The organism is Chryseobacterium elymi (assembly GCF_003385495.1).
Classification (GTDB): Bacteria; Bacteroidota; Bacteroidia; order Flavobacteriales; family Weeksellaceae; genus Chryseobacterium; species Chryseobacterium elymi.
This window is the reverse complement of sequence record NZ_QNUH01000003.1, coordinates 230,374-313,705: the sequence shown is the minus strand read 5'-3', so window position 1 is coordinate 313,705 and position 83,332 is coordinate 230,374. Positions and strand designations below refer to the sequence as shown.

General features: G+C 37.1%; 87 protein-coding genes, 1 tRNA gene and 1 pseudogene. 57 read left to right on the top strand and 32 right to left on the bottom strand.

Annotated elements, in window-relative coordinates; translation table 11 throughout:
• The 6 genes and pseudogenes from DRF60_RS05405 to DRF60_RS05375 form a co-directional block, all read left to right on the top strand.
• The coding region (locus DRF60_RS05405) for an RHS repeat-associated core domain-containing protein (RefSeq protein WP_317125817.1) at positions 1-1,348 on the top strand (1,348 nt) is incomplete at its 5' end.
• On the top strand, positions 1,335-1,862 hold the full coding sequence (locus tag DRF60_RS05400) for a hypothetical protein (RefSeq protein ID WP_123902636.1): 528 nt from the start codon (positions 1,335-1,337) through the stop codon (positions 1,860-1,862). The genes DRF60_RS05405 and DRF60_RS05400, both read left to right, overlap by 14 nt.
• A gap of 80 nt (positions 1,863-1,942) precedes the next feature.
• A pseudogene (locus DRF60_RS21535) lies at positions 1,943-2,128 on the top strand (RHS repeat-associated core domain-containing protein); the annotation flags it as partial.
• 1,212 nt (positions 2,129-3,340) lie between these two features.
• On the top strand, positions 3,341-3,952 hold the full coding sequence (locus DRF60_RS05385) for an RHS repeat domain-containing protein (RefSeq protein WP_394337441.1): 612 nt from the start codon (positions 3,341-3,343) through the stop codon (positions 3,950-3,952).
• 95 nt (positions 3,953-4,047) lie between these two features.
• Positions 4,048-4,461: a hypothetical protein gene (locus DRF60_RS05380; protein ID WP_116011068.1), complete on the top strand. Its 414-nt coding sequence runs from the start codon at positions 4,048-4,050 to the stop codon at positions 4,459-4,461.
• 8 nt (positions 4,462-4,469) lie between these two features.
• Complete coding sequence (locus DRF60_RS05375; protein WP_123902635.1) at positions 4,470-4,880, top strand: hypothetical protein; 411 nt, start codon at positions 4,470-4,472, stop codon at positions 4,878-4,880.
• A 43-nt stretch (positions 4,881-4,923) separates the two neighbouring features.
• Here DRF60_RS05375 and DRF60_RS05370 read toward each other — a convergent pair whose 3' ends face one another.
• Both DRF60_RS05370 and DRF60_RS05365 read right to left on the bottom strand, forming a co-directional pair.
• Positions 4,924-5,199 (bottom strand): hypothetical protein, encoded by a 276-nt coding sequence (locus DRF60_RS05370; RefSeq protein ID WP_185144572.1) that lies wholly within the window; start codon positions 5,197-5,199, stop codon positions 4,924-4,926.
• Positions 5,200-5,462: 263 nt separating this feature from the next.
• Positions 5,463-5,533 (bottom strand) — tRNA-Gln (locus tag DRF60_RS05365).
• A gap of 256 nt (positions 5,534-5,789) precedes the next feature.
• Between DRF60_RS05365 and der the strand changes: the two genes are divergently transcribed.
• The 3 genes from der (at position 5,790) to upp (ending at position 8,210) form a co-directional block, all read left to right on the top strand.
• The gene (gene der / locus DRF60_RS05360) at positions 5,790-7,100 is read left to right on the top strand and encodes a ribosome biogenesis GTPase Der (protein WP_116011066.1); all 1,311 of its coding nucleotides are present in this window, start codon (positions 5,790-5,792) and stop codon (positions 7,098-7,100) included.
• Between the two features lie 48 nt (positions 7,101-7,148).
• Positions 7,149-7,493 carry a four helix bundle protein gene (locus tag DRF60_RS05355; protein WP_116011065.1) on the top strand — a complete coding sequence of 115 codons (345 nt, stop codon included), beginning with the start codon at positions 7,149-7,151 and terminating at the stop codon, positions 7,491-7,493.
• A gap of 66 nt (positions 7,494-7,559) precedes the next feature.
• A complete protein-coding gene (gene upp / locus DRF60_RS05350; RefSeq protein ID WP_116011064.1) occupies positions 7,560-8,210 on the top strand; it encodes a uracil phosphoribosyltransferase in 651 nt (216 codons plus the stop codon).
• Positions 8,211-8,373: 163 nt separating this feature from the next.
• On the opposite strand, the gene DRF60_RS05345 is transcribed toward upp, so the two are convergent.
• From DRF60_RS05345 to DRF60_RS05335, 3 genes are all read right to left on the bottom strand, one after another.
• The gene (locus DRF60_RS05345) at positions 8,374-9,063 is read right to left on the bottom strand and encodes an alpha/beta fold hydrolase (RefSeq protein WP_116011063.1); all 690 of its coding nucleotides are present in this window, start codon (positions 9,061-9,063) and stop codon (positions 8,374-8,376) included.
• A gap of 215 nt (positions 9,064-9,278) precedes the next feature.
• Entirely contained in the window at positions 9,279-9,932 is a 654-nt protein-coding gene (locus DRF60_RS05340; protein WP_116011062.1) for a ComF family protein, read from the bottom strand.
• A gap of 94 nt (positions 9,933-10,026) precedes the next feature.
• Entirely contained in the window at positions 10,027-11,511 is a 1,485-nt protein-coding gene (locus tag DRF60_RS05335) for a helix-turn-helix domain-containing protein (RefSeq protein WP_116011061.1), read from the bottom strand.
• Between the two features lie 125 nt (positions 11,512-11,636).
• On the opposite strand from DRF60_RS05335, the gene aceB reads away from it, so the two are divergent.
• From aceB to DRF60_RS05295, 8 genes are all read left to right on the top strand, one after another.
• Complete coding sequence (gene aceB, locus DRF60_RS05330; RefSeq protein ID WP_116011060.1) at positions 11,637-13,214, top strand: malate synthase A; 1,578 nt, start codon at positions 11,637-11,639, stop codon at positions 13,212-13,214.
• Positions 13,215-13,437: 223 nt separating this feature from the next.
• Positions 13,438-14,718, top strand: coding sequence for an isocitrate lyase (gene aceA, locus DRF60_RS05325; protein WP_116011059.1), 1,281 nt, complete (start codon positions 13,438-13,440; stop codon positions 14,716-14,718).
• Positions 14,719-14,843: 125 nt separating this feature from the next.
• Entirely contained in the window at positions 14,844-15,230 is a 387-nt protein-coding gene (locus DRF60_RS05320) for an acyl-CoA thioesterase (RefSeq protein ID WP_116011058.1), read from the top strand.
• A gap of 104 nt (positions 15,231-15,334) precedes the next feature.
• Entirely contained in the window at positions 15,335-15,781 is a 447-nt protein-coding gene (locus DRF60_RS05315) for a 6-pyruvoyl trahydropterin synthase family protein (protein WP_111956308.1), read from the top strand.
• A 28-nt stretch (positions 15,782-15,809) separates the two neighbouring features.
• Positions 15,810-16,604: a UDP-2,3-diacylglucosamine diphosphatase gene (locus DRF60_RS05310; RefSeq protein WP_116011057.1), complete on the top strand. Its 795-nt coding sequence runs from the start codon at positions 15,810-15,812 to the stop codon at positions 16,602-16,604.
• 177 nt (positions 16,605-16,781) lie between these two features.
• Complete coding sequence (locus DRF60_RS05305) at positions 16,782-17,765, top strand: LuxE/PaaK family acyltransferase (RefSeq protein ID WP_116011056.1); 984 nt, start codon at positions 16,782-16,784, stop codon at positions 17,763-17,765.
• 29 nt (positions 17,766-17,794) lie between these two features.
• Entirely contained in the window at positions 17,795-18,295 is a 501-nt protein-coding gene (locus DRF60_RS05300) for a phosphate ABC transporter permease (RefSeq protein WP_116011055.1), read from the top strand.
• A gap of 21 nt (positions 18,296-18,316) precedes the next feature.
• A complete protein-coding gene (locus DRF60_RS05295; protein WP_116011054.1) occupies positions 18,317-18,862 on the top strand; it encodes a hypothetical protein in 546 nt (181 codons plus the stop codon).
• A gap of 86 nt (positions 18,863-18,948) precedes the next feature.
• Here the strand turns inward: DRF60_RS05295 and aqpZ are convergent, their stop codons facing one another.
• A complete protein-coding gene (gene aqpZ / locus DRF60_RS05290) occupies positions 18,949-19,665 on the bottom strand; it encodes an aquaporin Z (protein WP_116011097.1) in 717 nt (238 codons plus the stop codon).
• A gap of 216 nt (positions 19,666-19,881) precedes the next feature.
• Here aqpZ and DRF60_RS05285 point away from each other — a divergent pair, with 216 nt between their 5' ends.
• The 13 genes from DRF60_RS05285 (at position 19,882) to DRF60_RS05225 (ending at position 36,405) form a co-directional block, all read left to right on the top strand.
• Positions 19,882-20,502 carry a DUF5715 family protein gene (locus DRF60_RS05285; RefSeq protein ID WP_116011053.1) on the top strand — a complete coding sequence of 207 codons (621 nt, stop codon included), beginning with the start codon at positions 19,882-19,884 and terminating at the stop codon, positions 20,500-20,502.
• A 125-nt stretch (positions 20,503-20,627) separates the two neighbouring features.
• Positions 20,628-21,389 carry a hypothetical protein gene (locus DRF60_RS05280; protein ID WP_238640045.1) on the top strand — a complete coding sequence of 254 codons (762 nt, stop codon included), beginning with the start codon at positions 20,628-20,630 and terminating at the stop codon, positions 21,387-21,389.
• An 18-nt stretch (positions 21,390-21,407) separates the two neighbouring features.
• Positions 21,408-22,031 (top strand): hypothetical protein, encoded by a 624-nt coding sequence (locus tag DRF60_RS05275; protein ID WP_116011052.1) that lies wholly within the window; start codon positions 21,408-21,410, stop codon positions 22,029-22,031.
• Between the two features lie 149 nt (positions 22,032-22,180).
• Positions 22,181-22,810: a sensor histidine kinase gene (locus DRF60_RS05270; protein ID WP_238640042.1), complete on the top strand. Its 630-nt coding sequence runs from the start codon at positions 22,181-22,183 to the stop codon at positions 22,808-22,810.
• Entirely contained in the window at positions 22,779-23,456 is a 678-nt protein-coding gene (locus DRF60_RS05265) for a response regulator transcription factor (protein WP_116011050.1), read from the top strand. The genes DRF60_RS05270 and DRF60_RS05265 overlap by 32 nt, the downstream gene beginning before the upstream one ends.
• Before the next feature lie 161 nt (positions 23,457-23,617).
• Positions 23,618-24,958, top strand: coding sequence for a T6SS phospholipase effector Tle1-like catalytic domain-containing protein (locus DRF60_RS05260; RefSeq protein ID WP_116011049.1), 1,341 nt, complete (start codon positions 23,618-23,620; stop codon positions 24,956-24,958).
• Positions 24,959-25,124: 166 nt separating this feature from the next.
• Positions 25,125-27,053 (top strand): ABC-F family ATP-binding cassette domain-containing protein, encoded by a 1,929-nt coding sequence (locus tag DRF60_RS05255; protein ID WP_116011048.1) that lies wholly within the window; start codon positions 25,125-25,127, stop codon positions 27,051-27,053.
• Positions 27,054-27,298: 245 nt separating this feature from the next.
• Positions 27,299-27,655 (top strand): hypothetical protein, encoded by a 357-nt coding sequence (locus DRF60_RS05250; protein ID WP_116011047.1) that lies wholly within the window; start codon positions 27,299-27,301, stop codon positions 27,653-27,655.
• A 321-nt stretch (positions 27,656-27,976) separates the two neighbouring features.
• Positions 27,977-30,361 (top strand): TonB-dependent receptor, encoded by a 2,385-nt coding sequence (locus tag DRF60_RS05245; RefSeq protein WP_185144571.1) that lies wholly within the window; start codon positions 27,977-27,979, stop codon positions 30,359-30,361.
• A gap of 28 nt (positions 30,362-30,389) precedes the next feature.
• Positions 30,390-30,953: a hypothetical protein gene (locus DRF60_RS05240; protein ID WP_116011046.1), complete on the top strand. Its 564-nt coding sequence runs from the start codon at positions 30,390-30,392 to the stop codon at positions 30,951-30,953.
• A gap of 139 nt (positions 30,954-31,092) precedes the next feature.
• Positions 31,093-32,427, top strand: coding sequence for a trigger factor (locus DRF60_RS05235; RefSeq protein WP_116011045.1), 1,335 nt, complete (start codon positions 31,093-31,095; stop codon positions 32,425-32,427).
• A gap of 280 nt (positions 32,428-32,707) precedes the next feature.
• Positions 32,708-33,394 carry a hypothetical protein gene (locus DRF60_RS05230; protein WP_116011044.1) on the top strand — a complete coding sequence of 229 codons (687 nt, stop codon included), beginning with the start codon at positions 32,708-32,710 and terminating at the stop codon, positions 33,392-33,394.
• Positions 33,395-33,546: 152 nt separating this feature from the next.
• Positions 33,547-36,405, top strand: a complete 2,859-nt coding sequence (locus tag DRF60_RS05225) for a M16 family metallopeptidase (protein WP_116011043.1) — start codon at positions 33,547-33,549, stop codon at positions 36,403-36,405.
• Between the two features lie 144 nt (positions 36,406-36,549).
• Here the strand turns inward: DRF60_RS05225 and DRF60_RS05220 are convergent, their stop codons facing one another.
• From DRF60_RS05220 to DRF60_RS05210, 3 genes are all read right to left on the bottom strand, one after another.
• Entirely contained in the window at positions 36,550-36,915 is a 366-nt protein-coding gene (locus DRF60_RS05220) for a helix-turn-helix transcriptional regulator (protein ID WP_116011042.1), read from the bottom strand.
• Positions 36,916-37,102: 187 nt separating this feature from the next.
• Positions 37,103-37,687, bottom strand: a complete 585-nt coding sequence (locus DRF60_RS05215; RefSeq protein ID WP_116011041.1) for a DUF3109 family protein — start codon at positions 37,685-37,687, stop codon at positions 37,103-37,105.
• Between the two features lie 5 nt (positions 37,688-37,692).
• Complete coding sequence (locus DRF60_RS05210) at positions 37,693-38,598, bottom strand: DUF6427 family protein (protein ID WP_116011040.1); 906 nt, start codon at positions 38,596-38,598, stop codon at positions 37,693-37,695.
• Positions 38,599-38,640: 42 nt separating this feature from the next.
• Between DRF60_RS05210 and DRF60_RS05205 the strand changes: the two genes are divergently transcribed.
• Positions 38,641-38,874 (top strand): DUF6341 family protein, encoded by a 234-nt coding sequence (locus DRF60_RS05205; RefSeq protein WP_111956350.1) that lies wholly within the window; start codon positions 38,641-38,643, stop codon positions 38,872-38,874.
• Between the two features lie 78 nt (positions 38,875-38,952).
• On the opposite strand, the gene DRF60_RS05200 is transcribed toward DRF60_RS05205, so the two are convergent.
• The 5 genes from DRF60_RS05200 to DRF60_RS05180 all read right to left on the bottom strand — a co-directional run bounded on the left by DRF60_RS05200 (position 38,953) and on the right by DRF60_RS05180 (position 42,113).
• Entirely contained in the window at positions 38,953-39,390 is a 438-nt protein-coding gene (locus DRF60_RS05200; protein ID WP_116011039.1) for a universal stress protein, read from the bottom strand.
• A 59-nt stretch (positions 39,391-39,449) separates the two neighbouring features.
• Positions 39,450-40,055 carry a fumarylacetoacetate hydrolase family protein gene (locus DRF60_RS05195; RefSeq protein WP_116011038.1) on the bottom strand — a complete coding sequence of 202 codons (606 nt, stop codon included), beginning with the start codon at positions 40,053-40,055 and terminating at the stop codon, positions 39,450-39,452.
• A gap of 82 nt (positions 40,056-40,137) precedes the next feature.
• Complete coding sequence (locus tag DRF60_RS05190) at positions 40,138-40,536, bottom strand: putative signal transducing protein (protein WP_116011037.1); 399 nt, start codon at positions 40,534-40,536, stop codon at positions 40,138-40,140.
• Positions 40,537-40,541: 5 nt separating this feature from the next.
• Complete coding sequence (locus tag DRF60_RS05185; RefSeq protein ID WP_116011036.1) at positions 40,542-41,306, bottom strand: 3'-5' exonuclease; 765 nt, start codon at positions 41,304-41,306, stop codon at positions 40,542-40,544.
• A gap of 93 nt (positions 41,307-41,399) precedes the next feature.
• Positions 41,400-42,113, bottom strand: a complete 714-nt coding sequence (locus DRF60_RS05180; protein ID WP_116011035.1) for a CDP-alcohol phosphatidyltransferase family protein — start codon at positions 42,111-42,113, stop codon at positions 41,400-41,402.
• Between the two features lie 89 nt (positions 42,114-42,202).
• Between DRF60_RS05180 and DRF60_RS05175 the strand changes: the two genes are divergently transcribed.
• From DRF60_RS05175 to DRF60_RS05120, 12 genes are all read left to right on the top strand, one after another.
• Positions 42,203-44,131, top strand: coding sequence for an LTA synthase family protein (locus DRF60_RS05175; RefSeq protein ID WP_116011034.1), 1,929 nt, complete (start codon positions 42,203-42,205; stop codon positions 44,129-44,131).
• A gap of 153 nt (positions 44,132-44,284) precedes the next feature.
• A complete protein-coding gene (locus DRF60_RS05170) occupies positions 44,285-44,704 on the top strand; it encodes a DUF2147 domain-containing protein (RefSeq protein WP_116011033.1) in 420 nt (139 codons plus the stop codon).
• Between the two features lie 217 nt (positions 44,705-44,921).
• Entirely contained in the window at positions 44,922-45,902 is a 981-nt protein-coding gene (locus tag DRF60_RS05165; RefSeq protein WP_034709939.1) for a pyruvate dehydrogenase complex E1 component subunit beta, read from the top strand.
• 117 nt (positions 45,903-46,019) lie between these two features.
• Positions 46,020-48,011 carry a KUP/HAK/KT family potassium transporter gene (locus DRF60_RS05160; RefSeq protein ID WP_116011032.1) on the top strand — a complete coding sequence of 664 codons (1,992 nt, stop codon included), beginning with the start codon at positions 46,020-46,022 and terminating at the stop codon, positions 48,009-48,011.
• A gap of 68 nt (positions 48,012-48,079) precedes the next feature.
• Positions 48,080-48,553, top strand: a complete 474-nt coding sequence (locus DRF60_RS05155) for a Fur family transcriptional regulator (RefSeq protein WP_034706517.1) — start codon at positions 48,080-48,082, stop codon at positions 48,551-48,553.
• Between the two features lie 3 nt (positions 48,554-48,556).
• Positions 48,557-50,290, top strand: a complete 1,734-nt coding sequence (locus DRF60_RS05150) for an OstA-like protein (RefSeq protein ID WP_116011031.1) — start codon at positions 48,557-48,559, stop codon at positions 50,288-50,290.
• 257 nt (positions 50,291-50,547) lie between these two features.
• The gene (locus tag DRF60_RS05145; RefSeq protein ID WP_116011030.1) at positions 50,548-51,468 is read left to right on the top strand and encodes a hypothetical protein; all 921 of its coding nucleotides are present in this window, start codon (positions 50,548-50,550) and stop codon (positions 51,466-51,468) included.
• Position 51,469: 1 nt separating this feature from the next.
• The gene (locus DRF60_RS05140; RefSeq protein WP_116011029.1) at positions 51,470-52,297 is read left to right on the top strand and encodes a hypothetical protein; all 828 of its coding nucleotides are present in this window, start codon (positions 51,470-51,472) and stop codon (positions 52,295-52,297) included.
• 2 nt (positions 52,298-52,299) lie between these two features.
• The gene (locus DRF60_RS05135) at positions 52,300-53,076 is read left to right on the top strand and encodes a hypothetical protein (protein ID WP_116011028.1); all 777 of its coding nucleotides are present in this window, start codon (positions 52,300-52,302) and stop codon (positions 53,074-53,076) included.
• A 121-nt stretch (positions 53,077-53,197) separates the two neighbouring features.
• Positions 53,198-54,373, top strand: a complete 1,176-nt coding sequence (locus DRF60_RS05130; protein WP_116011094.1) for an aspartate aminotransferase family protein — start codon at positions 53,198-53,200, stop codon at positions 54,371-54,373.
• Between the two features lie 188 nt (positions 54,374-54,561).
• Complete coding sequence (locus DRF60_RS05125; protein ID WP_116011027.1) at positions 54,562-54,948, top strand: START-like domain-containing protein; 387 nt, start codon at positions 54,562-54,564, stop codon at positions 54,946-54,948.
• Between the two features lie 77 nt (positions 54,949-55,025).
• Positions 55,026-55,835 (top strand): aminotransferase class IV, encoded by an 810-nt coding sequence (locus tag DRF60_RS05120; RefSeq protein WP_116011026.1) that lies wholly within the window; start codon positions 55,026-55,028, stop codon positions 55,833-55,835.
• 82 nt (positions 55,836-55,917) lie between these two features.
• On the opposite strand, the gene DRF60_RS05115 is transcribed toward DRF60_RS05120, so the two are convergent.
• Entirely contained in the window at positions 55,918-56,499 is a 582-nt protein-coding gene (locus DRF60_RS05115) for an N-acetylmuramoyl-L-alanine amidase family protein (RefSeq protein ID WP_116011025.1), read from the bottom strand.
• A 107-nt stretch (positions 56,500-56,606) separates the two neighbouring features.
• Positions 56,607-57,155 carry a YqgE/AlgH family protein gene (locus DRF60_RS05110; protein ID WP_116011024.1) on the bottom strand — a complete coding sequence of 183 codons (549 nt, stop codon included), beginning with the start codon at positions 57,153-57,155 and terminating at the stop codon, positions 56,607-56,609.
• Between the two features lie 24 nt (positions 57,156-57,179).
• Here DRF60_RS05110 and pdxH point away from each other — a divergent pair, with 24 nt between their 5' ends.
• The gene (gene pdxH / locus DRF60_RS05105; RefSeq protein WP_116011023.1) at positions 57,180-57,821 is read left to right on the top strand and encodes a pyridoxamine 5'-phosphate oxidase; all 642 of its coding nucleotides are present in this window, start codon (positions 57,180-57,182) and stop codon (positions 57,819-57,821) included.
• A 335-nt stretch (positions 57,822-58,156) separates the two neighbouring features.
• Here pdxH and DRF60_RS05100 read toward each other — a convergent pair whose 3' ends face one another.
• Positions 58,157-58,447, bottom strand: coding sequence for an HU family DNA-binding protein (locus DRF60_RS05100; RefSeq protein WP_002976900.1), 291 nt, complete (start codon positions 58,445-58,447; stop codon positions 58,157-58,159).
• A gap of 398 nt (positions 58,448-58,845) precedes the next feature.
• On the opposite strand from DRF60_RS05100, the gene panD reads away from it, so the two are divergent.
• From panD to DRF60_RS05060, 8 genes are all read left to right on the top strand, one after another.
• A complete protein-coding gene (gene panD / locus DRF60_RS05095; protein WP_116011022.1) occupies positions 58,846-59,196 on the top strand; it encodes an aspartate 1-decarboxylase in 351 nt (116 codons plus the stop codon).
• Between the two features lie 3 nt (positions 59,197-59,199).
• Positions 59,200-60,228, top strand: coding sequence for a lysylphosphatidylglycerol synthase transmembrane domain-containing protein (locus DRF60_RS05090; protein WP_116011021.1), 1,029 nt, complete (start codon positions 59,200-59,202; stop codon positions 60,226-60,228).
• Between the two features lie 175 nt (positions 60,229-60,403).
• Positions 60,404-60,979 (top strand): TerD family protein, encoded by a 576-nt coding sequence (locus DRF60_RS05085; RefSeq protein ID WP_111956392.1) that lies wholly within the window; start codon positions 60,404-60,406, stop codon positions 60,977-60,979.
• A 32-nt stretch (positions 60,980-61,011) separates the two neighbouring features.
• A complete protein-coding gene (locus DRF60_RS05080) occupies positions 61,012-61,683 on the top strand; it encodes a TerD family protein (RefSeq protein ID WP_116011020.1) in 672 nt (223 codons plus the stop codon).
• 81 nt (positions 61,684-61,764) lie between these two features.
• On the top strand, positions 61,765-62,403 hold the full coding sequence (locus tag DRF60_RS05075) for a vWA domain-containing protein (protein WP_116011019.1): 639 nt from the start codon (positions 61,765-61,767) through the stop codon (positions 62,401-62,403).
• Positions 62,404-62,423: 20 nt separating this feature from the next.
• Entirely contained in the window at positions 62,424-63,467 is a 1,044-nt protein-coding gene (locus DRF60_RS05070; protein ID WP_116011018.1) for a TerY-C metal binding domain-containing protein, read from the top strand.
• A gap of 38 nt (positions 63,468-63,505) precedes the next feature.
• Entirely contained in the window at positions 63,506-64,735 is a 1,230-nt protein-coding gene (locus DRF60_RS05065) for a PP2C family serine/threonine-protein phosphatase (protein WP_116011017.1), read from the top strand.
• A gap of 2 nt (positions 64,736-64,737) precedes the next feature.
• Entirely contained in the window at positions 64,738-66,252 is a 1,515-nt protein-coding gene (locus tag DRF60_RS05060; RefSeq protein ID WP_116011016.1) for a helix-hairpin-helix domain-containing protein, read from the top strand.
• Between the two features lie 265 nt (positions 66,253-66,517).
• Here the strand turns inward: DRF60_RS05060 and DRF60_RS05055 are convergent, their stop codons facing one another.
• From DRF60_RS05055 to DRF60_RS05020, 8 genes are all read right to left on the bottom strand, one after another.
• Positions 66,518-66,970: a GNAT family N-acetyltransferase gene (locus tag DRF60_RS05055; RefSeq protein WP_116011015.1), complete on the bottom strand. Its 453-nt coding sequence runs from the start codon at positions 66,968-66,970 to the stop codon at positions 66,518-66,520.
• Positions 66,971-67,010: 40 nt separating this feature from the next.
• Entirely contained in the window at positions 67,011-67,535 is a 525-nt protein-coding gene (locus DRF60_RS05050; RefSeq protein ID WP_238640040.1) for a 3'-5' exoribonuclease domain-containing protein, read from the bottom strand.
• Between the two features lie 51 nt (positions 67,536-67,586).
• Positions 67,587-68,786, bottom strand: a complete 1,200-nt coding sequence (gene tyrS, locus DRF60_RS05045; protein ID WP_116011014.1) for a tyrosine--tRNA ligase — start codon at positions 68,784-68,786, stop codon at positions 67,587-67,589.
• A 662-nt stretch (positions 68,787-69,448) separates the two neighbouring features.
• A complete protein-coding gene (locus DRF60_RS05040; RefSeq protein WP_116011013.1) occupies positions 69,449-70,039 on the bottom strand; it encodes an NAD(P)H-dependent oxidoreductase in 591 nt (196 codons plus the stop codon).
• A 75-nt stretch (positions 70,040-70,114) separates the two neighbouring features.
• Positions 70,115-70,936 (bottom strand): AraC family transcriptional regulator, encoded by an 822-nt coding sequence (locus DRF60_RS05035; RefSeq protein ID WP_116011012.1) that lies wholly within the window; start codon positions 70,934-70,936, stop codon positions 70,115-70,117.
• Positions 70,937-70,947: 11 nt separating this feature from the next.
• The gene (locus tag DRF60_RS05030; RefSeq protein ID WP_116011011.1) at positions 70,948-71,412 is read right to left on the bottom strand and encodes a GNAT family N-acetyltransferase; all 465 of its coding nucleotides are present in this window, start codon (positions 71,410-71,412) and stop codon (positions 70,948-70,950) included.
• Positions 71,409-71,675: a hypothetical protein gene (locus DRF60_RS05025; RefSeq protein WP_116011010.1), complete on the bottom strand. Its 267-nt coding sequence runs from the start codon at positions 71,673-71,675 to the stop codon at positions 71,409-71,411. The genes DRF60_RS05030 and DRF60_RS05025 overlap by 4 nt, the downstream gene beginning before the upstream one ends.
• Before the next feature lie 66 nt (positions 71,676-71,741).
• Positions 71,742-72,380 carry a hypothetical protein gene (locus DRF60_RS05020; protein ID WP_238640038.1) on the bottom strand — a complete coding sequence of 213 codons (639 nt, stop codon included), beginning with the start codon at positions 72,378-72,380 and terminating at the stop codon, positions 71,742-71,744.
• 283 nt (positions 72,381-72,663) lie between these two features.
• On the opposite strand from DRF60_RS05020, the gene DRF60_RS05015 reads away from it, so the two are divergent.
• Both DRF60_RS05015 and DRF60_RS05010 read left to right on the top strand, forming a co-directional pair.
• On the top strand, positions 72,664-73,224 hold the full coding sequence (locus DRF60_RS05015) for a TetR/AcrR family transcriptional regulator (protein WP_116011009.1): 561 nt from the start codon (positions 72,664-72,666) through the stop codon (positions 73,222-73,224).
• Between the two features lie 38 nt (positions 73,225-73,262).
• Entirely contained in the window at positions 73,263-74,663 is a 1,401-nt protein-coding gene (locus tag DRF60_RS05010; RefSeq protein ID WP_116011008.1) for an MFS transporter, read from the top strand.
• A gap of 83 nt (positions 74,664-74,746) precedes the next feature.
• Here DRF60_RS05010 and DRF60_RS05005 read toward each other — a convergent pair whose 3' ends face one another.
• The 7 genes from DRF60_RS05005 to DRF60_RS04985 all read right to left on the bottom strand — a co-directional run bounded on the left by DRF60_RS05005 (position 74,747) and on the right by DRF60_RS04985 (position 79,125).
• Positions 74,747-75,820: a serine hydrolase domain-containing protein gene (locus tag DRF60_RS05005; protein WP_116011007.1), complete on the bottom strand. Its 1,074-nt coding sequence runs from the start codon at positions 75,818-75,820 to the stop codon at positions 74,747-74,749.
• 118 nt (positions 75,821-75,938) lie between these two features.
• The gene (locus DRF60_RS05000) at positions 75,939-76,139 is read right to left on the bottom strand and encodes a YqaE/Pmp3 family membrane protein (RefSeq protein ID WP_202974447.1); all 201 of its coding nucleotides are present in this window, start codon (positions 76,137-76,139) and stop codon (positions 75,939-75,941) included.
• Between the two features lie 164 nt (positions 76,140-76,303).
• On the bottom strand, positions 76,304-76,486 hold the full coding sequence (locus tag DRF60_RS04995; RefSeq protein ID WP_116011005.1) for a hypothetical protein: 183 nt from the start codon (positions 76,484-76,486) through the stop codon (positions 76,304-76,306).
• Between the two features lie 68 nt (positions 76,487-76,554).
• A complete protein-coding gene (locus DRF60_RS21075; RefSeq protein WP_157967929.1) occupies positions 76,555-76,701 on the bottom strand; it encodes a hypothetical protein in 147 nt (48 codons plus the stop codon).
• Between the two features lie 25 nt (positions 76,702-76,726).
• Positions 76,727-77,137 carry a hypothetical protein gene (locus DRF60_RS04990; RefSeq protein ID WP_116011004.1) on the bottom strand — a complete coding sequence of 137 codons (411 nt, stop codon included), beginning with the start codon at positions 77,135-77,137 and terminating at the stop codon, positions 76,727-76,729.
• Positions 77,115-77,285: a hypothetical protein gene (locus DRF60_RS21070; protein ID WP_157967928.1), complete on the bottom strand. Its 171-nt coding sequence runs from the start codon at positions 77,283-77,285 to the stop codon at positions 77,115-77,117. Before DRF60_RS21070 ends, DRF60_RS04990 begins: the two co-directional genes overlap by 23 nt.
• Positions 77,286-77,535: 250 nt before the next feature.
• A complete protein-coding gene (locus DRF60_RS04985; protein WP_167443705.1) occupies positions 77,536-79,125 on the bottom strand; it encodes an AraC family transcriptional regulator in 1,590 nt (529 codons plus the stop codon).
• 274 nt (positions 79,126-79,399) lie between these two features.
• Between DRF60_RS04985 and DRF60_RS04980 the strand changes: the two genes are divergently transcribed.
• The 3 genes from DRF60_RS04980 (at position 79,400) to DRF60_RS04970 (ending at position 83,279) form a co-directional block, all read left to right on the top strand.
• Positions 79,400-79,621, top strand: a complete 222-nt coding sequence (locus DRF60_RS04980; protein ID WP_116011002.1) for a hypothetical protein — start codon at positions 79,400-79,402, stop codon at positions 79,619-79,621.
• A gap of 434 nt (positions 79,622-80,055) precedes the next feature.
• Entirely contained in the window at positions 80,056-81,429 is a 1,374-nt protein-coding gene (locus tag DRF60_RS04975) for an autotransporter outer membrane beta-barrel domain-containing protein (RefSeq protein ID WP_123902634.1), read from the top strand.
• Positions 81,430-81,695: 266 nt separating this feature from the next.
• On the top strand, positions 81,696-83,279 hold the full coding sequence (locus tag DRF60_RS04970) for a hypothetical protein (protein WP_116011000.1): 1,584 nt from the start codon (positions 81,696-81,698) through the stop codon (positions 83,277-83,279).
• The last annotated feature ends 53 nt before the right edge of the window (positions 83,280-83,332 follow it).

Genomic DNA, 83,332 nt, shown 5'->3' with positions numbered 1-83,332 from the left:
CACTATGAAAGATAAAGGTATTCAGACTATTGCTTACAATTATTTGAATTTACCTAATGACTTTCAAATTTCTCAATTAAATCCTTTTGGTATTGCTGTCAGCTTCAGCCTTAATTATTTGTATCGTGCAGATGGAACAAAGCTCCGGAAAACCTACTTCAAACCTGGCGGGAGAGGAAATACAACAATTACAAATAAAATAACAGATTATTTGGATGGTTTCCAATATGATTTTACTGACGTTGAGCAATGCACATGGTGCAGGACTGATGTAGCGTATGAGCAACAGGCATTCAAAGATATAATTATAGACCCTGGCTTTCCTACCTTGCCAGCTACATGGAAATTGGACTTTGTAGCTACCTCAGAAGGGTTTTACAGTTTCATAGAAAACCGTTATATTTACCAATACAGAGACCATTTAGGAAATGCAAGGGTTAGTTATGCTAAAAATAGCGAAGGAGCTGTTGAAATTACAGATACCAACAACTATTATGCTTTTGGGTTAAACCATATTGGTGGAAACAAAGGACTTCTGGGTGGATATAAAAGCTATAAGTACAACGGGAAGGAGCTTCAGGAAACTGGAATGTATGATTATGGAGCGAGATTTTACATGCCGGACCTGGGAAGATGGGGAGTGGTGGATCCGCTGGCGGAGAAGATGACAAGACATAGTCCTTATAATTATGCTTTCAATAATCCGATTAGGTTTATAGATCCTGACGGAAGACAAGGAAAAGATATTATTATCTTAACCGAAAATGGCTCTTTTAAAGCTTCAAAAGATTTGATGTATAAAACAGAAGAGGGAAAAAGAATATGGGATAAGTATGGAACTAGTAAAACGGATGATGTTTATATAAAATCAAGTACTTTTTCTTCTAAAGATTCGAGGACTGGAGCAGAAACATATAGTTTGGCAGGTGATGAGAGTTTTGTTAAAGATGGTAAAGTAAATGATATTGGAAAAACTTATTCAGCAATGGAAAGTTTTGATGGAGTAGATATATCAAAATCAGGAGATAAACAAGTTCATTTGATGGCAATCAATGAATCTTTTTTCCCAAATGAAGCCTCAGATAGTTATTCAAAATCAGAAGTAACGTCTTCAGGAAAAACAGTAACATCAGAGTATAATTTATCAGACTTAACAAAAATTGTTTATCATGAATTTAAAGCACATATAGAAGATAGAACTGGAGATGCCGATAAAGATCATAAAAATTTTGGTGAATCGACTTTTAAAGGATATGTGAGGCCTAATTCTCCTATGGATAAATTTGAAAATCAATTAACTAAAGTTTTGAGAACTCTAAATGAAAAAAAATATAATGAAAAAAAATAAACTTTTATTTTTCTTAGTATTAATATGTGCAAATTTTGTTCGAGGTCAAGATTTAAAACTTTTTTCTCCAATCTTAATTAGTGATATAAAATCAATAATAATAAATGGGGAAATGAATAATCAGGCAGTAGTTGATTATTTTAATCCAGATCTTAACGAGATGCGAAAGGAAGTTCTACAATACAGTTCAGATTCAAATGCATTAAAATTATACGATACTGAATCTAATTCATATAAACCATTTTTATTTTTAAATAAAAAGAATAAAGAAATTGTTTCTACTAAAAATAATTTTGGTGTTTTTAGATCTTTTAATTTAATTAAGAAAAACGACAGGCTTTTTGAGGCTGTGTCAGCAACTGGATCATATCCAAGTCATTTTGAAAGAATTAAGTCAATAGAAATATTGGAGAAGAGCCAGAAATTTTTAATAATAAAAATTAATTATTCTGATATTTATGGTTACAAAGGCTATAGTGTTTTAGTTTTACAAGATTATAAATATGCTAAATAATTAGATTTATCCCCCTGCTGGTGCGAGAGTCTCGCTCGTTCCTTTGATGATAAAAAAACCTCGCAAAATGCGAGGTTACTTATAAGTATAAGTACAACGGCAAGGAGTTGCAGGAAACGGGAATGTATGATTATGGCGCAAGATTCTATATGCCGGATATTGGAAGATGGGGTGTTGTGGATCCGCTGGCGGAACAGTATCGTAGACACTCTACTTATAATTACGCAGTAAATAATCCTATAAGATTTATCGACCCTGACGGGAGAGGTATTGAAGAAACAACATCAGGAACCACTTATACCGGAGTGGATGCTCAAGCTGCATTTTTACAACTAAGAAATTCAATGTCAAATTCCTCTAGAAACTCACCTGATTGGCGTGAGGATGGGAAAGGTAATTTAATAAAAGAAAAAGGAGATAATGCTAGTACATTATTAAGTTATGTTAATAATAATTATAAGGATGCAAAGCTTAGCGAATCCGCTGCGAAAACTTTATATTCTACACTAGAAGATGGAAAAGTCAATTTAGACCAATTAAATCCAGAAACCTTAAATAAAAATTTATTTGGTTATAATTATCCGGGGGGGAAAAACCCAAGAAAATATAATGGTGAATCCGATTATTCAGTACCACCAACTGAAATAGAAGTTCCAGCTTTTATTCACGATAAGGACTATGATAAATTAGGAGCTACAGGAGCGGATGCATTATTTAATAATACAGCTACAATTAAAGCAGATGACCGTTTTGTTGATAGTATGGGTAAACTAGAGGAGAAATATAGAAAAGAAGGAAATACTAAACTTATGATACAAGCAAAAATATTAGGAAGGGGATTGAATTCCTTTTCTCAACCTAAAAGGCAAACTTTAAAAAGTATTTTGAAACAAGCTTTAACATTTCCATCATTAAAATAATATATGAAAAGAAATAAAATTTTATTCGGGACAATGCTATTTAGTTTAATATATGTATTGTTAGGGACTTTAGCTGTTTTGGTTAGTTTCCCAGAATACGCTTTGTTCGGCTTCGATTATAATAGTACACTCTGGACACCACTAGTAATAATTACTTATCCTGTTAATATTTTATTATTTGGGTTAGTTATGGTTGATGTCTCCTTTTTATCAATATTCATATTGCAAACCATAGTTTTTTTAATTTTATGGTTTATCTTATATAAGTTGGTTTTATACTACTTCAAGATAAAAAGTAGAAAAAAAAATAATAATTAAGAAGGGAGTGTCCTAAAAGTCGGTAACACCTTCTGAGATTCGGATATTTATATACTCCTCCTGTATAGGGGTACGAATAAAATCAGCAAAAATTGAGGCTGTCCAAACTTTTCGGACAGCCTTTTATATATATAAACTGGTTAATAATTATATTCCTCCATCCAATATAATTATCTAAATTTACCAGGAAAAGTTATCCAAAACTCCAAAGTAACCGATTATATTTACAGAGCAGACGGTGTGAAGGTAAAAAAGGTTTTCGGAACAGAAACAACCGATTATTTGGATGGCTTCCAGTATGTAAATTCTGCATTGAAATTCTTCCCAACGGCAGAAGGATATTTTAATGTTGAGACCGGAAAATATGTGTATAATTACATTGACCATCTGGGAAATACAAGATTAAGTTATGCCACGAATGGAGCAGGAATAGAGATCATTGAAGAAAGTAACTATTACCCGTTTGGATTGAAGCATGAAGGGTATAATGTATTAACAGGAAATCCTTCTTATAAGTATAAGTACAACGGCAAGGAATTGCAAGAGACGGGAATGCACGATTATGGAGCGAGATTTTATATGCCGGATTTGGGTAGATGGGGTGTCATTGATATGAAAGCGGAAATTTCCAGACGTTGGTCTCCTTATACGTATGCTTACAATAATCCAATCAGATTTGTTGATCCTGATGGTAGGCAGAACTATGATGTTATTATTAAAGGCTCTCAATCTCAAGCAGCTCTTAATGAGTTGCAAAAGTCTGTTAGTTCTGAATTAACATTGAATATGGATAAAAATCCTATACACAAAATAATCCCAATGCGAAACTATCGGGAGATGCTCAGCAATTAGTTAATGCAATTGATGATCGTTCCGTTACTGTTAATGTCACAGCAGAGAATACAAAAGTTACTTCAACAGGGAACTTGTATATTGGGGGTGCTTTTATGGGAACAAAAACTAGTTCTTTATTAAATAGAGATGGTACATCTTTAAGTAAAATAGTAAATACATATCAAGAAGTGAATCCGACTGTTTTAAGTACTGCTGATAATTCAGCGGGAACTAATGGATCATTAACTTTGCATGAAGTGACTGAATCTTATCAAGCAGGATTAACAACAAAAAATACTGGCTTAGATGCTTCACCTCCATCTGGAAGGCCTGATTTAAATGGTCCTTTGCCTGATCTCAAAAAAAATAGTCAATATTGGAATGCACATACGTCTGCTACTCCTCAAAATCTCCAAATTAACGAAAATGTTTATGATGCTAATGGTAATAGAATAAATACATATCAAGGGGCAGCAAGAGTTGATTACACTTTGACAAATGGAACAGTAATAATGACATACCCATAAAGTTTATTATGAAAAAAAGTATAGTATTAATGATTTTCTTTGCGTTGACATCATGCAATAATTACAAACATGTCAAAAATGTTTTGCCTACATATACTATTTATAAGGTAGATTCTATTAATAATTATTATTTGATTTATGCAAAAAAGAATACTTCCATTTTTAAAATAGTGTCTAAAAAAGAACATACAACAAAACACTATAAAAAGATAAAAATAGGAAATAATTATAATTTGAATTTACATTCCAGAAGCTCTCAAACTCCTGTTATAAACGGGGTGAAAATGTCGCCTGTTAATTTGATAGATATTATGTGTTACAATTATGAAGATAATACTCAAATATGCACGGACGCAAAAAATGGAATTTATGATTTATATACTACAGAAAATCTCAAAGGATTGTATTATATAAAATAATCACTCTTTAATCACCCAACCCGCTCATTGAGCGGGTTTTTACTTATTTATAATTTTTCTTAGTTTTATAATCTCTGATAATGAGATCCATATAATCGAATATCCGTTTTTTTTCATCCTCCGGGAGACTCTCCACTTCATCAAGACGTTTAATCATCTCTTTATCATAATCAGCATTTAATCCCTCACCTAAAATAAAATCCACGCTAACGCCAAAAGCCTTGGCTAGCTTTACCTCGCTCCCGCGATTGTATCGTGTGGCAGATAAATAAAAATCCCGCTGCGCAAAGTTTGCAACTTTGAGCTGATAAATAAACAAAAACTCGCATTTTGCGAGTTTTTTTGTTTTATACACCTTGTAAAGCATTAGTAAGCTTACTATCTACAGTATTTTCTTGTAAACTACACATCTTTTTAACTTTTGATAATAAGAAATTTTAAAATCAAAAGCTCTCCAACAAATCAACTACAAAATTAGTTATGAATATGGAATCCAGATAAAGATAAATATCAAGGCTTGATCAAGACTTAACCAAAACAAAAAAGCAATCAACTGTAAACCAGAAGATTGCTTTTAAAATGTAGACCCACAGGGATTCGAACCCCGACTGACGGTACCAAAAACCGGAGTGCTACCGTTACACTATAGGTCTGCTTATTTTTGGTGGCGCGAAATTATAAAAAATTATTTAACTGAAAAAATATTTTTTTGAGGATTAATAATAGAAAAAGCCTTATTTACCATAATTGTATGATTTTTAATTGAATAGAAGGATGATGATTAGGTAAGAAATTATTTCAGAAATTGTACTTTTTCATCAGCTAAATAATAAAATCTTATCTTTGCAAAAAAATTGGGCTCCAAAAGTTGGAGATACCCATTAATAATTTCATTTATTAAACATTTTTATGTCAAATATTGTCGCAATCGTTGGGCGTCCCAACGTAGGAAAATCCACACTTTTTAACCGTTTACTAGAAAGAAGAGAAGCCATCGTAGATTCTACAGCTGGTGTTACCAGAGACCGTCATTACGGGAAATCCGACTGGAACGGAGTAGATTTTACAGTTATAGATACCGGCGGATATGATGTAGGAACGGATGATATTTTTGAAGAAGAGATCCGTAAGCAGGTTCAGCTGGCAATAGATGAAGCTACATCCATTATATTTATGATGAATGTAGAAGAAGGCCTTACTGATACCGATTACGAAATTCATGAACTTCTTAGAAGATCAAACAAACCCGTTTATATCGTTATCAATAAAGTAGATTCTGCCAAAGAAGAAGTTAACGCTACTGAATTCTATCAGTTAGGAATTGAAAAATATTACACTTTATCTTCAGCTACAGGTTCCGGAACAGGAGAAGTTCTGGATGATATCGTGAAAGATTTCCCTACAACAGATTATAAAGATCCTTTCGAAGGATTGCCGAAAATTACGATCGCAGGCCGTCCCAATGTTGGTAAATCTACATTAACAAATGCTTTACTTGATGTAGAAAGAAACATCGTAACTGATGTTGCAGGGACTACGAGAGACAGTATCCAGACCCTTTATAATAAATTCGGATATGAATTTGTTTTAGTCGATACTGCCGGAATGAGAAGAAAATCTAAAGTAAATGAAGATTTGGAATTCTATTCCGTAATGAGATCTATCCGTTCTATTGAATTTTCAGATGTTGTGATCATTATGGTGGATGCAACGCTGGGCTGGGAATCTCAGGATATGAATATTTTCGGTTTAGCACAAAAGAACAGAAAAGGAATTGTGATCGTTGTGAATAAGTGGGATCTTATTGAAGATAAGAAAACCAACACCGTTAGGGATTTTGAAAACTCAATTAAAGAGAAGATCGGTCAGTTCAGTGATATTCCAATTCTTTTTGTTTCAGCATTAACGAAGCAGAGAATCCTGAAAGCTGTGGAAATGGCCATGGTTGTATACGAAGACCGTAAGAAAAAGATCAAAACTTCAAAATTAAACGAAGTAATGCTTCCTATTTTTGAGCAGACTCCGCCACCGGCCAACAAAGGGAAATATATTAAAATCAAATACTGTGTACAGCTTCCTACGCCATCACCGCAGTTTGTATTTTTCTGCAACCTCCCTCAGTATGTAAAAGAACCTTACAAAAGATTTACAGAAAACCAATTGAGAAAACAATTCGGATTTACCGGAGTTCCTATTGAAGTGTATTTCAGACAGAAATAAGATATTTGCTATAAGTTAATTTGATGATGTGCTAATGTCAATTAAGATATGGAAAAGAAGAATGAAATTTTAGATTTAAGTATCAGGTTTTCATTGGACATCATTAAATATACTGAATTACTTGAGATTAGCAGAAAGTTTGTCATTGCAAACCAGCTCATGAAATCAGGAACATCGATTGGAGTTAATATTTTTGAAGCACAGAGTTCTGAAAGCCGGGCAGACTTTATCCACAAGCTGAAAATCGCAGATAAAGAAGTAAAAGAGACGGAATATTGGTTATTGCTTTGTGAAAACTCTGAAAATTATAACTTTGACCCGGCTTTAAAAATACAGTTATTAAGTATTCAGAAATTATTATCTAAAATAATCTCAACAGCCAAGAAACAGTAATCGATTCAACAATCATCACATCAACATATTACCAAATCATCACATCATTATATTATCAAATTGACTATGGTAACAGAACTTTCAAAACAGTCTTCTTTAATAAACTCCTGGATCAATGAGCTTAGGAATATAGACATCCAGCATGACAGAATGAGATTCCGTAGAAATATGGAACGTATTGGTGAAATTGCAGCCTTTGAGATCAGCAAAGAACTGGAATATAAAGAAGTAGAAATTCAAACACCTTTAGATAAAATTAAAGTCCAGGAAATAGCCGTTCAGCCGGTGATCACCACTATTTTGAGAGCTGGCGTTCCTTTGTTTGAAGGTATTCTGAGTTATCTCGACAGGTCAGACTGCGGTTTCGTGGCTGCTTACAGAAAGCACGATGCCAATGATTACTTCTCCATCAAACAGGATTATCTTACCTGTCCGAATATAGAAGGAAGACCACTGATTGTAGCAGATCCCATGCTGGCAACAGGGGCTTCATTAATTGAGGCTATCAAAGACCTTCTGACCAACGGAACACCAACCCAGCTGCATATTGTAGCGGCAATAGCCTCCAGACAGGGAGTGGAGACCATCGAAAAAGCTTATCCTGATGCAAAAATTTGGGTAGGAGCCATCGATGAAGGATTGACTTCAAAAGGGTACATTACCCCAGGACTTGGTGACGCCGGAGACTTAAGCTACGGTGAAAAGCTACAACGATAAATACTAAGAGCCCGTTTAAATTGTATTCAATAATTATTATGCAGAAATAATACTGAAGAAAAATATTTCTCTCGAAGATTAGGACGAGGTAGCATATGTATTTCAGTTATAAAAATCTGCGTAATCTGCCAAATCAGCGAGATTTTAAAAATTTAAACAGTTTCTAAGAAAGGTTCCAGAAATCTTTCATCAGATCAAATAATAAATTGGGCCGTACTTTTTCCATAGGATGCTTGGTATCCGGAAGTATGGCCAATTTTGCATTCGGAATATTTCGGTAAGTACTTACGCTTTCTTCTATACTCACCATATTATCCTTGTCTCCAACCATGATTTGTACAGGAATGTTAATAGCCCAAAGATTGCTTTCGTTCAGGGGTGGATTTTTGCTCAGCGAAACCATCATCTTTGAAATGGCAGACAATAGCTCTTCCCATTTTGCACCGTGCTGATTTTCCAGCTGCTCAGCATATTTTGGGACTTTCAAAAGAATAGCTTCCGGATCAAGCATTTTACTTTCCTTTAAAGCCTGCTCTTCAGTCCAGTCGAATTTTGTACCCAAAGTCATGATGGAATTGATTCTTTCAGAATACCTTAGCGCACAGCAAAGGGCTGCATAACCTCCCATACTGTGTCCAAAAATACAGACATCCCTTAAATCTTCTTTTTCTAAATAATTCCTTATTTCCTCAGTATACTTTTCAATACTGATAGCATTTTCCGGTAGTTCTGTATTTCCGTGCCCGGAAAATAAAAGCGTATGAATATTGAAATACTTTGACAGCTCCTTTTCGTAAGGCTTAAAAATATCAATGTGTCCCAGCGCGCCGTGCAACAAAAGCAGATTTTTCATGATCAATAGTTTACCGGAAAATTAAGAAAAAGAATCGGAGGAGAAAAGTATTGTGTGGGAGACTTATAGAGTTTGAGAGTTTTAGGGTTTGGAGGGTAAGAGTGCTGGTTTTTTAATAACCACGTAAATCACGGACATCCCCACCTGGAATCCCTAAACTGTATTTTCCTTCCTTTAAGACTCTAAAACAAACTCTAAACCCCTCAAACCCCTTATTACGCATCCACTGCCATCACCAAAACACTCACTTTGTTATCTCCCGCATTTAAAATCTCCCAGGCAATGGATGATACGGTGTTTCCGGTAGTGAAAACGTCATCAATTAAAAGCACGTGTTTTCCGGAAATCAGTTTCGAAAGAGAAAAAGGATTTACTGCTTCCAGGCGGTGTTTCTTATCTTTTAAAGCCTGTGCTTTTGAATAGTGATTTCTTTCAATCAATTCATGGTCGAATGGGATCTGATAAAATCCGGACAAAGTCTCAGTAAATAAATGCAGCTGGTTGTAGCCTCTTTCCCTTAATTTTTTGGGATGAAGCGGAACAGATACTAAAATATCGGGTTTTTCATCTTTGAAGTCCAGACGTTCCACAGTCCATTCAGCAAGAGTTTTACCCGCATTTTCCCTGCTTTTATATTTCAGTTCATGGATAAGTTTCCTGCTCAGTCCATTTTCTTCAAACTTCATCAGTCCATAAGTGTTTTCAACTGGAAACAGAAGTCTGCATTTTTCTTTGATGATATTTTCACTGAAATAATCGAAGTGAGTAAAATGAATTTGCTCAAAACATAAATTGCAGACCAAAAGATCCGCATCTATGATCCGGTTGCATTCAATACATCGGTTAGGAAAAAATAAATCTAATATCATTTGTGTGTCTTTTAAATAAGAAGTTAGAAACTAGAGATTAGAAGTTAGATTTCAAGTTTTAATTTTGCAACTATCAACTATCAACTATCAACTATCAACGATCAACGATCAACTTCTTCCTGATCTTCTCAATTGCATTCTTCATACTCAGGTTAAAGTGCTCCTTTTCCAGCCGGACCGGCGGCGCCTGCCTTACTTCACAATCCGGAATACTGCAGGATTCGCACGTAACCCCTACATTGATTGTTTTTAAAGTCGGAGATTTTATAAAACCGATCTTTTTTATAGTCTGCGTATTTAATAAAATTCCCAGGCAGTAGCTTCTGTTGCTTCCGTCTGAAAAAGGATTTTTCTGTGACGTTGAGATAACAAGATAACTGACCCCCTGATCTTTGTAATGCGAAATCTGGGCATCCGTAAGGGTTTCATTTTCCTTTAAATAATGCAGGTTTTTTACAGCGATCCATCTTCGGCAGTAATGTTCGTTGGTTGCATTGGCATGAGGAGCCTGCTGATGGTTGAGGTGAAGTTCCTTTAAGATCTGGATCTTATCCGAGTTCTTTTTCTTAACCAGGCACAGGTAAAACAAATCCTTAATGCCCAATTCAGAAGAAAGCAGGTTGGTAAGCCTGTAATAAAAAGTTTCGGGAGAATCTGTAAAGCTTGCTATCAGTTCCTCAAAGCTTTTTGGCTCCCAGGTATGCTGAAGGAGAAACTCTGTGGTTTTTCCAATAGTCTGTTGTTTTGGGATCAGTAAAGCTCCGGCGAAATACGAAGCGTAAAAATTGTTCAGAATTTCCTCAAAACTCCCGAAATCCAGCCATGAATATGTGTTCGGACGGATTTTTAATTCCAGGACATTGAATCCTATCTCCTTAGCCAGAATAAATGTTCTCTGATCTTTCTCAAGTTTCCGGTTCAGAAGGAGAAGCTTCTGCTCAGGAATAAAAAGAGAACGCAGGTTATCCAGCGTGCCGAACTGTTCAAAATCTTCAGATCTTATGCTGTAATTAAATTTTTCAGTAAGAATGCTTTCCAAAACAGAAGATCTCAGGTCTTTACTGATATCCAGCCCGTTTTCCCTGATGAATTCCATAGCTTTTTCCTCAATTTCGGGAAAATAATTATCGTACAGCTCCTGGAAAGACCTGAGTACGGCAAAATAAAAACGTTCCTTGCCCAAATTATAATTCTGGGAGATCTCAATCAATGCATTGATAAATGCAGTAACTTTTTTGGGAGCATCGCTGATAATGCTGATCAGGTTATTTTTACTGATGCCAAAAAGGTCCAACGGTACTTCCTTGAAAAAATCCGATTGCAGAATTTCATTAAAAGGAGCCAGGCTTTTATCCAGCTTGGTAGAAACCAGTTCATCAAAAGTAGACCCCAGTGATTCCGAAAGCTGAATGATTTTATCGTGCTTCGGATATTTCTTTCCGTTTTCAATTTCATTTAAATAAGATTTCGACAGTCCTGTCTTTACAGCAAGATCCTGCAGAGACCAGTTTTTCTTTTGTCTCAGCTGTTTCAGCTTCAATCCGAACACGGTTTTGATAAAATCACTTTCTGAATGCATAATCAAATATAGAAAAATGAATGCGATTATTCGCATAATAATTTTTTAAAATAATTAGCGAACGTTCGCTAATTGTGAATATTTTTATTTATGTTTGTAATATCAAATCACAAAATCAACAGGTTATGGAAACGGAAACTCAATTGAAAATAAAAGCACAGAAGCAGTTTGGAGAAATTTTCACTCCGGAATTAACAGATTTTTTGGTAGCTCTTCATCAGAATTTCAACCCAAAAAGATTAACGCTTTTAGAAGAAAGAAAAAAAACACAGCAGTTTTTTGATTCAGGAAATCTTCCCGGATTTTTGCCTGAAACTGAAGAAGTGAGAAACGGTAGCTGGAGCTGCGCGCCACTCCCCGCCGATTTGTTAGACAGAAGAGTAGAAATCACAGGACCTGTAGACCGGAAAATGATCATCAATGCATTGAATTCCGGGGCATCAACTTTTATGGCTGACTTTGAAGACAGCAATTCGCCAACCTGGGAAAACTGCATGCAGGGACAGATTAATCTTGCAGATGCAGTGCAGCGTAAGATAGATTTTACTGCTGAAAATGGAAAGTCTTATCAGCTTAATGAAAAAACTGCTGTGCTTCAGGTGCGTCCAAGAGGACTCCATCTTCCGGAAAAGCATATCGGGATCAATGGCGAAGAAGCATCAGGCGCGCTGACAGATTTTGGAATTTATTTTTTTTCCAACACTGAACACTTGTTGAAGAACGGGAGTGGTCCCTATTTCTACCTTCCGAAATTAGAACATTATAAAGAAGCCCGTTGGTGGAATGAAGTGTTTGTTTTTGCCCAAAATTACCTGGGGATTCCTGAAGGGACTATAAAAGCTACCGTTTTAATAGAAACGATCACAGCTTCCTTCCAAATCGATGAAATTTTATTCGAATTAAAAGAACATAGCGCGGGTTTGAACTGCGGAAGATGGGATTACATTTTTTCATTCATCAAAAAATTCAGAAACCTTCCCGAATTTATGGTTCCGGACAGAGATCAGGTAACAATGGCTTCTCCGTTTATGAGCGCTTATTCAAAAAGAGTGATTGAGATCTGTCATAAAAGAAACGTTCATGCCATTGGAGGAATGGCTGCACAAATTCCTGTAAAAGATAACTATGAAGCCAACAGTATTGCTTTTGAAAAAGTGCGTAATGACAAAAAACGTGAGGTGAAGAACGGTCATGATGGAACCTGGGTAGCGCATCCTGCCTTAGTGTCTGTTGCAAAAGATGTCTTTGACCAATATATGCCGGAAGAAAATCAGATCGATAAAAAATTTGAATACCATATCAAAGAAACCGATCTGCTGGAAGTTCCACAAGGTGAAATTACCGAAAAAGGAGTGAGAAAAAACATCAATGTAGGCATTCTTTACCTTGAAAGCTGGCTGATGGGAACCGGTGCAGCTGCTATTTACAATCTGATGGAAGATGCTGCCACTGCTGAGATCTCAAGGACACAAATCTGGCAATGGCTGAAAAACGAAGCCAAGCTGAACAACGGTCTTGCCCTGACCCGTGAAATGATCCTTCAATGGGAGGCTGAAGAAATAGAACATATCGAAAAATATGTAGGCGAACAGCGTTTCAAAAACGGAAAATTCAATTTAGCCAAAGAACTTTTCAATGAACTGATCTTCTCAGAAAAATTTGAAGAATTCCTGACTCTGAAAACATACCCGTTTATTGAGTGAGAGGAGTTTTGCGTGGGAGAGTTTTAGAGTAGGAGTATGGGAGAGTTTTGAGTGTAAGAGAATTGACATGTGAAAAAGCTGAAAGATTCTATTATACTAAAAAAATCTACTCATAACACATATTCATATCTCATAAACTTACAACCCAGGCACTCTAAAACACTCTGACTCTCAACGCTCTCACCCTCAACTTAAATCTAACAAACAATAAAATCCAAATATTATGAAAACAAGACAAGAACAAATTCAGGCTATAGAACAGGACTGGCTGAATAATCCCCGCTGGAACGGAATAAAGAGAACCTATACAGCTGAAGAGGTACTGAAGCTTCGCGGCTCTTATACAATTGATTATACCATTGCGACAGAAATGTCCAAAAAATTCTGGGACAAACTGAATAACCAGGATTATGTGGCTGGGCTGGGTGCCTTAACCGGAAATCAGGCGGTTCAGGAAGTGGATGCAGGACTGGAAGCTATATATCTTTCAGGATGGCAGGTGGCTGCTGATGCCAACCTTTCGGGGGAAATGTATCCTGACCAGTCATTGTATCCGGCCAATTCAGTGCCTTCTGTGGTCAAGAAAATTAATAATGCTTTATTAAGAGCAGATCAGATCCAGTCGGTAAGCGGGAACGGAAATAAAGAATATCTGGTTCCAATTATTGCAGATGCAGAAGCAGGGTTTGGAGGCAACCTGAATGCTTTTGAGTTGATGAAGCAGATGATAGAGGCCGGAGCAGCAGCAGTTCATTTTGAAGACCAGCTTTCTTCTGCAAAAAAATGCGGGCATCTGGGAGGGAAAGTTTTAGTTCCTACCCAAGAAGCGATTAATAAGCTGGTGGCGGCACGTCTGGCTTCAGATGTATTGGGTGTTCCAAGTATTATTATTGCAAGAACAGATGCGGATGCAGCAGATCTCCTGACTTCGGATATTGATGATAGAGATAAAAAATTTGTAACAGGAGAAAGAACCTCCGAAGGCTTCTACGTAGTAAACAATGGAGTAGAGCAGGGAATCGACCGTGGTCTTTCTTATGCACCTTATGCGGACTTGATCTGGATGGAAACCTCTAATCCTGATCTGGAGCAGGCAAGAAAATTTGCAGAAGGAATTCATGCTCAGTTTCCGGGAAAAATGCTGGCGTATAACTGTTCACCATCATTCAACTGGGCTGCAAGGCTTAGCGTGGAAGAAATGGCTAATTTCCGTGAAGAGCTTGCAAAAATGGGGTATAAATTCCAGTTCATCACGCTGGCAGGTTTCCATGCATTGAATACCGCAATGTTTGAGCTTGCTTTGGCTTATAAAGAGAGAGGAATGGCTGGTTATTCCGAACTTCAGGAACGCGAGTTTGCCCTTCAGCAGAAAGGATTCCGGGCAGTAAAACATCAGTCATTCGTAGGAACCGGTTATTTTGATGAGGTTCAGAATGTGGTAACTAACGGTTCTTCGGCAACAGTAGCCATGAAAGACTCTACGGAAACAGCACAATTCCATTGATCATTTTCCATATTAAATAAATTTTTCAGAGGTGAAACCTTCTCAGTTTTGGGAAGGTTTTTCGTTTGAACAGAGGATAAAAAATTTAAAGTATATATATTTGATTATTAAATGAAGTCGAAAAAATGAATTTAATATACCAAAAACAGATTCAGGTAACGGAAGAACATATTGACAGGAATAATCATGTCAACAATGTGCAGTATGTGCATTGGGTAGAAGAAATAGCGGCTGAACACTGGGAAAGAGTAAAAGAAAAAACTGAGTATCCCGAAGATATATGGATGCTCGTTGATCATCACATCCAATACAAAAAACAGGTTTATCTTGGTGATGTCATCACTATAAAGACCTATCCGAAAGCTCCGGAAGGAATCCGGCAGCCCAGGAAAGTTGAATTCTACTGTCATGATCAGCTTGTTGTAGATTCAAATACACTTTGGGTTCTTGTTGATTCGAAAACTCAAAAGATTAAAAGACTTGCAAGTGACTGGCTGGATAGGCTTATATAAACCTGTGTGATTTTAAATTATTATACATTATAGCAAGAGCTTAGAATTTGTTTTTCCAGGTTTAATACGCAACTTATCATTATGTTTTGTCATATCTTTGCACCATGATACGTATTACAAAAATTTTCACATTCGAAACAGCTCATGTGCTGTACAATTATGATGGGAAATGTAAAAATATGCACGGACATTCCTACAAGCTCTTTGTAACGGTAAAAGGAAGACCGGTTAATGATTTGGAAAATCCCAAAAACGGGATGGTGGTGGATTTTGGAGATATTAAAAGTATTGTAAAATCTGAAATTGTGGATCTTTGGGATCATGCAGTTCTTGTTAATGCATTGTCTCCCCATAAAGAACTTGGTGAAGACCTTGAAAATAAAGGTCACAAAGTGATCTACTGCAGCTTTCAGCCTACCTGTGAGAATATGCTGTATGCCATTGCTGCCAAAATAAAATCCAGGCTTCCGGCTGAGGTTTCTCTGGCCTATCTTAAACTTCACGAAACAGAAAACTCCTACGGAGAATGGTTCGCAGAAGACAATAAATAACACTAATTATCAATAAAAATTCAGACCGGTGTTAAAAACGATTATTAATTTAGAACCTGGAAAAAAAGTATATTTCGCTTCAGATCAGCATTTTGGTGCTCCTACACCGAAGGAAAGCAAAGTGCGTGAAGAGAAATTTATCCGCTGGATGGATGAAATTAAAGAAGATGCCCAGGTTTTATTTCTAATGGGTGATCTTTTTGATTTCTGGCACGAGTGGAAACATGTTATTCCAAAAGGATATGTGCGTGTTCTTGGAAAAATTGCCGAACTGAAAGACCGGGGAATTCATATCTATTTCTTTGTAGGAAACCACGATCTGTGGATGAAAGACTATCTTGAGGAAGAAATAGGATGTACCGTTTTTTACAAAAAGCAGTATTTTGAAATGGGTGGAAAACAGTTTCTGCTGGCTCATGGAGATGGTCTCGGACCTGGTGATAAAGGCTACAAAAGAATGAAAAAATTGTTCACAAACCCTGTGGCACAGTGGTTTTTTAAATGGCTTCATCCCGATATTGCCATGAAAGTGGCGCTGTATCTTTCACAGAAGAATAAAATGATCTCCGGAGAAGAAGATAAAGCATTTTTAGGAGAAGATAAAGAGTTCCTTGTTATCTATTCAAAAGAAAAGTTGAAGACTGAGAAAATTGACTATTTTATTTATGGTCACCGTCACCTTCCGATGGTGCTGGATCTTGAGCCCAAAGCAAAATACGTTAATCTGGGCGACTGGATTTCCTACTTTACCTACGGAGTCTTTGAAAAAGAATTTGAACTCAAAACCTTTGCGGACGGAACAAAAAAATTACCCCTGAGATAGAGGTAATTTCCGAATGAAACCAAGGTCCATTCTTGTTTTTAATCCATATTCCATATTAGCAATTGCAAGAAGTTTACCAAAGTATTAATCTTAGATTAAAAAAAAAATAAAAAAAATCTTCTTTTTATATAATTAGCTCATTATGAGTTGGTAATAAGTTAAAATAGTCTTCATAAATTGGAAAATATATTCAGCATACAAACAGAACAGGATTTCCTGGATGCAACATTGGCAGCTTTTCATTATCAGTATGAAAATGTTGGGATATATAGAAAGTTCGTGGATTTTCTGAAAATAAATCCGAATGAGATTAGCAGTCTGGAAAAAATTCCTTTCCTGCCGATAGAAATGTTTAAGAACCATCAGATCTTAGATAAAAATGCAGCTGCTGATCTGTTTTTTCAGAGTTCAGGAACTACACAGATGAATCTGTCAAAACATTTTATTGCAGATCGGGGAATCTATGAAGAAAGCATCTATAAAAGCTTTGAACGGTTTATAGGAAAGCCGGAAGATTTTATTTTTCTCGGTTTGCTTCCAAGCTATCTGGAAAAGCAGAACTCTTCTCTGATTTATATGGTGGATTATCTCATGAAAAAATCAGCAAAACCCGAGAGTGGATATTTTCTTTACAACCATTCCGAACTGTTCCAGCTTTTAAACACTTTAAAAGATAAAAAAGTCATTCTTTTCGGAGTATCTTTTGCCCTGCTGGACTTTTTAGATTCCGTAGAATCTCTGAATTTTTCAGTTTCGGGATCTCAAAATCTGACGATTATTGAAACAGGAGGCATGAAGGGGAGAAAAGAAGAAATGACAAAAGACGAGCTGCTGAAGATTCTGCAGGATGGCTTTAAAACAGAAAAAATTTACTCGGAATATTCCATGACGGAACTGCTTTCGCAAGCCTATTCTCTTGGGAATAATGAATATAAATGCCCCAACTGGATGAAGATATTGGTCCGGAATGCAGAAGATCCTTTTTCCTACGAAAAAGAGGGGAGAACCGGAGCGATAAACATTGTAGATCTTGCCAATATTCATTCATGCTGCTTTATAGCAACACAGGATCTGGGGAAAACCCTTCCGGAAGATAAATTTCAGGTGCTTGGAAGAATAGATCATTCCGATATCCGTGGATGCAGCTTGTTGGTTTCCTAAGATCAGAATTAAACAAATAACATCTTACTATGGACTGGAAGAAAAGTTTCTTTTTAATGCTGATAGGTTTATCTGGCTTGTTGTCAGCGCAAAAAAATACAGGAAAGGATATATGGTCCGGAACTTATCTGGTAAATGAAATTAATAATGGAGTTGTCAGAATTACAGATACTTTAGTGGTTGCTAGGATCAAAGATGCTGATCCAAATGAAGTTCCGGCTAAAGAAAAGTTCAACTTAGCCCGATGGTCTATGGTCTCGAAAAGAGATGGAGGTAAGGATAAAGCTACGATTAAGCAATTTCTGTTTGATGTAGAAAAGGACCGTGATGCCTATAAAGAATTCGGCTGGACAGATCTGCATAAAGCCGGGAAAATGAACTGCATAGATGGTGGACATTTTTTTATTTGCCAGACACAGCCCGGTACTTCCATTACATTTGGAAAGGATGAAAAGTACTTTACCAAAACAGGTGTCTTTGGAATATGGTTACACTATGGGATAGTAGAGCTTGAAAAAAGTAAAACTTAATCAAAAAAACTTTAATTGTAAATGCTGAAAATAGAAGAGCTTGTTCACGCATATATCCATTCCCACTGCGATTTTGAAAAAGAAATTGTGCTGACGAATTATTTCCAGGCCGACTGGGAAGCGGATATGCTGTTCATAGATTCTGAAGGGTTTAGCCATGAAATTGAAATTAAGCTTTCAAAAAGTGATTTTAAAAACGATTTCAAAAAATCGTACCTCAATAAAGATACCGGCGAGAAATTTCTGAAGCATGATAAGATCTCTTGCGGCGACTATATCTGTAACGCTTTCAGCTTTCTGCTTCCGATGGGCATGATAGAGCATGATCTAATTCCGGAGCATTGCGGAATTATTGAATTTTACCATAATGCAGATACCTGGGAAACTGAATTCTACCTTATACGCAAGCCTAAAAGAGTTCATGAAGATCCTTACTGGAAACTGACAGACAAAGATCTTTTTATCCGGAAAATGGCGTTGAATTTACTGCAGCATAAAATGGAGATTAAAGGGAAGCATGAAGAACTGATTTTCAAAAACCCTTTTGATATCAAAAAAATTAAATAGAAAAACTCCTGCAAGTTGTGTGTGAAAATTTAAAAAAATCCTGTCAAGCGACAGGATTTTTTTTGTTTAATGTTGTTATAGTTCTATTAATCAGTAACTTCAGCAGTATCTCTCTGAAGAAGGAACTTGTAGATCAAACCTCCTACAATCCCTCCTAAAATAGGTGCTGCCCAGAACAGCCAAAGCTGAGACATCGCAAGCCCGCCCGTAAAAACAGCCTGTGAAAGCGATCTTGCAGGGTTTACCGAAGTGTTGGTAATAGGAATAGAGATCAGGTGGATCAAGGTAAGAGCCAAACCAATAGCAATACCCGCAAATTTTCCGTTAGCCCATTTGTCAGTGGCCCCCATAATAACGATCAGGAAGAAAGCTGTTAATAAAAATTCAGCAAGAAATGCCGCTCCCATGCTGAATGCTTTTCCATTGTAGACCGCTTCTCCATAGAAATTAGTGGCAAAAGCTCCTGGCTGGGAAAAATCTACAGCCCCTGAACCATTAAGGATAGCATAAAGACATCCCGCTGCTACCAATGCTCCAAGACACTGTGATACAACATAAGGGATAAGATCTTTAGCTGAGAATCTTCCGCCAGCTAAAAGTCCGAAAGATACTGCCGGATTAAAATGTCCGCCAGAAATGTGTCCGACAGCATAAGCCATCGTAAGAACAGTAAGACCAAAGGCTAAAGAAACCCCTAAAAGGCCAATGCCGATGTCGGGAACTCCGGCAGCAAAAACTGCACTTCCGCAGCCACCGAAAACAAGCCAAAATGTGCCGAAAAATTCAGCAAAAAGTTTTTTTATCATATGTTTATTATTAAATGTATCTCAAATGTAAAATTTAAATTTTAAAATAAAAAGATAAAACTTAAAAATCTTTTAGGATTTCTTAATGTAAAATTACATATTTAGTAATTTGGTTTAATGTTTGTTGAGAATTATTTTGTAATGATATTATCAGTAAACTGAATAATATATCATAAATGTTTATCTTTCGTTTCGTAATTAAATGTGTGGTTAATGAGAAAGTATTTTTGTGTAGCCTTTGTGCCCTTTATGTATAGCTTTTATTATCCGCAGGCTGCAAAAAAAGCGCTTCCCTGCTATGATTTGACATCCGTACTGAAAGTAGAGCCTACTGCTCTGTATAAACCTCATCTGGATGCCTCTAAAAGTTTCAATATAAAACTGCTGAAAGATGCTAAAACAGTACAAAAGTATATAAGCAACGGAAAGTTTCATAAAATAAAAAAAAGCGGAAAAGGATATCGGGTTCAGAAGCTTGATTACAGTAGGCCTTATATGGTTTCTAAAGCGAAAATCACCCTTGAGAAAATGGGTGCCAGGTTCAGTAAAGAAACAAAAGGTCATACTTTTACCGTTTCATCCATCACAAGAACACTTGAAGATCAGTGCAGACTGAGAAGAGTAAATTCCAATGCATCCTTAGGAATCAGTTCGCACAATTACGGCAACTCATTTGATATTTCCTATATCAGGTTCAATGATGTGCTGAAATACAATCCTAAAATGGAGGCTGCGCTGGAAAAAGTTTTAAAGTATTATGCCAATGCCGGCCGTATTTATTATATAAGGGAAAAACAACAGAGCTGTTATCACATCACGGTGAGGAATTATTAATAGGACCAGCTAATCCCAAACTGCTTTGTAATCTGAAAATTTTACCCGTTAAAATTAAATTTATTTTATGAATAATAAATTTATGATGCGATTATTTGTGCAGGATGTTTAGTTTATATAATTTTATGAAACTAAATAACTATGAACTTATGAATGAGAATGATTACAAGCTGGCAATCGCCGAATGGAATAAATGTGTGTCAGATTATTCCAGAATTGCAAGTTTAATCCCTACCAATTACATTTTTGAACTTTCTTCAGAACAGATCGCGAAAATCAAAGAACACAACAAATATGTAGATGTGTGCGCTGAAGTAGGTGTATATAACGGCAGTGTGGTTCTGATTTTCCTCCCTTTGGACGCTCAGGGACATGTGGATAAAAGTGTTTCTGAATACCAGTATACTACTCTGGGGCCGCTTAAATTTGATCTCAGGCTGCAGGAAACAAAAGAATTTACGATTACTAAAAATGCAGTTCTTTCCAGTAACCTTACCAAAATAGACGGCAATACCAACACTTCAGTTCCGGTAACCGAACAGCCGATTTTGGACCAGGACATTGCTATAGAAGCTATTGAACGCTGGAGAAATGAAGGGATGGAATGGTTTTTCCGTGAGTGCAATGAATTCGGGGGAGAAAGAGTTTTCAGAAGATTCTATATTCCTATGCAAGACCTGACTCATCCTCATCCTGAGGTGTTAGGTATTAAATGCTCTTTCGGGCTCAGACATAATGATATTTACCAGAGAATGCTGGTAACACTGATCCTTATTTCCTTCCATGAACTGTTACAGGAAGGAAGCAACGTGGCAACTATTTCAAATACCTATGATTGGGCGAAACCATGTCCGCCTGTCTGCCGTATTCCTGAACTTGGATCTTAATACGAATTATAAATAGGAATGACAGATTTTTTTAAAGCAATTTTATTCCTAAACTATGGCCTGCTTCTGTCCATCATACTTTTGGGAGCAGCAAAATACCGTATACTGAATACCAAAGAAAAGCAATATTTTTACTGTATTGCTTTTCTTTTTTTTATAGAATTATTGAATTTGATCCTGCCTTATCTCTTCAATCTTAATGATACATCTTTCCTGTATCCTTTGTATATCGCCGGCGAATTTTTCCTGATCACCGCTTTATTTATCAGAAAACTGGGGCTTCCAAAATATTTTTTAGGCATGACAACTCTTCTCGCTGCTGGATTTATGATATCGAAATATGTATTTAACTACCCCTTTAACAGCGATATTGTAAAAGTGATATCAAATATCATCATTATCTGTCTTTCAGGATTTACCCTGATCAGAGAGATCAGAGGTGTCTCCACAGAGAACCGTTTTCTTCTTGTGGATGCCTGTATTTTTTTCTACTATTCAGTTTCGGTATTTATTTTTATTATCCAGCATCAGATCGCGAATCTTTCAGAAAATGAGTATTATATTATTCTTAGTACGAATAATATTTTGTTAAGCATTTTATACTGTTCATTTTTATATACCTTCATCAAATTAAAGAAGTAACCTTAAATATTAGCCTGCTCATCCTTATAATTGTTACCATAACAGTTATAGTATCCTTTATTCTCTTAGCCTACAGATCTTTTATCAGCCGGATTATCAAAGAAAAGAATGTTCAGCATGAAGCTGAGGTTCTTCATCAGAAAAAACTCGTGCTTGAGAATATCAAAGCCCAGGAAGAAGAAAGAAAGAGAATAGCCGTTATGATTCATGACGATATTGGAAACAGGCTCAATATCCTTTCCCTGTGGCTCAATAACCTGGATACAAAGGGAGATGAAGTCATCAAGAAAAAGATCTACAGCCAGATGTCGTCTCTTATTGATGCCGCCCGGAGTATTTCCCATTCCCTGTATCCCGTTAACCTCGAATCGGTAGGGTTTGTACTCTATGTAGAAGAAATGATTGCCAACCTTTCCCATAAGATCAATATTTCTATGCGGGTAATGCCCGGATACGAGAAAAAAGATATTTTTATAGAAGTGCAGCTGTACAGGATCATCCAGGAATTTACCACCAATGTGATCAAACATTCTGCGGCTACAGACCTGTGGATCTACATCAAAGATTATAATAGGTATATGGCTGTCATTATTTCTGACAACGGACAGGGATTTGATTATAATCTGGTGAAAAAAGGAATGGGCATCAAAAACATAGAATCCAGAATAAAATCCATGAATGCCATCCATAAATGGAAAAGTGTCCCGAATAAAGGAAGCCGTTTAATCATTTTAATTCCAAACAATCATGAACTCCCAAATCAAAATAGCCTTAATTGATGACGAACAGCTTATCCTGGAAGGGGTGAAAATGCTGCTTTCGAATGAAAAAAACATATCCGTATGTCTTACCTCCAATAACGGCCCGGATTTTATTGAAAAGCTGGGAAGCCTTTCCGAAGATGATTTTCCCCGCATAGCTCTTGTCGATGTACAGATGCAGCCTATGAACGGCTTTGAACTTGTAGAAATTCTTAAAGAAAAATATCCAGATCTAAGGATCATTATTCTTTCCTCCCATTACAAGACTTCCATTTTGGGCTATATGGTTAAATTGGGGGTTTCAGCCTTTCTGCCTAAAAATTCAGACCGGAAAATATTTATCGAGGCCATTACCATGGTTTACAAAAATGGAGTTTTCTTTACAGCAGAAGACCACCAGATGCTGTTTACTTATATGAACAGCTCCACAAAAAAGAAATCTCTTTTTGAAATGGAAGACGAACTTTCCGAACGGGAAAAGGATGTCGTAAAGCTGATCTGCCAGGAGTATACCAATAATGAGATTGGAGAAAAGCTCTTCATCAGCCCCAGAACAGTAGAAAGCCACCGTCAGCGGATTTTGGAAAAAATCGGGGCCAAAAATACCGTAGGTATTGTTATTTATGCCGTTGTGAACAACATCTATTCTCTTGATAAAATGTGATTCCGTAGAAATACGGAATTTTTTATTTGGTATTTTTCACGCTAGTATTGCTTTTTCTTCTTCCGTTAATTTGAGAAATAAGTTTTGCAGATTTTAAAGCAGAAACAGACTCAAAAACGCTGTACTGGAAAACTTTCAACAACTAAAGCAAAAACACAGAGATGGAAAACAATACAGTATTATCTGTCGGAATTTTTTTTGACGGAACCGGAAATAACGGGATTAATACAGGCTCCCCCGATATGCCTTCGGTAAACAATGAAAGTTATAAAGGAGCCCCGACCAATATTTATAAACTCTTCAATTTATTCAGCGGAAACAATAAAATATATGTTGAAGGAATAGGAACACTTACAGGCGGTGAAGACAGTAATTTTGCGATGGCTACTTGCGCTAATCCTCCGGATGCACAGGGATATTCTTCCGATGACAAACTGCAGAAAGCCAAAGCTTTTACACAGAATATAATAAATGACAAAAATGTTGACTATCATTTTTACGTCTACGGATTCAGTAGAGGAAGCATGCTGGCAAGAGAATTTTGCAACCGACTGATTGTAGACTATCCCACAGCAAATGTTACTATAAAGTTTTTGGGAGTTTTTGATACCGTGGAATCCAAACCATTTAACACATACGATATAAATCTGCCTCAGGAAGTGGAAAACGCTCTTCACCTATGTGCGGTGAATGAATGCAGATTCTTTTTCCCGCTCACCGGATTTTTTGAAAATTCAAAAAATATGCAGGACACCAAAACTGAGACAGGCGGTTCCGTTTGGAAAGAAGTTTTCGTTCCCGGAGCTCATGCCGATGTGGGGGGCGGCTATCTTCAGGCTCCCCAGTCAGTTTATATTTCTACAGATTTTATGAATGTCAGTGATTTGCAGGCTTATATTTCAGGGGTTAGAAATACAAAAACCGATGCCGGAGGAAACAAGATCTGGAATTCACTGCTGTCAGATTTTCAGATCGAAAAAGGAATTATTCTCTCCCAGGCGTATGTTTCCAGAGATTTGGTCTTTAATACACTTCCGTTTGTGTACGGCAGGATAATGCTGGATGAAACCAATAATACCGCATCCGGAATTTTCAGTACAGATCTTGCCAATTCGGGTCTTGAGATTAAGGATGATACTTTTCTTGGAGACTTTTATACAGATCTGGCGATATACGTTAAAAGCTTGTCAGCTGACACGAAACCCCATTATGATTATGCGGATTTTGCAGCATATACCCATATTTCGGCCAATTTCGGACTGTATCATGACGATGTATTACAAAAATCAGCTGATGAGATAGAGGCAGAACTGATCAACATTGGTCTGAATGTACCCAGCAGTACATCTGCAGATCGAGAGATTCAGGCCAAACTTCTTACCGAGCTGCATCTTCCCGAAGACAGCTTTATAGCAGACCTTATGTATGGGGCCAATATTCCCAATAATGATATCTGGAGCCGCACAATAGAGATAAGATCTTTTGCTGCAGAACAGAATTAAATGTACTTTTCAGTTTTAAATTTAGGTTGCGAAGGGGTGTCTGTCAGGGCATCCCTTTTTGCTGTATTCCAGGGCAGAAACTTTTTATTTCTGGGCTATTCATTTCTTTTTCCGTACTTTTGCACCCGAAAATTCATTATTCATCACTTAATTTTTATTTAATAAAATGCTTTCGGTTCAAGGTTTAGGATTACATCATTCAGGAAACTATCTGTTTCAAAATACAAATTTCACCATTAAAAAGGATGATAAAGTGGGGCTCGTTGGAAAAAACGGAGCAGGAAAATCCACTTTACTGAAAATGCTTTCCGGAGAAATTAATTTCTATGAAGGGAGCGTTGTTCCCGAAGGAAATGTTACCATCGGTTTCTTAAAGCAGGATCTTGATTTTGTAAAAGGCAGAACCGTTTGGAACGAGACCATGCAGGCTTTTGAACAGATTAATGCATGGAAAAATGAGCTGGAAGAAGTGAATCACCAACTGGCAACAAGAACCGATTACGAAAGTGATGCCTACACAGATCTGATCAACAAAATGACAGAGCTGAATGATCTTCTGATGAACCATGATGCCTACAACCTGGAAGGTGACATGGAGAAAATATTATTCGGTTTAGGTTTTAAAGCGGACGATTTCCATAAAATTACAGATGAATTTTCAGGAGGATGGAGAATGAGAATTGAGCTGGCAAAATTACTTCTTCAGAAGAATGACATCATGCTTCTCGATGAGCCTACCAACCACCTCGATATGGAATCCATCATCTGGCTGGAAAACTTCCTGAAAGACTATCCCGGAGCCATTGTTCTGGTCAGTCACGATAAACAGTTTATGACGGCTGTCTGCAACAGGACTTTTGATATCAATAATAGAAAAGTTGACGACTATAAGGCCAATTATTCCAAATATCTGGTGATGCGTGAAGAACGCCGTGAAAAACTGATTCAGGCTAAAAAGAATCAGGATGCGGAGATCAAGCAAATGGAAGATAACATCAATAAGTTCCGTGCCAGTGCTACCAAAGCATCTTTCGCACAGTCACTTATTAAGAAATTAGATAAAATTGAACGTATTGAGGTAGATAACGAAGACGTTTCCAAATTCAATATCCGTTTCGTACAGTCTATGGTTCCCGGAAAAGTTATTTTTGAGGCCAATCATTTAGGAAAAGCTTACGGGAAAAAACAAATTTTCGATGATGTAGACTTTATTGTTCAAAGAGGAGACAGAATTGCCCTTTTAGGACAGAACGGGCAGGGAAAAACAACTTTAGCAAAAATTCTTGCCGGAGATATCAAAGATTATACAGGGACATGGAACTTGGGTCACAATGTAAACATCGGATACTTTGCCCAAAACCAGGAAGAAGTACTCACTCCGAATAAAACAGTTCTGGAAGAAGCCGAAGATGCAGCTACAGAAGAAACCAGACCTAGAGTAAGAGATCTTTTAGGATCTTTCCTTTTCCAGGGAGAAGCGGTAACCAAGAAAACAAAAGTACTTTCCGGAGGAGAAAGAAACCGTCTGGCTCTTTGTAAACTGTTGCTTCGTCCTTTCAATACGTTGATTATGGATGAACCTACCAACCATTTGGATATCCAGTCTAAGGAGATCATTAAACTGGCTTTACAGAATTTCGAAGGGACATTAATCGTGATTTCTCACGACAGGGAATTCCTGGATGGGCTTTGTGATAAAATTTATGAATTCCGTGACGGAAGAATGAAAGAATTCCTTGGAAGTGTTGGTGAATACCTTGAATACAGACAAAAAGAGACACTCAGAGAAATATCTGCTGAAAAAGCGAAACTTCACAGCGATGATGTAAAAGTTGAGGTAAAACCAGCTCCGAAAGAAGTAAAGGTAGAAGAGAAATCATCAACTATTGTCAGTAAAGAGCAAAAAAATATTCAGAATAAATTAAAGAAAGTAGAAGAAAAAATTTCTGAACTTGAAACTGAAATTGAAAAAATGGAAGCTTCATTCACAAAAGAAAATCCTTCTGACGAAACTTTAGAGAAATACAATAAAACTAAAGAAGAACTGGAAGTTGCTTTACAGGAATGGGAGCATTTGGGTTCTCAGCTAGTTTAATTTTTTGAATTAAAATATACAGATCCTTCGATTCCGCTCAGGATGATATTGCTAATACTAATTTAATACGAACGGTATTATTTTTTAACAGTGTTATCCTGAGCGGAGCCGAAGGATTTTTAGTATAAAAAAACAAACGTATTCGCGAAACATCTGTTTGTAACAAAAGCACACTTTCACCAACGTATTGAATAGTTTTACTAAAACTTAATTCAAAACTTAAATTATTTTTATAATTTTACACGATGATTTTTAAGGAAAGCAGAAATCTGAAGAACTTTATCTCCAAACTTTTGTTTGGGATATACTTCATTACGCTGTTTTCCCAAAACTTTCACCATCACGATACTGTCGATTACTTTAAGAACTTCAATCTTAAAAAGACAGAAAATACGATGTCTAAAACTTCAGCTAAAGAAAAGCCTGGCGACTGTCTGGCATGTCATTTCTTAGCTAACGGACATACACTGGTTCCTGACGAACTCAGCTTTTCCTTCGAGCATTTTACACACGAAGTAAAACAGGTTATTGCTGTTCAGGAAAAAATTTGGTCTCAGACCAAATTCACTTTTCAGCTCCGGGGACCTCCTGCTGTTGTATAAATCATAGATTTTTTTATTGACTTTAATTAGATTTAAAGTTCAATACTTGGGTTTAAAGCTATTGATTGATAGCTGTAGATGTGGTTAAGGATTCCGGATTTTCGGGATACGAGATTGCAGATTAAGGATTTTAAGGCTTGAGAATGCATAGATAGGATTAATTGTCTAATATTTCAGTCTGATATCTGACATCTCCTATCTGACATCTCATTCATTAGTCACTAATACTTTTTACATTGTACATTTTACAATTAAATAAACCCATTCAACAAATTTTTACGAAGAATGTACCTGCAACGGTACACAATCAATCTATTGACAATGAAATTGATATATAGTCTGATGTTGGTTCTATGTGGACTGACATTGATAAATGCACAAAAAACGTATACTGTAGAAGGAACTGTTCAGGATTTTCATGATAAAACGGCGTTAGAAAATGCAGTGGTGAAGATCGGGGGATTTACTGCCAAAACAGATCATGCAGGTAAGTTTACGTTGAATAAAATTCCTGCGGGAAAATATACACTCATTGCGAAGCATCCTGATTGTAATGATCATACTGAAAATATAGGAGTTAATCAGGATCTTAACATTGCCATTACTTTAGAGCATCATGTAGGGGATATTGAAACGGTAACCCTGCATGGAAATCACAGGAATAACAGCTCTGTTGTATTGAAAACACTTGACAAAACTGAAATAGAAAGAAACTCTACAGAGAATCTTGGAAATCTTCTTTCCAAAATTTCAGGAGTTGCCGTTCTGAAAACAGGTAATAACATTACAAAACCTGTGATCCATGGGATGTACGGAAGCCGTATTTCTATTATGAATAACGGGGTGAAGATGGCAGAACAGGAATGGGGAGCTGAACATGCCCCGAATGTAGATGTGAACGATTTCGAACATATCGATGTCATTAAAGGCGCATCGGCATTGAAATATGGAAATGACGGAGTAGCGGGTGTTGTCCTGCTGGAACCTGTTGTCCCTCCGAAAAAAGACACCATCATGGGAAGCCTCAAATTGTCAGGGATTTCTAACGGAAGAGGGGGGGAGATTGCAGCAAATGCTCTTAAATCATGGGAAAACGAATGGTTTGTAAAAGCTGGAGGAAGCTACAAAAAGACAGGTGATCTTTATATTCCCCATCATACCCTTCAGAATACCGGAGCAGAAGTGAATTCTTTCAATTTTTCTTTTGGTAATCATGGTTTTATGCAGGGGTTTGATGTTTCCTACAGCGGAGTCAATCAGGAATTTGGGATCTATAAAGGGGCACATCTGGGCAATAATTATGATGCTTATATGGCTATTAATTTCGGACAGCCCTATTTCCTGGACGATTTCAGTTATGATATCACCAATCCTAAACAGGATGTAGAACATCATATTGTAAAGCTTTCCGCTTACAAACGCTTCGCTGATTTCGGAAAACTTACGTTCCAGTACAGCTTTCAGCTAAACAGACGTAAAGAATATGATATCAGAAGGGGAGAATTGAATGATGTTCCTTCAATGGATCTAAGGCTCATTACTCATACAGCAAGTCTTACGCATCTTATAGAGCGCGCGGGCTGGAGTCTGGAAAGCGGTATTTCTGCAGGATATCAGGATAATTACCCCAATCCTGCTACTAAAGCAAGAAGATTGATTCCTGATTACTACAGATACGATGCAGGAGCTTTTTCCGTATTTAAATACCGTTTCAGCCCAAAACTGAATGCAGAAGCCGGTGTGAGATATGATTTCAGCAGATATGATTCTTATAAATATTATGACGGATCGGAATGGGAAGAAAAATATGCTTCAGTTTTTCCACAGTTTTATGTTCAGAAAAATGACAGCAGGATATTGGCCCGTCCTATCTTTGATTACCATAATTTCTCTGCCAATATCGGCTTGAATTACCAGCCTTCCAGGGATTTCGATATTAAATTTAATTTTTCAAGAATGAGCAGAACACCGAATCCGGCGGAATTATTTGCTGACGGGCTTCACCATTCTGCGGCGATCATTGAAAAAGGAGATTTAAGAATCAAAAAAGAAGAAATCTATAATGCTAATCTTTCTCTTACCGGACGTTTTGATGTTTTGAAGGGGCTTCAGGTGGAAGCAAATCCGTATATTATGTTCTCGGACAGCTTTATCAATCAGATGCCGGTAGGTTTCCAGTCGACCAATAGAGGAAGTTTTGCTATCTGGGAATACCAGCAGGTAAAAGCAAGGATTTATGGGATTGATGCAGATGCTCAGCTTAAAATTCTTGATAACCTGAAATGGACGACCAGCTTCAGTGCACTGAAGGGCGAGGACCTGACGAAGAACGAACCGCTTATCCTGATGATGCCAACGAATCTTAGAAATTCTATTGAGCTGAACCTTAATAAACCTTCCGGTTTCTACATCAGACTGGAAAACGAAAATGTTTTCAAACAGAACCGTTTCCCGATCAGAGATCAGAGCGTACAGTTTATCCAGGATGGCGAACTGCTTACAAGAGTAATTGATTACAGCTCTACTCCGGCTGCGTTCTCCATATTTCATGCGTCTGTGGGAGCAGACCTTTTCAGGAACCTGAATCTGAATTTCAGGATCAATAATATATTTAATAAAGAGTACAGGGAATATCTGAACAGATTGAGATATTATATGCCTGAAGCCGGAAGAAATTTCGTAGTTACTCTTAAATACAACTTCTAATTATTAATACTTAAAATTTAAAATTAAAATGAAAAAAATATTCAACATAACACTTTTATTATTAGCTGCAGTTTTATTATTCTCTTGCCGAAATGATGACAATACCGATATTCCGGAAGATATCCATGAGCACGAAGAGATTTCCAAACTTCAGGTGACTGTCGAAGATAACGCAGGAGGAACTCCACAAATTATTAACTATATCGGAGGAGTGGCAGATAAAAAAATAATTCTGCAGAATGGAAAAACCTACAATGTAAGCCTGGATTTCCAGACTGCTCATGGTGATCATTTTCACAGTGCCAATGATGAGATCATCGAAGAGAAAGACGAGCATTTCATTACTTACAAATTTGCAGGCGTTGATGTAAATGTAAAAAGAGCAGCTGATGATATTGTAAGAACAGACGGAAATAAATTAGGCCTTAAAACAGTTTGGACGGTTACCAATGCACCTTCCAATGCTACTGCCAACATTAAGCTGATCCATGCACCAAGTGCTGTAAACCAGAATTCACCTTCTGCAGATAATCAGCAGGGAAGTACTACAGGTGGAGAAAGTGATGTAGATGCACTAATTGGTGTTCAATAATTAATACTTCACATCAACAAAAACCACTGAGATTTTCAGTGGTTTTTTGTTTATAAACATTTGAATGCTAAGAATTGATTATAAGTAGGTAATTCTCATAAAAATTTCATATTTTTGCAACCTAAAATTTTAATCAATAATGAAGGTTACCGCACAAAACCATGATGACGTAAGTGCATTACTTACAGTGACATTGGAAAAATCTGACTACAAAGAAAAAGTAGACAAGCAGTTGATTAATTATGCTAAAAATGCGCAAGTTCCTGGTTTCAGAAAAGGGAAAGTGCCTTTAAGTATGGTTAAAAAACAATATGAAGCAGGTATTGCATTCGAAGAAATCAACAAACAGGTTTCTGACGCATTGAATAACTATGTTAACGAAAACAAGTTAAGATTAGTTGGTCAGCCTGTTCCTCAGCCAGTAAACCAATTGGATTACAACGCTGAAAAAATTGAAGTTGCTTTCGAAGTAGGATATGAGCCTGAATTTACTATAGATTTAGCTAAATATGAAGCTCCTCATTATAAAGTAGAGGCTTCTGATAAAGAAATTACGAAGAGCATTGAGAACATGCAGAAGCGTTTTGCAGAGCAGGTTCCTCAGGATAAAATCACTAAAGATTCTTATGTGGCTTTAGAAATTTCTCAGGTTGTAGAAGAAGATGCTGAAGGAGAGCACCACCACCATCCAAAGAACGTTACCATTACTGCTGAAAACAAAGAAGCTTTCAAATTGGTAAAAGCTTTAAAAATGGACGGTTCTGTAAAAGTATCTAAAGAAACTCTTGCAGGTAGCGAAGAATTGGCTAAAGAATTAGGATTCAGTAAAGAAGAAGTTGAGCATTTACACCATGCTGAAGTAGAAGTTAAAGTAAAAGATTTCTATTCATTAAACCTTGCTGAGCTTAATCAGGAGCTATTCGACAAAGTTTACGGAGAAGGAACAATCAAATCTGAAGAAGAACTTAAAGAAAAAGTAAAATCTGAGTTGGATGAATACTTCCAGCAGAATGCTGACGTTCACTATGTGAATAAAGTATTGGAGCAGGTTACTGAAAAAGAAGAAGTGAAACTTCCTGAAAACTTCCTGGTAAAATGGTTATTATTCTCTAACCAGAATATCCAGTCTGAAGAGCAGGCTAAAGGAATTCTTGAAGCAGAGAAAAGCCAGTTAAGATACCAGATTATTGAAGGTAAATTAATGACAGATAATGACATCCAGCTAGACTATGCTGATGTATTGGCACAGGCTGAGCAGTTGGTAAGAAATCAGTTGGCTATTTACGGAATCCACCACTTAGGTGATGAGGAAATCCAGAAATATGCTGTTGAAATGTTGAAAGACCAGGAGCAGGTAAGACAGATTTCTTCTGAGGTTGCTATGGCTAAACTGAAAGATGTAATTCTTGAAAAAGCATCTAAAAAAGAAACTAAAATCTCTCACGACGAGTTTTTAGAAGAGCTAAAAAAGTAATTTAGTCCGATATAAATATTTCAAAACCTCCGAGAAATCGGAGGTTTTTTATCTCCAGATCAAAATTTATATTTCTTTTAATATATTTCTCAATTTTATTACCCGAAATCGCTACTATAAGTCCATATCATAAAGATAGTTTTATCATTTTAACTCCGGATATTCTTAAAAAGCCTTAATATATCCGGGCAGGAACTATCCCGTATTTCCCATAACTATCCCGTGTTTATTTTCTTGTGGTCAATATTCATATATTTAGACCCTTAAACTTATTATAGATATGAAAAAGATCATCATTCCACTTTTCTGTGCCGTACTCTTTGCAGTTCCGGCAGCAGCTCAACAGGCAAGTTCAGCTCCCGCAAAGACGGAAGTCATGAAATCTAAGTTGACCCCAAAAGAAGTTATTGATAATTACTTTAAAGCTTTGGGCGGTAAAAGCAAATTAGAAGCAGTAAAATCTACAGTTATTGATAATACACTGAATGTTCAGGGAATGGATATCACCATGAGCACTACAAAAATGGGCAATAAATTTAAATCTGTACAGACCGCAATGGGACAGACGGTAAGTCAGGTTTTTGACGGTGAAAAAGGATATATTGAAAGAGCCGGACAGAAAACCGATTTCCCTGCCGATAATATTGCCGAACTGAAGAAAGGGACTACTGTTGAGGCGCTAGCTTTTAACCCTGCCAATTTTCAGACAGTAACAGTAGAAAAACTGGACGCTAAAGATTACAATGTATTGTCTTCAGATAAAGGAAAATTTTATTTTGACGCTACTACCGGACTTTTATATCAGTCTTCTGTAGGAGAAGGAAGTGTTACCGTGAAAAACTATATGACGGTGGATGGCATAAAGTTCCCTTCTGAAGTAGATATTGACGGAAAAGGACAAAAAGTAACGATAAAGACGACTAAAGTGGTTTTAAATACCATTACATCTGATGCGGATTTCAAATAAAAACTTATGTTTTATAGTACAAAAGCCGGATATCCTCCGGCTTTTTTGCTGCCTGAACAATTTTAACTCAACTTTAACTATAATACAAATTGTAAGACTTCTTTAGGTGGTGAATAATTGATACTTTTAGTCTGAAAATAAATTCAAATTATATGAAGAAAGTTTTATCCTCATTTGCGGTCATCTTCCTGATGTCTTCAAATGTTTTCGGACAGAATATTCCTGTGGATTCTTCCGTGAGAGTCGGTACCCTTCCCAACGGAATGAAATACTACATTAAAAAAAATACATTACCTGAAAAGAAAGTGGATTTCCGTCTGGCTATCAATGCCGGATCTATTCTTGAAGATGAAAACCAGAGAGGTTTAGCACATTTTATGGAGCACATGAATTTCAATGGAACCAAGAATTATCCGGATAACAAACTTGTCGATTTTCTACAGTCTATCGGGGTGAAATTCGGTCAGCACCTTAATGCCTATACAAGTTTTGACGAAACGGTATACATGCTTCCGGTTCCATTAGATAAGCCCGGAAATCTGGATGCAGGACTAAAAGTAATGGAAGACTGGGCTTTCAATGCAACGCTTTCCGATGCACAGATCAATAAAGAAAGAGGTGTTGTTCTGGAAGAATTAAGACTTGGTCTTGGCGCAGATAAAAGAATGGCAGACAAATATCTTCCTAAATTATTATACAAATCTCAATATGCAGACAGGCTTCCGATCGGTAAAAAAGAAGTGTTGGAAAACTTCAAGCCGGATGTGATTCGAAAATTCCATCAGGATTGGTACAGACCTGATCTTATGGCAATTGTGGTCGTAGGAGATATCAACGTAGATGAAGTTGAAAAAAAGATCAAAGATAATTTCAGTAAATATAAAAACCCTTCCAAGCCAAGGGAGAGAAAAGTATTTGATCTTCCTAATCATAAAGAAACATTAGTAGCTATAGAAACTGATCCGGATGCTACCAATTCAATGGTTCAGTTCATTATGAAAGATACTGAGGCGTATCAGCCGGATGTAACGGTTGAGCAGTACAACCAAAGCATTGTTGAAGGTCTTTCCACCACAATGCTGAACAACAGGCTGAAAGAACTGATCAACTCAAATAACCCGCCTTTTACTTTCGGATCGGTTTATCATGGAGGAACCTATGCAAGAAGCAAAGAAGCCTTCCAGGGATTTGCCATGGTAAAAGAAGGAAATCAGTTAAACGCTCTGAAAGTTCTTTTGGAAGAAGTGGAAAGAGCGAAGAGATTCGGATTTACACAGACTGAACTTGACAGGGCAAAAGCACAGATGCTGTCCAACCTCGAAAGATCCTACAACAACCGCGACAAGACTGAAAGTGATAGGCTGGTAGATGAGTATGTAAGAAATTTTCTGGAGCAGGAACCGATGCCGGGAATTGCCTGGGAATATGAAGATACAAAAACCTTCCTTCCTAAAGTTACTTTGGCTCAAACCAATGAAGTGATCAGGAAAATGGTGAAGGATGACAGCCGGGTGATCGTAATTACAGGACCTAAGAAAGATAACGTTACAATGCCTACAGAAGCAATGGTTCTGAATACATTTGAATCTGTAAAAATGGCGGATCTTAAGCCTTACGAAGAAAAAGAAGCCATCAAAAACTTAGTGAAGCCATTCAAATCGGAAGGAAAAATTGCTAAAACAGAAACGGATGCCAAACTGGGAACCACAACATGGACATTAAGCAACGGAGCAAAAGTAACCTTCAAAAAAACCGATTTCAAAGATGATGAAATTGTATTTTCAGCAAGAAGCTTAGGCGGAAACTCCCTGATCTCCGATGCAGACTTTATTAAAACTCAGTTCGCTTTTGCAGCATTATCTGAAGCGGGAGTAGGTGGATTGTCAAAAGCAGATCTTACCAACTATCTTGCAGGAAAACAGGTGAGTGTAAATCCAATGGTTGGACCTTATTATGAGGGAATTTCAGGAAGAACTTCCCAGAAAGATTTAGGAACTGCTATGGAGCTTACGTACGCTTATTTTACAGGATTAAATTACAACCCTGCCGCATTCAATGCTTACAAAGAAAAGCAGTCTGCCATGCTGGATAACCTGTTGTCTAATCCTCAGGCTTATTTCTCCAATGAACATGCGAAATTCATGAACCAAAAGAACCCAAGATTCATCGGACTATTCCCAATGGAAAAAGATTGGGCCAATACAGATTATAAAAAAGCATACGACATCTATAAAGAGAAATTTGCCAATGCTGGAAACTTCCAGTTCTATTTCGTAGGAAACATTGACGAGACTGTATTTAAAGAGCAGGTGCTTCAATATATCGGTAGTCTTCCTTCATCAGGAAAAACTTCAACATTCAAAGACACGGGCTACAGACAGCTGACCGGAGATTATTCAAAAGTGTACAAAAAAGGAAAAGATCCTAAGAGTCTGGTGACGATCTCTTACAGTGGAGAAACTCCTTACAATGAGAAAGAAGCTTTGGCTCTTTCAGCGCTTGGAGAAGTAGCTACAATCAAGGTGATCGAAAAGCTTAGAGAAGATGAAAGCGGGATCTACGGTGGGGGAGCGAGAGGAAGTATGAATAAAATTCCTTACAGCGCCTATAATTTTAGCATCAGCTTCCCTTGCGGACCGGAAAACGCAGAAAAACTTACGAAAAGTGCCGTTACCGAACTTCAGAAGCTGATCGATAAAGGCCCTGAACAAAAAGATCTTGACAAATATAAAGAAGGAGAGTACAACGATAACAAAACGGAGCTTAAGGACAATATGTTCTGGCTGAACGCTCTCGCTAAACATCAGTTGGATGGAAGTGACAAATATGACATCCTTAATTATCAGGAAAAAGTAAAAGCACTTACTGTAAAAGATCTTCAGGATGTTGCTAAAAAGTACCTGGCAAAAGGAAAGATTACAGCAACGCTGATGCCGGAAGACGGATGGGAAAATGCTAAAAAAGAAGAGGCAAAACCAGCAGCAGTTGGAGCAACAGTAGTTAAGCAGTAATTTATTTTAAAATAATTGATAAATAGAAACCGCAGATCAGTCTGCGGTTTCTATTGTGTTAACAGAGTTAACATATGCCTGAGCTAGCCTTTAAAGTAATAAAGAAGTTAATCTGGAAAAATTGCTGTTCAAGAAAAATCTAGTTTATTTTTTTTCTTCCTTCATCTTTTTGATCTCTTCCTTCAGCAGTTCTATATATTCCTGAAGATTCTTTATAATAGACAGACTTATTTCATTATTAAAATTAGTAACGCTTCCCATGGCATAAGATCCCGGACTATCATTAAATACCGGATTCTGAATGATGGTATTAGTTTCATCATCTTCATAAATTTCCTCAACGGGAAGATCCAGAAACCGTGAGATTTTGTCCCACTCATCTTTAAAAATTCTTACATCACCGCTTTCCTTTCTGCTGTAGTTAGATACATCAGTAGCGATGATGTCGGCAATCTGCTGTTGTGTATAGCCCTTTTGTTTTCTGATTGTGCGTAATTTATCTTTTTGCATAGCCGGTTTTTTTACAAAAATGCGAATTTAAATTGTATTCTTAAAATCCTTCCTAATCTTTTTGAAGAATGCCCAGTGATCAGCATACAAAATTAAGAGTTGAACTCTTAAGATTTGTTTTTTTCCCTTTTAGAATATATGTGAAATCAGAAATCCGCTATATATATTGGTCTGCTTTTTTTATTGGTTAAGAGCCGTATGCTTTTTTCCATTCATCAGCAGCCTCGCTTAAAACACTGTAGAACTCTTCACCATATTTTCTGGTCAGTGGAGTTTTCAGGAACTTGTAAACAGGAACCTGTAATTCCTTCCCAAGCGTGCAGGCATCGCTGCATACACTCCATTCGTGGTAGTTCAGGGCAGTAAAAGTAGAATATTCCGTGACACGGATCGGGTAGAGGTGGCATGAGATCGGTTTCTGCCAGTCTACGGCACCATCTTCATAAGCTTTTTCAATACCACATTTCGTGATTCCTCTTTCGTCGAAAGTTACATATGCACATTCGCGGTCTTCTACCATGGGCGTAACGTACATTCCATCCTCCGGATCAGTTGTCCATGTTCCCTGTTCCTCAAGGGCTTTGATGCCTTCCGGAGTAAGATAAGGCTTTATTTTATCAAAAATACGGTCTAAAATCTCAAGTTCATCCTTATCTAGCGGAGCACCTACATCTCCTTCCACACAACATGCACCTTTACATTTCGTAAGGTTGCAAACAAATTCTTCGGAAAAAATATCCTCGGAAATCAATTTATCGTCTATCTGAATCATAATCTTTAAAATAAATTAAAATACGTACCTGCTTTAAAAGCAATCAAACTTATAATGATAAGCCATAAGCTCACCTCCTGCATCCAGTATTTAGGCAAAAATCTCATCATCCTGCTCAGGATAATGCTCGATGGGAATGCCAGAAGCAGTAAATATTCATAGTTTTTATTCATGTACAGAATAATAGTTACCAACTGGGCCAGTGAGAATACAAGCAAAAATGTATACTTATATCTGCTTATCGGGCTTTTCTTATTATAGTTTTTAAAGTGGTCATATACCGCATAAATAAGCATCAGGAGAATAGGTATTAAAGGAAGCAACTCAGTATAATCCGTCATCGGTCTCATTTTTCCAAAAGGAAAATAATCAATATTCCATGTAGTAAACTGGAAAAAGAACATGATCGAAAAATAACTGAAAGCGATCAATACAGTTCCCAAAAGGAACCTGAAAAGATTCAAGCTTATTTTTTGAGATGTTGCAATTACGTGAGCGATTACAAAAAGAGCCATGGGCCATGTAGTAGGAAGAAAAATAAAATTCAGGGCAACTATGGCTCCTACCAGAACATAAGACTTCTTCCTGATGTCTTCATCTGCACTGGTTAAAAGCAGCAGCAGAAAAGAATTGGTAAGCAGTGCAACGGCAATTCCGATATCCAGATTTCCCGGATAAAGTCCAAAAATAAAAAATGTATATAAAAATAACGGCAGATGCGTCTGGTAATTAAGGGCAATACTGTGAAAACAAAAATATCCCAAAGCGATTCCCAGGAAAGTTATTCCTGCGATAATCGCCTCATAAGTGTTGAAATTCAGTATGTTAAATATTATGACTACTAAAAGAAGAAAACCAATATAAACAGGAATTGAAAAAATATTGCTTTCTTTTGAAAGTAATTTAAACATTTTTTATAAATTTGTACAAAGTTAATTTAAAAAAGGAAAATAATGACGTCTTTCTGGTTATTCTTAAGTAAAGTTTTCAAATGGGCCTTCGGTTTTTTTGATGCATTTGGAAATGTTCTAAACTGGATTTTATTTATCGTTTGCTGTGTATTGTTTACTTACTGGTGCTATGTATTGGTAGTAAAACTAGGTGGTGATAAAGATAAAGACTATTATTCTCCAACTGAGGGTAAGAACCCTTATTACGATCCTAAGATCTATAAAAAAGAAGGTTAATTAATTGGTTATATAGTAAAAAACCGATCGGACTCTGGTCTGATCGGTTTTTTTATTAACGATTAAAATTTATTTTCTCTAGTCGTGGATAGGAAGCACCAGTACCGGAACATGAGAATCTTTTGTAAGTCCTTTCGTTAAACTTCCTACAAAAACATCATAAATTCCGCTTCGTCCGTGTGATCCCATTACGATATAATCAGCATTTTTGGCTTTTGCATATTCCAGGATCGTATCTTTTGCAATGCCCTGCTTTAATAGATGCTCACAGTCTATATCATGAGCAATAATCCTTTGCTCAATCTTATTCAGCTGTACAAGCTCCTCTCTGATCTCGTTGGCTTCTACTTCAGGAAAATATTGATATCCCATATCACCGATAGCAAAACCAATATCCGAAGGTGCTACGTGAATCAGAAAAATTCTGCCGTTCAGCTGTTTTGCAAATTTTACAGCTCCATCTACAAGCTGTTCTGTTTTGTCCCCAAAATCTACGGGTAGTACAATATTTATCATGACCTTTAATTTTGTTATTTAAAGATAAGAAAAATTGCCCAAATTTTCATGTTAAATACTTATAATATTCGAATATCAAGAATTTTATCATCTTTCAGATAAGCTTCAAGAATATCATTTTCATTCACCTTTCCCACTCCTTTTGGAGTTCCGGTAAAAATAAGATCACCCACTCTTAATGTAAAATACTGAGAAGCAAAAGCAATAATATCATCAATGCTGAAGATCATATCTTTTGTGTTGCCATCCTGAACTTTTTCTTTGTTTTGTAGCAATGAAAACTGCAGCCCTTCAAGATCATAATTTTCTTTATTGAAAAAGTTGCCTACCACTGCAGAACCGTCAAAGCTCTTGGCTAGCTCCCATGGAAGACCTTTGGATTTCAGCTCACTCTGAAGATCTCTTGCCGTAAAATCTATACCTAAGCTGATCTCTTCATAATGTTTGTGAGCCACCTCTTTCTGAATGTATTTTCCTCCCTTTGAAATCTTTACAACAACTTCCAGCTCATAGTGCACGTCATTGGAAAATTCAGGAATGTAAAAATCATTTCCTTTTAAAACCGCTGTATCGGGTTTTATGAAAATAACCGGTTTTTCAGGAATTTCATTTCCTAATTCTTTTGCATGTTCACTGTAGTTTCTTCCTATACAAATGATTTTCATAACTCTTTAATTATTTATTTTAACAACTGTAGATCTGCCAATGCAGTTCAGTCGCGAAGAAGTATTTTTAATTTAAATGATATTAGTGCGTAAACTCATTTCCGCAGTAATAACATACAAACTTCTGGCTTGCCAAAATGGAAATTCCAAAAAAACTCGTTGCCCTGTCGTTCCTGTAAATATGGTTTGAACCACATTTCGGGCATATAAAATCAAATTCAGGATCCTTAATTGTATGTTCTACCTCTAATGAATACGCTTCATTATCATTATAATCCTGCAGGATTTGTTTCGCTTTTTCCAGATCATTTTCAAAAACCTGAAGCTGAATACCTCCCACAGCCTGTGAAAGCAGCCAGTCAGACTGGATGAGCTGCTCATTGGCAATGAAACCGTTCACTCCGTTTTCGGCAAGGATTTGCTTGTCCCTGTTGGCTTCAAGGGCAGTTTCGTAAAATTTAAAACGAACTAGGTTTGGCATTTTTTTTAAAATTTACCTGACAATTGAATTTTTGTGAAGACTTTCTTCGTGTAAAGCGGAAAATCGGCGTTCTGAAGCCATCCGTAATAGCCCAGGTCTTTCTGGAAAACAGCTTTTACCACCTGTCCTTTGTATTTTCCGAAATTAAAAACAGGTTCTGATTTTTCATTATATCCAATGAATCCGGCAAGATCTGCATTCTTATTGTGGAATGTAAATTCGCTTAAAGGAGCAATCTCATTAGGGATATCGTCATACTTTCCCACCTGTGCATCCAGCACTTCAAAAGTGGCCATCACATCAGCTTCCGCAGAGTGCGCATTTTCCAAAACTTTTCCACAGTAAAACTGATAGGCAGCCCCTAAATTTCTCGGTTCTTTCTTGTGGAAAATAGTCTGCGCATCTACCAGTCTGAATTTGCTGAGGTCAAAATCAATTTCTACTCTTAACAGCTCTTCTGCCAGAAGCGGAACATCAAAACGATTGGAATTGAAGCCTCCCAAATCACTTCCCGAAAGCATTTCCATGATTTTTGGAGCAATTTCTCTGAATGTTGGAGCATCTTTTATGTCTTCATCATAAATTCCGTGGATCTCACTGCATTCTTTCGGAATAGGTATTTCCGGATTTACGCGCCATGTTTTGCTTTCTCTGGAGGCATCCGGATTTACTTTTAAAATACAGATCTCTACAATTTTGTCTTTTCCGATATTGGTTCCTGTTGTTTCAAGGTCAAAAATGCAGAGAGGTTTATGGAGTTTTAAATTCATGTCTATAAATTTGATAATGTGTTAATTTGAAAATAGCTAATCTTTAAATTTGTAACTTCTAAGGTCTAAAATCTGATGTCTCACATCTGATATCTACTTCAGCTGTTTCTGAAAAATCAATGATACTACTATATAATAAATAACAAGCATTGGAATGCCAACGATCTGAAACAGGGCCAGAATAGCAATTCCGCCGCCCAGCAAAAAAACTTTCGGGTAATTGTCCTGAAGCTTTTTAGATTTGAACTTCATAGCCATCATCTTAATTGGACTGATCAGAAGCCATGATGTGATAATAGTTAATAAAACTAAGAACAAAGAATTTTCAAATAAAAATCCAAAATTTCCTGTTTTTTGGAAAGCATAATATAATCCAAACAGCAATACTGTGTTGGTAGGTGTATTCAGTCCTTTAAAATAATAACGCTGTTCCTCATCAAGGTTAAAGATCGCCAGCCTGAGGCATGAAAAAACAGTCACCAGAAGACCAATATAGCTTACATCAAAAGGAAGATGCAGCCCAAATATTTCATTTCCAAAAGGTTCCAGCGCTTTATACATCGTAAGACCGGGAATCAGTCCGAAGCTTACCATATCCGCCAGCGAATCGAGCTGAAGTCCAAGATTGGAGTTTGATTTTAGGGCCCGGGCTACAAACCCGTCAAAAAAATCAAAAACAGAAGAAAAAATGAGACAGATGGCCGTAGTCTGGTAATCTCCTAAAATAAGATGTATTGCACCTACACAGCCCGCAAATAAATTGGCAAGCGTCAATAAATTGGCAAGATTATTTTTTATGAAATTCATGTCAACAAAAGTACAGTTTTTCCAAATTTTAACCTGAAATATTATGAAGGAAAAAATACATTAATAGGTTTTTGATGTAAATTTGTCGAATGAAATTTTTTAAAGAATTTAGAAAACGAGAAGTTCTGGTCCTTTTTTACCGGATTTTCTTAGCATATGTTTTTTATCAGTTTGCCCGGCTTTTGTTTTGGTATTTCAATAAAGAGCTCATCAAAGTAGATTCCGTTTCAGATTATTTCAACCTGGCATTTCATGGAATAGCTTTTGACACCACGGCGATCTTATATGTCAACGCTTTATTTATTCTGTTAAGTCTGATCCCGATTGTCATCAATACAAAGAAAGTGTACCAGACCGTTTTATTCTGGCTGTACTTTATTACCAACGGAATTGCCTATATTATGAATTTCGGTGATTTTGTCTATTATAAATTTTCACAGGCAAGATTAACATCTACAGCATTAGAGGTTGCAAAACATGAAACCAACATTTTTAAAGTATTTACGGTTTCTTTAGGACAGCATCCTTTTGTTCTTGCATGGTTCATTATTTTAATGGCGCTTTGGGTTTTCTTTTATAAAAAGGTAAAGATTACAGAACAGAAACCTGTAAAACTTATTCCGTACTTTATCTGGTCTGTAGTAGTTCTTTGCGGTACGGCTGTTTTAGCTGTTGGAGGAATCCGTGGAGATTTCAAGCACAGTACAAGACCCATTAATTTAGTAGATGCCAACCGTTTTGTAGCAAATCCCCTGCAGGGAAATATAGTGTTGAACAGTACATTCTCTTTTTTCAGAACTTTAGGAACCAATAACTTTAAAGAAGTTCATTTTGTAGACGAAAAATATATTGCTGATCATATTCAGCCTTATAAGATATACGACAGGGAAGTGGAGAACCGTCCCAATATTGTCATTTTTATTGTTGAATCTTTTGGTAGAGAATATTCAGGAGCTTTTAATAAAGACAAAAATATAAACGGTTATGTTTCCTATACCCCCTTTATAGACAGTCTTGCAGGCCAGAGTTTGATTTTTCCTAATACCTTTGCCAATGGTAGACAGTCCATTCATGGGATGAGCAGTGTTTTGGCAGGAATTCCAAGCCTTACCGATGCTTTTACCAGCTCACCGTATTCCAATCAGAAAATTCAGTCTATAGTGTCGGTTTGTAATGATCTGGGTTATGATACTTCTTTTTATCATGGAGCTCCGAACGGATCCATGGGCTTCCTTGGATTTGGGAATATATTGGGCTTCAAGCATTATTTCGGGAAGAATGAATACAACCGTGATGAAGATTTTGACGGAATGTGGGCCGTATGGGATGAACCGTTTCTTCAGTATTTTGCAAAAAACGTTGGGAAAAAACAGCCTTTTATGAGTACAGTATTTACAGCGTCATCACACCATCCTTTTAAAATCCCTGAAAAATATAAAGGGAAGTTCAAAAAAGGAACTATAGAAATGCACGAACCGATACAATACACGGATTATGCCATCAAAAAATATTTTGAAACTGCTAAAAAGGAACCCTGGTTCAATAATACAATTTTCGTTTTCACAGGAGACCATACCAACCAGATTGCTTACGGTGAGTATGAAAAAGCTATGAACCGTTTTGCTGTTCCTCTAATATTATACTCCCCAAATCCGGAATATAAACTTAAAGGCGTGAATCCTGAAACAGCGCAGCAAATAGATATCTATCCTACGCTGGCAGACCTTATCGGATACAATAAACAAATCAGAAGCTGGGGGAGAAGCCTTGTAAGCGATAAAAAATATCCGTCTATTATAGTGAATTCAGATGGAAGTTCGGAACAGTTCATTATTGGAAATCATATGTACCGTTTCGACGGCAGGGAAATCACAGGAGTATATGAAAAGAATGATCTTGGGTTTACTAACAACCTGATGGGAAAAGTAAAAACACCGGAAACAGAAAAAGAAATGCAGACGGCAAAGGCATGGTATCAGGATTATATGGACCGGGTGATGAACAGGAAACTTAACTGATGCTTAGCAAATGTTTAAATCATGAATTTTGGTATAAGTGTTGTTATATAATGCGAAGGATAATAAAAGTTTTTGTTTGTTTAAAATTAATTTATACTTTTAGCAGTAAATAGACAGCAAAAATCTTTTATTGAAATTAAAACTATAAAAAATATGAAAAAAGTATTATTAACATTCGTGCTTTCTCTGTTTGGCGTATTATCATTTGCACAGATTGAAGGCAAATGGAAGACTATAGATGACGAAACAAAACAGGCTAAATCTATTGTTGAGATCTATAAGAAATCAGATGGAAAATATTATGGAAAAGTTTCCCAGCTGCTTATAAAACCCGCGAATCCAAACTGTACGGGATGTAAGGATGACAGAAAAGGGAAGCCTATCTTAGGAATGGAAATCATCAGAGGACTTAAAAAAGAAGGGGATGAATTTACCGGAGGAACTATTACCGACCCAAAAACAGGTAAAACTTACAAATGTACCATTACAAAAAACGATGACAAACTGAATGTAAGAGGATATATGGGAGTTTCTATGTTTGGAAGAACCCAGGTTTGGGACAAAATGAATTAATAGATTTTTAAATAAATTTTAATACGGTATCTTATTTCTGAGATGCCGTATTTATTTGAAGTTTTGTTCAGTTGTAGAAAAGCTATAAATAAACAGACAGATAATAAGAAAACCTCTTTTACTAAATAATTAAAGCTTCTCATTCAATGAGATGCCTTTTTTGTTATGTTACTAATAAAAAAACACTATTTTTGTAGTCTAAATTTTTCAAATAAATATGGCAGAATATACTTTTCGTGAGGTAATTGCACAAGCAATGAGCGAGGAAATGCGTAAAGACGAATCCATCTTTTTAATGGGGGAGGAAGTTGCAGAATACAATGGCGCGTATAAAGCTTCAAAAGGAATGTTGGATGAATTTGGTCCTAAAAGAGTAATCGATACACCCATTGCTGAGCTTGGTTTTACAGGGATTGCTGTAGGGGCTGCGATGAATGGTAACAGACCAATTGTAGAGTATATGACGTTCAATTTCTCATTGGTAGGTATTGATCAGATTATTAATAATGCGGCAAAGATCCGTCAGATGAGTGGTGGCCAGTGGAACTGTCCTATCGTTTTCAGAGGGCCTACTGCTTCGGCAGGACAATTGGGAGCTACACACTCTCAGGCTTTTGAAAACTGGTTTGCGAACGTTCCGGGACTTAAAGTAGTGGTTCCTTCGAACCCTTACGATGCAAAAGGATTGTTGAAAACCGCTATCCAGGATAATGACCCGGTTATTTTCATGGAATCTGAACAGATGTATGGCGACAAAATGGAAATTCCTGAAGAAGAATATTACCTGCCAATAGGTAAAGCAGATATCAAGAGAGAAGGTACAGATGTTACTTTAGTTTCTTTCGGGAAGATCATGAAGCTGGCTATTCAGGCTGCTGAAGATATGGCTAAAGAAGGAATCTCTGTAGAGGTGATCGACCTTAGAACCGTTCGCCCTCTTGACTTCGATACTGTTTTAGCTTCTGTTAAAAAAACAAACAGGCTGGTGATTTTAGAAGAAGCCTGGCCATTCGCTTCAATATCTTCTGAAATTACTTATATGGTACAGCAGAAGGCATTTGACTACCTAGATGCACCTATCAAACGAATTACTACTCCAGACGCACCTGCACCATACTCAGCTGCATTATTTGCAGAATGGTTCCCTAAGCTTGAAAAAGTGAAAGAGGAGATCAAAAAAGCGATGTACGTAAAATAACTATTATAGAGAAAAACTTCCGAAAGGAAGTTTTTTCATTTATTCTATTCATGAAGAATAGTTCTTGACGTCATAAAATTAGTATAAATTTGCGCGTTTAAAAATAAATTGGCTGATATGGCAGAAGTTACAGAGGGAGGTCATCATTTTGACCTTAAAAAGCTCTCATTCGTAGGGGTTATAGTTTCTCTTGGGATTGTTTTCGGAGATATTGGAACATCACCCCTTTACGTAATGAAGGCAATTGTTAACGCAAGAAAGGACGGATCCATTATGCCGTTTGATGAATATATTGAAGGGGCGTTATCCTGTATCATATGGACTCTTACACTTCAGACCACTCTGAAATATGTAATCATTGCTTTACGAGCAGATAATAAAGGCGAAGGGGGGATTCTTGCTCTTTATTCACTAGTAAAGAAGCTCAAGAAGAAATGGCTGTATGTGGTTGCCATTATCGGTGCCTCTACACTTGTTGCAGACAGTGTGATTACCCCTTCCTTAACAGTGATGTCTGCAATTGAAGGGCTCAAAATATACAATCCTGAAACACCTGTAGTCATTATCACCATCGTAATTTTGTTTGTAATTTTTGTTGTACAGCAGTTTGGAACTGCCTCTATCGGGAAATTTTTCGGACCTATCATGGTAACATGGTTTCTGGTTCTGGGAGTCTTCGGTTCAGTTCACATTTTTGATCATATCGAAATCATCAGAGCATTTAATCCAATATATGCCTATAACCTGATCACCCACTCTTCCAGTGCTATTGTGATTATGGGTGCTGTTTTCCTGTGTACCACGGGAGCAGAAGCTTTATATTCGGATTTAGGACACTGCGGGGCAAAAAATATCAGGGTAAGCTGGATTTTCGTTAAGCTGATGCTTATCCTAAACTATCTTGGCCAGGGAGCATGGCTACTTGACAACTATCACCAGGTATTCAACGGAGTGAATCCTTTCTTCGGAATCATGCCCCAATGGGCAGTTCTTCCCGGAGTAATTCTGGCTACAGCTGCTGCAATCATTGCCAGCCAGGCTGTAATTACAGGTTCATTTACCATGTTCTCAGAAGCAATGTCTATCTCTTTCTGGCCCAATCAGCACATTGAATATCCTTCAGGTATCAAAGGGCAGATGTACATCCCAAGAATCAACTGGGGGCTGATGGCGTTCTGTTTTGTAGTGGTGATATTTTTCCAGAAATCAGAACATATGGAAGCTGCGTATGGTCTTACTATTACCATTACCATGTTGATGACAACCATTCTGTTGCTATTCTGGCTGAGCCGTACAAGAGTCAACAAAATTTTCATTATAGGATTTGCTATAGTCTATCTTTTCCTGGAATCCGGATTCTTCTATGCAAATGTAATTAAATTTGTAGATGGGGGATGGCTGACCATGGTACTGGGAGGATTTATCGCAGTCTGTATGTATGCATGGTACAATGGAAGATTGATCAAGGCTAACTTTATCCAGTATGTAAAAATAGAGAAATATGTTTCTATCATAAAAGATATGAAGCTGGACGAGAGCATTCCAAAATATGCAACCAATCTTGCTTACCTGAGCAGAGCCAAAAGAAACGATGAAGTAGAATCAAAAATTATCTATTCCATTATCAAGAAGCAGCCTAAAAGAGCGGATCATTATTTTATATTAAGTATTGTTAACCAGGAAGATCCATATACTTTCAAATATACCGTAGACGAGATTCTGCCGGGAACTGTATACAAAGTTAACTTCCTCTTAGGATTTAAAGTAGACCGCAGGATCAACGATTATTTTAATATGGTACTGAAAGACCTTATGGCAGACGGAACCATTCCATCAAGAAGCAGCCATCCGTCTCTGAGAGCGCATAATATTCCACCGGATCTGAAATATGTAATTATTGATAATACATATATTAACGATATACTTTTAACTGTTAAACAGAAGATTACCCTCAATATCTATAACTTCGTGAAGTACATTGGAAGCGATGATTTCAAAGCTTGGGGTGTATCTTCTCACAACGTAGAAGTGGAATCTGCCCCGATTACAGAACTTACTGCTTATGATAACAAGATCGAGCAGTCCGGTTTCTTCCGTCATAATTCCTAAAAACGAAGGGTAAGAAACCATATCGCCTATTTAAATAAAAATCAATAAATTTGTAGATAATTTTTTTGATGGATACAGTACAAAAAGAAAAAAATATTGCTTTGATCAAGGATGTTCTCAGAAACTACCTTTTAGAAAAGGGTTTCAGAAACACACCTGAACGATATACGATATTAGAAGAGATTTATAGTATGGATCATCACTTCAATGTGGATGATCTGTATCTTCTTATGATGCAGAAGAAATATCACGTTTCAAAAGCAACAATTTACAACACTATTGAGATTTTCCTTGATGCAGGTTTGATCCGTAAGCATCAGTTTGGAGAAAAAACACTGACCTCTTCATCTTATGAGAAGTCTTACTTTGATAAGCAGCATGACCATTTGGTGATCTACAAAAAAGGCTCTGATAAAGAAATTGAAGAGATCATAGAATTCTGCGATCCAAGAATCCAGGGAATTAAAGAAGCAATTGAAGAAGCATTTGGCGTAAATATTGATTCGCATTCGCTGTATTTCTATGGTACTAAGAATGATTAATTAATGAGAATAATTCTTTTTCTGTTACTTTTTATTTCTGCGTTGAGTTCCGCACAGGACAATAAAACCACGCAGATGGATCCCTATATTCAAAATAAAGGTAAACCTTTACCGGCAGTAAGGCCTGAAGATAAGGTAAAGATTATCCATTCAGATGAATTTAAAAAAGACACCAAATACGAAGGAAATCAGTATATGGTAGGTCACGTTCAGATAGAGCATCAGGGGTCTATTCTCTATGCTGATGAAGTTATTCTGTACAATGACCAAAGCTTGGTAAAAGCTATAGGTAATACAAAGCTTCAAAATGCAGACGGCTCGGTGATTACAGCCCATGAAATGGAGTACAATGGAGTTACTCAGAAAGGAGTTGCTAAAAAAGATGTTGTCCTTACCGATCCGAAGCAAACTATAAAGACAGATATCCTTTATTATGACAGGCTTGCCAATCAGGCGTACTTTAATACCGGAGGGACTATTTCTGATGCGCAGAATGTAATGTATACCAAATCTGCAACGTATTTTCTTAATACTAAAATGATTGATTTTGTTGGAAACGTTAAAATCGACAGTCCGGATTATATCATAGAAGGTCCCAATATTAAACAGAATCAAAATACAAAAGTTGCAGAATTTTTTGGACCTACTACAATTACCAACCGTGCCAATCCCAAAAACAGGATTTACACCGAAAGAGGAACCTATAGAATGGAAACTAAGGAAGCTTTCCTTAATAAAAATTCTAAGATCTTTTATAACGACAAAATCCTTACCGGGGATGATATGTATTTTAACAATATCACCGGGTTTGGTAAAGCAACAGGAAACGTTACGCTCGATGATCCTATAGAAAGAAGGTATCTCAAAGGAGGTTACGGAGAAGTTTTCCAGAAAAAAGATTCTGCCATGATGACCAGCAGCCCCTATGCCGTTAAAATCATGGAAAAAGATTCTATTTACTTCGCTGCGGAAAAAATACTTTCCTACCAGAAACCTGATTCAGCAGATATTACGGTAAAGAAAAGCTTTTTAAGAGCTTATAAAAAAGCACGTATTTTCAAATCAAACGCCCAGGGAAGAGCAGATTCTATTGCTTTCAACGAAACAGATGGCATTATGCATATGTATACCAATCCTATTCTTTGGAGTGGCGAAAAACAGGTAACCGGAGATAAAGTTGAAGCTTACTTTAATACCAAGACCGAAGATATAGATTCACTTAAAGTAATTGGAAATGCTTTCGCAATCAGCAAAGTAGATTCATTAAACCTTAAAGATGAGTTTAACCAGGTAAAAGGTAAATTCATGACCGTTTACTATGAGAATAATGATATTAAAGAAGCCAGAGTAGTAGGAAATGCACAGTCAATTGTTTATGTTGATGATGTAGATCAGGAAACAAGGCAGCCTCAGAGAATAGGAATTACCCTTTCTAGTTGTGGAATCATTGGAGCTTTGTTTGAAGAAAGAGGCTTACAGATTATATCATGTAGCATAGGTGCCAATTCCGATACCTATCCAATGAGTAAAATAGAACCGGAGAAAAGAAAATTTTCCGATTTCAATTGGAATACAAAAGACCGGATCAAAAAATGGCAGGATATCCTTGTGGACAGTCCTAATTATGAAGAAATAAAATATTCCGCGGATAATGAACTGTTTAATCAGGCACAGGAAGCTATAGACAAAGAAAGAGCTAAAGAAGAAGCAAAAAAGCCTAAACGAGTACGGAAATAAACTCATTATTTTCTACGAAAAATATAAATCACCTTTTTAGATTAAAAAAATGGTGATTTTTTTTGTAAAAAAATAAAAAAATATGTTTGAAACGGGTGAAATAATTGCTTTTCTCAATCATTAAAATAGATTATTTGATTTCCAGACCCTGCTTTAAATCGATGTTTTATTTCTTTCATTTTTTATTTAACATTTTTTTATGATTTAAGTCATAATATTTTTATACATTTAATACAAAGAATGATAAAAAAAATATAATGAAAATCAACTATTTCCTCTTATTCCTTATGTGTTTTATAAGGATTAACGCACAGGTTGGGATTTCGAAAACCCCAGGTTTTCAACCTGACACCAGATCACTTTTACACGTTAAACAGGACAACAACGCAGCTAGGTTGCCAAGGGCTAACACCGCTTCAGTACTGCCGACATCTGTTGCTGGTACCACAGGAAACGGAACTCAGGGGTCTGTTATCTTTAATAAAGAAACAGGAAGTATTGTTCAGAATGACGGTACGATATGGAAAATCTCAGATCCTATTGTAACAGCCTTAAAGAATAATAAAATGGCCCGTTTTATAAGAAGCGCTGCCATAATGGCAGATTGCGGAACGTGTGGATTGGGATGTGGAGGGGTAAACAGACTTTGCCCGCAAACAGGAGGAGCAATAGATGTTCCATTTACAAGTGCCAGCCCAAGTTATAATGATATTTCAGCAGATGTTTCTCTTGCATCAGCGACAAGCAATGTTATTAATATCAAGACAAGAGGTTTGTATAAAATTTCTTTTAAAAGTGGAGCTATAGATGTTAAAACACCGGCGTTATGTTTAGGAGTAACAATTAATCTGTACTCAAAGGTTGATTTGGAAACAAGTACCGCAGCAGCTCCTGCTACATGGAGGCCTATTACAAATAATACCACCAGTTCTACCAGCGGTGCATTATCCTTAGGAAGCTTATCTCCGGGAGCTATTGATGTAGGACAGTCACTGGTTCTTACTTATGTAGGTAGCTTTGAAGCAGGCGACAATTTAAGACTGAGGTTTTATGGGAACCAGAACATTGGAACAGGGGTTTGTACCGGAATTATCGGAGGAAATATATTGTCTTTTTCAATGAATACTACAGGAAATGCAGTGTCAGAGATTATTGTTGAAAAAATAAATATGCAATAAAATGAAAAGGATAATATTAATTTTAGTGTTTTTATTTCAATGCGGTTTAAATGCACAAGTAGTTATTGGTGACAACATTCCCAGCAATCAGAATATATTAAAAATAAAAGACGGGATCAGCGGAGCAATACTTCCCTACTCCAATACGTATACCACTTTTCCTAAATATGATGCTGGATCACCGGATCTTTTTAGCGACTATCCTAACCTTGTAGGTGGAGTAATATATAATAAAGCTGATGACCAGTATTATAAGTATGACGGCTTTGCCTGGAACCCGGCCAGACAGATACAGGGAATCTTTCAGCCTAAAGGTTCAAGATTGGGAATTTCTTCCGGGATTACAATTCCCTGCCTGGCTTTTGGTCTTGGAATATGCCTTTCCTTAGGATCTCCCCAGTATCTTGCACCGGATGATAAAAGTCAGGTTCTTGTTGATAACCTTCTTATGAAAAATGCAAGTTCGGTGACAATAAAACAAAATGGAATGTATGACGTAGCAGCAGCGCTTGGTTTTACCGGGGGCAGTGTGGGAGCCCAGATAGGTGTTACAGAATTTAAGTTAACACTACAGGTTAAATATACTCCGGCTTCGGCTTGGGAAACTGTTGTTACCAAGAGTAATTACTCCATTATATTTATTATTGACACCCAGGGAAGTAAAACATCCAGTTTTTCCCAAACAATATCCTTACCTGCTGGTGCAGAGCTGAGAGTTGTTCCAACGATAACAACTATTGGGGGGTCCGGAGGATCTCTTGCCGCATACGGAACGGATAGCAGTTCTATCAACTCATATATTGGAGCCCGTTTAATTAAAGCCTATTAGTGATGAAAAAATATATATTCTGCCTGTTTTTGTTTTCATTAAGCATTTACAGTGCGCAAGTTAATTTTACAAACATACCCAACCCTGATTCTAATGCTAATGGTAACGATCAGGTAATGATGTATATAACAAATGTAAATGAAGCGACCGGAGTTAAAGGTTTTGGTTTACCCGCTGTGGAAACCGACACCGACTTGCCCTATACCGGGATAAATGCTCCTGCCACAAGGATAGAAGTTTTAAGAGGTATGCTCATATTTGTGAAAAGTACAGGCCAGGTAATGGTATTCGACGGACTTGTGTGGAGCAAAGCCTTTGAAATTGAATCTGATAATATTTCCAGGTTTACGATAAATCCTGTCAATACGACTTCAGGTTCTGTAATGTTGCCTATTAATTCCTTAATTGACAAGCCTAATTTTTTAGCAGATCCGTTAAAGCTTAAAACAAATGTTCCGACAACAGGTGCAGATCTAAACAGGCTTTATATCCGTCAAAGCGGGTTGTACAGAATTAATGTAAGTCTGAATTTTACTGGAGCTGCGGGTACATTTAGCAGCAGATTAGGAGCAAGTTTATATGTTAATGATGCTAAAAGATTCCAGCTTCTGGAAAATGCGGTGAATTTTGATGGCACGGTCAGAAAAATCAGCCTGGATTTTTCAGTGTATGCGGTTCAGGGACAGTATATTACTTTAGAAGCTATTTCTGAAGTCGGGGGAACAACTGCTTATAATGTAATCAACAACAGTTATGTAACAGTCGAAAAAGTATTGTAATAACTGTGTATATTTTTAAAATTACCCTTACAATCTTAAGGGTAATTTTTTTATTAAGACTTATAATTTCTGCATGTGATGAATCTTTTTTAGCTTTGCTGAAAATTTTTGCGAAATGGAAATGCATAAAGACTTTTTTATATATCAGGCACAGACCACAAAGTTTGCAGCAGGTTTTGAAGTTGAAAAAGCAGAAGGAAGTTATATCTACGGAACAGATGGAAAAAAATATCTGGATTTCGTGGCAGGCGTTTCTGCCAATACTTTAGGGCATTCACATCCTAAAGTGGTGGAAGCCATCAAGGAGCAGGCAGACAAATACCTGCACGTAATGGTGTATGGAGAATATGCACAGGAAAAACCTGTAGCATTGTGCAAACTTCTTGCAGAAGCTACCCCCGATCCCCTGGAAATTACCTATCTGGTAAACAGTGGGGCAGAAGCTATTGACGGAAGTCTTAAGCTGGCTAAGCGTTATACAGGAAGAGAAGAAATTGTTTCCTTTAAAAATTCATATCACGGTAACACGCACGGCGCATTGAGTGTGTCCGGAAACGAAACCCATAAAAGAGAATTCCGTCCGCTGCTGCCAATGGTAAGCTTCATAGAATTCAACAATGAAAATGACTTTGATAAAATTACAGAGAAAACAGCCTGTGTGATCCTTGAAACAATTCAGGGAGCGGCAGGATTCTTAGTCCCAGAAGACAATTACCTGATTAATCTTAAAAAAAGATGTGAAGAAGTAGGAGCACTCCTTATTCTTGATGAAATCCAGCCAGGATTTGGCAGAACCGGTAAATTATTCTCTTTCGAGCATTTCGGAATTGTTCCCGATATCCTTGTTATGGGGAAAGGAATGGGTGGCGGAGTACCAGTAGGTGCTTTTATGAGCTCCAGGGAAATTATGGAAACCCTGTCACACTCACCAAAGTTGGGACATATTACAACATTTGGAGGCAATCCTCTGATTGCAGCCGCCAGCCACGCTACATTGAAAGAAGTTTTAGAAAGCAGTCTGATGGATGAAACCTTAGAAAAAGAAAAACTGTTCAGAGAACTTCTTGTACATCCGAAGATCAAAAATATCAACGGAAAAGGCTTAATGCTCGCTGTGAACCTCGGAACACCGGAATATACCCTTGAAGCTGCCAAAAAGTGTATGGAAAAGGGCCTTATTGTATTCTGGCAGCTCTATAGAAATGAGTATATGAGAATCTCGCCACCACTTACCATTTCGATGGACGAAATCAGACAAGGATGCCAGATCATTCTGGATGTTTTAAATGAAAAATAGAAGATAAATCTCTCCAAAATGGAGAGATTTTTTATGTGCTACATGGTAGTTTTTGGACTGAAAACTATATTCAGGAAAGATTTAAAAGCTGTGATAAATATCATGAAGATTCTTTAAAAAAATAACTGCTTTTTAGTGTAATAAAAAAATTAATTTATATATTGCGGGACGATAAAAACAAAGATTATATGGCGAAACATAAAGTCCATTACGAATATCCAATGCATTGTTTATCAGAGATTTTATACGAATATCTGGCAACTGCAGAGGGGTTATCTGAATGGTTTGCGGATGAGGTAACAGAGAAAGGCGATGATTTCTTTTTTAGCTGGGGAGGAGGACCTGCTGAAAAGGCCACTTTGATTAGATATAAGCCTGAAGGTTTCGTTCGTTTCAGATGGGAAGAAGATGAGGGAACTAAGAATTTCTTTGAAATGACTATCACAATAGATGATATCACTGAAGATTTGGCTTTAAATATTACAGATTTCTGTGAAGAGGGTGATGAAGAAGAAAATGCACTGTATTGGGAAAATCTTATAGAAAACCTTAGAATAAAATTAGGTGCGGCATAAGCAGTACACTATTGAATGGTAAAACTGATGAACGATTTATCGTTCATTATTTTTTTATAAATAAATCACTTCAAAAATTGGAAAATCAATATTTTACATCAGACGGATTAAATGTAAAGAACAGAGCGTTCCTTTTGGGCGACGCAGTGAAGGTTTCTTTCTTCGTGAGAAGCGGAGGATTGATCATGGATGAAGAGTGCTATTTCTTCTTAATGGCCTCCATGAGGAAAATGAGAATGAATATTCCGCTTACCTATACCCTGGAATTTTTCCAAAGCCTTTTTCATAAAGATCTTATCGATGGCAGAGGAATAAAAAATGGAATTATCAATTTTCAGGTTTTCAGAAATAATGATGCGGTGACCGTTTCAAAATCTTCCGTATCTTATTTTTATGAAGTAACAGAATCGGATGATATACTAACAGTTCATCAGAGACCGCTGGAAATGGATCTTATCAAGGAAATCAATGTAAACAATAATTTATTGAGCAATATCAGGGTTCATTGTCCGGAAAATATTTACGGAGGCATTTATGCAGAAGAAAATGATTTGGATGATGTCATCCTGCTTAATCCTAACAAGAGAATCGCGCGTACAACTTCCGGGAATTTATTATTTTTAGAAGGAAATGTGATCAAAGTTGCCAGGCAGTCCGAAGGTGCATACATCTCTCCTTTGATGGAAAACTTCGTGACTTTCTTACATAAAAATAACCTTGCAGATATCCAGGAGCATGAGATAATTGCTTTTGAATCGCAAAAAGCTGAAGAGATTTTAATGATCTCCGATGAGAAAGGCATATTTTCTGTAGGTAAAATAAGAAATAAGACTTTTGAAAGCTCCCGTTTTATAGAAATGGTGGAAAGCTGGAAGAATAGTTTTTAAAATTGACAAACCCGGTAAACAACAAAGTACCCAAGTCCTTTACCGGGTTTTATTCTGAATAAATCAGAAATTGTTTCTTTATTTAGTATTCACGAATGATCTCTGTGAATTTTTGAGCGATTTCTTTTTGTCCGTTTTCGCTGGTAATATATTCTCTGTCTTTAGTATTATTGATAAATCCAAGTTCTACCAATACCGCAGGAGCTTTTGCTTCTCTCAGCATATGGAGATTACGTTCCTCAATTTTAGCAACATTAAATTTCTTGGAAATTTTTTCAGCAAGTTTTTTTGAACCATCTGTATTCTGAATATACACTTCAGTCCCTTGTTTCGTAGTTTCTTTGTGAGGACTGTTATTTATATGAAGAGAAATAACCATTTCAGGATTCAGCTTGTTGATCATATCAGTTCTCTCCTGAAGAGTAGGATAAGTATCAGAATCCCTGGTTAGTACCACTTCATACTGATCCTGATTTTCATTTAGTTTCCTGATCTCTTTGGCAATATTTATAGTAATTTCTTTCTCTGAGAATTTCCCATAGACTGTTCCCATATCATTTCCACCGTGTCCGGCATCTATAACGATATATTTTTTATTGATAGGAGTAAAGGATAAAAATGAAGCAGAAAAGACTGATAAAGTAAGTAGTTTGATTCCTTTCATGTCAGTGATTTTTGGTTTTTCAAATAACGGAAATTCTTTCTTTAAAATTAGTTAACATAATCTTAAAATTTGTTAATGTTTTTAGAATGTATCAGGTAGAAAATCAGTTAGTTAAGAGAAATGTCTTCAGGTGAATTGGCCCAAAGCAGATATTCCCCGCCAAGATTCTGCATAATCGACTTCCACAAGGTCTGATCATTGGGAAGCGTATAGTCTAAATTATAAATATCTACCACAGTCCACATCTTTCTCTGAACCTCATCATCCAGCTGCCCAGCTGCCCATCCTGAGTACCCGGAGAAAATTTTCACATCATTGATGCTTAATTCCTTATTAAGGACAGCAGCGATAATGCTTTCAATGTCTTCCGTGATATAAAATCCTTTGCTGATCTCAGAATAGACGTCAGTAACCTTCTTTTCTTTAACGATAAAAAAGACCTTGTCGTTTTCCACAGGGCCGCCGTCATAAACCTCTATTTTGAAATCAAAAAAGTTTTTGAACTTACTACTCATCTGGCTGTTTTTTTTGTTCAATATCAAACCAAATGCCCCGCTTTCGTTATGCTCAACGATCAGCACTACCGATCTCGAAAAAATATCGCCGGAAATGTCAGGTGTGGAAATTAATATTTTACCTTTGTATGAGTAATTCATACTCAAATTTAATAAAAAATATTTATGGAAAACCTGCACGACAAGAGAAAAGTGTATGAGAAATCCCAACTTATTGAAAGTGAGATAAAACAAAATCCCATTGAACAGTTTAGAGACTGGTTTCTTGAAGCCAGCAATAGTCCGGTGGTCTCAGAAGCTAATGCCATGGCTGTTTCTACTTTAGAGGAAGATGGATGTCCGAGGACCAGAATGGTGCTGCTTAAGGAATATACTTATGAAGGATTTATTTTCTATACCAACTATACCAGCAGAAAAGGAAAAGCAATAGAAAAGAATCATAAGGCCTGTCTTAGTTTCTTTTGGCCGAATCTCGAAAGGCAGATCATTATTAAAGCAGACCTTGAAAGGATTGCAGAAAACCTGAGTGATGGATATTTCCATTCAAGGCCTAAAGGAAGTCAGCTCGGAGCGGTCGCTTCCCCCCAAAGTCAGGCAATTCCGAACAGGGAGTTTCTGGAAGAAAAGTTAAAAGCACTGGAAAAAGAATATGAAACCGGTGAGGTCCCAAGACCTTCTAACTGGGGCGGATATATTGCAAAACCCTACGAAATTGAATTCTGGCAGGGAAGACCCAACCGCCTTCATGACAGGATTATTTATCAGCTGGAAGACCTTGACTGGAAGATTTCCCGACTGGCACCATAGGAATTAGAAGCTAGAAATTAGAGATTAGAAGTTAGAGGGTGGATGCCGGAGGATGGGAGTTTTTGATAGATTTATCAGAATTTGGTAGTCTTTATTCAAAGAACGTTCCTGATCTCTTTAATCTTGAAAAATATCATTTAAAATTCAATAGGAGCGGGCTTTAGCCCGCTTTCAATTTATAAACATTGGAATGGCTTTAGCCAAAATTTAAAGAATCAGAATCACCTCTTTTTTTGCTTTAATATTTTCTGGATGGGAAGGTCCCAAAAGCCATTTATATCCAAAAAAAAGACCATTTCTTTAGGAAACGGCCTTTGAATTTTTAATCTGAATGATTATTTTTTCTTAGCACCAGAAACTGCATTGGATAAATCAGCTCCTGCTTTGAATTTAGCAACTTTTTTAGCAGCAATTTTGATCGGTTTTTTAGTTGCAGGGTTGATCCCTTGTCTGGCAGCTCTCTCAGCTACTGAGAAAGTACCGAATCCTACTAAAGAAACTTTTCCGTCTTTTTTCTTCAGAGTAGTAGTTACGTTACCAATGAATGATTCTAAAGCAGCTTTAGCTGCAACTTTAGTGATTCCTGCATCTTTTGCGATTGCGTCGATTAATTCAGACTTGTTCATAATTTTTAATATTAAGTTAGTTCGTAATTATAGCAAATATAATACTATTTTCTAATTGTGCAATTATTTTATTAAAAGTTATAAAATTTTTTTACTTTTTGATGAAAACAGTTAAAATATGATAATTTGACTTTTCACGTAAAATCTACGTTACCGCTCACTAAAATCATGCCAAATGCTTATGAGTATTGACTTTAGCAAAAAAACAATATTATTTCCTGTATTTATTAAATCCTAAATTATGTATAAAGAATTAATATTTTTACCGATATGTTTGTTGATTTTATAAACAATAGCCTGAAAGCTTGTGTAGTACAAAATTAAATGACCGGGTTTATGGGAGTTTTAAAATGATTTCAAAAGCCTGATTTATTAATTTTTATTAATAAATTTGCAGAATGTTAATAGAAGTTTTCAAGTCTAAGATCCATAGGGTACGGGTTACGGCCTCAGACCTTAATTATATTGGGAGTATAACGATCGACGAAGATCTTATAGAAGCTGCCGGTCTGGTAGTGGGAGAAAGAGTCTATATCGTTAATGTGAATAATGGAGAACGTTTTGATACCTATGTTATCAAAGGGAAAAGAAAATCTGGCGAAGTATGCTTAAACGGACCTGCTGCAAGAAAAGTACAGAGAGATGATATCATTATCATTATCGCTTATGCGCAGATGACACCCGAAGAAGCAAAAGAATTCCAGCCGAAAATTGTTTTCCCGGATGAAAAAACAAACCTTCTGACCTGATCCATGGAGAAACAATCAAAGAATCCTTTAAAATCAATACTAACAATAGTAATATCGCTTGCTTTTGCAGGCTTTTTTTTATGGCTTGCCTTAAAAGGACTTGATTTTAAAGTAATTAAGGCATCATTGGCGAAAGCTAACTATCTGTGGGTCCTGTTTGCTTCCGTATTTGGTATTCTGGCTTACTGGTTCAGGGCGATACGCTGGAATCTGATGCTGGAGCCGATGGGGCATAAAATATCTAACTCAAATTCATTGTGGTCTATATCTTTCGGATACCTGATGAATCTTACCATTCCGAGAAGCGGTGAAGTAGCAAGGGCTACTGCTTTGTATGGGGTAGAAAAAGTTCCTGTTGACAAGTCTTTCGGAACAATTATCCTGGAAAGAGTAGTGGATCTTATCTGTATGCTTGGATTTCTGGGGCTGACACTGTTGTTTAAATATGAAGCTATTCTGTCTTTCTATGAAAATTCAGGTGTTAACATTAATCCTAATAAGATAGTACTTATTATTTCGGTCTTGGCTGTAGGAACAATTGCATTCTTTGTATTTAAGAAGAGATTGTCCAATGTTCCCTTCCTGGGAAAGATTGTGAATTTTATTGACGGAATTTTCGAAGGATTAGCAACAATATTTAAATTGAAAGAAAAAGGAAAATTCATCCTTTATACTATAGGAATATGGGTTTGCTATTACTTTGCAGCTTATCTTGTGTGTTTTGCGCTTCCTGAAACCTCTGATTTTACTATTGCGGACGGCTTTTTCATTATCGTTGTCGGTACCTTGGGAATGATCGTTCCTGCCAGTGGCGGAATTGGTGCATTTAATCTGGCTATGAAGTATGGATTTATGGCTTTATTTATCTCAATGGGGAAAAGTGCGGAATTAGGTGGTGAAATGGGATTGACCTATTCATTTATTTCACTTCCGTTGCAGATCACGATTATGCTGGTGATGGGACTTATTTCTATTCCGATGTTGGCTAAAGCAAGAGAAAAAGCAGTTTCTGAAAAAGAATTTGAAAATTAAGTTCAACTGTAACTTTTAATAATACAGCCCCAATTTTACAATTGGGCTTTTTTTATGTTAAAACCCTATTAATATGAATCATTACCGCAGGTCATTCATTTTTTTATCAATAAATTTGGTCAATCCACAAATCACATTTATCTTAAACAAAAAATAATTAATAATCTAAAACACTATGGCAATTAATTTACAGAAAGGACAGAAGATCGAGATAGGGCTTACAAAAATGACGATAGGACTGGGCTGGGATCCGAATGAAGGAACAGGCTTCGATTTCGATCTGGATGCTTCTGCCATCATGATTGACTCCGACAGAAAATTAATCAATGAAGAATGTTTTGTTTTTTATAATAACCTTCAGTCTCCCGATGGTGCACTGACCCACACAGGCGATGATCCGAGCGGTAAAAACAGTGACGGAGACGATGATGAGGCGATTATTGTAGATCTTGAAAAAGTAGATCCGAAAGCTGAAGAAATTCTTTTTGTAGTGACCATCGAAGATTTTGAAAGAAGAAAACAAAACTTCGGACAGGTAAGAAACTCATACATCAGAATTGTAGATAACAGTACCAATCAGGAAATCGCAAAATATGAGCTGGACGAAGATTTTTCGATTGAAACCGGAGTAGAATTCGGAAGACTGTACAAAAGAAACGGAAGCTGGAAATTCGAAGCCTCAGGAATAGGCTACAGAGCAGACTTGGCTTTCTTCCTTGAGAAATACTATAAAGGGCAGATCATAAAATAATTATATTTTCAAATACACAAAAAACGATAACTATGGCAATTAATTTACAGAAAGGTCAGACGATTGATTTAAGAAAAAATGACCGTGGCGAAAGTGTTTACGACCTTTCAAAAGTAACGATCGGTTTAGGATGGGATGTAAGGAAACAGGGTGGCTTCTTTGGGAAACTGTTCAGTAAAGAAGCGGAGTATGATCTTGATGCCGTTGCATTTCTTTTAGACGGAAACGGCAAAGTGGCCAATCTTGGAAAAACGGTACAGACCAATGAAGGAAGGCAGATCGCCTTGTATCAGGGAGATGTGGTTTTCTTTAATTCCATGCAGCATCCAAGCGGTAATATATGGCTGACGGGAGATAACAGAACCGGTGCCGGAGATGGAGACGATGAGCAGATTATCGTTAAACTTGACCAGCTTGACGAAAGCTATCAGAAAATATTATTCCTGGTGACTATTTACCAGGGAAAACAAAATAATCAGCATTTTGGAATGATCGAGAATGCCTTTATCAGAGCCGTAGATGCCAAAGGAAAAGAAATTACAAAATACAGCCTTTCAGGAGATGCAAGTATGAACGGTAAATGTGCAATGATTTTTGCTGAAGCCTACCGTCACAATGGCGACTGGAAGTTCCGTGCTATTGGAGAGCCACATCAGACCGATAATTTTATTGAGATCCTGAAACAGTATGCCTACAGCAACTAAACCTGAATTTTTATCAAACTTAAAGCCGGCAGGGAAGTTTTCAACTTCCGCTGCCGGCTTCAGAATTAATATTGTCTTACCATGAGCAGGAGATTATTAGCATATTTTTTACTGGATACTTCCGGTTCTATGAACGGAGAGCCTATCCAGGCACTGAATAATGGATTTAACGGGCTCATAAGCATGCTCCGTGCAGATCCGCAGGCGATGGACAGTCTTCATCTTAGTGTCATCACTTTTGACCGTGAGGTTAAAAATATCATTCCGCTCACGGATCTGGCCAGTTTTTACCCTATGGAGATTACTTGTCCGGACAGTGGGCCAACTCATACCGGTGCGGCGTTGGAGATGGTTTCGGAACTGGTTAAGAAAGAACTGGTCAAAGGATCTTCGGACGAAAAAGAAGACTGGCGGCCGCTGCTGTTCATATTTACTGACGGAAAACCTTCCGATATCCAGAAATACAGACAGATGATCCCCGTGATAAGAGGTTTGGAATTTGGAGCTATTGTAGGCTGCGCTGCAGGTCCGAAAGCAGACGAACAGTTCCTAAAGGAGCTTACAGATCACGTGGTAAAACTGGATACTACAGATGCGATTACGCTTTCCTCATTTTTCAAATGGGTAAGTTCATCCATCACGATGGGAGGAAAATCACAGGGAACAGGAGAAAGTACACCGCTGCCTCCACCCCCTTCCGAACTTAATATTATAATCTAAATTACGTGTCTTTATAAATCATGAGAAGACTGCCCATTTATTTTTTAGTCGATGTCTCCGAATCTATGGTTGGAGAGCCTATTGAGCAGGTACAGGAAGGTATTGCCAATATCATCAGAGAATTGAAAAAAGATCCGTATTCACTGGAAACGGTTTATATCTCCATTATAGGCTTTGCCGGAGAGGCTGAGGTCATTACTCCTCTTCAGGATATCATCAGTTTTTATCCGCCAAAGATCCCAATTGGAAGCGGTACATCGCTGTCTCAGGGTCTTATTAAAATGATGGACTGCATAGACAGGGATATTGTGAAGACAACTTACGAAAGAAAAGGCGACTGGAAACCTATTGTTTTTCTTTTTACAGACGGTGTTCCTACCGATGATGCTACAAAAGCTATCGAAAGATGGAACAATAAATACCATGGAAAACCCAATACGATTGCGGTTTCGATAGGCGAAAATACCAATTATAAGCTGCTTGGGGCTTTGTCGGACAATGTTTTACTGTTCAATAATTCCGATGAAAATTCCTATAAAGAATTTTTCAAATGGGTGACGGATTCCATTAAAACAACCAGCCAGAGTGTTACCGAAGCCAATAAAGAAGGAATTAATCTTTCCAAGATCGATTCTATTATTCTCGAAAAAGTAGACCCTGAACTCGAGCAGAAGTTTCCGGACAATAATTTTGTTGTTTTAAACGGAAAATGCTCAGAAACTGAGAAGCTGTATTTGATGAAGTTTAAAAAAACATTCGCCGAATCAAGCATACCCGGAATGTCTACAAGATATTACAGGCTGGACGGAGCCTATAAAATTGACGAAAAAGCATATTTGAGACTTTCATCTTCCCAGAAAAATAATCTTAAAATTTCTATTGAAGAACTCCAGGGAGGAACATCATGCCCTCATTGTGCCAATCCTGTTGCATTAGCAACCTGTTCTTGCGGTGGAATTCACTGTCTGAAAGGAGAAGGCTATAATAAATGTCCCTGGTGCGGAACTTCGGATTATTACGGGTTTTCCAGCGAAGGATTTGATATTAACAGAACTCTTGGATAACGGAAGGAAATCCTATTGCCAAAACCCAACACAAAGCCATGGAAAAAGCTGTTATTTACAGAGAAATAGAAGAATTTAAAGAAGTTCATCTGGTGCTTAAAAATGCCAGTTCAAAGCAGTTTTATGAATACCGTTTTGAGATGGATGACTTTCCGAATATAAAGATTAAAAATATCACCAATCTCCGGGAGACAGGACTTATCTTCGAGAACAACAAAATATCCGGAATTCCGTATGTAAACAGTGTCCATGATCTGGATATTGAATTCTATCATACCCATGATGAAGACAGTACGGAGATCAAAAAAGTACATTTATTCGTGAATGCAGATCCGAAAGACCTTTGGAAGAATATTCCATCCGACACCAACGATATTTACTATAAACCTGATGAAACCTCCTACGAAGGGAAATTTCTGGATAAAAAAATTACCGTTGTCTCAAAAAGAGGACGTTCACATGCCCATGAAGGAAAATGCAGAGATGATGATTTTGCTGTGAACGAGCTTCCCGGAGGTTGGGGCATTGTTTCAGTCGCTGACGGAGCCGGCTCCGCAATTATGGCAAGAGAAGGTTCAAGATTGGCAGTCGTTTCTGTAAACAGTTTTTTCAATTCAGAAGAAATTTTAAACAGAATCGAACAAAATATTGAAATCGTTTATAATAGTTCTGATTCATCAAAAGAAATACAGTCCGAAGCTGGAGAAAACGTTTTAAAGCTTTTGTATAAAGGCATTCTTCATGTTTATGATATTTTGGAGCAAACGGCAGCAGAACATTCATTTTCGATAAAAGATTTCCACACAACACTGATTTTTGCGCTGACAAAAAAGTTTGATTTCGGTTATGTCATTCTCACTTTTGGAGTGGGAGACTGCCCGATTAACCTGATCAGTCCTGATTTTTCTGAAGTAATGCTTCTGAATCAAATGGATGTAGGAGAATTTGGCGGCGGAACCCGTTTTATCACGATGAAAGAGATCTTCAGTGATGATATGGTTTCAAGATTTGGAATAACCTGTGTGAATGATTTTTCCTATCTCGTACTGATGACGGATGGTATTTACGACCCGAAATTCATGACAGAAAACAAGCTTGAAGATATTGACAGCTGGAAAGCATTCTTTAATGATCTGGCCGGGAACAACGATGACCGGGCGAAAGTAGATTTTATTAACGATACCCATATTGATCAACAGCTTCTGACATGGACCGATTTCTGGAGCCGGGGAAATCATGATGACAGAACACTGGCCATAATCTATTAAACATGAAAAAAACCGTTAAAGTTGCTTCTATCCTAGATACAGCAAAATCTTATGAATACGTAGATGAAAGCCCGATTCGGGGCGGAGTGAAAGATGTCTATTTTTCGCCGGACAGAGAATATGTGATAGCTTTTTACCGAAATCCTCTGGATGCCGGACAGAAAGAGCGTATCATGAGGATTGTTTCCACTTATCTCGGAAATATACAGAACGGAAATTCATCGGATTATTTTCTGAACGAAATATTCAGATGGCCGTATGATATTGTAGAAAAAAATAAGCTGACAGGAATTGTGGTTCCTGTTTACCATAAAAAATTCTTCTTTGCGAAGGGATACATCGGATCAGATAATATCAAGGGTCAGGATAAGGTTGGGAAATGGTTCACTGCTCCCATGTTCAGGAATCAACAATATCCGCTGCGGCTCGATCATTCTGAACTCGGAGATTGGCTGAGCTATTTTCAGATCACCATCAATATTAGCAGAGGGGTGAAAAAGCTTCACCAGATGGGACTGGCACACTCCGATCTTTCCTACAACAATATTCTGATAGATCCAGTGACGAAATCTGCCTGTATTATTGATATAGACGGATTGGTTGTTCCAAAGCTCTTCCCGCCGGAAGTCATCGGAACGGCAGATTTTATTGCTCCTGAAGTTTTAAAGACCAAACATCTGAGCATGCAGGATCCCGGAAGGCATCTGCCTAATCAGAAAACAGATCTTCATGCACTGGCGGTGCTGATTTATATGTACCTGTTCAGAAGACATCCTTTGAGAGGAGGAAAGATATGGGATCTTGATTCTGAAAAAGATGAGATCATTTCTATGGGTGAAAAAGCTTTATTCATAGAACATTTCCAGGATCCGTCCAATCAGGTAAAAGTTGACCACCTCAGAAAATGGGACGCATTCTGGGGCGATCCTCAGAAAATTCCTTTTACGGCTGCGGGTCCTTATCTTTCCGAACTGTTTAAAAAAGCATTTATAGACGGGCTTCACGATCCAATTCGACGTCCCACCGCCAATGAATGGGAAACCGCCCTGCTAAAGACCGCCGATCTGATTCAGCCCTGCCACAACCCGGAATGTACAGAAAAATGGTATGTTTTTGACAACAGTAGCAACCCGAAATGCCCTTTCTGCGGAACGCCGCACCGCGGAACGCTTCCCGTCTTGGATCTGTATTTTAAATTTGATGATGAGGTCTGGAAACCTGAAAACCACCGATTGATGGTGTACAACAATCAGTATTTATTCAAATGGCATGTTTCAAGAAAAGTGATCAGAAATGAAAACCTTACGATGCAGGATAAAATGCCGGTAGGATATTTCACTTTTCATGAAGGAAGATGGGTGCTGGTGAATCAGAGTCTGACTTCGATGAAAGATGTTACCGAACAGAAAGAGATTCCACCCGGATCTATGGTAGAGCTTACGGATGGCAAGAAAATACTTTTGTCTGCCGAAGAAGGTGGGAGGCTCATCTTTGTTACTTTAGCCAATCAATCATAAAAAATCTACCGATTTTTCAGAAACTTAGGCATACTTCTTATCCACAAAGTATTTAACTTAAAAAATCACTTAAGTGTTTAATATCTTTTGTGACTTTTGTGGTTGATATTTTTTAACCACGGATTATACAGATTTTCACGGATGTTTGCGCATATTATCCAGTATAAAAATCTTTGATTTTTGAGAACTTATGTGTACTTCTTATCCACCAAGTATTTAGCTTAAAAATAACTTAAGTGTTTAAAAACTTCTGAGGCTATTGTGGTTAAACTAATCTAAAGCCACCTTGAAATTCCATAAAATAAGAATGCTCATCCTCATCCACAACTTTAAAGCCTAAACTTTTATATAAGTTTTGGGCCTTATTGGTTTTTAAGACACTTAATGAGACTGTTTTTTCTTCTGCGGATGCTTCCTTCAGAATATCTGTTAAAATTATTTTTCCAAGTCCTTTCCCTTGTTGGCTAGGGTCTATCTGAAGCTGCAGAACTTCTGTTTTATCCTCAGCTCTGTTGATTTTTAATAATCCGACAGGTTCATTATTCAAAAGAATGATATTGGCTTTTTCAAACTGATAAAGAATTCTCTGAAGTGTTGTTTCTCTATCCGTCGGGAGACTGGAATCGGTGTAATGCGGATTCATGGTTTTCGTTCTTAAATCAAGAAGATAATCAATGTCGTTTTCTGAGGCTTTTCTATAGGTGATCGTCATGTTCATAAGTTGTTTTTTAGATCCGGTTTTGAGCAATAAGGTGATCTTATTTTAGCGCGATCTTTAATCCCATTTCTTTTTTCATATACAGTAAAACTTCGGCATTTCCTTTTGCATCGTCTACAGGATGATGCGTGTGTTCTGTTTTACGGAGATGTTTCCACTGGGCGAAAGTGTCTTTTTCCAGTCCGCAATACAGATCAGACAGTCTTCTTGATGAATAACCGAAAGGATTTTTCCCGGTAAAATGATGAAAGTACCAGCAGATGAACATCCAGTCGAAACCGTTGTTGTCACTGATGAAAATGGGTCTTCCTTTAGAATTTTCTTTAATCCATTCTTCAAATTCTGTCATGACTTTCCCGGGATCATCAAAACTCATCGTTTCCTCCCTGCTGAAACCGGAAACAGCCAAAGCATCCGGATTGAATTTTTCTGAAACAGGTTTCAGTTTTCCGTAGAACGTAGTATCCAGTTCCTCATTCACAAGAACTGCTCCGAAGCAGATCATCGAAAAATCTCCGGGAATCGGGCCATCCGATTCAATATCGACCATAAAATAGCTCATCATTTTTATTTAATGAAACGAATATATTGAAAATTACCTCAAGAATCGGAAGATTTAAACGAGTTCAAAAAAATCTCTTCTTCCGATTTTTACTTTTGTCTGTGGAAGTAATTCAATCTCTTCATCAGGGTTCGTTATTTTGATATGATTAATCTGAATGCCTCCGCTTTGGATCATTCTTCGGACCGCCGATTTGCTTAGGTCACTTTTTAACTGACTGCAGAGTTCTACCAATGTTATCAGCTTTTTTCTATGATGAAGTGAAGCTAGAGAAACAGGTTCATAGACTTTTTCTTCAGAATTCTTGCTTTGAAACTGGCTGCTGAAAAATTCTTCTACAAGCTCTGCTGCTGTATGGTCATGGTATTGGGTAATGATATTTTTAGCGATCAGTTTCTTAATATTCATCGGGTTTTCGCCGTTTTGTAATTTTAATTGTAAATCTTCCTTTTCCTCGGTAGAAAAATCAGAAGTAAGCTCAATAAATTCATCAATAAGACTATCCGGGATAGACATGGTTTTTCCAAACATCTCATTCGGTTCATCCGTCAGCCCGATAATATTATTCAGTGATTTGCTCATTTTTTCTTTGCCGTCAAGACCTTTAAGCAGAGGCATGCACATTACAGTCTGTGCCGGCATCTGGTGGGCTTCCTGAAGCTGTCTTCCCATGGTACAGTTGAAAAGCTGGTCCGTTCCGCCCATCTCAATATCACATTCAATCTGTACAGAATCGAAGCCCTGGAGGATAGGATACACAAGCTCATGCATCGCAATCGGAGTGTTTTCCGTGAACCTTTTATTGAAATCATTCCGGTGCATCAGTTGGGCTACGGTTACCTTTGACATCAGCTGAATGACTTCCGGAAAACTAAGAGCATTCAGCCAGTCAGAATTAAAGACAATTTTAGTTTTTTCCACATCAATAATCTTTGAGAGCTGATTGATATACGTTTGTGCATTATGCTCAACATCTTCAGCACTTAAAGGTTTCCGGGCTTTGTTCTTTCCTGTCGGATCACCGATTCTGGCTGTAAAGCTTCCAACCACAATCACAATCTGATGTCCCAGGTCCTGGAACTGTTTCAGCTTTTTAAGCACGACAGCATGTCCCAGATGCAAATCCGGAGCAGTAGGATCAAAGCCCAGCTTGATAATTAATTTTCTGTTTTCCTTTTCAGCCTGTTTCAGTTTCTGTTCCAATCCGTTTTCCGGAAGAATGATGGCTGCGTTTTCTTGTAGTGTACTGATCATATTTATTTAGTTTTAAAACAAAAAAAAGCCCGGACACATTGTCCGGGCTCTATATATCGTTATGTTATTCTTGTTAAATCACAGATATAGAAAGTCTTCCCGAACGGTTCGCCGGGGAATAATACTCAGTGAAAAAAGGAAGACGCAATATGCTGTTTAAATGTTTCATCAATAATACAAATGTAAAATTTTTTTGTTATTGGTTCCAATATTTAAACCATTAAGATCTGCTGTAAAGTTCCATATCAGTTTAAGCTATTTATCAAAAAACTTACTGTTCTTAACAGTTTATCAATCTTAATGGTCTAAAATAAAGGTTTCAAAACAATTTTATTTATCGCTTCTGAAGCCAATTCTATGCCATAAATCCCACATAAGCAAAATAAAGAATTATTATAAATAATGCGTATTTAATGATTTATTATTTCATGAGTTCTTTTGTCTTGAAACAAAATGAACCAAAAATTCAAGGCTGGAATCTTTCGCTAAAAATTAAAATTTGATCCTAAAATCCCCAAAACTCGTGCGGATTTGCTGTAACCGTTTCAGTTGGATATGCTGCCCGCACTCAGATAGTGGGAATTTTTTAACGGATCAAATTTTAATTTTTTTAACGCTCTAGCTTCCGAGGCCGGTGAGCGAGAAAGGTAATCCGTAGAAATTTAAAGGTTAAAAATCGACTGTGAATATGTACTTCGGATCTGCATTTTCCATATTTCCACTTTTTCAGGAGAAGCTTTATCTGCTTTGTCAAAAAAGAAGTGTTGGATGATTTCAAAACCGCTGTACAGGAAAATTCCATTATCCGAGGTAAGAGAAAGAGCTTTATCCATTCCCATCTTCTCATACTCTTCATGGGATTTTCCGTGGGTATTGATGATCACTGCTTTTTTGCCCTTCAAAAGCCCTTTCTGTACGCCCCGGTCATAGCGGTAAGCGAAACCATAACTGAAAACACGGTCGATGTAGCCTTTCATAATAGCCGGCATTCCGGTCCACCAGATCGGATAAATAAAGGTAATCTGCTCTGCCCATGAAATATAATCCTGCTCCGTCTTTATATCATCCGAAACTTTTCCCGCCATCTGGCCCTGCATATCTTCCAACGAGAAGACAGGATCAAATCCTATTGTGTTCAGATCTCTTATTTCTATCTCGTGATTGCCTCTCTCCAGATTTTCAATAACAGTTTGAAGCAGATGGTTGTTCAGGCTTTTTTCATTGGGATGGGCATAAATGATTAAATGTCTCATTGTTTTTAGTATTTAAATTATGAGACAAATGTAGAACAGCAAAAACAGCAAAAATTGTAAGAAAACGAAATAGAGTTATTCTGAACCGGAGCGGCAGATATCTTTCTGAAATTTTAAATATTGGGATGGAGAAATATTAATAAAGTGTTTAAAATCGTGGATAAGCTGGCTCTGATCGAAATAACCGCATTCATCAATGATACTGAACCATTCAATCTTTTTGTTGCTTTCCAGTTCTTTTTCAATGATCATAATTGCTTTCAGAAAACGAGTGTAACGTGCCAGTTCTTTGGAAGAGTATCCGAACTGTTCTTTCTGTTTAAGCTGAATATTTCTTTCACTCTGACGGGTCTGTTCCGCAATGGTTTTGATGGGGTTCAGTCCATGGTCTGCGAAATTGCTTAAAAGCCTGATTATTTCATCCTGATCCTGAAGGTAAGGCTTGCAGAAGTGTAGAATATAATTGACTTTTTCTTCCGGAGAAGGTAAAACGGAGATCTGATGCCAGAGTTCCGTAAAACAATTGTCCTGCAAAAGCTTACCAGGATGTATTCCCTGGCTGGAAATCACAGCTTGTCCAAAGAACCGGTAAAAAGCATTATCCTTAAAATTGGCAACAAGAATTGAAGTTCCTGCCGGCAATGTATATTCAATGGGTTGGCGTACTGGCCCTAAAACAATACACTGATTAACTTCAACAGTGGTTTGCTCCTGGGTTGTCATAAAAGCATTTTCTCCAAAGCAGAACAGCATAATCGTTTGGTAGGAGGGGAGCAGAGTTTTTGTAACAGGATGTGAAGAATTGTTTTTAGCGTAGTAAAAATGCGTGAATACGTTTTCGAATTCTTTTGGAACTGATATTTTTAGCTGATGATATTCGGGGTGTAATTGGTGCATACTGCAGTTCTTTAATTCAGTTCTTTTTCCATTTTATAGTTGATAAGTCCAATTCCTTTTACCTGGACGGTTTGCTCTTGGACTACTTTGAAATCCATCTTTTCAAAGAAGAATCTAGCCGTTTTGCTTACATTAGCAGTAAGTGTCTTCTCCTTTCGGATTATAGCTTCCTGTTCTATAAAAGTATACATTTTCCGGGCAACTCCCCGTTGCTGAAAATCCTTGTGAACGAAAAACAGATCAATATAATTTCCGTGATCTAAAGTACAGAATCCTGCCATCTGTCCATTAATTTTCGCTATGATCACCAACTGACTGTTCATTACCTGGAGCCATCTTTCCTCATTTTCCGCTCCGGATTTCCAGGCATTGATCTGATCGCCATTGTAGTCATTTTTACAGATAAAAGTAATGGTATCTGTAAAAAGTTTACGCATCTCCGTCAGATCGTTGATATTACCTTTTCTGATCATCATGATTCGAGTATGTATTTTTGTTCATAAAGGTTCTGCTGTTCTTCGGTAAGCAATGGAACAGGTCCATCTGGATCAACGTAATGATTGACTGCTTCATCTTTATTGAGTTTAAAAGCAAGGCTGTTATGGATGATCCAGTTGTCAGCTATAATAAATATTTGAGTAGTGAGGCTTTTCAGGATAAAATCAGGAACATTATTTCTAAAAATATTATTTTTCTGGAAGCCTTTAAAGATCACCTGGAATTCTTCTTTTCTGCTCATATTGATAGATTCATAAAATTATTCAGACATTTATAGCTCAATGACTATACTGAATACAAAACGGAGCTATAAGGTGTGAAGCTGAATAATTGATCCCTTGTAAAATTTGGTAAGGTCGTAAAGTTCTCCGAAATAGCGCTGCAGAGCAGGATCGTAATTCTGATGAGATCCGTTCTTCTGAAACTGATCCTCTGCCAGAGCATAGAGTGAAGGATAATCAGCTTTTAAATAATGTGAAAGAACCGTACAGTTCCCTTTCTCTTTTAAAGAAATATCTGTGTAAAACAATCCATAAACAAGGAATTGATTGAAATTCTGGGAATCTACCATGAAATTCAGATTCTGTTTGGAATACTTTTCATACCCTGAAAGCATTTCCTGAAACGTTTTTACATTTTCTTCTTTCGGGATTTCATAAAAAAGGTCAAGTCCATGAATAAAAAGCTGGGTTTTGACTTCTTCCGGGTCAGTCGGATAGGCACTGCTGAACCATGTGAAAATACTTGAAAGCTCATCTTTAGAAAGATTTTCTACAGAATTTTTTACCTTATTTTTGATGATCTCAAGACTTACTTTGGCATCATCCTGAAGAAAGTTTATGATATTTTCTTCCTCACGGCAAAGTTTATTGTACAAATTGATTTTGGCAATATTGGGATTGGTTTTGATAAAATAAAGTTCTTCTGCCATTGCTGTATACCACATAGTTTTTTTTGTAAAGCGGCAACTAAAGATACAAAATATGTAGGGACTAAAACTAAAAATGTTATGCAGAGAATTATTTATAATATAATGTTTTTTTATGAAAAAGCTATTCTGTTTTATTAAGGTCTGCTATAACATATCCATATTTTCAGTGTTTTTTGATAAAAATTTCAACTATTGCTTTTATTTTTATTCTGGTTCTAAAATTATATCTCTTTTGCAGTTATGCAAATTAAAATAGATAGACTTATCTATTTTTATATATATTTGTAAAAATTTTCAGATGAAAAAGGAAAAAGTACGGGAAAGAATTATCAGAGTAGCCTCAGATCTTTTTTACAGGCAAGGTTTCAATTCAACTGGAATCAACCAGATTATTGCTGAAGCTGATATTGCAATAGGTTCATTGTACAACCACTTCTCATCCAAGAATGATCTTCTTCAGGCTTATCTTGTCAAAGAAGAATTCGAATGGTTCAAGAGTTTTGAAGAGCATTCTGCAAAAGTTTCCGGACCAAGAGAAAAGATATTTTCATTGGTTGATTACCGTAAAAAAATGCAGTTATCATCAAAATTCGCAGGCTGCCATTTCATCAAAATTGTTGCGGAGGTAGGAGACAGCAACCCGACAGTTTCGGGCTTTGTAAGACAGCACAAACTGAAACAGAAAGAAATGATCAGAAAACTGGTCGATGATTATGCAGAAAATGAAAATATTGATGAAGATCTGGTTACAGAAAATATTTTCCTGCTGATAGAAGGAGCTGTAGTAACATCTATGATCAATAAAAATTCAGATTCTTTTGATCAAATTCAAAAAATGATTGAGGCTCAGATGCCTTAATCATTTACTTATTTATAAATAGATATATCTATATAAAAATGAATGTTAAATATTTGAAACTGATAGTTATATTGTCCGGTCAATTGCTTACGATTATGGATATTTTTATCATTAATGTGTCCATTCCGTCAATCCAGCGAGATCTTCATGCTTCCAACGGAGAAATGCAGCTGATGATTGCGTCTTATCTAATTGGTTTTGCTTCATTTCTGATCACTGGAGGAAGACTTGGGGATTTGTATGGGAGGAAAAAAATTTTTATGATGGGTTTGCTGTTTTTTATGATGAGCTCTATTGTTTGCGGGATTTCATCTGGTGCAGTACTTCTTGTCATCTCCCGTTTTATTCAGGGAATCAGTGCAGCATTCATGTCTCCACAGGTCTTGTCGATGATACAGGTCCTGTTTGTTGGACATGAAGAAAGAACAAAAGCAATGAGCTGGTATGGAATTACGATTGGTGCGGGAACCGTTCTGGGGCAGTTTTTAGGCGGCTATTTTTCGTCAGTAACTGTGATGCAGGAATCCTGGAGACTTATTTTTCTCATCAATATTCCTGTATGTATTCTTGCTATATTTTTCAGTCAAAAAATATTAAATGAATCTAAAACTTCAACTGAAAAAAACACATTCGATTTTTTTGGTGTGATGTTATTGGCTGCAGGGCTTTTTTGTTTTACGTACGCGCTTACCATGTCTGAACATCAGGGAGTACAGGTTAAAAGTATAATAATGACGCTGATTTCAATACTCATTTTAATTTTTTTTCAAAAAAACCAAAGAATGAGGTTAAAAAAAGGGAGATCTTATCTGATTGATTTCAATTTATTTAGCTATAAAAATTTCAATCTGGGTATTTTGGCAGTTTCTTTTTTCTTTATAATGCTGGATTCTTATTTTTATATTCTCTCGTTGTTTTTTCAGGATGGGCTGCATATCGGGTCAATGGATGCAGGTGAAATTATTGTTTTCCAGGGATTGGGTTTTATCCTGGCTTCTCTGTTTTCGACAAAGCTTATTCTACGGTATGGCAAAACATTCTTAGTTACTGGGTTGGGCTTAATTATAGCTGTTCTTCTTCTGCAGATTTTTTTATTTGATACAGAAACTTCTTTTTTTATGCTCTGTCTGTTATTGTTTTTTCATGGTTTAGGTGTTGGGTCTATTATTCCTTCATTGGCCAATATTGCCCTGTCAGAACTTCCGCAAACACTTGCCGGAAATGCTTCGGGAGTTTATAACACTTTTCAGCAGACGGCTGCGATAATCGGAATTATTGTGATAGGAAGCATCTTTTACTATTTCCTGGGAACGAAACCTTCAGAACAGCAGTATCGTAATGCTTTTTCCACCGCTTTGGCTGTTAATATTATCTGTCTTTTTGCCGTTCTAATTTCAATAGTAAAGGTTCCGGAGTATATATTTCCTAAAAGAAGATAGTCTGAAAAGTATATGATCTATATGTTCAGAATTTTTGAATTCAAATAATTCTTAAGAAATGAATAATGATTTTTAAAGACAAATTATTCTTTAACAGTCTTTAAAACTGTATTAGCAATATTTCTGGTGATCTCTGTAGGAGAATGGCAGTCGCAGTTACTGAATCCTATAACGTAAATATCTTTACCGGGAATATACACTCCCATACTTTTGAAACCGAAAATACTTCCGCCGTGTTCCCTGTCCGGAATTCCATTAATCTCCTTCAGGTGCCATCCATAGCCGTAAGTGAATTCTTCTCCGTTGTTCAATGTGTATTTTTGGAACGCCTTTTTAGTTTCTGTTTGGTTAAGAAGTGTATTTTGGGTCAAAGCCAGTTGCCATTTCAGCATATCATCTACCGTTGACATTAAAGATCCGGATGAAAAAGGGACACTGAAGCTGATCATGGTCTTGTTGACAAATCCGTGTTCTTTCTGGTGGTAACCGTACGCCCTGTTGGGAATAAGCTGGCGGTCGTTGGCGTAGTAAGAATGTGTCATACCTGCCTTTTCAAAGATATTTTTTTTAATGAAATCTTCATAAGTCTGTCCTGAGACAAGCTCAATAATATATCCTAACACCACATATCCCGAATTATTGTATTCAAATTTTTCTCCGGGAGCAAAATCAGCAGCTTCATTTTTGAAAAAACCTACCATCATTTCAGGCTTCATTTCTTTTTGTGCGATAGTGGATAAAGCTTTCATTTTTGTAAAATCCTTGATTCCCGAAGTATGCGTCAACAGGTGGTGGATCGTAATTTTGTCACCGGAAGGGTAGTCCTTAATATATTTTGAAACAGGGTCACTCACATTTAGTTTTCCCTGCTGCTCCAGCATCAGAATAGCGACCGATGTAAATTGTTTAGTCATGGAACCGATCTGGAAAACATTTTCAGGAGTCATATTGACATTCAGTTCCAGATTAGCCTTTCCAAAAGCTTTACGGTAAATGGTTTTTCCTTTATGGGAAACTATAAATACACCTCCGGGCCCATTGGGATCATTAAATTCAGCAGCGATTAAGCTGTCTGTTTCTTTTTCAATGGTTTGTGCATTGGTACTGCAAAAAAGCAACAATAATAAAAGGGCTGTGAAAAGTTTTCTAGGGATCATGATTATTATTTTGTTATACAAAGATATATAATAATATCATTACTATGTTATGCTTTATAGTTGTTCAGTAAAAAAACGGTAAATACCGACGTTTTATTTTATGTAGAGTGTTACAACACTATCTTTGACTTCGTTTGATCGTGCGAATCAGTTTTTCATTACGTTGGTCTGCTCTTGCATTGTTTAAGGATAAAGCAGCCCAGATGGCAGCAGGAAGCCAGCCAATGACAGTGATTTGCAAAATTAAACAGATGATTCCGGTAAGAATTTTCCCCCGGACCATGAAAGACAGAAAAGGAAGTAAGATGGCTAATAACATGATTTTAAGTTTTGATGATATTTTTTCATTGGTTTTCCTGATTTCATTCTGTGGCTACGGCCTCTTCGTAATTTTCCGGTTCATTTTCCAATGGAACAGGGGATGGAATTATTTCCTTTTTTCTTGTAGACTTTGCCCGGTAAGGATGTTTTTTGATGCTGGCTTCAATGGCCTTTGTAATCTGTTTTCAGCACCGGCAGCAGTTCCGAAAGTTTCGAGCATGGAGTATACCCGAACATACTTCTTTTCAGAGAACCTTTTTTCAACAGTTCAATAATGATTTCCGCGACATCTTCCGGGCGTCTGCGTTGGTCTAATATTTCATAAAGCTGTTCAACTATTGTCATGTTACATTCAAAAGTATTGAAAAATACTGATTTTTCATAATTTATTCATGATGATTTTTCTTTTTCATCTATTTTCTTTTTTCACCAGTTGCCCTGTTTACCGGCACTAAAAAAATAGCTGCGGTAAGTCCCAGAATGATCAGCAGTAATGCCGCCATACCAGTTACCATATCATAAAATAACGATTCCTGAAAATAAAATAAGTCTGTGGACAAAAATAATTTACTTTTTTCAGGTTGATCAGGATCGCTGAAAATGATATAATACCTTTTTCTTTATTTTCTCTGAAACTGATTTTGAAAACTCATCGACCAGTTCGTGGCTCTTCTTTCCGTTCCAGAAGGGATAGTATTGGTATAGGGCTTCGGATGCTGAATTTTTATATAGTTTTCCGTCAGACGGATATTCATAGCAGACATCTACGTAGGAATTTCTTTTCTGCTTATACCCGATATTCCATAGAGCTGTGGGTTTTATTATTTGTGCACTGACAGGTTTCCAGGCCAGGTGGGAAAGCTTAAATTCCTGAATTTTCAAAAACGGGGAAAGTGATAAGAGGGTAATTAAAGATAAATAAGCCACACCATTCGTGATAAGAAAATTCCCGGCTACTTTTTTAAAATCAATTCTAAGGTTTGGAAAGCTCTTCAACTTGATAACAACCACCAGGAATAAAACATGAAAAAAAATATCTGACCGGATTTTCTATGAAGACAAGGAACAGTATTCCTCCTCCCATAACAATAAATCCTAAAACACTGAAAAAGGGATCTGCTATTTTTTTGATTTTTCCGGTCATAGAGATTGGTTTTAATCGGGAGGATTTACTTTTGGGCCCTCTTCCATTTCAGTTAGTGATGCGGATAATGTCAAAAGTAAAAAATCCGTTAGATAATTTCAATTCCGGGAATAATTATTCATAGGCAATGATCTGCTTTCTGAGTTCATCAGGCTGTCTCAAAAAGTAAAAATGACACTATGATAATCCTATAAACAGGAGTCTGGTAGAATTATACTTCATTTTTATTTTGAATGTAATCAGACTGTGGCTAGGTAAAGTCATTTGTTTTTTCTTTTCCCAGCAAACTGATATATGATGATGGCGAAACGCCCGTGACATCTTTAAACACCTTGGAAAAAGCATTGGCTGATGAGAAGCCCGTTTCTTCTGCCAGATAGCTCAGCTTATATTTCCTGTATTCCGGGGCGTTCTCTATTTTATCTACAATGTAATTGATACGGAGTGTATTGATATAATTGCTGAAATTATCGGCTTTGTGATTTTTGATAACCATAGAAAGATATTTGGTGTTGGTATTGAGTTGAGACGCAATTTTCCCAAGTGCAATTCCTTTTTCGTTGTAGCCGTGTTCTTTTTCAAACTTTTCCAGACCTTGTAACAGTCTGATTTCGGTTTCTTCATTCAGGGCATCATTTTTTTGTACTTTTTCGGGGGTTGCTTTGATTTCAGGATTATTTTCTGTTAAATGGTTTCCGGCAGAATATTTCTCGTCTGAAATTCTGTTATTCCGAAATGCATCAAAAGCCGCTTTTTCTCTTCTGTACTTTATTCTCTGGATACCCAATATGATGAGCAATGAGATGATGACAATACCAAGTCCCACAGCAACTTTGTAGAAATTGGAGATCACTGTTTTTTTCTCCTTATTTTCATTTTTCAACAATTCGGTGGCAGTTCCAAGTCTTGATTTCTGTTGGCGGTTTTCCAGTTCCAGATAAGCAGATTTATATTCTTTCAGTTTATTGGGGTCTCCTTTTAGCTCATACAGCTTTATAAAGTGAGAGTACAGTTCCTTTTCTTCGTTGATGAATTCTTTTCCGGAGAAATTCTTCTCAGATTTTTTGAGGTTAGCTTCTGCAGAATCAGGTTGTTTTTTATCCAGAAAAAGCATTCCCTTTTGCAGATAAGCGTTGCCGGACATATAGGCATTCTTTCCTTTATTAATTGCCAGCACCTTATCCAACGCTGCAATGGCAGAGTCGTACTGTTTCAGTTCAGAGTAGCACATTCCCACATTTCCGTATCCCAGGACACTGGACTTTTCACGCAGTTCTTCATTATCTATCGTCAGATAAGAGGCAAGAGCCAATTTCGCATATTTCAGGTAGATCTGGCTGCTGTCTTTGCTTGTTTCTTTGGTGTACAGGCGGTAGCTGTAGAGATTTCCCAGATGATGCTTCTCGGCATCATTCTTAGGTTTTTTAATGAGGTCGATGCCTTTTTGTATATATTCTTTGGCATCATCATCCATCCCCATTCTGCCATATTGCTGCCCGATTACGCCATACATCACCGCAGCTTCTGCCGGATAATCGTGCTGCTCTGCTAGTTCCACCGCTGCCTTTGCATATTTCAGTGCATTTTGACCATCGCCTATAGTGGCATAGCGGTAAGCAAATACTTCATAAGCACGGATGCTCACGAGATGAAGCCCTTTCTTTTCGGCTTCGTTTATCAGAGTCAATAATTTTTTCTGTGCAGCTTCCGGATGGGTTTTCAGCTCCTCCTGATATTGTCCTATTTTTATCTGATAAGATTTGGGAATCTCAGCGATCTGTGCAAAAGACAGAGAACAGATAAGCAGAAATGCAAAAGAAAGAAGTATTTGTGTTTTCATAGTACCACAAATATATAACATTAATCAAATTTTCAAATCACAATAATCGGTGTTTATAATCAATTAATAATACTTTTTCAAATTTTAAAGCATTGATTTTAAAGAAAATACCTGCTGCCTTATCTCAAAAACACATCTACATAATTCCGAATTATGTAGGTGTATTACGGGATTCTGTACCCATAGTAATTGCAGTAGTGGTCCATTTGTACCAATTTTCGAGGAAATTTACAAAGCTCATCAATCTAAGGTGCTTCATTGCAAGTTCAAACGTATGACGAAGAGTACATTACAGTATTTGGCAGGAAAGAGTAAGGAAGAAATTTTGGCAGTAATGGGTCAGGATTTTAATTACTACCCTGCAGAGGTTTGGACGTACATCCTCCACACCACTTGGCTGGGCAGGAAAACGGTATTATATCTTTTTTTTGAAGATAAAACCGTGAAAGAGATCGTCGTCAGAAAATATTATGGAAAGGTTAAAAACGAGCTTTAGAAGCAGGAAAAATGCATCCACATAATTCCGAATTATGTACGCTAATAAGTTGTCTGTATTCAGTAAGTTGTTTCTCTTTGTTTTCTGAAATAATGAATATCGGATTTTGTGTTTCGGGAATGGGGTTCTGAAATACGGCATTGATGTTTGAAGACCCCATTTTTTACATTCCGAACTCCACCAACGGGGTTGTACAACCTGAAAAATGGCGTTGCAGACCCCAGGTTCCACGTCCTGAACCCCAACAATGAGGTTGTATAACCCCGGCAATGGCGTTGCAGACCTCAAGTTTGGCGTTCCGAACCTATAGAATGACGTTGTATGACCAGGATGACGGACTTCGGAACGAGAAAAATGGCGTTAGCAGCAGATAATAATAAAAACAATAATAAAAAAAACAGAAAGAAATGAAGAAAATTTTTACAAGTGTTGCTGTGATTGGAGCAACTATGGCAGCAGCCCAGGTGGGTATCAATACGGAAACCCCGAAAGCGACTTTGGATGTTACCGCAAAAACAACAGATGCCACAACAGCGGAAGGTATCATTGCCCCAAGATTGACAGGAGATCAGATCAAAGGAAAAGATGCACAGTATATCGCAGCACAAACAGGAAGCATCGTCTATGCAACCAGTGCAAGCTCCGATGCAGGAGTAGCAGCCACCAAAACCATCAATATAGATAGGGCAGGCTACTATTATTTTGATGGTACTGTATGGCAAAACGTTAATGGCAACGACTGGAAAATCACAGGAAACAATAATATTAACGCAGACATCCATTTCTTAGGTACAACAAATGATGTAGACCTTGTTTTTAGAAGAAATGACATCCAAGCAGGATGGGTATCTCCAGCCGGAGTACAAAATACTGCTTTTGGTACATTAGCTTTACCAAGAGCTACAGTAACAACGGGTAATTTTAATGGTGCTATTGGTTATGCTGCATTAGGGAAATTAACAACAGGACAAAGAAACCAGGCAATGGGTAATTACACATTAGGTGAATTAACAACAGGACTTAGCAACGTTGGTATTGGTAATGGTGCTGGTCGTACGATAACTACAGCGAGTCATAATACAGCTATAGGTGAACGTGCTTTAGAAGGCGGCTCATCTGCAGCTCTACAAAATGGAAATACCGCCATTGGTAAAGAAGCACTAAGGTATTCTTCAGGAAGCAATAATGTTGCCTTAGGATATTTTGCTGCAAGAGGTACTGATAATAACACACTGATAACCGGATCTAATAACATTGCCATTGGAGCTAATCAAACCTTAGCAAATTTCGGTACTTCTAACCAGCTAAATATTGGCGGTGCTATTTTTGGTACGGGCTTAACTGGTTCTGTTACCGCTCCAGCGGGTAATATTGGTATAGGTACAGCCGCACCGGCGAATCCTTTACATATAGTTGGACCTGGTGGCGTTTCTGCTGTCAGAATCCAAAATAATCCTACTACTGCCAGATATCTTGAGATGGGTGCAAGTGATAATAATGTTTATATAGATTTTAAGAATGGTACTAACTTCAGTTCAAATTTAGCTTATGATGTAGCGAACGACAGATTATTGATTAATTCTCATAATTCAGGTCACGCAGCTCAAGTTGCAATTAACTCCAACGGAGGAAATTTAGGAATAGGAACTAATGTACCCAACAGTAAAGTACAGGTAAAAGGTGGCGATGTATATGTGGAGGATATTGGAAGTGGCATTATTTTACGCTCGCCAAATGGTCAATGCCGTAGAGTAACCGTTTCTAATTTGGGTGCCATGGTTGTGTCTGCCGCAATTGCTTGCCCATAATATTTGAAGCTCAAATAAAATTTTTACTAGAATAGATTATTAAGATATAAGATTGTCCGTTTTTGGGCATTTCAACAATAACGAAACCAAAAACGGACATTCAAAAAACATCATAACAAGAACTTGTCATCCACAACAAAAGTTATGCATCTGTCATCCAGAGCGAAGAGCAACGCAGCGAAGGATCTCAAAGTGTTCCTCGAATTTTCGGTTTCGTGGCAAACACAAGAAAAAACAAATAGAACAATAGATAAAAACATTTTAAAATGAAAAAAAACATTATTCTTTTAGGCGCTTTAGTAGTAAGTTCATTGGCTTACTCTCAGGTGGGTATTAACAACGAAACTCCGAAAGCAACTTTAGACGTTTCTGCAAAAACACCTAGCACAGCAGCAGAAGGAATTATCGCTCCCAGACTATCGGGTGACGATATTAAAGGAAAAGATGGACAGTATCTTGCAGATCAAAAAGGAGCTATTGTATATGCAACATCAGCTGTTGGTACACCTTCTGTCAAAACAGCAAATATCACAGCAGAAGGTTACTATTATTTTGATGGTACCATCTGGCAAAAATTTAGTGCTGCAAACACAGAACCTTGGTACGATGCAGCTACCAATACACAGGCTACATCTAACACACAGAATATTTATCAAATGGGGAATGTTGGAATAGGGACTTCTGATTTAGGATTGTCAAAACTTGAAGTAAGAGATACCATTGCAGCTACGGTAACTGTGCCTGTAGGTACTGCGTATTCAGGAACAAATTCACTATTATATCTTAATAATTCTGAACCAACAGTTGCTCAATCATATAGAGCAGCACAATTAAATCTCAACATAGTCCCTGGCAATACTTCCAATTATCAAAACTACCTATTTGGAACTCGTACGGGTGTAAACCATCAAGGTTCAGGGCATATGACACATATATCTGGTATAAATAATGTAAATATTCTTGGGACTTCATCTGGTACAGCAGGTATATTCTATGGAACAAATAACGAAATGCAAATTTTTTCTGGACAAGCAGATAACATTGCAGTTATGTATTCTAAGTTAAATATAAGACCAACATCGACTATTAAACAACCTCTTGGATATGGATCTCATTTAAATCTTGATTCGAAAGGCGCAGGAATTGCTGATTACTTTGGTTATTCAGCCTCTGTTGTATCTGGCTCCATAGTAGATAAGTTTTATGGATATTATGTACATCCGTCTGCTGAAACCTTAACAAATACATCAGCAACATCAGAAAAATGGGCATTCTACAATGATGCCGCTATCCCAAGTTACTTCAAAGGATATGTGGGAATAGGTACAACAACGCCGGGAAGACCTTTGGAGATAGAACGAACAACTACCGGGGGGCCAAATTCAGGAATTATGTTAACTGAATATGTTGGTACGGTAGGTAACAAAGGAGCTCAAATTAATCTTAGAAGTTCAAGAGGATCAAAAGGCGGTGAGCAACCTTTACAGAATGGAGATGTGATCGCATCTTACCTTTTTGATTATTATTCGCCAACTGGCTTTACAAACGGTGATGGCTCAAAAATTATGTCCAATTATCTAGGAGACGGTACAAACCGTAGAAATGACCTTCGATTTTTCACCACAGCAAGTACAACAGCCGCGGAGAAAATGAGACTTGATCCGGATGGTAATTTAGGTATCAATACAGGTGCGCCATCTGCCAAGTTGCACGTAGTAAAAGGACCATCAGACCTTACGCCAGCTATCATAGAAAGTTTACCGGTATTTAACGACAATACAGCTGCAGCATCTTTACCAGTAGGAGGTTTGTACAGAAAAAGTACAGGAGAGTTGATGGTGAGATATTAAAAATACATAAAATTATATCTGAAGTTTAATAATTAGTTATAGAATGTGGGATT

Excerpts from the sequence above, each read along its gene's own strand:
- DRF60_RS05050 (WP_238640040.1), bottom strand. The coding sequence starts at position 67,535 with ATGATGAGCTATTTTATGGTCGATATTGAATCGGATGGCCCGATTCCC.
- DRF60_RS05070 (WP_116011018.1), top strand. The coding sequence starts at position 62,424 with ATGAGAAGACTGCCCATTTATTTTTTAGTCGATGTCTCCGAATCTATG.
- DRF60_RS05255 (WP_116011048.1), top strand. The coding sequence starts at position 25,125 with ATGCTTTCGGTTCAAGGTTTAGGATTACATCATTCAGGAAACTATCTG.
- DRF60_RS05185 (WP_116011036.1), bottom strand. The coding sequence starts at position 41,306 with ATGAATTTAAAACTCCATAAACCTCTCTGCATTTTTGACCTTGAAACA.
- DRF60_RS04970 (WP_116011000.1), top strand. The coding sequence starts at position 81,696 with ATGAAAAAAAACATTATTCTTTTAGGCGCTTTAGTAGTAAGTTCATTG.
- DRF60_RS05240 (WP_116011046.1), top strand. The coding sequence starts at position 30,390 with ATGAAAAAAATATTCAACATAACACTTTTATTATTAGCTGCAGTTTTA.
- DRF60_RS05015 (WP_116011009.1), top strand. The coding sequence starts at position 72,664 with ATGAAAAAGGAAAAAGTACGGGAAAGAATTATCAGAGTAGCCTCAGAT.
- DRF60_RS05210 (WP_116011040.1), bottom strand. The coding sequence starts at position 38,598 with ATGTTTAAATTACTTTCAAAAGAAAGCAATATTTTTTCAATTCCTGTT.
- DRF60_RS05085 (WP_111956392.1), top strand. The coding sequence starts at position 60,404 with ATGGCAATTAATTTACAGAAAGGACAGAAGATCGAGATAGGGCTTACA.
- DRF60_RS05060 (WP_116011016.1), top strand. The coding sequence starts at position 64,738 with ATGAAAAAAACCGTTAAAGTTGCTTCTATCCTAGATACAGCAAAATCT.
- DRF60_RS05235 (WP_116011045.1), top strand. The coding sequence starts at position 31,093 with ATGAAGGTTACCGCACAAAACCATGATGACGTAAGTGCATTACTTACA.
- tyrS (WP_116011014.1), bottom strand. The coding sequence starts at position 68,786 with ATGATCAGTACACTACAAGAAAACGCAGCCATCATTCTTCCGGAAAAC.
- DRF60_RS05175 (WP_116011034.1), top strand. The coding sequence starts at position 42,203 with ATGAAATTTTTTAAAGAATTTAGAAAACGAGAAGTTCTGGTCCTTTTT.
- DRF60_RS05030 (WP_116011011.1), bottom strand. The coding sequence starts at position 71,412 with ATGATGATCAGAAAAGGTAATATCAACGATCTGACGGAGATGCGTAAA.
- DRF60_RS05065 (WP_116011017.1), top strand. The coding sequence starts at position 63,506 with ATGGAAAAAGCTGTTATTTACAGAGAAATAGAAGAATTTAAAGAAGTT.
- pdxH (WP_116011023.1), top strand. The coding sequence starts at position 57,180 with ATGGAAAACCTGCACGACAAGAGAAAAGTGTATGAGAAATCCCAACTT.
- DRF60_RS05285 (WP_116011053.1), top strand. The coding sequence starts at position 19,882 with ATGAGAAAGTATTTTTGTGTAGCCTTTGTGCCCTTTATGTATAGCTTT.
- DRF60_RS05150 (WP_116011031.1), top strand. The coding sequence starts at position 48,557 with ATGAGAATAATTCTTTTTCTGTTACTTTTTATTTCTGCGTTGAGTTCC.
- DRF60_RS05090 (WP_116011021.1), top strand. The coding sequence starts at position 59,200 with ATGGAGAAACAATCAAAGAATCCTTTAAAATCAATACTAACAATAGTA.
- DRF60_RS05275 (WP_116011052.1), top strand. The coding sequence starts at position 21,408 with ATGACAGATTTTTTTAAAGCAATTTTATTCCTAAACTATGGCCTGCTT.
- DRF60_RS05110 (WP_116011024.1), bottom strand. The coding sequence starts at position 57,155 with ATGAATTACTCATACAAAGGTAAAATATTAATTTCCACACCTGACATT.
- DRF60_RS05260 (WP_116011049.1), top strand. The coding sequence starts at position 23,618 with ATGGAAAACAATACAGTATTATCTGTCGGAATTTTTTTTGACGGAACC.
- DRF60_RS05125 (WP_116011027.1), top strand. The coding sequence starts at position 54,562 with ATGGCGAAACATAAAGTCCATTACGAATATCCAATGCATTGTTTATCA.
- DRF60_RS05145 (WP_116011030.1), top strand. The coding sequence starts at position 50,548 with ATGAAAATCAACTATTTCCTCTTATTCCTTATGTGTTTTATAAGGATT.
- DRF60_RS05080 (WP_116011020.1), top strand. The coding sequence starts at position 61,012 with ATGGCAATTAATTTACAGAAAGGTCAGACGATTGATTTAAGAAAAAAT.
- DRF60_RS05075 (WP_116011019.1), top strand. The coding sequence starts at position 61,765 with ATGAGCAGGAGATTATTAGCATATTTTTTACTGGATACTTCCGGTTCT.
- DRF60_RS05055 (WP_116011015.1), bottom strand. The coding sequence starts at position 66,970 with ATGAACATGACGATCACCTATAGAAAAGCCTCAGAAAACGACATTGAT.
- DRF60_RS05200 (WP_116011039.1), bottom strand. The coding sequence starts at position 39,390 with ATGATAAATATTGTACTACCCGTAGATTTTGGGGACAAAACAGAACAG.
- DRF60_RS04995 (WP_116011005.1), bottom strand. The coding sequence starts at position 76,486 with ATGACAATAGTTGAACAGCTTTATGAAATATTAGACCAACGCAGACGC.
- DRF60_RS05250 (WP_116011047.1), top strand. The coding sequence starts at position 27,299 with ATGATTTTTAAGGAAAGCAGAAATCTGAAGAACTTTATCTCCAAACTT.
- DRF60_RS05100 (WP_002976900.1), bottom strand. The coding sequence starts at position 58,447 with ATGAACAAGTCTGAATTAATCGACGCAATCGCAAAAGATGCAGGAATC.
- DRF60_RS05035 (WP_116011012.1), bottom strand. The coding sequence starts at position 70,936 with ATGCACCAATTACACCCCGAATATCATCAGCTAAAAATATCAGTTCCA.
- der (WP_116011066.1), top strand. The coding sequence starts at position 5,790 with ATGTCAAATATTGTCGCAATCGTTGGGCGTCCCAACGTAGGAAAATCC.
- DRF60_RS05195 (WP_116011038.1), bottom strand. The coding sequence starts at position 40,055 with ATGAAAATCATTTGTATAGGAAGAAACTACAGTGAACATGCAAAAGAA.
- aceB (WP_116011060.1), top strand. The coding sequence starts at position 11,637 with ATGGAAACGGAAACTCAATTGAAAATAAAAGCACAGAAGCAGTTTGGA.
- DRF60_RS05295 (WP_116011054.1), top strand. The coding sequence starts at position 18,317 with ATGCTGAAAATAGAAGAGCTTGTTCACGCATATATCCATTCCCACTGC.
- DRF60_RS05180 (WP_116011035.1), bottom strand. The coding sequence starts at position 42,113 with ATGAATTTCATAAAAAATAATCTTGCCAATTTATTGACGCTTGCCAAT.
- DRF60_RS05140 (WP_116011029.1), top strand. The coding sequence starts at position 51,470 with ATGAAAAGGATAATATTAATTTTAGTGTTTTTATTTCAATGCGGTTTA.
- DRF60_RS05230 (WP_116011044.1), top strand. The coding sequence starts at position 32,708 with ATGAAAAAGATCATCATTCCACTTTTCTGTGCCGTACTCTTTGCAGTT.
- DRF60_RS05000 (WP_202974447.1), bottom strand. The coding sequence starts at position 76,139 with ATGTTATTAGCCATCTTACTTCCTTTTCTGTCTTTCATGGTCCGGGGG.
- DRF60_RS05315 (WP_111956308.1), top strand. The coding sequence starts at position 15,335 with ATGATACGTATTACAAAAATTTTCACATTCGAAACAGCTCATGTGCTG.
- DRF60_RS05265 (WP_116011050.1), top strand. The coding sequence starts at position 22,779 with ATGAACTCCCAAATCAAAATAGCCTTAATTGATGACGAACAGCTTATC.
- DRF60_RS05170 (WP_116011033.1), top strand. The coding sequence starts at position 44,285 with ATGAAAAAAGTATTATTAACATTCGTGCTTTCTCTGTTTGGCGTATTA.
- DRF60_RS05020 (WP_238640038.1), bottom strand. The coding sequence starts at position 72,380 with ATGTGGTATACAGCAATGGCAGAAGAACTTTATTTTATCAAAACCAAT.
- DRF60_RS05215 (WP_116011041.1), bottom strand. The coding sequence starts at position 37,687 with ATGATTCAGATAGACGATAAATTGATTTCCGAGGATATTTTTTCCGAA.
- DRF60_RS05375 (WP_123902635.1), top strand. The coding sequence starts at position 4,470 with ATGAAAAAAAGTATAGTATTAATGATTTTCTTTGCGTTGACATCATGC.
- DRF60_RS05005 (WP_116011007.1), bottom strand. The coding sequence starts at position 75,820 with ATGATCCCTAGAAAACTTTTCACAGCCCTTTTATTATTGTTGCTTTTT.
- DRF60_RS05380 (WP_116011068.1), top strand. The coding sequence starts at position 4,048 with ATGGGAACAAAAACTAGTTCTTTATTAAATAGAGATGGTACATCTTTA.
- DRF60_RS04980 (WP_116011002.1), top strand. The coding sequence starts at position 79,400 with ATGACGAAGAGTACATTACAGTATTTGGCAGGAAAGAGTAAGGAAGAA.
- DRF60_RS05245 (WP_185144571.1), top strand. The coding sequence starts at position 27,977 with ATGAAATTGATATATAGTCTGATGTTGGTTCTATGTGGACTGACATTG.
- DRF60_RS05135 (WP_116011028.1), top strand. The coding sequence starts at position 52,300 with ATGAAAAAATATATATTCTGCCTGTTTTTGTTTTCATTAAGCATTTAC.
- DRF60_RS05225 (WP_116011043.1), top strand. The coding sequence starts at position 33,547 with ATGAAGAAAGTTTTATCCTCATTTGCGGTCATCTTCCTGATGTCTTCA.
- DRF60_RS05345 (WP_116011063.1), bottom strand. The coding sequence starts at position 9,063 with ATGAAAAATCTGCTTTTGTTGCACGGCGCGCTGGGACACATTGATATT.
- DRF60_RS05220 (WP_116011042.1), bottom strand. The coding sequence starts at position 36,915 with ATGCAAAAAGATAAATTACGCACAATCAGAAAACAAAAGGGCTATACA.
- DRF60_RS05155 (WP_034706517.1), top strand. The coding sequence starts at position 48,080 with ATGGATACAGTACAAAAAGAAAAAAATATTGCTTTGATCAAGGATGTT.
- DRF60_RS05400 (WP_123902636.1), top strand. The coding sequence starts at position 1,335 with ATGAAAAAAAATAAACTTTTATTTTTCTTAGTATTAATATGTGCAAAT.
- DRF60_RS21070 (WP_157967928.1), bottom strand. The coding sequence starts at position 77,285 with ATGACCGGAAAAATCAAAAAAATAGCAGATCCCTTTTTCAGTGTTTTA.
- DRF60_RS05115 (WP_116011025.1), bottom strand. The coding sequence starts at position 56,499 with ATGAAAGGAATCAAACTACTTACTTTATCAGTCTTTTCTGCTTCATTT.
- aceA (WP_116011059.1), top strand. The coding sequence starts at position 13,438 with ATGAAAACAAGACAAGAACAAATTCAGGCTATAGAACAGGACTGGCTG.
- DRF60_RS05025 (WP_116011010.1), bottom strand. The coding sequence starts at position 71,675 with ATGAGCAGAAAAGAAGAATTCCAGGTGATCTTTAAAGGCTTCCAGAAA.
- DRF60_RS05340 (WP_116011062.1), bottom strand. The coding sequence starts at position 9,932 with ATGATATTAGATTTATTTTTTCCTAACCGATGTATTGAATGCAACCGG.
- DRF60_RS04985 (WP_167443705.1), bottom strand. The coding sequence starts at position 79,125 with ATGAAAACACAAATACTTCTTTCTTTTGCATTTCTGCTTATCTGTTCT.
- DRF60_RS05300 (WP_116011055.1), top strand. The coding sequence starts at position 17,795 with ATGGACTGGAAGAAAAGTTTCTTTTTAATGCTGATAGGTTTATCTGGC.
- DRF60_RS05335 (WP_116011061.1), bottom strand. The coding sequence starts at position 11,511 with ATGCATTCAGAAAGTGATTTTATCAAAACCGTGTTCGGATTGAAGCTG.
- DRF60_RS05130 (WP_116011094.1), top strand. The coding sequence starts at position 53,198 with ATGCATAAAGACTTTTTTATATATCAGGCACAGACCACAAAGTTTGCA.
- DRF60_RS05160 (WP_116011032.1), top strand. The coding sequence starts at position 46,020 with ATGGCAGAAGTTACAGAGGGAGGTCATCATTTTGACCTTAAAAAGCTC.
- DRF60_RS05190 (WP_116011037.1), bottom strand. The coding sequence starts at position 40,536 with ATGCCAAACCTAGTTCGTTTTAAATTTTACGAAACTGCCCTTGAAGCC.
- DRF60_RS05280 (WP_238640045.1), top strand. The coding sequence starts at position 20,628 with ATGAAACTAAATAACTATGAACTTATGAATGAGAATGATTACAAGCTG.
- DRF60_RS05320 (WP_116011058.1), top strand. The coding sequence starts at position 14,844 with ATGAATTTAATATACCAAAAACAGATTCAGGTAACGGAAGAACATATT.
- panD (WP_116011022.1), top strand. The coding sequence starts at position 58,846 with ATGTTAATAGAAGTTTTCAAGTCTAAGATCCATAGGGTACGGGTTACG.
- DRF60_RS05010 (WP_116011008.1), top strand. The coding sequence starts at position 73,263 with ATGAATGTTAAATATTTGAAACTGATAGTTATATTGTCCGGTCAATTG.
- DRF60_RS05355 (WP_116011065.1), top strand. The coding sequence starts at position 7,149 with ATGGAAAAGAAGAATGAAATTTTAGATTTAAGTATCAGGTTTTCATTG.
- upp (WP_116011064.1), top strand. The coding sequence starts at position 7,560 with ATGGTAACAGAACTTTCAAAACAGTCTTCTTTAATAAACTCCTGGATC.
- DRF60_RS05040 (WP_116011013.1), bottom strand. The coding sequence starts at position 70,039 with ATGAGACATTTAATCATTTATGCCCATCCCAATGAAAAAAGCCTGAAC.
- DRF60_RS05205 (WP_111956350.1), top strand. The coding sequence starts at position 38,641 with ATGACGTCTTTCTGGTTATTCTTAAGTAAAGTTTTCAAATGGGCCTTC.
- DRF60_RS05165 (WP_034709939.1), top strand. The coding sequence starts at position 44,922 with ATGGCAGAATATACTTTTCGTGAGGTAATTGCACAAGCAATGAGCGAG.